General features: G+C 71.1%; 93 protein-coding genes and 4 pseudogenes. 64 read left to right on the plus strand and 33 right to left on the minus strand.

Features of this window, described 5'->3' with window-relative positions; genetic code table 11:
• Window positions 1–66: 66 nt before the first annotated feature.
• Window positions 67–630, minus strand: a complete 564-nt coding sequence (locus J8M51_RS18120; protein WP_317852982.1) for a DUF6542 domain-containing protein — start codon at window positions 628–630, stop codon at window positions 67–69.
• Between the two features lie 386 nt (window positions 631–1016).
• On the opposite strand from J8M51_RS18120, the gene ychF reads away from it, so the two are divergent.
• The 3 genes and pseudogenes from ychF to J8M51_RS18135 all read left to right on the plus strand — a co-directional run bounded on the left by ychF (window position 1017) and on the right by J8M51_RS18135 (window position 3072).
• Complete coding sequence (gene ychF, locus J8M51_RS18125) at window positions 1017–2105, plus strand: redox-regulated ATPase YchF (RefSeq protein WP_086751372.1); 1089 nt, start codon at window positions 1017–1019, stop codon at window positions 2103–2105.
• 249 nt (window positions 2106–2354) lie between these two features.
• Window positions 2355–2639 carry a hypothetical protein gene (locus J8M51_RS18130; protein WP_010352781.1) on the plus strand — a complete coding sequence of 95 codons (285 nt, stop codon included), beginning with the start codon at window positions 2355–2357 and terminating at the stop codon, window positions 2637–2639.
• A pseudogene (locus tag J8M51_RS18135) lies at window positions 2621–3072 on the plus strand (hypothetical protein). The gene J8M51_RS18130 and the pseudogene J8M51_RS18135 overlap by 19 nt, the downstream one beginning before the upstream one ends.
• A 333-nt stretch (window positions 3073–3405) precedes the next feature.
• Here the strand turns inward: J8M51_RS18135 and J8M51_RS18140 are convergent.
• Together J8M51_RS18140 and txtE are read right to left on the minus strand one after the other, a co-directional pair.
• Complete coding sequence (locus tag J8M51_RS18140; RefSeq protein WP_013000941.1) at window positions 3406–4578, minus strand: nitric oxide synthase oxygenase; 1173 nt, start codon at window positions 4576–4578, stop codon at window positions 3406–3408.
• A 63-nt stretch (window positions 4579–4641) separates the two neighbouring features.
• Window positions 4642–5862 (minus strand): 4-nitrotryptophan synthase, encoded by a 1221-nt coding sequence (gene txtE, locus J8M51_RS18145; protein ID WP_010352784.1) that lies wholly within the window; start codon window positions 5860–5862, stop codon window positions 4642–4644.
• A 1327-nt stretch (window positions 5863–7189) separates the two neighbouring features.
• Between txtE and J8M51_RS18150 the strand changes: the two are divergent.
• Window positions 7190–7447: pseudogene (locus tag J8M51_RS18150) on the plus strand (zinc ribbon domain-containing protein); the annotation flags it as partial.
• A gap of 577 nt (window positions 7448–8024) precedes the next feature.
• Here J8M51_RS18150 and txtR read toward each other — a convergent pair.
• A complete protein-coding gene (gene txtR, locus J8M51_RS18155) occupies window positions 8025–8975 on the minus strand; it encodes a cellobiose-binding transcriptional regulator TxtR (RefSeq protein WP_223786355.1) in 951 nt (316 codons plus the stop codon).
• Window positions 8976–10544: 1569 nt separating this feature from the next.
• On the opposite strand from txtR, the gene txtA reads away from it, so the two are divergent.
• From txtA to J8M51_RS18190, 7 genes and pseudogenes are all read left to right on the plus strand, one after another.
• Window positions 10545–14921 (plus strand): thaxtomin non-ribosomal peptide synthetase TxtA, encoded by a 4377-nt coding sequence (gene txtA, locus J8M51_RS18160; RefSeq protein ID WP_010350605.1) that lies wholly within the window; start codon window positions 10545–10547, stop codon window positions 14919–14921.
• A 47-nt stretch (window positions 14922–14968) separates the two neighbouring features.
• The gene (gene txtB, locus J8M51_RS18165; RefSeq protein ID WP_010350604.1) at window positions 14969–19435 is read left to right on the plus strand and encodes a thaxtomin non-ribosomal peptide synthetase TxtB; all 4467 of its coding nucleotides are present in this window, start codon (window positions 14969–14971) and stop codon (window positions 19433–19435) included.
• 89 nt (window positions 19436–19524) lie between these two features.
• Window positions 19525–19722 carry a thaxtomin biosynthesis NRPS accessory protein TxtH gene (gene txtH / locus J8M51_RS18170; RefSeq protein WP_010350602.1) on the plus strand — a complete coding sequence of 66 codons (198 nt, stop codon included), beginning with the start codon at window positions 19525–19527 and terminating at the stop codon, window positions 19720–19722.
• A 620-nt stretch (window positions 19723–20342) separates the two neighbouring features.
• Window positions 20343–20420 (plus strand): annotated as a pseudogene (locus tag J8M51_RS18175) (BBE domain-containing protein); the annotation flags it as partial.
• Between the two features lie 62 nt (window positions 20421–20482).
• Entirely contained in the window at window positions 20483–21670 is a 1188-nt protein-coding gene (gene txtC, locus J8M51_RS18180; protein WP_010350601.1) for a thaxtomin biosynthesis cytochrome P450 TxtC, read from the plus strand.
• Between the two features lie 218 nt (window positions 21671–21888).
• Window positions 21889–22068: pseudogene (locus tag J8M51_RS18185) on the plus strand (helix-turn-helix domain-containing protein); the annotation flags it as partial.
• Between the two features lie 270 nt (window positions 22069–22338).
• Window positions 22339–22512, plus strand: a complete 174-nt coding sequence (locus J8M51_RS18190) for a hypothetical protein (RefSeq protein WP_179202838.1) — start codon at window positions 22339–22341, stop codon at window positions 22510–22512.
• Between the two features lie 31 nt (window positions 22513–22543).
• Here the strand turns inward: J8M51_RS18190 and J8M51_RS18195 are convergent, their stop codons facing one another.
• Entirely contained in the window at window positions 22544–23650 is a 1107-nt protein-coding gene (locus J8M51_RS18195) for a threonine synthase (protein ID WP_086751374.1), read from the minus strand.
• A gap of 230 nt (window positions 23651–23880) precedes the next feature.
• On the opposite strand from J8M51_RS18195, the gene J8M51_RS18200 reads away from it, so the two are divergent.
• From J8M51_RS18200 to J8M51_RS18225, 6 genes are all read left to right on the plus strand, one after another.
• Entirely contained in the window at window positions 23881–25026 is a 1146-nt protein-coding gene (locus J8M51_RS18200; RefSeq protein ID WP_216588198.1) for a DUF4190 domain-containing protein, read from the plus strand.
• Between the two features lie 147 nt (window positions 25027–25173).
• Window positions 25174–25926: a GntR family transcriptional regulator gene (locus tag J8M51_RS18205; RefSeq protein ID WP_216588199.1), complete on the plus strand. Its 753-nt coding sequence runs from the start codon at window positions 25174–25176 to the stop codon at window positions 25924–25926.
• A gap of 444 nt (window positions 25927–26370) precedes the next feature.
• The gene (locus J8M51_RS18210) at window positions 26371–26571 is read left to right on the plus strand and encodes an SPOR domain-containing protein (protein ID WP_086764779.1); all 201 of its coding nucleotides are present in this window, start codon (window positions 26371–26373) and stop codon (window positions 26569–26571) included.
• A 45-nt stretch (window positions 26572–26616) separates the two neighbouring features.
• Window positions 26617–27021, plus strand: coding sequence for a (deoxy)nucleoside triphosphate pyrophosphohydrolase (locus tag J8M51_RS18215; RefSeq protein ID WP_216588200.1), 405 nt, complete (start codon window positions 26617–26619; stop codon window positions 27019–27021).
• A 263-nt stretch (window positions 27022–27284) separates the two neighbouring features.
• Window positions 27285–27692, plus strand: a complete 408-nt coding sequence (locus J8M51_RS18220; protein WP_216588201.1) for an ATP-binding protein — start codon at window positions 27285–27287, stop codon at window positions 27690–27692.
• A 275-nt stretch (window positions 27693–27967) separates the two neighbouring features.
• Complete coding sequence (locus J8M51_RS18225) at window positions 27968–30826, plus strand: SpoIIE family protein phosphatase (protein WP_398856391.1); 2859 nt, start codon at window positions 27968–27970, stop codon at window positions 30824–30826.
• Window positions 30827–30934: 108 nt separating this feature from the next.
• Here the strand turns inward: J8M51_RS18225 and J8M51_RS18230 are convergent, their stop codons facing one another.
• The gene (locus tag J8M51_RS18230) at window positions 30935–32977 is read right to left on the minus strand and encodes a hypothetical protein (RefSeq protein ID WP_267299317.1); all 2043 of its coding nucleotides are present in this window, start codon (window positions 32975–32977) and stop codon (window positions 30935–30937) included.
• Between the two features lie 209 nt (window positions 32978–33186).
• On the opposite strand from J8M51_RS18230, the gene J8M51_RS18235 reads away from it, so the two are divergent.
• A complete protein-coding gene (locus J8M51_RS18235) occupies window positions 33187–33483 on the plus strand; it encodes a hypothetical protein (protein ID WP_086751691.1) in 297 nt (98 codons plus the stop codon).
• A 54-nt stretch (window positions 33484–33537) separates the two neighbouring features.
• On the opposite strand, the gene J8M51_RS18240 is transcribed toward J8M51_RS18235, so the two are convergent.
• The 4 genes from J8M51_RS18240 to J8M51_RS18255 are packed head-to-tail and all read right to left on the minus strand — an operon-like array spanning window position 33538 to window position 37459.
• Window positions 33538–34323 (minus strand): succinate dehydrogenase/fumarate reductase iron-sulfur subunit, encoded by a 786-nt coding sequence (locus J8M51_RS18240; protein ID WP_086751689.1) that lies wholly within the window; start codon window positions 34321–34323, stop codon window positions 33538–33540.
• Entirely contained in the window at window positions 34320–36272 is a 1953-nt protein-coding gene (locus tag J8M51_RS18245; protein ID WP_086751686.1) for a fumarate reductase/succinate dehydrogenase flavoprotein subunit, read from the minus strand. The genes J8M51_RS18240 and J8M51_RS18245 overlap by 4 nt, the downstream gene beginning before the upstream one ends.
• Window positions 36272–37108 carry a hypothetical protein gene (locus tag J8M51_RS18250; RefSeq protein WP_267299318.1) on the minus strand — a complete coding sequence of 279 codons (837 nt, stop codon included), beginning with the start codon at window positions 37106–37108 and terminating at the stop codon, window positions 36272–36274. Before J8M51_RS18250 ends, J8M51_RS18245 begins: the two co-directional genes overlap by 1 nt.
• A 60-nt stretch (window positions 37109–37168) precedes the next feature.
• Window positions 37169–37459, minus strand: coding sequence for a hypothetical protein (locus tag J8M51_RS18255; protein ID WP_216588205.1), 291 nt, complete (start codon window positions 37457–37459; stop codon window positions 37169–37171).
• A gap of 491 nt (window positions 37460–37950) precedes the next feature.
• On the opposite strand from J8M51_RS18255, the gene J8M51_RS18260 reads away from it, so the two are divergent.
• The 10 genes from J8M51_RS18260 to J8M51_RS18305 all read left to right on the plus strand — a co-directional run bounded on the left by J8M51_RS18260 (window position 37951) and on the right by J8M51_RS18305 (window position 50939).
• Window positions 37951–40218 (plus strand): ABC transporter family substrate-binding protein, encoded by a 2268-nt coding sequence (locus tag J8M51_RS18260; protein WP_086760714.1) that lies wholly within the window; start codon window positions 37951–37953, stop codon window positions 40216–40218.
• A 375-nt stretch (window positions 40219–40593) separates the two neighbouring features.
• Window positions 40594–40956 carry a hypothetical protein gene (locus tag J8M51_RS18265; RefSeq protein ID WP_143673349.1) on the plus strand — a complete coding sequence of 121 codons (363 nt, stop codon included), beginning with the start codon at window positions 40594–40596 and terminating at the stop codon, window positions 40954–40956.
• A gap of 208 nt (window positions 40957–41164) precedes the next feature.
• On the plus strand, window positions 41165–43081 hold the full coding sequence (typA, locus tag J8M51_RS18270) for a translational GTPase TypA (protein WP_086760718.1): 1917 nt from the start codon (window positions 41165–41167) through the stop codon (window positions 43079–43081).
• 415 nt (window positions 43082–43496) lie between these two features.
• Window positions 43497–44537, plus strand: coding sequence for an ABC transporter permease (locus tag J8M51_RS18275; protein ID WP_086760720.1), 1041 nt, complete (start codon window positions 43497–43499; stop codon window positions 44535–44537).
• 105 nt (window positions 44538–44642) lie between these two features.
• Window positions 44643–46445, plus strand: a complete 1803-nt coding sequence (locus J8M51_RS18280) for an ABC transporter substrate-binding protein (protein ID WP_086760722.1) — start codon at window positions 44643–44645, stop codon at window positions 46443–46445.
• Window positions 46446–46571: 126 nt separating this feature from the next.
• Entirely contained in the window at window positions 46572–47549 is a 978-nt protein-coding gene (locus J8M51_RS18285; protein ID WP_086760724.1) for an ABC transporter permease, read from the plus strand.
• Between the two features lie 10 nt (window positions 47550–47559).
• Window positions 47560–48621 (plus strand): ABC transporter ATP-binding protein, encoded by a 1062-nt coding sequence (locus J8M51_RS18290; protein WP_086760728.1) that lies wholly within the window; start codon window positions 47560–47562, stop codon window positions 48619–48621.
• 14 nt (window positions 48622–48635) lie between these two features.
• A complete protein-coding gene (locus J8M51_RS18295) occupies window positions 48636–49778 on the plus strand; it encodes an ABC transporter ATP-binding protein (protein WP_086760726.1) in 1143 nt (380 codons plus the stop codon).
• 88 nt (window positions 49779–49866) lie between these two features.
• Window positions 49867–50559, plus strand: a complete 693-nt coding sequence (locus tag J8M51_RS18300) for an HAD-IA family hydrolase (protein WP_267299319.1) — start codon at window positions 49867–49869, stop codon at window positions 50557–50559.
• Entirely contained in the window at window positions 50556–50939 is a 384-nt protein-coding gene (locus J8M51_RS18305) for a VOC family protein (protein ID WP_216588210.1), read from the plus strand. Before J8M51_RS18300 ends, J8M51_RS18305 begins: the two co-directional genes overlap by 4 nt.
• A gap of 38 nt (window positions 50940–50977) precedes the next feature.
• Here J8M51_RS18305 and J8M51_RS18310 read toward each other — a convergent pair whose 3' ends face one another.
• The 3 genes from J8M51_RS18310 to J8M51_RS18320 all read right to left on the minus strand — a co-directional run bounded on the left by J8M51_RS18310 (window position 50978) and on the right by J8M51_RS18320 (window position 54854).
• On the minus strand, window positions 50978–51961 hold the full coding sequence (locus tag J8M51_RS18310; RefSeq protein ID WP_086759379.1) for an ABC transporter permease: 984 nt from the start codon (window positions 51959–51961) through the stop codon (window positions 50978–50980).
• A 32-nt stretch (window positions 51962–51993) separates the two neighbouring features.
• Window positions 51994–53784, minus strand: a complete 1791-nt coding sequence (locus J8M51_RS18315) for an ABC transporter substrate-binding protein (protein WP_086759377.1) — start codon at window positions 53782–53784, stop codon at window positions 51994–51996.
• A 68-nt stretch (window positions 53785–53852) separates the two neighbouring features.
• Window positions 53853–54854, minus strand: coding sequence for an ABC transporter permease (locus J8M51_RS18320; protein ID WP_086759376.1), 1002 nt, complete (start codon window positions 54852–54854; stop codon window positions 53853–53855).
• 430 nt (window positions 54855–55284) lie between these two features.
• On the opposite strand from J8M51_RS18320, the gene J8M51_RS18325 reads away from it, so the two are divergent.
• From J8M51_RS18325 to J8M51_RS18345, 5 genes are all read left to right on the plus strand, one after another.
• A complete protein-coding gene (locus tag J8M51_RS18325) occupies window positions 55285–56931 on the plus strand; it encodes a peptide ABC transporter substrate-binding protein (RefSeq protein ID WP_086759459.1) in 1647 nt (548 codons plus the stop codon).
• 6 nt (window positions 56932–56937) lie between these two features.
• A complete protein-coding gene (locus tag J8M51_RS18330; RefSeq protein WP_086759461.1) occupies window positions 56938–57861 on the plus strand; it encodes an ABC transporter permease in 924 nt (307 codons plus the stop codon).
• Window positions 57854–58882 (plus strand): ABC transporter permease, encoded by a 1029-nt coding sequence (locus J8M51_RS18335; RefSeq protein ID WP_216590317.1) that lies wholly within the window; start codon window positions 57854–57856, stop codon window positions 58880–58882. The genes J8M51_RS18330 and J8M51_RS18335 overlap by 8 nt, the downstream gene beginning before the upstream one ends.
• A 200-nt stretch (window positions 58883–59082) precedes the next feature.
• The gene (locus J8M51_RS18340; protein ID WP_086754984.1) at window positions 59083–60078 is read left to right on the plus strand and encodes an ABC transporter ATP-binding protein; all 996 of its coding nucleotides are present in this window, start codon (window positions 59083–59085) and stop codon (window positions 60076–60078) included.
• Window positions 60059–61210: an ABC transporter ATP-binding protein gene (locus J8M51_RS18345; RefSeq protein ID WP_086754983.1), complete on the plus strand. Its 1152-nt coding sequence runs from the start codon at window positions 60059–60061 to the stop codon at window positions 61208–61210. The genes J8M51_RS18340 and J8M51_RS18345 overlap by 20 nt, the downstream gene beginning before the upstream one ends.
• Before the next feature lie 166 nt (window positions 61211–61376).
• On the opposite strand, the gene J8M51_RS18350 is transcribed toward J8M51_RS18345, so the two are convergent.
• A complete protein-coding gene (locus J8M51_RS18350; protein WP_086754982.1) occupies window positions 61377–63494 on the minus strand; it encodes a S9 family peptidase in 2118 nt (705 codons plus the stop codon).
• A 224-nt stretch (window positions 63495–63718) separates the two neighbouring features.
• Here J8M51_RS18350 and J8M51_RS18355 point away from each other — a divergent pair, with 224 nt between their 5' ends.
• The 8 genes from J8M51_RS18355 (at window position 63719) to J8M51_RS18390 (ending at window position 71493) form a co-directional block, all read left to right on the plus strand.
• Window positions 63719–63913 (plus strand): hypothetical protein, encoded by a 195-nt coding sequence (locus J8M51_RS18355; RefSeq protein WP_005480627.1) that lies wholly within the window; start codon window positions 63719–63721, stop codon window positions 63911–63913.
• An 83-nt stretch (window positions 63914–63996) separates the two neighbouring features.
• Entirely contained in the window at window positions 63997–64947 is a 951-nt protein-coding gene (gene mshB, locus J8M51_RS18360) for an N-acetyl-1-D-myo-inositol-2-amino-2-deoxy-alpha-D-glucopyranoside deacetylase (protein WP_179203021.1), read from the plus strand.
• Window positions 64948–65011: 64 nt separating this feature from the next.
• Window positions 65012–65443, plus strand: a complete 432-nt coding sequence (locus J8M51_RS18365; RefSeq protein ID WP_086754981.1) for a DUF6113 family protein — start codon at window positions 65012–65014, stop codon at window positions 65441–65443.
• 160 nt (window positions 65444–65603) lie between these two features.
• Window positions 65604–67760, plus strand: a complete 2157-nt coding sequence (locus tag J8M51_RS18370) for a hypothetical protein (protein ID WP_179203020.1) — start codon at window positions 65604–65606, stop codon at window positions 67758–67760.
• A gap of 232 nt (window positions 67761–67992) precedes the next feature.
• Window positions 67993–68967 carry an ABC transporter ATP-binding protein gene (locus J8M51_RS18375; RefSeq protein WP_086754979.1) on the plus strand — a complete coding sequence of 325 codons (975 nt, stop codon included), beginning with the start codon at window positions 67993–67995 and terminating at the stop codon, window positions 68965–68967.
• Window positions 68964–69704 (plus strand): ABC transporter permease, encoded by a 741-nt coding sequence (locus J8M51_RS18380; RefSeq protein WP_086754978.1) that lies wholly within the window; start codon window positions 68964–68966, stop codon window positions 69702–69704. Before J8M51_RS18375 ends, J8M51_RS18380 begins: the two co-directional genes overlap by 4 nt.
• Complete coding sequence (locus tag J8M51_RS18385; protein ID WP_086754977.1) at window positions 69701–70882, plus strand: sensor histidine kinase; 1182 nt, start codon at window positions 69701–69703, stop codon at window positions 70880–70882. The genes J8M51_RS18380 and J8M51_RS18385 overlap by 4 nt, the downstream gene beginning before the upstream one ends.
• Window positions 70879–71493 carry a response regulator transcription factor gene (locus J8M51_RS18390; protein WP_086754976.1) on the plus strand — a complete coding sequence of 205 codons (615 nt, stop codon included), beginning with the start codon at window positions 70879–70881 and terminating at the stop codon, window positions 71491–71493. Before J8M51_RS18385 ends, J8M51_RS18390 begins: the two co-directional genes overlap by 4 nt.
• Window positions 71494–71548: 55 nt before the next feature.
• Here J8M51_RS18390 and J8M51_RS18395 read toward each other — a convergent pair whose 3' ends face one another.
• Both J8M51_RS18395 and J8M51_RS18400 read right to left on the minus strand, forming a co-directional pair.
• On the minus strand, window positions 71549–72421 hold the full coding sequence (locus tag J8M51_RS18395; protein WP_086754975.1) for a transglutaminase-like domain-containing protein: 873 nt from the start codon (window positions 72419–72421) through the stop codon (window positions 71549–71551).
• A complete protein-coding gene (locus J8M51_RS18400; protein WP_086754974.1) occupies window positions 72418–73458 on the minus strand; it encodes a GNAT family N-acetyltransferase in 1041 nt (346 codons plus the stop codon). Before J8M51_RS18400 ends, J8M51_RS18395 begins: the two co-directional genes overlap by 4 nt.
• A gap of 140 nt (window positions 73459–73598) precedes the next feature.
• On the opposite strand from J8M51_RS18400, the gene fdxA reads away from it, so the two are divergent.
• Together fdxA and J8M51_RS18410 are read left to right on the plus strand one after the other, a co-directional pair.
• Complete coding sequence (gene fdxA, locus J8M51_RS18405) at window positions 73599–73916, plus strand: ferredoxin (protein WP_086754973.1); 318 nt, start codon at window positions 73599–73601, stop codon at window positions 73914–73916.
• A gap of 190 nt (window positions 73917–74106) precedes the next feature.
• A complete protein-coding gene (locus J8M51_RS18410; protein WP_086754972.1) occupies window positions 74107–75207 on the plus strand; it encodes a bifunctional succinyldiaminopimelate transaminase/glutamate-prephenate aminotransferase in 1101 nt (366 codons plus the stop codon).
• Between the two features lie 108 nt (window positions 75208–75315).
• Here J8M51_RS18410 and J8M51_RS18415 read toward each other — a convergent pair whose 3' ends face one another.
• Both J8M51_RS18415 and J8M51_RS18420 read right to left on the minus strand, forming a co-directional pair.
• Window positions 75316–75729: an ATP-binding protein gene (locus J8M51_RS18415; protein WP_086754971.1), complete on the minus strand. Its 414-nt coding sequence runs from the start codon at window positions 75727–75729 to the stop codon at window positions 75316–75318.
• 338 nt (window positions 75730–76067) lie between these two features.
• On the minus strand, window positions 76068–77024 hold the full coding sequence (locus tag J8M51_RS18420; protein WP_216869764.1) for a heavy metal transporter: 957 nt from the start codon (window positions 77022–77024) through the stop codon (window positions 76068–76070).
• A gap of 187 nt (window positions 77025–77211) precedes the next feature.
• Between J8M51_RS18420 and dapE the strand changes: the two genes are divergently transcribed.
• Together dapE and J8M51_RS18430 are read left to right on the plus strand one after the other, a co-directional pair.
• Window positions 77212–78291, plus strand: coding sequence for a succinyl-diaminopimelate desuccinylase (gene dapE / locus J8M51_RS18425; RefSeq protein ID WP_086754969.1), 1080 nt, complete (start codon window positions 77212–77214; stop codon window positions 78289–78291).
• Window positions 78292–78413: 122 nt separating this feature from the next.
• Window positions 78414–79172, plus strand: a complete 759-nt coding sequence (locus J8M51_RS18430) for an LOG family protein (protein WP_086754968.1) — start codon at window positions 78414–78416, stop codon at window positions 79170–79172.
• An 88-nt stretch (window positions 79173–79260) separates the two neighbouring features.
• Here J8M51_RS18430 and folP read toward each other — a convergent pair whose 3' ends face one another.
• On the minus strand, window positions 79261–80121 hold the full coding sequence (folP, locus tag J8M51_RS18435) for a dihydropteroate synthase (RefSeq protein ID WP_267299320.1): 861 nt from the start codon (window positions 80119–80121) through the stop codon (window positions 79261–79263).
• A 119-nt stretch (window positions 80122–80240) separates the two neighbouring features.
• Between folP and J8M51_RS18440 the strand changes: the two genes are divergently transcribed.
• Both J8M51_RS18440 and J8M51_RS18445 read left to right on the plus strand, forming a co-directional pair.
• Window positions 80241–80591: a DivIVA domain-containing protein gene (locus J8M51_RS18440; RefSeq protein WP_086761294.1), complete on the plus strand. Its 351-nt coding sequence runs from the start codon at window positions 80241–80243 to the stop codon at window positions 80589–80591.
• Window positions 80588–81175 (plus strand): DNA-3-methyladenine glycosylase I, encoded by a 588-nt coding sequence (locus J8M51_RS18445; RefSeq protein ID WP_216590567.1) that lies wholly within the window; start codon window positions 80588–80590, stop codon window positions 81173–81175. Before J8M51_RS18440 ends, J8M51_RS18445 begins: the two co-directional genes overlap by 4 nt.
• A 197-nt stretch (window positions 81176–81372) precedes the next feature.
• On the opposite strand, the gene chcB is transcribed toward J8M51_RS18445, so the two are convergent.
• Window positions 81373–82164, minus strand: coding sequence for a 2-cyclohexenylcarbonyl CoA isomerase (gene chcB / locus J8M51_RS18450; protein ID WP_086755379.1), 792 nt, complete (start codon window positions 82162–82164; stop codon window positions 81373–81375).
• Window positions 82165–82539: 375 nt separating this feature from the next.
• Here chcB and J8M51_RS18455 point away from each other — a divergent pair, with 375 nt between their 5' ends.
• Window positions 82540–82707 carry a DUF3117 domain-containing protein gene (locus tag J8M51_RS18455; RefSeq protein WP_003966491.1) on the plus strand — a complete coding sequence of 56 codons (168 nt, stop codon included), beginning with the start codon at window positions 82540–82542 and terminating at the stop codon, window positions 82705–82707.
• Window positions 82708–82843: 136 nt separating this feature from the next.
• On the opposite strand, the gene J8M51_RS18460 is transcribed toward J8M51_RS18455, so the two are convergent.
• Window positions 82844–83521 (minus strand): O-methyltransferase, encoded by a 678-nt coding sequence (locus J8M51_RS18460; RefSeq protein WP_308114307.1) that lies wholly within the window; start codon window positions 83519–83521, stop codon window positions 82844–82846.
• 307 nt (window positions 83522–83828) lie between these two features.
• On the opposite strand from J8M51_RS18460, the gene sigE reads away from it, so the two are divergent.
• The 5 genes from sigE to J8M51_RS18485 all read left to right on the plus strand — a co-directional run bounded on the left by sigE (window position 83829) and on the right by J8M51_RS18485 (window position 89998).
• A complete protein-coding gene (sigE, locus tag J8M51_RS18465) occupies window positions 83829–84530 on the plus strand; it encodes an RNA polymerase sigma factor SigE (protein WP_086755380.1) in 702 nt (233 codons plus the stop codon).
• A complete protein-coding gene (locus J8M51_RS18470; RefSeq protein WP_086755381.1) occupies window positions 84527–85738 on the plus strand; it encodes an anti-sigma factor family protein in 1212 nt (403 codons plus the stop codon). The genes sigE and J8M51_RS18470 overlap by 4 nt, the downstream gene beginning before the upstream one ends.
• A gap of 142 nt (window positions 85739–85880) precedes the next feature.
• Complete coding sequence (locus J8M51_RS18475; RefSeq protein ID WP_179203060.1) at window positions 85881–88286, plus strand: S1C family serine protease; 2406 nt, start codon at window positions 85881–85883, stop codon at window positions 88284–88286.
• A gap of 234 nt (window positions 88287–88520) precedes the next feature.
• Complete coding sequence (locus J8M51_RS18480) at window positions 88521–88997, plus strand: sec-independent translocase (RefSeq protein WP_086755382.1); 477 nt, start codon at window positions 88521–88523, stop codon at window positions 88995–88997.
• A 329-nt stretch (window positions 88998–89326) separates the two neighbouring features.
• Window positions 89327–89998 carry a hypothetical protein gene (locus tag J8M51_RS18485; protein WP_179203061.1) on the plus strand — a complete coding sequence of 224 codons (672 nt, stop codon included), beginning with the start codon at window positions 89327–89329 and terminating at the stop codon, window positions 89996–89998.
• A 153-nt stretch (window positions 89999–90151) separates the two neighbouring features.
• On the opposite strand, the gene J8M51_RS18490 is transcribed toward J8M51_RS18485, so the two are convergent.
• Genes J8M51_RS18490 through J8M51_RS18500 form a run of 3 tightly spaced genes read right to left on the minus strand, consistent with a single transcriptional unit; the run spans window position 90152 to window position 93318 of the window.
• Window positions 90152–91285 (minus strand): Mrp/NBP35 family ATP-binding protein, encoded by a 1134-nt coding sequence (locus J8M51_RS18490; RefSeq protein ID WP_086755384.1) that lies wholly within the window; start codon window positions 91283–91285, stop codon window positions 90152–90154.
• A 43-nt stretch (window positions 91286–91328) separates the two neighbouring features.
• Entirely contained in the window at window positions 91329–92027 is a 699-nt protein-coding gene (locus J8M51_RS18495; protein ID WP_086755385.1) for a DUF1003 domain-containing protein, read from the minus strand.
• A complete protein-coding gene (locus tag J8M51_RS18500; RefSeq protein ID WP_086755386.1) occupies window positions 92017–93318 on the minus strand; it encodes a magnesium transporter MgtE N-terminal domain-containing protein in 1302 nt (433 codons plus the stop codon). The genes J8M51_RS18495 and J8M51_RS18500 overlap by 11 nt, the downstream gene beginning before the upstream one ends.
• Window positions 93319–93494: 176 nt before the next feature.
• Between J8M51_RS18500 and J8M51_RS18505 the strand changes: the two genes are divergently transcribed.
• A complete protein-coding gene (locus J8M51_RS18505) occupies window positions 93495–94250 on the plus strand; it encodes a hypothetical protein (RefSeq protein ID WP_086755387.1) in 756 nt (251 codons plus the stop codon).
• Between the two features lie 92 nt (window positions 94251–94342).
• On the opposite strand, the gene J8M51_RS18510 is transcribed toward J8M51_RS18505, so the two are convergent.
• A complete protein-coding gene (locus J8M51_RS18510) occupies window positions 94343–94891 on the minus strand; it encodes a hypothetical protein (protein ID WP_398856408.1) in 549 nt (182 codons plus the stop codon).
• Window positions 94892–94932: 41 nt separating this feature from the next.
• Window positions 94933–96057 (minus strand): magnesium and cobalt transport protein CorA, encoded by a 1125-nt coding sequence (locus J8M51_RS18515; protein WP_086755388.1) that lies wholly within the window; start codon window positions 96055–96057, stop codon window positions 94933–94935.
• Window positions 96058–96633: 576 nt separating this feature from the next.
• On the opposite strand from J8M51_RS18515, the gene J8M51_RS18520 reads away from it, so the two are divergent.
• The 4 genes from J8M51_RS18520 (at window position 96634) to J8M51_RS18535 (ending at window position 99882) form a co-directional block, all read left to right on the plus strand.
• The gene (locus J8M51_RS18520; protein ID WP_086755389.1) at window positions 96634–97218 is read left to right on the plus strand and encodes a suppressor of fused domain protein; all 585 of its coding nucleotides are present in this window, start codon (window positions 96634–96636) and stop codon (window positions 97216–97218) included.
• 253 nt (window positions 97219–97471) lie between these two features.
• Entirely contained in the window at window positions 97472–98113 is a 642-nt protein-coding gene (locus J8M51_RS18525; RefSeq protein ID WP_086755390.1) for a DUF6758 family protein, read from the plus strand.
• A 207-nt stretch (window positions 98114–98320) separates the two neighbouring features.
• Window positions 98321–99181 carry a PHP domain-containing protein gene (locus tag J8M51_RS18530; RefSeq protein ID WP_086755391.1) on the plus strand — a complete coding sequence of 287 codons (861 nt, stop codon included), beginning with the start codon at window positions 98321–98323 and terminating at the stop codon, window positions 99179–99181.
• Window positions 99182–99276: 95 nt separating this feature from the next.
• Window positions 99277–99882 carry a MarC family protein gene (locus J8M51_RS18535; protein WP_086755392.1) on the plus strand — a complete coding sequence of 202 codons (606 nt, stop codon included), beginning with the start codon at window positions 99277–99279 and terminating at the stop codon, window positions 99880–99882.
• Between the two features lie 59 nt (window positions 99883–99941).
• On the opposite strand, the gene J8M51_RS18540 is transcribed toward J8M51_RS18535, so the two are convergent.
• On the minus strand, window positions 99942–100094 hold the full coding sequence (locus J8M51_RS18540; protein ID WP_086755393.1) for a hypothetical protein: 153 nt from the start codon (window positions 100092–100094) through the stop codon (window positions 99942–99944).
• 237 nt (window positions 100095–100331) lie between these two features.
• Here J8M51_RS18540 and J8M51_RS18545 point away from each other — a divergent pair, with 237 nt between their 5' ends.
• Window positions 100332–101237 carry an NYN domain-containing protein gene (locus tag J8M51_RS18545; protein ID WP_179203062.1) on the plus strand — a complete coding sequence of 302 codons (906 nt, stop codon included), beginning with the start codon at window positions 100332–100334 and terminating at the stop codon, window positions 101235–101237.
• Between the two features lie 34 nt (window positions 101238–101271).
• Here the strand turns inward: J8M51_RS18545 and J8M51_RS18550 are convergent, their stop codons facing one another.
• Both J8M51_RS18550 and J8M51_RS18555 read right to left on the minus strand, forming a co-directional pair.
• Complete coding sequence (locus J8M51_RS18550) at window positions 101272–102159, minus strand: alpha/beta fold hydrolase (protein ID WP_086755395.1); 888 nt, start codon at window positions 102157–102159, stop codon at window positions 101272–101274.
• A gap of 293 nt (window positions 102160–102452) precedes the next feature.
• Window positions 102453–104957, minus strand: a complete 2505-nt coding sequence (locus J8M51_RS18555) for a DEAD/DEAH box helicase (protein ID WP_267299321.1) — start codon at window positions 104955–104957, stop codon at window positions 102453–102455.
• 536 nt (window positions 104958–105493) lie between these two features.
• On the opposite strand from J8M51_RS18555, the gene J8M51_RS18560 reads away from it, so the two are divergent.
• Window positions 105494–106264, plus strand: coding sequence for a ferritin-like fold-containing protein (locus tag J8M51_RS18560; RefSeq protein ID WP_086752268.1), 771 nt, complete (start codon window positions 105494–105496; stop codon window positions 106262–106264).
• A gap of 140 nt (window positions 106265–106404) precedes the next feature.
• Here J8M51_RS18560 and J8M51_RS18565 read toward each other — a convergent pair whose 3' ends face one another.
• The 4 genes from J8M51_RS18565 to J8M51_RS18580 form a co-directional block, all read right to left on the minus strand.
• Window positions 106405–106677: a hypothetical protein gene (locus tag J8M51_RS18565; protein WP_086752266.1), complete on the minus strand. Its 273-nt coding sequence runs from the start codon at window positions 106675–106677 to the stop codon at window positions 106405–106407.
• Window positions 106678–106925: 248 nt separating this feature from the next.
• A complete protein-coding gene (locus J8M51_RS18570) occupies window positions 106926–107153 on the minus strand; it encodes a DUF3107 domain-containing protein (protein WP_045559085.1) in 228 nt (75 codons plus the stop codon).
• Window positions 107154–107323: 170 nt separating this feature from the next.
• Window positions 107324–107965, minus strand: a complete 642-nt coding sequence (locus tag J8M51_RS18575) for a TetR/AcrR family transcriptional regulator (RefSeq protein ID WP_086752265.1) — start codon at window positions 107963–107965, stop codon at window positions 107324–107326.
• Window positions 107966–108165: 200 nt separating this feature from the next.
• Window positions 108166–108384, minus strand: a complete 219-nt coding sequence (locus J8M51_RS18580) for a hypothetical protein (RefSeq protein ID WP_086752263.1) — start codon at window positions 108382–108384, stop codon at window positions 108166–108168.
• A gap of 338 nt (window positions 108385–108722) precedes the next feature.
• Between J8M51_RS18580 and J8M51_RS18585 the strand changes: the two genes are divergently transcribed.
• The 4 genes from J8M51_RS18585 (at window position 108723) to J8M51_RS18600 (ending at window position 115207) form a co-directional block, all read left to right on the plus strand.
• A complete protein-coding gene (locus J8M51_RS18585) occupies window positions 108723–109976 on the plus strand; it encodes an alpha/beta fold hydrolase (RefSeq protein WP_086752262.1) in 1254 nt (417 codons plus the stop codon).
• Window positions 109977–109984: 8 nt separating this feature from the next.
• Window positions 109985–111706: a DUF3152 domain-containing protein gene (locus J8M51_RS18590; RefSeq protein WP_179202874.1), complete on the plus strand. Its 1722-nt coding sequence runs from the start codon at window positions 109985–109987 to the stop codon at window positions 111704–111706.
• A gap of 190 nt (window positions 111707–111896) precedes the next feature.
• Complete coding sequence (locus J8M51_RS18595; protein WP_086752274.1) at window positions 111897–113978, plus strand: DUF3492 domain-containing protein; 2082 nt, start codon at window positions 111897–111899, stop codon at window positions 113976–113978.
• Window positions 113975–115207 (plus strand): hypothetical protein, encoded by a 1233-nt coding sequence (locus tag J8M51_RS18600; RefSeq protein WP_256964034.1) that lies wholly within the window; start codon window positions 113975–113977, stop codon window positions 115205–115207. The genes J8M51_RS18595 and J8M51_RS18600 overlap by 4 nt, the downstream gene beginning before the upstream one ends.
• Window positions 115208–115343 lie beyond the last annotated feature (136 nt).

Here is a 115343-nt window from a genome sequence, read left to right on the forward strand (position 1 = left end):
GCGGGGCCCTGAGCGCGCGGGGGACCGCACCGACCACCCCGGAGCGCCGCGCTCCGGGTGCGCCGACTACCCCCGGGGCACGGTGCGGCGGGGCTGGGCCGGAGGCCTCGGCGCCCGGGACCCGGCCGACCGGCGTTCGGCCGGGTGCTGCGGTCGGCCACCGGCGGCCCCACCCCGCACCTGCCCCCCGACCCGCACCCGCCCCGCCGGTTCCACCCCGTCCCTGTCCCTGTCCGTGCCCCTTTCCCGCTCCCTCTCTCCCGCCCGGCGGGCCATCAGCCGGAGCTTGCGCACGGTCACGATGACACCGGCCACGAGGGTGCCGCCGTAGAGCCAGCCCGCCTGCATGGCGAGGGCGGTGACCAGGGCCATCAGATGCCCGCCGAGTCCGCCCTCGCCCTCGGCGAGCAGCGGCAGACCCACGGCGAAGGCGATCGGTACGACCACGGGCGCGCTCGCCAGGTCACCGCCTCGCACCCACACCGCGCTCAACGCGCTGACCAGCAGGAACAGCACCCCGTACAGAACGGCGGACGCGCCGAACAGCAGCCGGTCGAGGCCGGCGAGCACGAACATCGCCACCCCGCTGAACAACCCGCAGCCCAGCCCGGTGAGGCGCGGGTTCGGCATCCGGCGCACGGGCGGCGTGACCTTTCGCACGGCCCGCGCGACGCTCCGCACGGCTCGGACCGGCAGCGGTACGGGCCCGCGCGCGACCGGAGCACGACGCGGCCCGCCCGCGCCGGGGACCCGGCCCCCTCTTCCGGCCTGCGGAGGAAGGGGTGGGACGCCGCGTCGCGGCCCGGTGCGGGGGAGGTACGCGCTCTGCTGCTGATCCACTCGTCCAACTTAGGTCGGTTAATGTGCCGAATGGGTGTGAAGACACGCCGTTGAGCGGACCTTGGCCAAGCGTTCGATACGTCGCCGGGCCGGGCGTCGGCACGCCGTAAACTGGGTCACCGGTCGGCCCTCCGGCCCTGGCCGCCTGGCCCTCCTACGTACGGGAAGTCGCAAACGTGTCGCTCACGATCGGAATCGTCGGTCTGCCCAACGTCGGCAAGTCGACCCTGTTCAACGCCCTGACCAAGAACGACGTGCTGGCGGCCAACTACCCGTTCGCCACGATCGAGCCGAACGTCGGCGTCGTGGGCGTCCCGGACGAGCGCCTGACGAAGCTGGCCGAGATCTTCAGCTCGCAGAAGATCCTCCCGGCGACCGTCGACTTCGTCGACATCGCGGGCATCGTGCGCGGCGCCAGCGAGGGCGAGGGTCTCGGCAACAAGTTCCTCGCGAACATCCGTGAGTCGGACGCGATCTGCCAGGTCATCCGCGCCTTCCAGGACGAGAACGTCGTCCACGTCGACGGCAAGGTCTCGCCCAAGGACGACATCGAGACGATCAACACCGAGCTGATCCTCGCCGACCTCCAGACCATCGAGAAGGTCCTGCCGCGCCTCCAGAAGGAGTCGCGCATCAAGAAGGACATCGCCCCGAAGGTCGCCGCGGTCGAGGCCGCCAAGGAGATCCTGGAGAAGGGCGACACCCTCTTCTCCCAGGGCATCGTGCAGGGCTCCGGCAACGAGGAGCTCCTCCACGACCTGCACCTGCTCACCACCAAGCCGTTCCTCTACGTCTTCAACGTCGACGAGGACGAGCTGACCGACGAGGACTTCAAGAACGAGCAGCGTGCCCTGGTCGCCCCCGCCGAGGCGATCTTCCTCAACGCCAAGCTGGAGCAGGACCTCGCCGAGCTGGACGAGGCGGACGCGATGGAGCTCCTGGAGTCGGTCGGCGCCGAGGAGCCGGGCCTCGCCACCCTCGCCCGCGTCGGCTTCGACACCCTGGGCCTGCAGACCTACCTCACGGCCGGCCCCAAGGAATCCCGCGCCTGGACCATCAAGAAGGGCGCCACCGCCCCCGAGGCCGCCGGTGTCATCCACACCGACTTCCAGAAGGGCTTCATCAAGGCCGAGGTCATCTCCTTCGCCGACCTGGTCGAGACCGGCTCGGTCGCCGAGGCCCGCGCCAAGGGCAAGGCCCGCATGGAGGGCAAGGAGTACGTGATGCAGGACGGGGACGTCGTCGAGTTCCGCTTCAATGTGTAGCGGGTGACGTACCGCCACGTCACTGATCTGGCAAACATGCAGGTCAATAGGGGTTCGGCTCTTCGGGGTCGGGCCCCTGGTTTTTTTCCGTGCTGGGATGGTGCCAGGAAACCTGACCCGTCGTCACCTGCCGTCACCCCTACTCATCCCTACCGTGCTGCGGTTGTGCCGGGATGGCGGTCGGCTCCGGTGCCGAGTCCCAGGCGCGGGCCGCAGCGCTTTTCCTACTCGTTTGACACGCTTGGGGTCATGGCTGAGACGACGTACGGCATCGCGGAGGGGCCAGCGACGCGGGTAAACCTGTCGCTGCCGGAGGGGACCGCCGAGGCGATCCGGGCGCGGGTGGGCAAGCGGGAGTTCTCCGCGTACATCGCCGCGGCGGTCGAGCGTGAGCTGCGCGGCCAGGTGCTGGACGAGTACCTGGCGGACTACGAGAACCGTAAGGAGCCGGGCTCCGAGCAAGCCCGGCAGCGGGCGCGGCACGTCTTCGACGAGGTGTTCGCCGAGGAGGCCGAGTGGCCCGCCGCAAGCTGAGTCACGAGGGGACGCTGGTCCTCGGCAGCGGGGGGTTTCGAAGCTGCTCGCCGACGACGAGCAAGTGGTGGCTCTGGTTGCCGAGGCCCGCTCGCGCGGCATGGAGGTCGTTATCAGCGCGCTCACCATCATCGAGGCCGTCCACGCCCGTACGAACATGTCTTGCCTGAACCGGGTGCTTTCCGGACTGCGCGTAGTCCCGGTGGGCGACGAGGAGGCGCGGGCGGCCTCGAAGCTGTTGATGGATGCCGGCTTGCGCGGGCACACCTACGCGATTGATGCGGCGGTCGCCGAAGCCGCGCTGCGACAGCACCGCCCTGTGGTCATGTTGACGGCCCCGGCGATGTGCTGGCTGCTTGGCCGCTGGGAGTGGTGGATTGCAGGCGGTACGGGAGTTGGTGAGCGCGATCAGGCTGCAGACGTTGCGCTTTGACCAGTGGGCGCCATGTCCGACGCCGCCGGGTTCGGCATTCAGGTGCCCGCCCATCTGCCCTGGTCCGCTACGGTGACTCGCATCTGGTCAGGCAGTGCGCGCCATAGCTGACCAGCGTCGACGCCGACGCCGACGGGATTGGCTGGCGACCGCCCAGCTGCTGCTAGAGCGAATCGAGTCACGGTGAGGGCGCGCAGGCTCCGGCCTTGGGAGACGTCGTCAGCCACACCTGCGGCCATTCCCACCTCGTCTTCCTGGAGGAGTTCGACAGCCGCCGGCACTGGCGGCCGTCGAGCAGATGCTGCGGGGCGGGGTTGTAGACGCCTCATCACTTCACTGGTGGGGGTAGAAGTTGGGGCGCTGGTCGACGTTGTCGTAGTAACGGTGGAACACGGGGGTGATGCCGCCGGAGAGCGGGGGGACGATCCAGCTCCAGTCTGCGGATACGGTGCGGCCCTGGCGTTCCTCCTTGGCCAGGTGGGCGAGGAAGCGCCGGGACTCCTCGTGGTGGTCGCTGATCCGGACACCTGCGGCCTCGAAGGAGTGCAGGACGGCGACGTTGAGCTCGACCAGGGCGCGGTCGCGCCACAGGGTTGACTCGCTGGTGGTGTCCAGCTGGAGGCAGGCGGCGACGGCGGGGAGCATGTTGTAGCGGTCCTCGTCGACGAGGTTGCGGGCGCCGATCTCCGTGCCCATGTACCAGCCGTTGAACGGGGCGAGCGGGTAGTCCATCCCGCCGATGCGTAGGCGCATGTTGGAGATGACGGGTACGGCGTGCCAGCGCAGGCCCAGTTCGGCCAGGCGTGGGACGTCGGGGTGGGTGATAGGGACCTCCAAGACCAGCTCCCGCGGCAGCTCGAAGAACCGGGGTTTGTCGTCGGGGGTGTCGATGACCAGGGGCAGGACGTCGAACGGCCCTTGGGGGCAGCCCTGCCAGCCGAGGCGGAGGATGGCCTCGGTGAGGTCGGCGGTGCGCGGGTCACCGAGCACGGTGCCGTCGTCGCGGCGGTAGCCGGCGTACCGGATGAGCTGCTCGTTCCACACCTGCGGGCCGGGCCGGCCGGGGGAGTCCGGGGCGAAGACCGAAATCACCGGCCTGATGCGCCCGCCGTTGGTCGCCTGGCGCAGGTGCGTGCACAAGTGCCGGTGGATCTCATCGGGGGCTGTGGCGTCCCGGCGGTCCAGGACGCGCAGGCTGTTCCAGTACAGGCGGCCGATGCAGCGACTGGAGTTGCGCCACGCGACGCGGGCACCGTACACGAGCTCGGCGGTGGTGTGCCGGTAGGTGCCCGTGGCGTCGATGGCGGCGCGGACCTGCTCCAGGCGCCGGGCGAGCGGGACGGGCTGATCGGACTGCTCCGCGTGGAACTGGCGCAGGAACTCCTCAGCCTCATTTGGATCGGCGACGCCGCAGGACTGCGGCGTCGCCGGTTCCGCCGACGGGACCGGGCCAAGGGACGAATCGGGCCCCAGTGCCGGGCACGCTGTCGGGGACGGGGCGGGCAAGGAAGGGCCCAGAGCGACTTCGGAGGTCACGATTCCTCGCAGGGGAGTAGAGCGCTGACCTCGTCAGCGGAGGCTGAGCGGCAGGGAGCGAAGGGAGCGGAATTCGAGGTTCTCGTTCCAGATCGGCTCGCCCGCCGTCCGGATGCCCGGGAAGCGGTTCAGCAGGGCGACGTAGAACCACTTCAGCTGCAGGGAGATGAGCTGCGCGGCGAGACAGGCGTGCACCCCTTGGCCGAACGACAGGTGCCGAGCGCTGTTGGGACGGTCGAGGTCGAAGTCGTTCGGTCGCTCGAACATGTTGGCGTCCCGGTTGGCCGAGCCCAGGAACAGGGCGAGAGTCTGCCCGGCCTCGATCCGTACGCCGCCCATCTCGACGTCCTTGGCCGCGACGCGCCAGGTGAACTGGTTCGAGGCGTTGTAGCGGAGGACCTCGTTCGCCGTGTTGTCCACGCACGCCTGGTCCGCCAGGAAGCGTTCGACCTGCCGCGGGTTGCGGGCGAACGCGAGCGTGCCGCTGCTGAGAGAGCCCGGCGTCGTGGGCGCGAACAACGCGATGAACACCAGCGCCAGCTGGTGCACGGTCTGTTCCGGCGTGGTCTCGGTCAGGCCGTCCTGGGCGGCTGCCAGGCGGGCGATGACGGTGTCCGGCAGGACCTTGCCCCGCATGCCCTGGAGGAGTTCGGAGGCGTACGTGTGCAGGTCGGTGAGCTTTTCCAGGATTATCTCCTGCGTCACCGGCTGATCCTTCGGACCGGAGTGGTACGTCATGATCGTATTCACGCGCGGGATGAGGAATCCGAGGTCCTCCTCGGGGACCCCGAAGGCGTGCACGGCGGAGCGTACGGGGAGTTCGGCAGCCAGGGCGGGGACGGCGTCGATCTCGGTGGCACCGGCCGGGATGGAAGCGACCAGGTCGTGCGCGACCTTCTGGAGGACTTGGTCGTAGTGCTGGTGCGCGGCACGGGTGAAGCCTGCGCGGACGGACCGGCGTAGCGCGTCGTGGAGCGGCGGGTCCGTGTACATCACCACGTTCTTGGTCCAGCGGTGGAAGATGTTGTCCGGCGGCAGCGGCTGTCCGGGGAACTTCGCGGCCAGCACTTCCGTCCCCCGGTCGGCGGTGAGCCGGGGATCCTTCAGCCCGGCGGCGCAGTCGGCGTACGTCAAGACCGCCCAGGCGTTCAGGCGCTCGACCCAGTGGACGGGGCGGCGCTGGGCCAGGTCGGCGTAGACAGGGTAGGGGTCGGGCACGATGGACGGGTCGGCGAGCGGCGAGGGGACGGTCACAGGGGCTTCCTTGGGGTAGTCGAAAAGGGATGCGGAGCCGGGGATCGCGGCAGGAATTCCGGGATGGGAGGCGAGCCCTCGATCCCGTGGTTGTCAGTCGCGGCGCATACGTGTTGACAGGGCGGGCGGCGCGGCATCGCCGGGCGGGATCTCCGGCGACGGGGCGAGCCCGGCCACGGAGCGGAGGAATCCTGTGGCGAGCGGCGGTGATTCGCAGGTGCCGTTCGGCGCGGAGATCGGCTTCTCCGACGAGGACCTGAGCTACTGCGTGCGAGCAACGGGGCTGCTGGATCAAGAAGCGGCCCACAGGAGAACCACGCTCACATGTGTTGCCTGTCCTGGTGACGGAGGCGCCGTGGCACCGGAATTCCTCTCTCTTGAAGATCGTGCGCCGGCACACCTTCATCATGGATAGGCATCCCCGACGAAATCTTGTCGATCGGTGACTGATCCTTAGCTGTTGGATGCCAGTTCCGCTATGCACCTTTCGATACCTTCGCGGACAGGGGACCTGCGCATGGCGCGAGGTGCCGACGAAAGCTGCCGCACCACGAGGCGCCTTGTCATATCCCGGTAAAGCCGGGAGGGAATTGGAGGTTTTCCCTCGTCCTGACAGCGACTGAGCTTGTGAGGTCGTTGGCGTGAGGGACGGACCGGTTCCGGCGAGGCATCCGTCGATGAGTGGGAAACATACCGGATTTCCTCATTCCGTTTCGATGGTCCGGCTGAGGTGCTCGGAGAGTGGTGAAAGCGGTGCGGGACCGCAGCGGCGACCAGAAGCCTTCCGCCGGGTTGAGGCCGGGTGCGTAGGAGACCAGCCGGTAGCGGGTCGGCCAGTCCTGCCGGGCGATGAACTGCCGCATTCCATAAGCGAGATGAACGTTCAGGATGCCCCGATGTTGCGGCAGGCGGCAGAAGACGAGGCGGCGAGGAAGGTGGCGGTTGCATCTGACCGTATATCTCACGGGTGACGTAGCGTCTGAGACGCCGGATGTCGATGGACCGGCTCAGCCTGGGAACACGCAAGCCGCAGTCCGGCCGCACTTTCCCCGGCCGACCCGCAGACCGGGCTCTCCTGGGTCGAGTTGGTCCGTGCCGTCGTGGCTCGTTCCGCCCTTCTGCCCGGCCCGCCGCCGGGGAAGTCGCCGCTGGTCGCCCTGCACAGGCCGGCGGTCGCGGACGAGGTGTTCCGGACGCGACCGCCGGAACCTTCCGGCCTGAGACCTGGCACCGAAGGCACTCACCGTGTGTATCCGGCCGGGCCAGGCCCTCCGGCTCCGCCGAACCGGCCCACCTGGTAGGCGCCGGCCGGCTGCCGGGTGATGACCAAGGGATCGCCGTGGAGGACCTGTCGGTGGCGGGACTGGCCCGCACGAAGCTGACCAAGTCCGTGCACGACGCCGGGTGGCCATCGTTCCTCAGCATGCTGGAGTACAAAGCGGAACGGTACGGCCGCACCCTGGTCAGGATCGGCCGGTTCACACCGACCTCCCAGACCTGCTCCAGGCCGCGAGGGAGTTGCCGTAGCAGTCGAGATGCGGATCCATGGGGATCCCCTGACCGAGTCGCAGTTACGCCCTACTGACCGCGCAGCCCCGCAACGTGGGACACCGAAGGCTGTGTGATGTGGCGGGAGTTCGCGACCGGCCCGCAGGCGGTCGGCAGTGCATGAGCTGCATGACGGCTGTGCCCAGGGCCATCGATCCGTGCCGCCTAGCCCCGGGCCGCGTAGTGGCACAGCAACGATCGAGAAGGCGGGAACCCTCCGGCTTCAGCCCGAGGTGCAAGTCACATCACCTGGCCAGGAGTGCTCGTAAGTTGCGTGCGTGCCGGTGGAGGCGTCCACGGTGTCCGATGCTTCGCGCAGTGCGGGCACGTCCCGGGTGGGCGACCGAAGAGCGCACGCGAGGAGGTGCGGCGTCGGCACTCCGGTGACCAGGACGCTCCCCTTCGGCCCGGTGGAGTGACCGAGGTGTGTCGTGTGGTGGCGTCTGAGCTGCATGGTGCGGGGGCAGGCCTCCCGTGCCGGGACCGTGCTGACTCGGCTCGTCCACGACCACGTTTCGGGGCCCTGGTCCTTTCTCGGGCCGGGGTGGCGCCGGGAACCCCGTGCCGAACCGTGGGCGACACGTCGTCCCTGCCGCCGTCATGCCCTCGCCGTTTCAGGTGAAACAGTGCTGCTTCCGGTAATCGCGGGGCGACATTCCGTAGGCGCAGCGGAAGTGTCTGCTCAGCATCGCGGCATCCAGCATCCCCCAGTCCGCCGCCAGCTCATTGATCTTCCGGTGCCCCAGGCTCGGATCCCTCAGATCGCATGCGAAACGCTCCAGGCGACGGCGTTTGACATAGCTCATGACGCTTTCCCCGATCGGTCCGAAAACTCGATGTAACTGACGCACCGATATGTTGTGTTCGGCCGCGAGGGTCGCCGGGCTGATCTCGGGGTCGGCCAACTGCCGGTCGATCGACTCCTGAACCGCGATCAGAAGTGGATCGCATCCCCCAGAGTAATGCTTTCCGAGCTCGGCATATGCGATTCGCGTCGCGGAGATCGCCAGGATGCGCACGACCTCCTCCATATACGAGGACAGAATCCCATCGGTTTTCATCATCTCCACAGCCAGGGTATTCAAGAACGAAAAAAGAAATCCGGATCCGGGACCCTTGGCAGCATCCGTCACGATAAAAGTCCCCCGAGGCGACACCGGGAGTCCATCCTTCGCTTCGTCGGCGAAACGCAGTACGAGGAGTCGCGAAGCAACGGGCACATTCATCGAAAAGGGAACGTCGCCGTCCGTCATAACCAGCGTCCCCGCGTCGATCTCCGTACCGTTTCCGGTACCAGCGATGAACGCCATTCCTGACAGTACGCATATGACTGTTCTCTGCGGCGTCAAGGCCGCCTCCGAGTTGATTGCCTCGAACTCGATGACGGCTGGACCGGAATCTATGATCGTCACCTTGACCCCGCCGGCCTTGAAAGATTTTATCTGCATGCCTGAGCTCGACAAAAGGCAGTACCTTGCGCTCGGCGCGTCGGCCGGAAATCGAGTGAAGCAAGATGCTTCCCCCTTCTCGGCTCCGAGCGCGACAAACAGTTCAGAACAGGCCACGGCGAGATCCTCCGCAAGGAACGAACCCAGTCGTTCACCCGCTTAGTTTGATTGAAATTTCAACTACCAGGTCAATCGGGTCTGGCGCCGGAGGCGGGAGAATCCTGGTCACAACCCGCGGGTGCGATCGATGCTCCTCGCGCGCCGCAGACGGGTCAGGTGTGCTGACATTCCGCTGCGGACGTCTCCATCGTGGGTGCGTGGACCCTCGGATCCACGTTGGGTGACTTGCTCACCCGCTGCGTCGACCGAGGGGAGGTGCGATCTGACAGGCCTGTGGCCAGCCGTCTCCGCCGGCTGGCGTCAGGCAGTCACCCGGGTCACTGCATCGCACCGCATAAACGCTCCTGCGCCGGAGTCCGTGGCGACGCCCGAGCGAGCCTCGCTCGCACGGCATGCCGCCGCCCGGGCCAGGGTGGCCGTAACGGTCGCGCCCCGTTTCTCCATGCCGTGGCCAGCGCCTCCGGAAACAGTGCGGAGAGAGAAACTCCGTCGCCGCGATCGGGTTTCCAGGTCTGTCCGAGGCAAATTTGTCCATCAGGTTTTCCTCACTCATCACGAGGCCACGAACGGCCGTAAGGGGAAGGGGCCGTGCGCGTCTTCGCTTACTGAGTCCGTGCGAGTCCGTCACTGCTCATCAGGAGGTGCTGCGCTGTACAAGAGAGCGCTGTGGGAGCGCTCCCGCTTATTGACAGTGCCCTGCGGGTGGCAGTCCAGTCAAGTACCTACTGATTGACCGGAGTTGTGTGTTGGCTCCTGAGGGTGCGCACACAGGAGCATTGTCTTGGCGGGCGGTGCGCAAGCCACCTGCGGGATTGTCGGCGCAGCCGTACGTGCGTTCATCGAACTCGCCCGTTGGGTTTACCTCACCAGCTATCCGCTCAACTGCACTCACTCGCTACGCCGGGGTGGTTGACTGAGGCGACGGCCCGCCGGACGGACGGAGTCGTCGAGCGCGAGCGCTGCCGATGCGGGAAGTCACAGGCAGCTCCCTGCGCTTTCCTCCGGTCGCGGAAGTCTGGTCTTCCTGTGTCGAATTTGTTTGTCGAAATTTTGCGAGGTGGCGGGGGCTGCAGGACCCCGGGCGCGGATCACCACCTCACCGTTGCCCGACCCCGCTGGATCGTCGGCACGTGGCCTCCTCGCAGTAGCTCCCGCTGCAAACGGAAGCCTGGCGTCCAGAGGCAACGACGCGGTCACTGACCGACAAGACTGCGCCGCGGAAACAACCCCATGATGCTTATGTTCCAACGTGCGAGAACCATTCACAGGGGGATTCCCGGTGCTACGACACCTGCTTCATCGGGACGGACAAGACATTCTGAGAACGGTTCTCCTGCAACCGCTTCTCGATCCGGCGGCCCGTCGGCCGCACGCGGTGGCTCGGGTTCTCGTAGGAGAAGCCGGCACCCGTACCCCGTGGCCCCCCGAACCGTCGTCGCTCACCACTCCTGGCGCCACTCGGCCCCACGTAGGCCCGACGTCTTTCCCCTCCCCTGCTTCCGCTTTCCATGCCATCGGCTTGAGCGCGCCCACGGGCGGCTCGACGACAGAGAGGAACGGATACCTGTGTCGCACCTGACCGGTGAAGATCTCCCGGAGGGAGCGCTCGCCACGACGTGGCCGAGTCTCCTCGAAGCGCGGGTGGCCGACACACCTGACGCCATCGCGCTCGTCGCCGGGGACACGGCGCTCACGTACGCGCAGTTCAATGCCCGTGCGAACCGGCTCGCCCGGTGGCTGAAGTACCTCGGCGCCGGGCCGGAGCGGTCGGTCGGGCTGGTGCTGGGCAGGTCCGCGGACTTCTTCCTGTGCGCGACGGCCGTGCTCAAGTGCGGGGCCGCGTACCTGCCGCTGGATCCGAACTACCCCGTGGAGCGACTGTCCTTCATGGCCCGGGACGCAGCACCCGTGGTGCTGGTGACGACGTCGGACGTCCGGGGCGACCTTCTGGGCCAGCTGCCCACCGGCAGCCTCGTGGTACTGGACGACGAGGCCACCGAGGACGTACTGCGCCGTCTGCCGGACCACGACATGGAGGACGGGGAACGTTTGGAGCCACTGCGCCCCGCGAGTCCCGCCTACATCATCTACACCTCCGGCTCCACGGGGATCCCCAAGGGAGTCGTCGTCACCCACCAAGGCGTCGCGAGCCTGATCGCGACCCAGCGTCGTCGCCTCGCCGTCACCGGCGCCTCACGCGTGCTCGCCTTCTCGTCCCCGAGTTTCGACGCCAGTTTCTGGGAGATGTCGATGGCGCTGCTGGCCGGGGCCGCGCTCGTGGTCGGCAGGCCGGGGCGGCTGCTGCCCGACGCCGAACTGGCCGCGTTGATCGCGGACCACGGAGTCACTCATGTCACTCTCCCGCCCTCGGTCGCGGGTGCGCTGGGCCCCGACATGCTGCCTCCGAGCGTGACGCTGGTCGTCGCGGGCGAAGCGTGCCCGGCGGCTCTCGTGCAGCGCTGGCGCCCGCACCGGACGATGGTGAACGCCTACGGCCCGACGGAGTCCACCGTCTGCGCCACCATGAGCGATCCGCTGGCCGACGACGTGGCGCCGCCGGTCGGCCGGGCGGTGGACGGCACCCGGATCCATGTCCTCGACGACCGCCTCGCACCGGTTGTGCCGGGAGCGGTCGGCGAGATCTACATCGCGGGGCACAGCCTGGCACGCGGGTACCTCGAGCGGCCGGGTCTGACCGCGCAGCGGTTCGTGGCGGACCCCTTCGGCCCGGCCGGCAGCCGTATGTACCGCAGCGGTGACCTCGGCCGCTGGACCCGTTCAGGAGACCTGGAGTTCGTCGGCAGGGCGGACGACCAGGTCAAGGTACGCGGCTTCCGTATCGAGCCGGGCGAGATCGAATCCGTCATCGCCGGGTGCCGCGGGGTCCGGCAGGCCGCCGTCGTCCTGCGTGAGGACCGGCCCGGAGAGCCATACCTCGCCGCCTACGTCATACCCGAGAACGCGGCCGCCGACGAGGCGGCCGGCGAGGAACCGGACGGTCAACTCGATGCCTGGCGACGGCTCTACGACGATCTGTACGGCCGAGCCGACACCGCCGACTTCGGCGAGGACTTCTCCGGCTGGGTGAGCAGTTATGGCGGGCGGCCGATCGAGGGGATGCGCGAATGGCGTGAGCAGACCGTGCGGCAGATCCGCGAACTGGCTCCGCGCCGCGTACTGGAGATCGGCTGCGGTTCCGGTCTGCTGCTCTCGCAGCTGGCGGGTGACTGCGAAAGCTACTGGGGCACCGACATCTCCGGGGCCCTGATCGAGCGGCTGCGCGGGCAGGTCGCCGAGCGCCCCGGCCTCGCGGACCGGGTCGTCCTGCATCAGCTCTCCGCCCATGAGCTGGGGAGTCTGCCCAGCGGCGGCTTCGACACCGTCGTGCTCAACTCCGTGATCCAGTACTTTCCCTCAGGCGATTACCTGTTCGACCTACTGCGCGAGGTGTCCCGGCTCCTGGTACCCGGGGGCGCGGTGTTCCTCGGCGACGTCCGTAACCTTCGTCTGCTGCGCACCTTCCACGCCGGGGGGCTGCTGGCGGCGGCCACGCACACCGACACTCCGCAGACGGTCTGCGCGGCGATCGACCGGGCCATGGCGCAGGAGAAGGAACTGCTCGTGGACCCGGAGTTCTTCACGACGGCCGTCGGCGCGCTGCCCGGCATGACGCTGGAGTCGTGCACGCTCAAACGGGGCGGGTACGACAACGAACTCAGCCGCTATCGCTACGAGGTGGTGCTGCGCAAGCATGCCGGGCCTGCCGATGACACCGGGCCCACGGACGACGCGGGGCCGGTCGTGCGACTGCGGTGGGACGGCGAGATGGCGAGCCTGGCCGACGTCGCCGATCGGCTGCGTCGTGGGAAACCGGAGCGGTTGTGCGTCACCGGGATCCCCAACGGCCGGGTGGCCGGCGAGCATGCCGCGACACTCGCGCTGTTCGACCGGCGCCCCCTGCACGAGGTGCTGTCCCTGGGGCAGGCTCCGGCGGGCGTGGCACCGGAGGACCTGCGCCGGCTGGGCGCGGAACTGGGCTACCGGGTCGACTGCACCTGGTCGTCCGAGGACGACGCCCTGATCGACGCTTCCTTCACACGCGCCGGAGCGCTCGTGCCGCGTCCCGCCCCCCGGACCGACGCGGAGCCGGACGGTTTCTCCCCGGCCCGGTTCACCAACAGGCCGGCGTTCGCCCGCCCCGACTCCCAGACGATGGCCTCTCTTCCCGGGCAGGTCGCGGCGAAGCTGCCGGCCTTCATGGTCCCGGAGGTCTTCGTCCCGCTCGACAGGCTGCCGGTCACGGTGAACGGAAAGCTCGACCGCGGCGCCCTGCCCCGGCCGCGGCGCGCCGCCCATGCCTCGGGACGTCCGCCCAGGACCGCCCGCGAGGAGGTACTGGCGGCGATCTTCGCCGACGTACTCGCGACAGCCGACGTCACAGCCGACAGCGACTTCTTCGCCGTCGGCGGCAACTCCCTGCTGGCCACCCGACTCGCCGCCGAGGTCCGGCGGCGCCTGAACACCGAGATGCCGCTGTCGTGGCTGTTCGAGTCGCCCACCGTCGGCGCGCTCGCCGCCCGCTTCGACGCGGGGGACGAGGCCAGGCCGCTGCCCGTGCCGAGCGAGTACGCCTCCGGCAGCACGGCGCCGTTGTCGGCCCAGCAGATGCAGATGTGGCACGAGTACCGCCGAAGCCTGTGTCGCGACATGTTCAACGTGCCGCTGTCGCAGCGGCTGACCGGTGCCGTCGACGCCGAGGCACTGCGCGCCGCCCTCGCCGATGTCGTCACCCGGCACGTTCCGCTGCGCACGCTCGTCCAGGACGACGGCAGCGGTCCGTGTGCGGTGATCACGGAAGCCACCGCGGACGACATCCCATGGACGGAGACCAGGACCACGCCCGAGCGGCTGTCCGAGGATCTCGCGCACGCCGCCCGCCGCCACTTCGACCTCGAGACCGAGATCCCGCTGCGGGCCGTACTGTTCACGCTCGGCCCGGACGAGTCCGTACTGCTGCTGGTCATGCATCACATCGCCGCCGACGGCTGGTCCTTCGGCCCCCTGCTGGAGGACCTGGTCCGCGCCTACCGCGCCCGGACCGAGGGGCGCGCACCACAGTGGGAGCCGCTGTCCTTCGGCTACCTCGACTACGTCGCCTGGCAGCGCCGGCTGCTCGGCGCCACGGACGACCCGAGCGACGTCGCGCTGCGCCAGGCGGAGTACTGGAGGAAGACGCTGCACGGTGCCGACGACAGGCCGGTCCTGGAGACCGACAGCCCGGCGCCGGCCCAGCAGGACTTTGCCGGCAGGTCCCTCGATCTTCCGCTCGAAGTCGGCGGCCACCGGGTGCTGACAGCCGCGGCCCGTGAGCACGGTGTCACCGTCTTCATGATCCTGCACGCCGCGCTCGTCGCACTGCTCGCCCGCAGGGGAGCAGGAGGGGACGTCACCGTCGTGACCGCGGTGGCCGGCCGGACCGACACCCAGTTCGAACCGCTGGTGGGCCTCTTCGCCAACACCTTGGCGCTGCGCACCGACACGTCGGGCAACCCCACCTTCCGCGAACTGCTGGACCGGGTCCGCGTGACCGATCTCGGTGCCTATGCCCACCAGGACCTGCTCTTCGAGCGCCTGGCCGACGTGCCACCGCCCCAGGTGTCACTCGTCCTGCGCACGGTCGCAGCTCCGCCGGCCGACCTGCCGGGCCTCACCATCAGTCCCGGCCCACGGCCGGCGAGCGAATCCGCCCGCTATCCGGTGCTGTGGACCGTGGAGCATCTGGCCTCCGCCGCGGACGGCGGGACGCTGCGCAGCCACATCCAGTACCAGAGCGGGCTGCTGCGCGACGACACGGTCGTCCGGCTCGCCCAGCAGTACGAAGTCGTGCTGTCCCTGTTGTTGAAGGATCCCGATCTCCGCGTCCAGGACCTCCCACTGCAGTGACTCCCAGGGCCAGCCCGTCCGATCCCATCATCTGTGAGGTCCACTCGATGTCCATGCTGCCGCCGGGGCGAAGCCGCACCACGGCCTCGCCCGCCGGGGCCCAGGCCGGCCCCGAGTTCACCCCCGGCCTATGGGGACGGCTCTTCGAAGCCCGTGTCGACGCCGCCCCCGAATCCACCGCGATCAACTCCGCGAGCGAGCGGCTGAGTTACGCCGAACTGAACCGGCGGGCCAACCGCCTCGCCAGGTTGCTCATCGCACGTGGCGCCGGCCCGGAGAGCCTGGTCGGTCTCGCCCTGCCGCGCTCGACCGACTTCGTGGTGGCCGTGGCGGCCGTACTGAAATCGGGCGCCGGCTACTTCCCGATGGATCCGGACTATCCTCCGCAGCGGCTGGCGTTCATGCTCGCCGACGCCGCTCCCATGCTGGTGCTGACCAGGAGTGACATCGAGCCCGAGCTGCCGGCCGAGGCGGCCTCCCGCACGGTGGTGCTGGACGACCCGGCCGTCGTACGGACCCTGGCCGACTGCTCCGCGGCGGATGTGGCGGACGACGAACGCGGCGCCCCGCTCCGGACCCGGCATCCGGCCTATGTCATCTACACCTCGGGTTCCACCGGTACTCCCAAAGGAGTGGTCCTCACCCACCACGGCATCGCCAGCCTGGTGGGCAGCCATGCGCGGGACCTGGGGATCGGGCCGTCCAGCCGGTTGCTGCTCTTTTCCTCGCCGAGTTTCGACGGCGCCTTCTGGGACGTGTCGATGGCCTTGCTCACTGGCGCCACGCTGGTGGTCGCACCGCGTGAACGGCTCCTGCCCGGACCGGAGTTCAGTGCGCTCGCCGCCGAGGAGGGCATCACCCACTTCACCCTGCCGGCCTCCACGCTCGCCGCCCTGCCGGACGGCGCTCTGCCCGCCGGGGCCACCGTCGTCAATGTGGGCGAGGCCTGCAACAGCGAGCTGGTGCGCCGCTGGTCGCCGGGCCGGCTGCTGGTGAACGCGTACGGACCGACCGAATCGACCGTCTCCGCGACCATGAGCGGACCGTTGGCCGGGGCAGGCATCCCGCCCATCGGCCGTCCGCTCTCGGACACCCGCATCCACGTCCTCGACGAGCGGCTCCGGCCGGTACCGCCGGGAGCGGTCGGAGAGATCCACATCGCCGGAGCGGGGCTGGCCCGCGGGTACCTGGGGCGGCCCGCGCTGACCGCCGAGCGGTTCGTGGCCGACCCCTTCGGGACGCCGGGCGAGCGGATGTACCGGACCGGCGACCGGGTGAGGGTGCGTGACGACGGGCAACTGGAGTTCGTGGGCCGGGTCGACGACCAGGCGAAGATACGGGGTTTCCGAGTGGAGCCCGGCGAGGTCGAAGCCGTGCTGCGCGACCATCCCGAGGTCGCGCAGGCCGCGGTGGTGGTCCGGGAGGACACTCCGGGAGACCAGAGGCTCGTCGCCTATGTCGTGCCGGACCACCCGGCCGTGCGGCAGGCCGACGACACCACCTCGGAGCACGTCGAGGAATGGCAACGGCTCTACGACGAGGTCTACAGCGCAGTGGGAGCGCTCCCCCTGGGGGAGGACTTCAGCGGCTGGAACAGCACCTACGACGGCGAGCCCATTCCCGTGCCTCAGATGCAAGCCTGGCGGGACGCCACGGTCGACAGCATCCGTGCCCTGCGACCGCGCCGGGTACTGGAGATCGGCGTGGGCACCGGGCTGCTGCTGTCCCGCCTCGCCGGTGACTGCGAGGCGTACTGGGCCACCGACTTCTCCGCCGAGGTGATCGAGACACTCGGCAAGAAGGTGGACGTCGACCCGGTGCTGCGGGAGAAGGTCCACCTGCTGCACGGTCCCGCACACGACCTCCCCGGCCTCCCCGAGGGGTACTTCGACACCGTTGTCCTCAACTCGGTGATCCAGTACTTTCCGTCGGCCGACTACCTGGTGAGCGTCCTGCGCGAGGCGGCACGCCTGCTGGCGCCGGGCGGCCGGGTGTTCGTCGGCGACATCCGGCACCTGCGTCTGCTGCGCCCGCTGCGCAGCGCCGTCCGGCTGCGCTCCGCCACCCGGCGGGAAGCCTCTGCCTCCGCCGTCCGCGCGGCGGTCGAGCAGGACCTGGTGGATGAGAAGGAGTTGCTCCTCGACCCCGCGTTCTTCGCCGCGGTACCCCGGTGGATCCCGCAGCTCCGCGGGGTACGCACAGCGGTGCAGCGCGGCACGCACCACAACGAACTGACCCGCTACCGGTACGACGCGGTGCTCATCAAGGAGCCGGTGGAAACCGGTACCGCTGCGCCGGACGCGCAGACACTGACCTGGGGCACGGATGTCAGCGGACTGCAGGAGTTGTCCGGCCTGCTGGCCCGCACCCGCACGTCGCTGCTGCTGCGCGGCGTGCCGAACAGCCGGATCCTCGGTGAGGCATCGGCCGCGACGGCGCTGACCACGGCCCGGTCGCTCGACGAGCCGTTGCGGTTGCTGCAAGAACCGGCGGCAGGGATCGACCCCGAGGAACTGCACGCCCTGGGCGGGGGCGCCGGCTGCGAGGTCCACCTCACGTGGTCGGCGCAGGACCCCACGCGACTGGACGCCTGTTTCACACCCGTGGGCGGTGAACCGGGCGCCGTCCCGCTGGCGGAGTCCGCCGACAGCGGCAGGACGTCGCCCGGTGACCACGCCAACCAGCCGACCACGCACCGGACCGGCAACGCCCTGATGGGCAAGCTCCCCGGCTATCTGGCCGCCAGGCTCCCCGCGTACCTGCGGCCCAGCGCCGTGGTACGCATCGCGTCGCTCCCCCTCACCGTCAACGGCAAGCTCGACCGCACGGCGCTGCCCCGTCCCGCCCTGTTCCCGCGGGCTGACGGGCAGGCGCCCCGCACTCCGCGCGAGGAGATCCTCGCCAATCTCTTCGCCGATGTGCTCGGCCTGCCCGGGGTGCCGAGGGACGCCGACTTCTTCGCCCTGGGCGGCAACTCGCTACTGGCCACGCGCCTCGTCGGCCGTATCGCGAAACACCTCGAAGTCGATGTTCCGATCGCCTGGATCTTCGAGACACCGACCGTCGAGGGCCTGGCCGGGCGTACCGCTCCGGCGAGCAGGCTCCGCCCGCTGTTGCTCTGCCGCGACGAGAACCACGCGGCGGTGCCGCTCTCGCACAGCCAGTACGGCATGTGGTTCATCAACCAACTCGGCGGACCCGCGAGCCGGATCTACAACGTGCCGTACTGCCTGCGGATCACGGGCCGGGTGGACACCGGGGCGCTGCGGACCGCACTCGATGACGTCGTGGCTCGTCACGAACCCCTGCGTACCGTCTTCCCCGATGACGGTGACGGCCCCCGCCAACGGGTCCTCGCCCCCGAGGACGCCGCGGTGGTCCTTCATGAGACCGACGCCGCCGAAGACCGTCTGGCCGGCCACCTGGCGCGGGCCGCGGCGGAACCCTTCGAGCTCAGGACGGACCTTCCCCTGCGCGCACGCCTGTTCCGGCACGGACAGGACCGGTACACGCTCCTGCTCCTGATGCACCACATCACCGTGGACGCCTGGTCGCTGGCCCCCCTGACGGCGGACCTGGCGCACGCCTACCGGGCGCGGCTGGGGCAGCGGGCCCCGCAGTGGCAGCCGCTGCCGGTTCACTATCGCGACTACGCCGTATGGCACAACGAGCAAGCAGCCGAGGCGCAGGACCGCGGCAGCGGCTTCGGGCGCCAGCTCGCCTTCTGGGAGCGGACGCTGCGCGGTCTTCCGGTCGAGACGCGGCTGCCGGCCGACCGGAGCCGTCCGGCCAGACCTACCTATCGTGGCGGCACCGTCCACACCCACGTCGAAGCCTCCCTCCATCAGGAACTGCTCAACTGCGCGCGGGAGACGGGCGCGACGCTCTTCATGGTGCTGCACGCCGCGCTCGCGGCACTGCTGACCCGGCTGGGCGGCGGCACCGACATCGTCGTCGGCACCGCTGCCGCGGCGCGCACGGACCCCGCGCTGGACGACCTCGTCGGGCTGTTCGCCAACAGTGTCGTCCTTCGCGTCGACACCTCGGGCGACCCGACGTTCCGCACCCTGCTCGCTCGGACCCGGGCCGTGGACCTCGACGCCTTCACCCACCAGGAGGTCCCGTTCGACCAGGTGGTGGATCGCGTCAACCCGGCACGCCACCCGGCACGTCACCCGCTCTACCAGACGGCCCTCGTCCTGCACGCACCGCCCGGCGACGGCCATCGGGCCGACTCCGTCACCCTCACCCCCGAACCGCCCCCGAACACCGGAACGGCCCGCTTCGATCTGATGTTCAACTGGGACGAGAGCCGGGACAGCGCCGGCCTCGCCCAGGGCCTCACCGGCCGTACCGAGTACAGCTCGGACCTCTTCTCCCAGGAGACAGTCGAACTGCTCCTGGAGCGGTATCTCCTGCTGCTGTCCGCCGCGGTCCGCGACCCGGACGCACGCCTTCACACCCTGGACATCCTCACCGAGCCGGAACGGCGGGCCTTCTCACCACGGCCGTAGCCGTCCGACCCCGAATCATCGCGAAAGCCACCGAAAGCACCGTCAATTCCCGGTGCCGGGCCCTCTTTGCCGACTAGGAGAAATTCACCGTGCCCTCACCCTTCGACGACCATGACGGGCAGTTCCATGTGCTCCGCAACGAGGAAGGCCAGTTCTCACTCTGGCCGAATTTCGCCGACATCCCCTCCGGGTGGCGTTCCGTGAGCGGGCCGAGCCCCCGCGGAAGCGCCCTTGAGTACATCGAGAAGGAATGGACGGACATGCGCCCGGCGTCCGTCCGTGAATGACCCGGCCAATAACATCGAGCGGGGCCACGGGTCGCCGAGAACCGGGCCGTTTACGGCTGGCTCGGCTGGGCGACCGCCGATTCCGAGGACGTGGTGTCCCTGCCGATGGTCTCGTACGGCACCGACGCCGCACCGGCTCCGGTGGTGGTCCCGAAGGCCGGCCGGGGCCGGGCGAAGCGCTTGGGCGGTGCTGGACCGGCTGGGTGGGGCACGTCGGTGCCCCACCCAGCCGAACGCCGGACGACGGAGACGGACTGTCTCGGCGCGATGCTGGAGACCTTCCGGAAACCCGGCGAGTCCGGCGTAGGTGCCGACGAGGGTTCGTGCCTGCCATCGGGTGGGCACCCGGGAAGGAGCGCGCCTGCCACGTGTCGGCTCCGCCGCCATCAAGGGTGACCTCCATTCCGCACCCGTCGCCGGTTCTGTCGTAGACGCCGTCCTCGGCGTGTTCACGGACGGCGGGCGCAGCGGTCACGAGCGTGTGATGGCCGCGTCGACCCGGCCGCGACGGCGTCCTGGCACCTGGACGCGCAGTACTTGTTGGGCAGCCGACCGCGTCGCACGGCACCTACGGCGGATTCACCGAGCCGGACCTGCAGGACTGACGTGAGTACTACCGCGACAACGCCGCCCGGCTCTCCCGGGTCAAGGCGGCCTGTGACCCGGACCGCTTCTTCAGTTTCGACCAGGCGGTATGACGCGAGACGCCGTCACGACGCCGCACGGCCCAGGCCTGCGGTCTTGGAAAGGAAACGACACCATGGAATCTCCGGCCACCCAGGTCGACCCGGCGAACTCGCCGTTGGAGCCCTATCACATCTACCCGGAGGCCAAGTCCTGCCCGGTGGCGAAGGTCGGTCTGTGGAACGGCACGCCGGCGCACGTGTTCTCCGGGTATGAGGATGTGCGGACCGTGCTGCAGGACAGGCGGTTCAGCTCGGACTCGCGCCGACCCAACTTCACCGAACTCACTCCGACGCTCCAGTCGCAGGCCGCGGCACCGCCGTTCGTACGCACCGACAATCCTGATCACCGGCGCCTGCGAGGCACCATCGCACGCGAGTTCCTGCCCAAGCACATCGAGCTGCTGCGCCCCGCGATCCGCGAGATCGTCCAGGGTGTGCTCGACGGGCTCGCCGAGACCGCGCCTCCCCAGGACATGCTCGAGGCCTTCGCCGTACCGGTCGCGTCCGCGACCGTCTTCCGGCTGCTGGGGATTCCGGCCGAGGACCGCGCGTTGCTCACCCGATGCGTCAAGGGCGTGGTCTCGGCGGTGGGGAGCGAGGACGAAGGTGCCGAGGTGTTCCGGACACTCGGCGAGTACATCGGCGGGCTCGTCCAGGACCCCTCCGAACTGCCCGAGGACAGCCTGATCCGGCGCCTGGTGACGGGCCCGTACCAGGAGAAGCAGCTCACCTTCCACGAGACCATCGGCGTGATCCTCATGCTCATCGTCGGGGGCTACGACACGACGGCCAGCACCATCTCGCTGTCCTTGGTGAGTTATGCACTGCAGCCGGAGAAGTTCTCCGTCGTCCACGAACACCCGGAGCGGATACCCCTGCTCGTCGAGGAGTTGCTGCGCTATCACACCGTCTCGCAGCTCGGACTGGGCAGGATCGCCACCGAGGACGTCGAGGTGGGCGGCGTCACGGTGCGGGCCGGCCAGATGGTGGTGGCGGCGCTCCCCCTGGCCAACCGGGACGAGAGTGTCTTCCCGAACCCGGACGAACTCGACTTCGACCGCCCGTCCGTGCCCCATGTCGGCTTCGGTTACGGACCCCACCAGTGCGTCGGCCAGGCACTGGCCCGAGTCGAACTCCAGGAGGCCATTCCCGCGGTGATCCGACGGCTGCCCGGCATGCGGCTCGCCTGCGCTCTGGAAGACCTGCCGTTCCGGCACGACATGGCCACCTACGGCATCCATGAGCTGCCCATGACCTGGTGACCGGGCCTGCCGCGAGGCGAGCACCAGTGTCACGTGCCTACGACGCGTCGGCCGAGGGAGCAGCGCAGCGGGCGGTCATACCGGCGCGCCCGCCTCTCGGCGTCGCTCGAATCCTGGTTCTGGATCACTATCAGTGCCAGGGCCACGGAGGGCCGACAGTGACCCACTTGGTGATCTTCGCCCGAACCTGATCTTGATCTGAGGTCAGGAGGGAGAGGGTGATCTGCGTGGAGGACTGGGCGGAGATTCGCAGGCTGCACCGGGCCGAGCAGATGCAGGTCCGGGCGATCGCGAGGCATCTGGGCATCTCGAAGAACACGGTCAAGCGGGCATTGGCCAGCGACCGGCCGCCGAAGTGCGAGCGTCCGGCCAAGGGCTCGGTGGTCGACGCCGTCGAGGTAGAAGACGGTCCTCGGGGGGCCGTGCTGATTCTGTGCTGACTGGAATCTCTCAGAACCCCGTTTACGCAGGTGAGAGCCTTACTGTTAACGTTCAGGTTCAACGTCTAGGCGTCCAGGAACGTCCGCGGCTGTCCAGGGCCGGACCCCTCGGGGGTCCGGCCCTCGGTCGTGCGCGTGTCGGGAACGTGGGGGTTTGGGGGGTGGTGATCTCCGGCGGCGGGAAGCCTTCAACCGGCAGGTGCTTCAGGCCGGGGGAGGGGGACCGCGATGTGGGTGGCATGGGCGATATTCGGTGTGCTCGTCGTGTTCAACGGTGAGTTCCGGGTGCTGGCGGTCGCCGCCGGGGTGCTGCTGCTGTGGGTCGGGCACAAGCGGAGCAGCATGCTGCTGACGGCGGTCGGCGCGGGGTTCCTCGCGCTGATGCTGTACGCGGCGTACTGACCGCCCCGGGGCGCTTCCGGGCCCGCCGCCCTCAGTTCCCCGCCAGCCCCGTCTTCAGCCCCGCGCCGCACAGTGGCACCACCGCCGTGCGCGCCCCCAGCGCCCCTTCCCGTACGGCCGCCCAGCAGGCCACGCCCGTGGACTCGACGTACAGGCCGCGCGAGGCGAGGTCGCGTTGGGCGTGGCGGATCTGGTCCTCGGTCACGGTGAGGAAGGTGCCGCCGGAGTCGCGGACGGCGCGCAGGATCTGCCGTGCCCGGGGCGGGCGGGGGATGGCGATGCCCTCGGCGAAGGTGGGTGCCACGGTGGTGTTCCCGACCAGGTCGTCGGCGCCCTCGGTCCAGGCGTGGGCCAGGGGCGCCACCGCGGCGGACTGGACCGCGCAGAGGGCGGGACGGCGGTCGATGAGGCCCGCCGCGTGCAGTTCGGCGACGGCGAGGGCCGCGCCCAGCAGCAGGGTGCCGTTGCCGACGGGGACGACGATCACCTCGGGGAGCCGGCCGCCCAGGTCCTCCCACAGTTCGTGGACGTAGGTCTTGGTGCCGTGCAGGAAGTAGGGGTTGTAGACGTGCGAGGCGTAGAAGACGCCGTCCGCGTCCGCCGCCTCCCGGGCCGCGCCCGCCGTGGCCTCGCGGTCGCCGTCGACGACATGGAGCTGCGCGCCGTGCGCCCGGATCTGCTCCAGCTTCTTGTCCGAGGTGCCGAGCGGGACGTACACCGTGCAGGGCAGCGCGGCCCGGGCGCAGTACGCGGCGACCGCCGTGCCCGCGTTGCCGCTGCTGTCGGCGACCACCTGCCGGGGACCGAGCCGCAGGGCCAGCTCGGCCAGGAGCACCGCGCCCCGGTCCTTGAAGGAGAGCGTCGGCATCAGGAAGTCGAGCTTGGCCCGGATGCCGTCCTTCAGCTCCACCAGCGGGGTCCGGCCCTCGCCCAGGGAGACCGTGGGCGCCGCCAGGGGGAGGCATTCCGCGTAGCGCCACAGCGAGTTCACCCGGCCGGCCAGGGACTTGAGGGTGGCCGGTGTGGGCGCGAAGTCCAGATCCAGCGGGCCGCGGCAGGACGGGCAGCACCAGGCGAGCGAGGCGGCGGGGACGCGTGTGCCGTCCGTCGGGCAGAAGCGATCCGGCAGTGGGGTCATGGACGGAAGGTTAGTGCGGTTCGGGTGGGGTGACCGTGACGGTCGGTGAGGGTGCGTCAGACGGGTCGGGGCGTTTCGCCGGTGCCTCTCACCCGCATACCATGCGCCCAGCCGTAAGTCGTACGTCAGTTCCCACTCTGTTCACGCTCTGCCAGTTCACGCTCTGTCGGATCCCCCTCTGTCGGTTCCCGCAGACCCACTTCGCCCTTGCGCAAGGAGCAGCTGTACCAGTGGCCACACCTCCGCCCCACGGGCCCCGGCCGTATCAGCCCTGGGGTCAGCCCTGGGGCCAGGCGTGGGGGCAGCCGTATCCCGCGCCGGTGCCCGCCCCGCCCGTCAACGGGCTCGCGATCGCCGCGCTCGTGCTCGGCGCGCTCTGCTTCCTGCCGGGCGTCGGCCTGCTGCTCGGGGTGGTCGCGCTGGTGCAGATCCGGCGGAAGGGGGAGCGCGGCAAGGGCATGGCGGTGGCCGGAATCGTCCTCTCGGTGACCGGCGCGCTGCTGCTGACGCTCGCGTTCACCACGGGCGGCGCGCGCGACGCGTGGGACGGCTTCCGCGCCGCCGCGAGCGGCGGGGGCAGTACCTTCTCGGTGGCCCGGGGCGAGTGCTTCGACTCGCGGAGCGGCTCCCTGGAGGGATACGCGTACGACGTCGACATCGTGCCGTGCGAGGGCGCGCACGACGCGGAGGTGTTCGCCGACTTCACGATGCCGGACGGCGCCTTCCCCGGCGACGACGCGGTCACCGACACCGCCGACGACCGGTGCTACGCGCTCTCGGAGACCTATGTGAAGGACACCTGGGCGCTGCCGGCCGACGTCGACGTCTACCACTTCACGCCCACCCGGGAGAGCTGGCGGTACGGCGACCGCGAGGTCACCTGCATGTTCGGCAGCATCGACCCCGAGGGCAGCCTGACCGGTTCGCTGCGCCGGGACGCCACGAACCTCGACGACGACCAGCTCGCCTTCCTGGAGGCCGACGCGCTCCTGGACGACGCCTACGACGGCATGCCCGAGACGGAGTACGTCGAGGACGACCTGGCCGGGCATCAGGCGTGGGCGTCGGAGGTGGCCGGGGCCCTGGAACGGCAGGCCTCCGCACTGCGTGCGCACGACTGGGAGTCCGCCGCGGGTCGGGCGGTCGGCGACTACGCCGACGCCCTGGACCGGGCGCGCGAGGAGTGGGAGGCGGCGAGCGACGCGCGCGACGCCGACGCCTTCTCCGCCCACTGGGACAAGGCCTACCGGCTGACCGACGGCGCGAAGCTGGTCACCGCCCGCGAGGCTCTGGGGCTGGCCACCGAGCCGCCCGCGTACGACGACGAGGACACCGGTGACGGCGGTGGCGAGGACGGCCCCGGCGCGGAGGTGTGACGGCACCCATAGTGGGGAGAAAGTGCCTGCGTAAAGCCCTCACCGGTCACATGTCATCACATCGAGTGATTCTCTGGCCTTTGCTTGCATGGTCGAACCCACGGTTGCCACGCTGTTGCTGTCTGTACATCCAGATGGGAGCGGCCAGTGACTTTCGGTGAGCAGCCGGCGTACCTGCGTGTCGCGGGTGATCTCCGCAGGAAGATCGTGAACGGATCGCTGCCGCCGCACACCCGTCTCCCGTCCCAGGCCCGTATCCGCGAGGAGTACGGCGTCTCGGACACGGTCGCGCTGGAGGCCCGCAAGGTGCTCATGGCCGAGGGCCTGGTGGAGGGCCGCTCCGGCTCGGGCACGTATGTCCGGGAGAGGCCGGTGCCGCGCCGGGTCTCCCGCTCCGGGTTCCGGCCCGCCGGCGGTGCCACGCCCTTCCGGCAGGAGCAGGCCGACTCCGGGGCGCGTGGGACCTGGGAGTCGCGCAGCGAGCAGATCGAGGCGGGCCGGACGGTCGCCGAGCGGCTCGCGATCCAGCTCGGCGACCGCGTGATGTGCACCCGGTACACCTTCCGGGACGCGGGGGAGACGATGATGCTCTCCACCTCCTGGGAGCCCCTCGCCCTCACCGGCCGCACCCCCGTGATGCTCCCCGAGGAGGGCCCCCTCGGGGGCATGGGCGTCGTCGAGCGCATGGCGGCCATCGACGTGGTCGTGGACAACGTCACCGAGGAGGTCGGCGCCCGCCCCGGCCTCGCCGAGGAGCTGCTCGCCCTCGGTGGTGTCCCCGGCCATGTCGTCCTGGTCGTCCATCGCACGTACTTCGCCTCCGGCCGCCCGGTGGAGACGGCCGATGTGGTGGTCCCCGCGGACCGCTACCAGGTGGCGTACCACTTGCCGGTGAAGTGAGCCCGCGCTGCCGGTGGTTCGGAAACCGGCTGATTCCGTGTGTACGGGACGATGACGCGGGCATGGGTCAAGTGGCCCTTGCCGGAGGGAAGTTGGACTTGTCAGAGCCTCGGGGCTTCGTCCGAACGTAGTTCGAATTCGGTCGTTCTTGCCGCCGGGGCGGTGCGACGTCCGGCGGCGGCCCGTTTCGGGCGAATGATGCTGGGCCGCTGCTCGTTGCGGCGTTGGGGGGCGCGCGGGTAGTGATCGACGGCGCGTTCGACGGGGTGCGCCCCCCTCGTCTTGGCTGGTTGCGTACCTCTTTGTGAAAAGGCGGATTCGCTGCGTAAAGGTTAGGCGTACGCTCGGGCATATGCGGATTGCGGTTTCCTTAGGTGGCGGGGCGCGGCGGCATCCGGGGGTGGGACCTGGGCGTGCCGGGGCGGGAAGGAGCGGTGGGGGTCGATGAACGACGGCACGATCACTCTTCCCTGGCTCGTCATAAGGCAGGACGACAACGGCAATCGCTACCGGGTGGGCAGGTACGCGACGCGTGCCGAGGCGCAGAAGATCGCGGACAGCCTCGACAGCCGTGGTCACAAGCAGCTCTACTGGGTCGAACGTGTCGGGCAGAACGGCCAGAACGGGCAGAGTGGGAACAACTGATTTCCCCGCCCCGGTGTCCGCCCCCGCTCCCGTAGGCTCCCGCGCATGACCGAACCGATCGTGGTGGTGGGAGCCGCTCTGCTGAACGACGGGCGACTGCTCGCCGCGCGTCGCAGCGCACCGCCTGAGCTGGCCGGACGCTGGGAACTGCCGGGCGGCAAGGTGGAGCCCGGCGAGTCTCCCGAACAGGCGCTCGTGCGGGAGTTGCGGGAAGAGCTGGGTGTCGAGGCGAAGTCCGCGGAGCGCGTGCCCGGTGAGTGGGTCGTGCGGCCGGGGTATGTGCTGCGGGTCTGGATCGCCCATCTGCTGTCCGGGGAGCCCCGGGCGCTGGAGGATCACGACGAGTTGCGCTGGCTGACCGTGGACGAGGTGTGGGACGTCGACTGGCTCGACCAGGACGTGCCGGCCGTGATGGAGGCGGCGCGGGTGGCTTGGGGGGACGGGGGCTGACGGGTGCCGCCCCTGTCCGGGTGCGGTGCCCCTTCGCCCCCATTCGCGCTCCGCGCGGGGACGCGTGGTCGAGTGCGGGTTCGGTGGGGGCCGGTCGCGCGGTTCCCCGCGTCCCTCGGAAGGGCCTGCGGCCCTTCCGGTTCTGCGCTCGTCTACGCCGTTCGTGCCACAGTGCGCCCTCGTGCGCGGTACTTCGGGCGGGATATCGGGTATGTGCCCATTAACCCCATGAAACCGGACAGGGTCTGCTTCTGGACTGGGAAGTGATCGGCGTGACCGACAGCGGAGACGACGGCGCCGAGTGGACCTTTCCGGCGGAGCCGGGGGCGGTGCGGGGAGCTCGGGCGGTGGTGCGCGGGCAGCTGCGTGCGTGGGGGCTCGACGTGCTCGGGGACATCACCACCCTGTTGGTGAGCGAGCTGGTGACCAACGCGCTGCGGCATGCCACGGGACCCATCGGGGTGCGGCTCGTGCGTCCCGTCGGCCCCTCGGGCGCACTCCTGGTCGAGGTCTCCGACCCCCTGCCCGATCCCCCGCGTGAGCGCGCGGCCGCCGTCGACGACGAGAGCGGCCGGGGTCTGCAGTTGGTGGCCTGCTCCGCGCGGGCCTGGGGTACCCGGCCCGGGGAGTCGGGCAAGACGGTCTGGTTCGAACTGGCGGTTCCCGGCTGAGCGGACCGGTCGGCGTACAGGGCGAAGGTCCTGGTGCACGGCGGGAGTCCACGGCGTACGGACGGGGGGAGGGGGCGGCTCCCCGGGGCGCGCGTGCGACCGACTGGTTCAAGCCAGTAGCGCTGGCTGGAGTCTTTGGTTCGAGGGGGCAACGCCTGGTTAGAAGACTTGGGAGTATGTTCCGGCCGGTCCAAAAACGATCGGGACCGTGCTGTGATCGTGAACACCGTGTTGCGCGGCGCCGTAGTGCTGGATACTGCGGGCAGCCGCCCCTGGTGACCGAAGCCGGACGCGGTGAGCTGGAGGGGACGGTTCGCGTGAGCGAGATACCAGCGAAGGCCACGAAGTCCACGGGTTCCAGGAACCCGTCGGACCGCGCGAGGCCCGAGGCCGCAGGCGATTCCGGCCTGGGCGGAGCCACGCGCGACAGCGGGGCCGCACGCGACAGAACGGGCGGCGGGCCGACGGGCGGCGGGCCCGAGGGACGTACGTCCGGAGGCGAGGCTTCCGGAAATCGGGCGTCCGGAGGCGGGGCGTCCGGCGCGCGCGGTGGTGATGCCGGTGCCGGTGTGTCCGACGGCGGCGCGAGTGTCATGGGTGGTCACGGCACCGGTGACTCGATGTGGCAGACCAGCCCGCCCGGGTCCATGTACGACTACATCAAGGTCGCTTCGTTCTCGATCGGTCCCGACGGACTCGTGGACCAGTGGAGTCTGCGGGCCGAGCAGTTGTTCGGCATCACGGCGGCGAGTGCCGTGGGGATGGACCCCATCGAGGCGTTCGTCGACCCCGACCGGCGTGCAGAGGGCCAGCGGAAGATGGCCGAGGTCCTCGACGGCCGGGAGTGGACCGGAGTGGTCCCCTTCCGGATGCCGGGCCCCGAAGGGGTGGAGGGGCTCGCCGAGGTCTATGTGATGCCCACCACCGTGGAGGGCGGCGAACGGGCCGCCGTGTGCATCGTCGTGGACGTCCGCACCCTGCGCCGGATCGAGACCGACCTTGCCGCTTCGCAGGCTATTTTCGGCCAATCTCCGTTCGGGTTCCTTCTGATAGACACCGATCTCCGGGTGCGGCGCGCCAACCACCGCTTCGCCGCCGTCTACGGCGGCGACGTCGACGACCATCGCGGCCGGGGTGTCCACGACTATCTGCAGTCCCCGGAGGCCGAGCGGGTCGAGGCGACCCTGCGCCGGGTCATGGAGACCGGCGACTCCATCACCGACATGCACATCACGGGCCTCGTGCCCGGCTCCGAGGAGCGCCGCCACTGGTCCATCAACCTCTTCCGCGTGCACAGCGGCAGCGGCCGGCCCATCGGCATCGCCTGGCTCGCCACCGACATCACGGCCCGCCGCTCCGCCGCCCGTGAGGCCGCCGCCGCCCGGCGGAATCTCGCCCTCCTCAACGAGGCCGGGACGCGCATCGGCAACTCCCTCGACCTGGAGACCACCGCCCGCGAACTCCTCGACGTCGTCGTCCCCGGCTTCTGCGACCTCGCCACCGTCGACCTCTACCAGGGCCTGCTGGTCGGCGACGAGACCCCGCCCGGACTCGCCGACGGCAGCGCGGAACTGCGCCGGGTCGCCTTCGCCAGCGCCGTCTCCGACGCGCCCTTCGTCGGCGGACCCGCCCCCGTACGCGTCGGTGCCGTCCACCACTACCCGTTCAACTCGCCCTGCGCGGACGCCCTGCGCACCGCGCGCCCCCAGCAGGTGCCCGAGGACGGCAGCCTGATCCAGTCGACGCTCGCCGTGCCGATGGTCGCGCACGACACCGTCGTCGGACTCGTGCAGTTCTCCCGCACCAAGGGCAGCGAGCCGTTCGGGGAACGCGACCGGGCCCTCGCCGTCGAACTGGCCGCGCGCGCCGCCGTCTGCATCGACAACGCGCGCCTGTACCGCCGTGAGCACGAACGCGCCCTCATCCTCCAGCGCTCCCTGCTCCCCCCGGGCGACCCCGAGGCCTCCGGGCTCGACATCGCCTGCCGCTATCTGCCGGGCAACGCGGCCACCGAGGTCGGCGGCGACTGGTTCGACGTCATCGAACTCCCCGGCCACCGCACGGCACTCGTCGTCGGCGACGTGATGGGCCGCGGACTGCGGGCAGCGGTGGCGATGGGTGAACTTCGTACGGCCGTTCGCACGTTGGCCCTGCTGGATCTCGAACCCGCCGAGGTCCTCTCGGCGCTCGACGAGATCGCCCGGGGCCTCGGCACCCCCGGCGGCGTCCAGTCCGCCAGCCGTACCTCCGCCGGCCGGCCCCGCGACAAGGACCTCTCCGAGGTCTACCTCGCCACCTGCGTCTACGCCGTCTACGACTCCGTCACCCGGCGCTGCACCTTCGCCAACGCGGGCCATCTGCCGCCGGTGCTGGTCGAGCCCGGCGAGAGCGCGCTGATGCTCGACGTGCCGCCCGGCATGCCGCTCGGAGTCGGCGGCGAGCCGTTCGAGGAGGTGGAGGTCGAACTACCCGAAGGCGCACTGTTGGCGCTCTACACGGATGGACTGGTCGAATCGCGCGACCACCCCCTGGACGAGGGCCTCCAGGCGTTCGTCGGCGCTCTCACCGACCCCGCCCAGCCGCCCACCGCGCTGCGCTCCGACACCCCCCGGTCCCTGGAGGACGTCTGCGACCACGTCCTCAACACCCTCGACACCCACCACGGCGAGGACGACATCGCGCTGCTGATGGCCCGGGTGCAGGGGCTGCCGGAGGACTCCGTCGGCGACTGGACGCTGCCGCGTGAGCCGCGCAGCGTGGGCCGGGCGCGGGAGTACGCCCGCGCGCGGCTGCAGGCGTGGGACCTGGAACCGCTCGTCGACACGGCGGAGCTGCTGGTCAGCGAGCTGGTCACCAACGCCCTCCGGTACGGCGAGGGGGAGATACGGCTGCGGCTGCTGCTCGACCGGACGCTGGTGTGCGAGGTATGGGACGCGGGGCTGGTGCAGCCGCGTCGGCGCCGGGCCCGCGACACGGACGAGGGCGGGCGCGGGCTGCAGCTCGTCGGGCTGCTCTCCGCGGCGTGGGGGTCCCGGCGGACGCCTCGCGGCAAGACGGTGTGGTTCGAACTGCCGCTGCCGGGCGGGGAGCACGGGCTGACCGATCCGGCGGAGGCGTTGCTGAGCCTGTTCTAGGCCGGGTCCGGTCGTGGCCGTCGCGGGGGAGTGGTCGCGGTGGCCGTCGGTGGGGGTTTGCCGCGCGGTTCCCCGCGCCCCTTGGGGCGCGGGTGTGGAGCCGCTTCCTCAGAACTGGCCGCCCGCTGTCCTGCGGGCCCGGGTCGCCGTACCGCCGAAGCAGGCGGGGCCGCGCAGGTCGGCCCGGCCGGTGCCGTCGGGAGGCTCGCCGAGGATGATGCCGCCCAGGAGGGCACCCGCCAGTCCGTCGCCGACCGGGCCGCCGTACGGATTGCCGTACGCCCGGACGTCCTGCTCGGCCAGCCGCCGGGCCTCTTGGGCGAGGGCGTGGGCCCGCTGGGGCTGCCCGTCCGTCAAGTGCCGTTCCGCCTCCGACAGCCGGGTTCTGGCCGGTGCGCCCACCGCTCCCCGGTGCGTGGTGACGAAGTCGGCCGCTGCGGCGACCGCGCTGCGGGCCGGCAGGAGCCAGTCGCCTCGGTCGCGGAGGGCGTCCAGAGGGTCGGCGGACGGGGAGCCCTGCTCGGCGGCGGCGGTCGCGCTGGCCTCTGCCAGCTCGGCGGCCAGCCGCTCCACCCCGCCGACGAACAGGTCCGCCTGGTCGATCGCGCCCTCGGCCGCCCTCAGATGTACGGCGGCGGTGCCCAGGTCACCGGGGTAGGCGGCCTGCCGGGCCCGGTTCAGCTCGGTGGTGGCGAAGACCAGGCGGTCCTTGGCCTGTTCGACATGGCCGGTGACCGGGAGGGAGACGGCCGGGGCGTACTCGTCGCGGAGGGTCACGAGGGTGGAGGCGGCGGTCGCCGTACGGCCGGTCAGCTCGCGGAAGCGGGTCTCCGCGTGTTCCAGGGCCGGAGTGATGTCCCGCTCCAGGGCGCGGAGTTGGTCGAAGGCGGGCGTCGCCGTGTCGAGCCGCCGCTGTGCCGTCGTGCACCGGGTGAGGATCTCCTCCAGCAGCGCGCGTTCCTCGTCGGCCGCCGGCTCCCCGTGCCCCTCGTCCAGCCGCAGCCCCGCCCGGAAAGCCGCCCCCAGCTCCCCCCGCGCATCCGCCAAGGCCTCCACGAACGGCGCCACCGCGTCCCGCACCGCGGGCGTCTCCGCGAAGGGCTGGGCGGGGTCCAGCGCGATCGACCCGACCGGGGGGACCTCGCCGGCCGCTCCTGGACGCCTTCCGGCCGACTTCTCCGGGTACGTGTCGGCGGCTCCATCTCGGTGCGCCTCGGCCGACCTCGTCGAGTGGGCCTCGGCCGACTCCTCCGAGGGTGCGTCGGGCGCTCCCTCCGGCGGCCCTCCGGCCGGCCCGTGCGGGGTCGGCTCGGCCGGTTCCTCCGGGACGGTTCCGGTCGGTTCAGCCTCTGTCGGCTTCTCCGGTCCCTCCGGGTGCGCCGCGTTGGCTGTGGGGCCGGAAGGGGGCGGTGCGGCGTCGGTACGGTCCGGCCAAGCCTTCGTGTCGGGGTGGTCCGGCCGGGGCTCGGCGGGGTCGGTGTCGGCCGGTGGGTGGTCCGGGTGAGGGCGGGGGGCGTCGTGGTCGGCGGGTGCCGCTTCCGGGGATGTGGTGTGGTCTTCGGCCTTCGGCCCGGGGGGATCGGTCTCGGTGTGGTCCGGCGGAGCGTTCCCGGGTGGGGCGGTGGTCGTGCGGCCCGGTCTGGCCGCGGCGAAGCGGAGTTCCTCCGTGCTCGTGCGGACGCTGTCGTCCGTCTCGACGAGCAGGCGCCGCGCGCGGCTGTGGAGGTCGGGCAGGGGGGCGGCCGGCGGTACGAAGGCACCCCTCGGGGTCGTGCGCAGCCGGGCGCGGCGCCGGCGCCGTACGAGGGAGTACGCGGCCAGCGCCACCGCCGTGCCCGCGGCGGCCACCGGCAGGACCAGGTCCGCCCCGGAGGTCTCGTCGCCGTCCGGGGCGACCGCCGACCCGGAGGTCGCCCCGTCGTCCGTGGCCGCCACGAACCGCGGACCGACAGCGGCCGGTGCGGGCGGGGCCGGGACCATGGGCCCCTCGACGAAGCCGGGGCGCAGGGGGCGTACGCCGACGACCGGGGTCACGAGCCGCTCGTCGGGCGGCGGTCCCGTGGGCCGGACACCGGCCGGTTCGGTGGCCGTGGGCAGGAGCAGCCAGGCCATGGCTGCGAGGCCGCCGAACACGGTGTGGGCCAGACGCACGGCTATGTGCGACGTGGCGCCCCGCGCTCGGCCTCTTCTCGGACGCGACGTCACATTTGGGAGCGTATGGCCGCTCTCGCGCGGTCGCGAGCGGGGTGGGGCGGACCGGGGACGCCGGACCCTGTGCCGCCGGGCCCTGTGCCGATGGCGGGGGCATGCCATGATCGTCGAGTCGGGGAGGCGGAGGAGGCAGGGGGGTGGGGCAGGGCATGCTGACGAACATCGGGATCGGATGTCTCGCGGCGGCGGTGGTGGCCACGGTCGTGTTCGGGGTCGCCGCGATCCGTACGGGATGGTTGCTGCCGTGGCTGCGGCGCGGCACGCTACGACCCGTGCTGTGGGGTTACGCCACGCTCGCCGGCGGTGCGGGCCTGTGCCTGTGGTGCGTCGGCATGGCGGCGGCCGAACGCGCGGAGGTCTTCGGGATCGCGGGCCTGCTCCTGATCGTCACGAACACCGTGCTGTCGTACCTCGCGACCCGCCCCGGCCGGGTCATCACCCCGTGACGACCCCGGCAGGGCGAATCCTCGCCCCGACCGGGGCCGGGCAGGTCCTCGTCGTCACCGGTCCGGAGCCGCGGACGTACGCCTCCTGATCTTCGAGCCCAGCCACACCAGCGGGTCGTACTTGCGGTCGACGGCGCGCTCCTTCAGCGGGATCAGCGCGTTGTCCGTGATCTTGATGCCCTCGGGGCACACCTCCGTGCAGCACTTGGTGATGTTGCAGTAGCCGAGGCCGTGTTCGTCCTGGGCGGTGGCCTTGCGGTCCAGGCCGGTGTCCTCGGCCGCGTCCAGCGGGTGCATGTCCAGTTCGGCGACGCGCATCAGGAAACGGGGGCCGGCGAAGGCCGTCTTGTTCTCCTCGTGGTCGCGGACGACATGGCAGGTGTCCTGGCAGAGGAAGCACTCGATGCACTTCCGGAACTCCTGCGAGCGGTCCACGTCCTCCTGCATCATCCGGTACTCGCCGGGGCCGAGCTTCTCCGGCGGCACGAAGGACGGCACCTCGCGCGCCTTGGTGTAGTTGAACCCGACGTCCGTGACCAGGTCCCGGATCACCGGGAAGGCCCGCAGCGGGGTCACGGTGATCGTCTCGTCCCGTTCGAACACCGACATCCGGGTCATGCACATCAGCCGGGGCCGCCCGTTGATCTCCGCCGAGCACGAACCGCACTTGCCCGCCTTGCAGTTCCAGCGGACGGCGAGGTCGGGGACCTGGGTGGCCTGGAGGCGGTGGATGATGTCGAGGACCACCTCGCCCTCGTTGACCTCGACCCTGAAGTCGTCGAGGCCGCCGCCGCCCACATCGCCCCGCCACACCTTGAACCGGGCCTGGTAGCCGCTCACTCGTACAGCTCCTCTTCGGCGAGGTACTTGACCAGCTCCTCCTTGTCGAAGAGGGCGAGCAGGTCGGGACGGATGGCTTCGGTGGTCTCACGGGTGAGGGCGATCTGCCCGACGGCGGGATCCCAGGTCTCCGGTCCGCCCGTCGGGTCGGCGAGCCGGCAGACCAGGTTGACCCGGCGCCAGAGGCGGTCCATCGTCGGATGGTCCTCACGGGTGTGACCGCCGCGGGACTCCGTACGCTCCAGCGCCGCCCGCGCCACACACTCGCTGACCAGCAGCATGTTCCGCAGATCGAGGGCGAGGTGCCAGCCGGGGTTGAACTGCCGGTGCCCCTCCACCCCCGCCCGGCGCGCCCGCACCCGCAGATCGGCCAGCTTCCGCAGCGCCTGCTCCATCTCGCCCTCGCGGCGGATGATGCCGACCAGGTCGTTCATGGCCTGCTGGAGCTCCTGATGGAGGGTGTACGGGTTCTCCGGCGGCCGGCCCGAGGCCGCTTCGGTCTGCCCGGGCGCCGGGCCCTCGGCGGAGAACGGGCGCAGTGCCTCGGCGGCGGCCGTGTCGATCTGTGTGTCGTCCACCGGGGGGCGTGCGCCGCCGAGACCCGCCGCGTACCCGGCCGCGTGCAGCCCCGCCCGGCGGCCGAACACCAGCAGGTCGGAGAGGGAGTTGCCGCCCAGCCGGTTGGAGCCGTGCATGCCGCCGGCCACCTCACCGGCCGCGAACAGGCCCGGCACCCCGCGTGCCGCCGCCGTGTCCGACTCGACCGCGATCCCGCCCATCACGTAGTGACAGGTCGGCCCGACCTCCATGGCCTCCGCCGTGATGTCGACGTCCGCCAGCTCCTTGAACTGGTGGTACATCGAGGGGAGCCGGCGCCGGATGGTCTCCGCCGGCATCCGGGTGGACACGTCCAGGAAGACCCCGCCGTGCGGGGAGCCCCGGCCCGCCTTCACCTCGGCGTTGATGGCCCGCGCCACCTCGTCGCGCGGCAGCAGCTCGGGCGGGCGCCGGTTGTGGTCCGGGTCCTCGTACCAGCGGTCGCCCTCCTCCTCGGACTCCGCGTACTTCTCCTTGAACACGTCCGGGATGTAGTCGAACATGAACCGCTTGTTCTCGGAGTTCCTGAGCACCCCGCCGTCCCCGCGCACCGACTCCGTGACCAGGATGCCCTTCACCGACGGCGGCCAGACCATGCCCGTCGGATGGAACTGCACGAACTCCATGTTCAGCAGCGGCGCGCCCGCGAGCAGGGCCAGCGCGTGGCCGTCGCCCGTGTACTCCCACGAGTTCGAGGTCACCTTGAAGGACTTGCCGATGCCCCCGGTGGCGATCACCACGGCCGGCGCTTCGAGGACGAGGAAACGGCCCGACTCGCGCTCGTAGCCGAAGACCCCGGAGACCCGCGCACCGTCCTTGAGGACCCGGGTGACCGTGCACTCCTGGAAGACCTTCAGCCGGGACTCGTAGTCACCGGTCTCCTTGTGGTCCTCCTGCTGGAGCGCGACGATCTTCTGCTGGAGGGTGCGGATGAGTTCGAGTCCCGTACGGTCGCCGACATGCGCCAGGCGCGGGTACTCGTGGCCGCCGAAGTTGCGCTGCGAGATCCGGCCGTCCTTCGTACGGTCGAAGAGGGCGCCCCAGGTCTCCAGTTCCCACACCCGGTCGGGGGCCTCTCGGGCGTGCAGCTCGGCCATCCGCCACTGGTTGAGGAACTTGCCGCCGCGCATGGTGTCGCGGAAGTGGACCTGCCAGTTGTCACCGGAGTTGACATTGCCCATCGCGGCCGCGATGCCGCCCTCGGCCATCACCGTATGGGCCTTGCCGAACAGGGACTTGCAGATCACGGCCGTCCGGGCGCCCCGCTCACGGGCCTCGATCGCGGCGCGCAGTCCGGCGCCGCCGGCGCCGATCACGACGACGTCCCACTCCTGTCGTTCGACCACGGACATCAGAACAACCTCGGATCGTCGAAGGCGCCGGACGCGACCAGGTACACATAGAAGTCGGCGAGTCCCACGCTGATCAGGGACGCCCAGGCCAGCTGCATATGGCGGGCGTTGAGCTTCCCGACCCAGCTCCACATCCGATAGCGCACGGGATGCCTGGAGAAGTGCTTGAGCTTGCCGCCGACGATGTGCCGGCACGAGTGGCAGGACAGGGTGTACGCCCAGATCAGCACGATGTTGACGAGGAACACCAGGGTGCCGAGACCCATGTGGCCCCACTCGTAGTGCTCGTCGCGGAAGGCCAGCACCGTGTCGTAGGTGAGGATGCCGGCGACGAGGAGGGCCGCGTAGAAGAAGTACCGGTGGAGGTTCTGCAGGATCAGCGGGAAGCGGGTCTCACCGGAGTACTTCTGGTGCGGCTCGGCCACCGCGCAGGCGGGCGGGGACGCCCAGAAGCCGCGGTAGTAGGCCTTGCGGTAGTAGTAGCAGGTCAGGCGGAAGCCGAGTGGGAAGATCAGGATGATGATCGCCGGCGAGAGGCCCCACCAGCCGCCGAGGATCTCCCAGTTGGGGCCGCCGCGCATGGGCTCGCAGCGTTCCGCCAGACAGGGCGAGTAGAACGGCGAGACGTAGGGGGCCGCGTAGTAGTGCTCGTCGGCGAAGGCCCGCCAGGTCGAGTACACGATGAAGGCGAGCAGTCCGGCGGCCGTGGCGGCGGGGGCCAGCCACCAGCGGTCGGTGCGCAGATGCGGGGCGGAGATCGCGGCGCGCGTACGGTTCCGCACGCCGCCGCGCGGTGGATGGGGTTCTGTTGCGGGTGGTTCCGTACCAGTGGCCAACGGGGGACTCCCGGTCGGGCGGTCGGTTGGATGCGGTCGTCTCGGTGGGCGGTGGCGCGGTCAGGGGGCGCGGCGGTCGCGGGAGCCGAGCCCCTCGTCGTCGGAGTCCGTCCACAGGGAACTGTCGTACGGGGTGTCGGGGATGGGGACGAGGTCGGGGCGGCGCGGCTTCGCCAGCTCGGGGGCGGCCTCGCCGAGCAGCGCGATGCTCTCGCGCAGATGGTCGGCGTCGGTTCGGACGCGGCGTATCTCCAGGCCGGCGCCGCCGAGTTGCTGCTCCAGGCGGCGTACGGACCGGGTCAGCTCGTCCAGGCAGCGCCGGACCGACGCCAAGTCGTCGTGCACGGACATGACTTGCCCTCGCTTTCACGGGGATCGGAGCCCCAAGGCGGCAATGTTCATGCGCCTGCGAGTGTTGCGCGTCACACCGGCCGGTGGGAAGCGGATTGCGGTTTTCTTTTGCGCGGGTGGGCTTCGCCGGGTGGGGTGCGTGGGCGGGTGCGGGTCCGGTGGTGCCTCTCGCGCAGTTCCCCGCACCCCTGAAAAGCAGGGGCTTGCGCCCCGAGCTTTTCGTCCCGAAAGGGCCGCAGGCCTCTTTCAGGGGCGCGGGGAACTGCGCGACCAGCCCCCACTCACGCGCGGCCGAAACACCTACGCACCCCCTGGAGCCGGCGCAGCCAAACGGGTGGGTTCCGGCGCGCCCCCCGTCGTGTCGGCCGCCCCGCCGGGGCCCCGTCCTCTTCAGTGGGCCGCATCCGTCTGATCAGCTCCATATACGGCCGAACGTGATCAGAGCCACCCCCGTCCCCGTTCTCCCACCGCGGAGCGAGGAGGTCGCAGTGATGCCGATTCCCCACGACCGCGATCGACACGACCGCGTACGACCGCGCGCCGCGCGCCGCTCCCTGGCGTTCCTGGCCGCCGGTGTGCTCACGATGCCCCTGCTGAGCGGGTGCGGCGAGGAGGACCCGGCGGGCCGGCCCGCCGCCGAGCAGGACATCGCGCCCGCCGCGCGGAACCTCGTCGCCGACGGCGGCACCCTGCGCTGGGCCGTGGACGCCGTACCGGAGACCCTGAACACCTTCCAGGCGGACGCCGACCCGGCCACGTCACGGATCGCGGGCGCCGTACTGCCGTCGATGTACCGCCTCGACACCAGCGGACGCCCCCAGCTGAACTCCGACTACGTGGAGTCCGCGGAGGTCGTCGAGCGCGAGCCCCGGCAGGTCGTCCTCTACAAGCTCAACCAGGAAGCGGTGTGGAGCGACGGGCGGGAGATCGGCGCCGCCGACTTCGTCGCGCAGTGGCGGGCCCTGTCCGGCAAGGACTCCGCGTACTGGACGGCCCGGAACGCCGGCTACGAGCGCATCGAGAAGATCGAACGCGGCGACAACGACCTGGAGGTCCGGGTCACCTTCGCCCGTCCGTACGCCGACTGGAAGTCGCTGTTCTCGCCGCTGTACCCGAAGCAGGTCATGGGCACGCCCGACTCCTTCAACGACGGCGCCCGCAAGAAGCTCAAGGTCACCGCCGGTCCGTTCGCGCTGAAGGAGATCGACCGCGAGGGCGGCGAGGTCACGCTCGCCCGCAACCCCCGCTGGTGGGGCCGCAGCGCCAAGCTCTCCCAGCTGGTGCTGCGTGCCGTGCCGCGCGCCGAACGGGCGAAGGCGCTGGCCGAGGGCAAGGTCGACATCGCCGAGATCGACTCTTCGCAGGCCGAGCGGATCATGCTCGCCGCCCCCGGGAAGAAGAAGTCGCAGGGCGCCGGCCCGCTCTCGCAGAGCAGCCCCCTCGCCCACGAGGGCAGTCCCGCGCACGGCCCCGACTCCGGTCTGACCCCCGCGAAGTCGCTGCGGTCCTGGGCCATCGCCCACGGCTCGGACGAGGAGGCCGCGGACGACGAGACCGGCGCCCGGAAGAAGCGGCGCGAGGCGCTCGCCGCGTACACCGCCGAGCAGTCCGCGCTGCGCGGCTTCGCCGTCCGCCGTTCCCTGGAGCCCGCCTTCACCCAGCTCGCCCTGAACGGCTCCGAGGGCCCCCTCTCCGACGAGCGCGTCCGCCGCGCGGTGGCCCGTGCCATCGACCGGGAGAAGCTCGCCGCGCTCGTCCTCAAGCCCCTCGGCCTGCCCGCCGAACCCGTCGGCAGCCACCTCGCCCTCGCCGGGCAGGCGGCCTACGCCGACAACAGCGGCGCTCTCGGCGGCCAGGACACCGACGAGGCCCGCGCCCTCCTCGCCGACGCCGGCTGGGAGAAGGGCGGCCCCCTCAAGCCCGCCGCTGAGGGCAAGAAGGCCGCCGGCGCCGAGGGGGACGAGGACGCGAAGAAGGACCAGAAGAAGGACGAGAAGGGCGGCGGGGAACGCTCCGGCGACGCCGGGGACGAGGGCACGTACATCGTCGGGGACGACAACAAGCCCTACGACGCCGACGAGAACCTCGCCCAGGACGGCAAGCAGTTCAAGCCGGGCAGTGCGCCCGGCGCGTACGCCCCTCGGGGGACGCGGGCGCCCGCCGACGCCGCGCGGGGGCCGCTCGCCAAGAACGGCAAGCTGCTGACGCTGCGGTTCGTGCTGCCGGCCGGGCCGGGCACCGAGTCGCTGCGGGCCGTCGGGCAGCGGATCGCGGTCATGCTGGACCGCGTCGGGATCCGTACGGAGATCACCAAGGTCGCCGACGAGAGCTACTTCAAGGACCACATCGCGAACGGGCAGTACGACCTCGCGCTGTACTCCTGGCCGACCTCCGCGTATCCCGCCACCGACGCCCGGCCGATCTACGCCAAGCCGGTGCCCGCCGCCGACGGCTCGCTGAGCGTCGAGCAGAACTACACGCGGGTCGGCACGGACCGGGTTGACCAGCTCTTCGACCAGGCCGTCGCCACCCTCGACGAGTCCGAGACCCGCTCCCTGATCCGCAAGGCCGACGCCCGCATCTGGGCCGCCGCCGGGTCCATCCCGCTCTACCAGCGGCCTCAGCTCGTCGCCGCCCGCACCACCCTCGCGAACGCCGGCGCCTTCGGCTTCCAGACCCCGGTCTACGAGGACATGGGCTTCCTGAAGAAGGGCGCGAAGGGCCCGGCCCGGCCGACGGGGAGCCCCACGGCGAAGTAGGAGATCACGCCCCGGAGAGCTCGGCCGCCGCCGCCCGTGTCCACGCGGGCGGCGGCGGCCGTACGGGGAGGGGAAGGCCCGGGCGGGACACGGATCGGTACGGCGGAGCCGCGCGGCGGTCGCGCCGGCGGCGGTGCCGGCGATGGTGGCGGTGGGCGCGACGGCCTGCACGGGTGGGTCCGGTGACGGGGCCCCTGGGACGGCGGGCGCGCACGGGCCGCGTCGTCCTGCGCGACCGGCGAGTACGCCTGGTCCGGGGTCCGGCACCGGACGCAGCTGACGGCACTGGGCGAGCCGGTCACCTTCGCGGAGGGGACGGACTCCTACGAGACCCGGCTGGAGCCGCTGGACACGGAAACGGCCCACCGGCCCACGGTGACCGGTGCGCCCCGAGGGGTGGCTCCGGGCCGGGTGATCGAGGCGCTGGGCGCTCATCTGGAGGTGGACGAGCCGCTCGCGGGCCCGGACGAGGAAGAGGTGCCCGAGGAGACGGCCTTCGGCCGGCATGCGGGGGAGCTCGAAGGCGCGTACTACCTCTGGCGGCAGATCGGGTTCGTCGACGCCGACTTCGCCTGCACCTGCGGGGACGCCGAGCCGGTGCGCGGCCATGTCCGCACCTGGGAGACGGTCGGCCAGGGGTTCCTGTCCTGCGAGGTGTCGCCGGACGGCGCGGCCGGGCGGGTCGCGGCCGAGAAGTCGTGTCCGGCCGGTTCGCGGGCGGCGGCCGAGGAGGTCTGAGTCACACACCGGGGGTTGCTGAGCCGTTCCGGGGCTGGTCCCGGGCCTGTTCCGGGCCGGTCCCCGGCGGCCCGGGGAGCCCTTGCCCTCGCGGCCCCGTACCATGGGGTGAGGCCGTGGCGTGTCCAGCCCGGCAGGGTCCGCGCGACAGATGTCAGCACAGACGTCATCGCGGGCCGTCCGCACACTCCGGGAGAAGCGCCTCACTATGGCTGTGACCGAAACGCGTCACGACATCCGCAACGTCGCCATCGTCGCCCACGTCGACCACGGCAAGACCACTCTGGTCGACGCCATGCTCAAGCAGGCCGGTGCCTTCGCCGCGCACGCCGCCGAGTCGCTCGACGACCGCATGATGGACTCGAACGACCTGGAGCGTGAGAAGGGCATCACGATCCTCGCCAAGAACACGGCGGTGAAGTACCACCCGAAGGATGGCGGCGACGTCATCACCATCAACATCATCGACACCCCCGGCCACGCCGACTTCGGCGGTGAGGTCGAGCGCGGTCTGTCGATGGTCGACGCGGTGGTCCTGCTCGTCGACGCCTCCGAGGGCCCGCTGCCGCAGACCCGCTTCGTGCTCCGCAAGGCGCTCCAGCAGCGCCTGCCGGTCATCCTGTGCATCAACAAGACGGACCGCGCGGACTCACGCATCGACGAGGTCGTCAACGAGACCTACGACCTCTTCCTCGACCTCGACGCCGACGAGGACCAGATCGAGTTCCCCATCGTCTACGCGTGTGCGCGTGACGGTGTCGCCTCGCTGACCAAGCCGGAGGACGGCACCGTCCCGGCCGACAGCAACAGCCTGGAGCCGTTCTTCTCCACGATCCTGTCGCACGTCCCGGCCCCGTCGTACGACGCGGAGGCCCCGCTCCAGGCGCACGTCACCAACCTGGACGCCGACAACTTCCTGGGCCGTATCGCGCTGCTCCGCGTCGAGCAGGGCGAGCTGCGCAAGGGCCAGACCGTCACCTGGATCAAGCGCGACGGCACCATGTCCAACGTCCGCATCACCGAGCTGATGATGACCGAGGCGCTCACCCGCAAGCCCGCCGAGGTGGCCGGCCCCGGTGACATCTGCGCCGTCGCCGGTATCCCGGACATCATGATCGGCGAGACCCTCGCCGACACCGAGAACCCGATCGCGCTGCCGCTGATCACGGTCGACGAGCCGGCGATCTCGATGACCATCGGTACGAACACCTCGCCGCTGGTCGGCCGCGGTGGCACCGGCAAGGGCGCGGAGAACAAGGCCGCGGTCAAGGACCGCAAGGTCACCGCCCGCCAGGTCAAGGACCGCCTCGACCGTGAGCTGGTCGGTAACGTCAGCCTCCGGGTCATCGACACCGAGCGTCCCGACGCCTGGGAGGTGCAGGGCCGTGGTGAGCTGGCGCTCGCCATCCTGGTCGAGCAGATGCGCCGCGAGGGCTTCGAGCTGACCATCGGCAAGCCGCAGGTCGTCACCAAGGACGTCGACGGCAAGACGTACGAGCCCGTCGAGCGCATGACGATCGACGTGCCCGAGGAGCACATGGGCGCGGTCACGCAGCTCATGGGCGTCCGCAAGGGCCGGATGGACAACATGTCGAACCACGGCTCCGGCTGGGTCCGCATGGAGTTCGTCGTGCCGTCCCGCGGTCTCATCGGGTTCCGTACGGAGTTCCTGACCGGCACGCGCGGCACGGGCATCGCCCACTCCATCCACGAGGGCCACGAGCCGTGGTTCGGCACCCTGACGACCCGTAACAACGGCTCGCTCGTCGCCGACCGCTCCGGCGCCGTCACCGCGTTCGCGATGACGAATCTCCAGGAGCGCGGTGTGCTGTTCACGGACCCCGGCACCGAGGTGTACGAGGGCATGATCGTCGGTGAGAACTCGCGTTCCGACGACATGGACGTGAACATCACCAAGGAGAAGAAGCTCACGAACATGCGGTCTTCCTCGGCCGACTCGTTCGAGGCGATCGTCCCGCCGCGCAAGCTCTCCCTGGAGCAGTCCCTGGAGTTCTGCCGCGACGACGAGTGCGTCGAGGTGACCCCGGAGGCCGTGCGCATTCGCAAGGTCAACCTGGACGGCCGCGAGCGCGCGCGGGCCGCGAGCCGCGCCAAGCACGGCTGATCATCCCGCCGTACGTCTGACGTTCCGTCAACTGCCGTCTGTGAAGCCCCGGTTCTCCGTTCCTTGGAGGGCCGGGCTTCCGGCCTGCCCGTATCGGGGCGAATCCACCGCTCGGCCGGCTGTCTGGGAGCTGTGAAGGGCTGTTCGGATATCGGTGACCCGGCGATCAAGTTTCGGACATGTAAACAAAAATCGTACCCTGAATGTCCGCTTCGCCGGTTTCACTTGTTGCCTGTCAAGCGCGACCAGGTGTCAATCTTTGCAATTTTTGCTCAAAATATGGACGGTAGGGAGATCCCTATGCCTTCCGCCCTTGACGCGCGTTGACCCATTTGGCGAAAGTTCCCCCAAACCACAGAACCTGCCGGTAACTGTGCTGCGCTCAACTCTCCAACCCCCCGGGGGAAGAACAGACATGACCAGTCCAACCAAGGCCGAGGGCTCCGGGTCCGCGGTCGCCTTGGACCCCGAGCTCGAGACGACCGACGAGGTCGCCAAGGGCGAGAAGAAGCTTGAGGGTCGTTCCCCCGGGCAGTTGATGTGGCAACGGTTCAAGCGTGACCGTACGGGAGTCATCTCCGCGTGCGTAGTGATTTTCTTCTTCGTCATCGCCGCGCTCGCGCCGGTGATCTCGAGTCTGTACGGCAAGAACCCGTACACGCTGTACGCGCAGGAGCCGGACTTCCCGTTCCTGCTCGACGACTTCGCGATGCCCACCGGCTCCTACGGCGGCATCTCCAGTGACTTCTGGTTCGGTGTCGAGCCGAAGCTGGGCCGCGATGTGCTCACGATGCTGCTGTACGGCATGCGCACCTCGCTGTACATGGCGGTCATCGTCACCCTGTTCAGCGTGATCACCGGCGTCCTCATCGGCATGATCGGCGGCTACTTCGGCGGTCGTGTCGACTACTGGGTGGGCCGGATCACCGACTTCTTCCTGGGCTTCCCCCAGCAGCTGTTCTTCATCGCCTTCATGCCGGTCGTCACCGCGCTGTTCGTCGACCCGCGCGACGAGACGCCGACCTACCTGCGGGCCGTGGCCATCGTCCTGGTGATGTGGTTCCTCGGCTGGATGGGCCTCGCCCGTCTGGTGCGCAGCTCGGTGCTCTCGCTGCGTGAGCGCGAGTTCGTGGAGGCGGCCAAGGTGTCCGGGGCCTCGCCCTGGCGCATCGTGCGCAAGGAGATCCTGCCGAACATCGTCACCCCGATCCTGGTGCAGGGCACGTACATCCTGCCCAGCACGATCCTCTCCATCGCCTTCCTCTCGTACGTCGGCGTCGGCTTCCCCGAGCCCACCCCCGACTGGGGGCGCATGTTCGCCCTCGCCGCCAAGGTCTACGAGCAGGACCCGATGTTCATGTTCTTCCCAGGCGTGGCGATGGTCGTCTTCGTGCTCTGCTTCAACCTTCTCGGCGACTCCGTCCGGGACGCATTCGACCCCAAGACCGGACGGTAATCGTCCATTGGTGGGTGGGGGGACTGCCACCCCCGATCCGGGTTCAGGCCCGGGCCGTCAGGCAGTACTCGTGGACAACAATCGACAGGTAGGTGCATAGGCATCATGAAGCCCATCAGAAACCGCACCACGCGCGCCGTGGCTGTGGCGCTCGTGGCCGGCTCGCTGGCGCTCGCCGGCTGCTCGGACAACGGCAAGAGCAACACGAAGGACACGTCCAAGTCCAAGGACGACGCCGCCGAGCAGTCGAAGCCTGTCGCCTACGGCGACGCCGCCGCCTCCACCGGTCCGGCCGAGGAAGTCAAGGGTGCCAAGCCCGGCGGTGTCATCAACGTCTACCAGCAGTCGGACATCACCCACCTGGACCCGGGCCAGATCTACGTCTCCGACGCCGGTCAGCTCGCCAACCTGATCCACCGCGGTCTGACCAACTACCAGGAGGACGACAAGGGCAACCTGACCGTCGTCGGTGACATCGCCACCGACTCCGGCACGTCCTCCGACGGCGGCAAGACCTGGACGTACACGCTCAAGGACGGCATCAAGGACGAGGACGGCAACGCCATCACCTCGGCCGACGTCCGCCACACCATCGAGCGTCAGTACTCCAAGGTCATCTTCGACGGCCCGACGTACATCCAGAGCTGGCTGTCGGGCTCCGACTACCGCAAGAAGCTGCCGGACGGCCCGTACAAGGGCAAGCACCTGCCGGACTCCGTCCTGGAGACCCCGGACGCCAAGACGGTCGTCTTCCACTTCGACCAGCCGCGCCCGGACCTGCCGCAGGCCCTCGCCATGGCCGGCTACGCCATCGTGCCCGAGAAGCAGGACACGAAGGAGAAGTACGACAAGGCCCCGGCCTCGCTCGGCCCCTACAAGATCTCCGAGCTCAAGGCCGGCAAGTCGCTGACCCTGGTCAAGAACGACCAGTGGGACCCGAAGACGGACGTGGTGCGCCACCAGTACGTCGACGGCTTCAACTTCACCAACACCATCGACCAGGCCAGCCAGACCAAGCGTCTGATCGCCGACCAGGGCGACGCCAAGAACGCCATGCAGTTCACGGACTCCGTGGACCCGGCGCAGATGTCGACGGTCATCGGCAACGCCGCGACGAAGAAGCGCACCATCCAGGGCTACCAGCCCTACGTGTGGCAGCTGACCTTCAACCTCGACGCCGCCGCCGTCAAGGACAAGAAGGTCCGCGACGCGATCACCTACGCGCTCCCGTCGCAGGCCATGGTCCAGGCCGACGGTGGCCGCTACGGCGGTGAGGTCGCCGGTGGTCTGATGGCGCCGACCCTGCCGGGCTACGACGCGTCCTACGACCCGTTCGGCAAGCAGAAGAAGCCCAACGGTGACCTGGACAAGGCCAAGGCGCTGCTGAAGGAGGCGGGTGTCAAGGAGGGCACGAAGCTCAGCTACGCCTACTCCAACACCCCGCGCGGCCAGGCCCAGCAGGTGATCATCAAGGACGCGCTGGCCAAGATCGGCTTCGACGTCCAGGCCAAGGAGATCGACCGGGCCAGCTTCTACGAGCAGGTCGGCAAGCTGGACAACCCGTACGACATCTACATGACCGGCTGGGGCCAGGACTGGTCCTCCCCGTCCACGGTCATCACCCCGGTCTACGACGGCACCCTGGTCGCCGACGGTGGCTCGAACTACTCCCACATCAAGGACGACAAGGTCGACGCCCTCATCAAGAAGGCGCTGACCGAGGAGCCCGAGGCCGCGGCCAAGACGTGGGAAGAGGCTCACCACCGCATCGTGGAGGAGATCAACCCGGCCGCCCCGGTCTACTACTCGAAGCAGATCCAGCTCTTCGGATCGAACATCGGTGGTGCCCGGTACAGCACGGAGTCGAGCTACATCGACATCAACGACGTGTTCCTGAAGCAGCCGTAACCCGGCTGTCCGGCCAGTCCGGTCATACCGGCTGATCCGCGGGGGTGTGCGCCAGGCGGAGCGCACCCCCGCGGTCGGTTCCACCCCCTCCGACCGCCGCGTTTTCGAAGAGAGCATCCACCCGCCATGCTTCAGTTCCTCATCCGCAGGCTGATCGGCGCCGTCGTCATCATGTTCCTGATCGGCGCGTTCACGTTCTTCCTGTTCTATACGATCCCCCAAGACTTCGCGCAGCTGTCCTGCGGCAAGAACTGCTCCCCCGAGAACATCGCGGTCATCAGAGAGAACCTCGGCCTCGACAAGCCCATCACCACGCAGTTCTGGGAGTTCATGTCCGGCATCGTGGTCGGCCGTGACTTCGCGGTGGGGCACTGCTCCGCACCCTGCCTGGGTGTGTCCTTCCAGAGCGGTGACTTCGTCTGGGACTCCATCGTCGACAGCTTCCCGCTCACTCTGTCGCTGACCATCGGTGGTCTGGTCATCTTCCTGGTGCTGGGCCTCGGCGCCGGTCTGCTCGCCGCCTGGAAGCGCGGCACCGCCGTGGACAAGGCCGTCAGCGGTGCCTCGATGGTGCTCAGCTCGTTCCAGATCTACTTCCTCGGCCCGATCGTCCTCGGCATCTTCGTCTACAGCACCGGCTGGATGGAGAGCCCCAAGTACGTGCCGATCACCGAGGACCCGGTGGGGTGGTTCATGGGTCTGCTGATCCCGTGGGCCGTGATGGCGACCATCTTCACTGCCCAGTACACGCGTATGGCCCGCTCGACCATGATCGAGCAGCTCTCGGAGGAGCACGTCCGCACGGCCCGCGCGAAGGGCATGAAGCAGCGGTACGTATTCTTCCGTTATGCCTGGCGTGGTTCACTCATTCCGATCGTCACCATCATCGGCATGGACCTGAGTGCGCTGCTGTCCGGCGCCGTGGTCACGGAGTTCACCTTCGACCTGGCCGGCCTCGGACGTCTCTCGGTCGACTCGTCGCTCGGCAAGGACATCCCGGCGACCATGGGCGTGATGCTGTTCGGCGCCTTCTTCATCCTGATGCTGAACATCATCGTGGACATCGCCTACGCCTACATCGACCCGCGCGTGCGCCTCAGCTAGGAGAATGACCGTGACCACTCTGACCAAGACCGAAGGCGAGAAGGCCCCGACCGGGCCCGAGGCCTTCCTCTCGGTCCGCGACCTGCGGGTGCGGTTCTCCACCGAGGACGGCATAGTCAAGGCCGTCGACGGGCTCTCCTTCGACGTCGAGCGCGGCAAGACGCTGGGCATCGTGGGTGAGTCGGGCTCCGGCAAGTCCGTGACCAACCTGACCGTCCTCGGTCTGCACAACCCGAAGACCACCACCGTCGAGGGCGAGATCGTCCTCGACGGCAAGGAACTCGTCACCGCCAAGGAGAAGGAGCTGGAGCAGCTCCGCGGCAACAAGGTGGCGATGATCTTCCAGGACCCGCTGACGGCGCTCTCGCCGTACTACACGGTGGGCCGGCAGATCGCGGAGCCGTTCATGAAGCACACCGGCGCCTCCAAGAAGGAGGCCCGGCGGCGGGCGATCGAGATGCTGGCCAAGGTCGGCATCCCGCACCCGCAGACGCGGGTGGACGACTACCCGCACCAGTTCTCCGGCGGTATGCGCCAGCGCGCCATGATCGCCATGGCGCTGGTCTGCGACCCCGACCTGCTGATCGCGGACGAGCCGACCACCGCGCTCGACGTGACCGTGCAGGCGCAGATCCTGGACCTGCTCAAGGACCTCCAGCAGGAGTTCGGCTCCGCGATCATCTTCATCACCCATGACCTCGGTGTCATCTCCGACATGGCCGACGACCTGCTGGTGATGTACTCGGGCCGGGCCGTGGAGCGCGGCAGCGTCCGTGAGGTGCTGCGCAACCCCACGCACCCCTACACCTGGGGTCTGCTCAGCTCGATGCCCCGCCTCGGCGGCGACACCGCGCAGGCGCTCACGCCGATCCCCGGCTCCCCGCCCAGCCTGCTCAACCCGCCCAGCGGCTGCCCGTTCCACCCGCGCTGCGCGTTCACCGGTGAGGTCACCGGCAACCGCTGCAGCACGGAGCGGCCGTCGCTCGGCGAGGGGCGTGCCTCCGCCTGCCACCTGACGGCGGACGAGAAGCAGACCATCTTCATCGACAAGATCCAGCCCCGGCTGCGCTAGGGAGAACCGAGATCATGAGTGACAACCTCACCCTCCCCGCACAGCAGGGCTCCAAGGACACCGCGGCCGAAACGCTTCTCAGGGTCGAGGGCCTGACGAAACACTTCCCCATCTACGGCGGCTTCCCGATCAAACGCAAGGTCGGTGCGGTTCAGGCGGTGGACGGCATCGACCTGACCGTCGGCGTCGGCGAGAGCGTCGGCCTCGTCGGTGAGTCCGGCTGCGGCAAGTCGACCACCGGCCGGCTGATCACGCGTCTGATGGAGCCGACCAGCGGCAAGATCACCTACAAGGACCAGGACATCACCCACGCCTCGCGCAAGCAGCTGGCGCCGGTGCGGTCCGAGATCCAGATGATCTTCCAGGACCCGTACTCCTCCCTCAACCCGCGGCAGACGGTCGGCACGATCATCAAGTCGCCGATGGAGGTCAACGGGATCAACCCCGAGGGCGGCCGGGAGCACAAGGTCCGCGAGCTGCTGGAGCTGGTCGGTCTCAACCCCGAGCACTACAACCGCTTCCCGCACGAGTTCTCCGGCGGTCAGCGCCAGCGCATCGGGGTCGCCCGCGCGCTCGCCCTGAACCCGAAGCTGATCGTCGCGGACGAGCCGGTCTCGGCGCTGGACGTGTCGATCCAGGCGCAGGTCGTCAACCTGCTCCAGAAGGTCCAGGACGAACTGGGCATCGCGTTCCTGTTCATCGCCCACGACCTGGCCATCGTCCGGCACTTCTCGAAGCGTGTCGCGGTCATGTACCTCGGCAAGATCGTCGAGGTCGCCGACCGTGACTCGCTCTACAACCGGCCGCGTCACCCGTACACGCACGCCCTGCTGTCGGCGGTGCCCGAGGTCGCCATCGACGACGAGGTGGAGGTGAAGGAGCGGATCCGGCTCGCCGGTGACGTCCCCTCGCCGATCGCGCCGCCGTCCGGCTGCCGCTTCCGTACGCGCTGCTGGAAGGCCCAGGACAAGTGCGCCTCCGAGGAGCCGCCGCTGGTCCAGCTCTCCGGCAGCCTGGACGGCCACCTGACCGCCTGCCACTTCCCGGAGGACCCGACGACCGAGGCACGCGCCGAGGACGTCGTCCTGGACCCGGCGCTCAAGGCGCTGGAGGACAGCGCGCCGGAAGGCTCCGCGGCGCCGGTGAGCAAGGACTGACCGGACGCTTTCCCGCTTGCTGCAGGGCCTGTCACACGACAGGCCCTGCAGCGTTTCGAGTCTCGACGACGGGTGACGGGGGCGACGGGTGGCAGTGGACGGTGCGTCGGCCGCCGCGGTGCTGTTCGACGTCGACGGTGTGCTGATCGACACCGCCGACGCGCACGGACGGGTCTGGCGGGCATGGGCGCGGGCGCGAGGGCTGGACCCCGAGGCCGTGTTCCGGGCCACGCAGGGGCGGCGGCGGGCGGACATCCTGCGGCTGCTGGCGCCGGAGCGCGATCCGGCGGAGGAACACCGGGCCCTGGACCGGCTGATGGCGGCCGAGGAGCCCGGCTTCCGGGCCTTCGACGGGGCCGCCGGGCTGCTGCGCGCGCTGCCGCCCGGCCGCTGGGCCGTCGTCACCTCCAGCCGCGCCGGGCCGACCGCCGCACGGCTCGCCCGTACCGGGCTCGTCGTGCCCGAGGTGCGCGTCTGCGCGGAGGACGTCACCGAGGGCAAGCCGTCGCCCGAGGGCTACCTGGCCGCCGCCGCGCGCCTCGGCGCCGACCCGGCCCGGTGCCTGGTCGTCGAGGACGCGCCGGCGGGCGTCGCGGCGGGGCTTGCGGCAGGCTGCAGGGTGTACGCGGTGGCCTCCACCCACCCGCCGGACGAACTCCGGGACGCCCACGCCTGGTTCGGGTCCTTGGCGGACGCGGCGGAGGCGATCCTGCGACACATGCGCGGCGCACGACGGACGGGGCGGGTACGCCCCCATCGATCTCAGGGAGACACCGGTTGAGCCCCGCCCACCCGAGCATCCACAGCATCACCTTCGACTGCGCCGGCGACCCGTACGACGTCGCCCTGTTCTGGAGCGAGTTGCTCGGCCGGCCGTTGGCCGACGACGACAAGCCCGGGGACCCGGAGGCGCTGATCGCGGACCCGGCGGGCGGGCCGCGGTTGCTGTTCGTGCGGGTGCCCGAGGGCAAGTCGGTGAAGAACCGCGTCCACTTCGACCTCAGGCCGCACGGCCGCACCCGCGCCGAGGAGGTCGAGCGGGCGCTCGGGCTGGGCGCCCGGGTGGTCGCCGACCGCACCCGCCCCGACGGCGGGGGCTGGGTGCTCATGGCCGACCCCGAGGGGAACGAGTTCTGTGTGGAGCGGGGGGAGGCGGGCTGACCCCGGAGGACCGCCCGCCCCGCCCCGGCCCTCCGTTCCTACGCCAGCCGCACCCGCGGATCGATCAGCGCGTACACCGCGTCCACCACGATGTTCGCGAGCACGATCGCGGTGGCCGCGACCAGGACCACCCCGAGCAGCAGGGGCAGGTCGTTGTCGCGGACGGCCTTGATGGAGAGGGCGCCGATGCCGTGGAGACCGAAGGTCTCCTCGGTGATGATGGCGCCGCCCAGGAGGTAGCCGAGGTCGAGGCCGAGGATGGTGACGATGGGGCCCATGGCGCCGCGCCAGGCGTACCGGAAGAAGACCGTGGAGCGGGACATGCCCTTGGCGCGGGCCGTACGGACGTAGTCCTCGGCGAGGGTCTCGACCAGCTGGGAGCGGGTCATCCTCGTGTAGTTGGCGGTGAAGATGATCGCCAGGACCAGCCAGGGCAGGAGCAGGCCCTTGAACCAGCCCAGCGGGTCCTGGGAGAAGCCGACCGCGTCGGAGGGGCGGGGGAGCAGGCCCCACTGGTCGGAGAGGTAGTACATGGCCACCACGCCGACGATGTAGATCTGCAGGGACGAGCCGACCAGGGAGGCCGAGGACGCGATCTTGTCCAGGGGGCGGCCCTGCGCCACCGCCGCGATCATGCCGGTGCCCACCCCGAACACCACGAAGACGACCGTGCTGCCGAGGGCGAGGGAGAGCGTGGTCGGGAAACGGTCGGTGATCAGACCGAGGACCGGTTCGTGGTTGGTGAAGGAGTAGCCGAGGCAGGGGGCCGGGCAGTGACCGAGCCCCGTGTAGTCCCGGCCGGCGAAGACCCCCGCGAGCCAGTGCCAGTACTGGACGGGGAGCGGATCGTCGATGCCGAGGTTGTGCCGGACCAGGGCGAGGGTCTGCGGGGTGCAGAGCTTGCCGCAGGCCGTGCGGGCGGGGTCGCGCGGGGCGACGTAGAAGAGGAGGAACGTGATGGCGCTGATGATCAGCAGGATCAGCAGCGCGCTCAGCGTCCGGCGTGCGATGAAGCGGAGCATGGCGGTTCGGTCTCCGGTCCCGGTCCCGTGCCTCAGGCCTTGGCGTACAGCTTGTAGACGATGAACGCCGAGAACAGCGGGTCGAACTGGGCACCGCCGACCTTGGAGCCGTAGAGGTAATAACGCCGCTGGTAGGTCTCCGGGATGATCGGCGCCTCCTTGGCCATGATCTCCTTGTCCAGCGCCGCCCAGGCGGCCTCCTCCTTCGCGGTGTCCGTGATGGTGGTGTTCTTCTTGATCGCCGCGTTGACCCAACTCACGTTCAGCTGAGAGACGTTGGGGGCGTTGTCGGCGATCGTGGTGCCGTCGAAGAGGGGCTGGATGAGGGTGTACGCGGCGGGCCAGTCCGGGGACCAGCCGTACCACATCACATCGAACTGGTTGTCGATCTGGCCGACCTGGTCGTAGTAGCTCGTCGACTCCACCGGCTTCACGACCGGATCGAAGCCCGCCTCCTTCAGGGCGTTGGCGATGACGACCTTGGTCTTGTCGTAGGCGTCGTTGGCGCCCTGCGGATAGGTGTAGACGATCTTCTGGCCGAGCTTGCCGGCCTCCTTCAGCAGGGACTTCGCCTTCGCCGTGTCGCCGCGCGGGTCCTTCAGCTTGCCGTAGGTGTCGAACTTCACCCGGCCCGCGATGTCCGGGCTGAGGATGGTCGTCGCGTAGTCACCGGCCGACGGGCCGCCGTAGATGGAGCGGATCTGCTCCAGCGGCCAAGCGTAGTTGAGTGCCTGGCGGACCCGGACGTCCTTGATGCGGCGGCAGTTGATCGCGTAGTAGTACAGGCCGGTCAGCAGGCCGTCGATCGTGCGGGACTCCAGGGCCGAGTCGCTGATCACCTTCTGGATGCGCTCGGCGGGCACCCCGCTGTAGGCCATCACCGCGTACTCGTCGGTCCCGGAGTCGGCGATCAGCCGGTCGGTGGCCTGGAGGGACTCCGGGCCGAACTCGAAGACGACGGAGTCCGGGTAGGCGTTGCGGATCGGGTCCGTCGCCGGGTCCCAGTGGGTGTTGCGCACCAGGGTCAGGGACTTGTCGACCGAGTGCTGCCGGATCCGGTACGGGCCGCAGGAGACCGGGTCCTTGTCGTACTTCTCCTTGGTGTCGTGCTTGACCGGCACGGCCCCGTAGGAGTGCATCGCCAGCGCCCAGTTGAGGTCGGGGCGGGCCGTCTTCAGGTGGAAGGTGACGGTCTTCTTCGCGGTGTCCGTGACGACGGAGGAGAGGTGCTTGCCGCCGTACGGGCCCTTGTAGAGCTTGCGGAAGTCGTTCGAGCCGGTCAGCCAGGTCTGGACGTAGGTGGCGCCCTCGGTGGTGAAGCTCGCGAAGCCGCGCTCGATGCCGTGGCGTACGTCGTCGACGGTCAGCTCGCTGCCGTCCTCCCACTTCAGGCCGTCCTTGAGGGTGAACGTCCAGGTCCTGCCGTCGTCGGACATGGTTCCGGAGTCGGTGGCGAGGTCGCCGACGAGCTTCATCGAGCCGTCGGCCGCGATCTTGTAGCCGGTGAGACAGCGGACGTAGAGGTTCGCGACCGTGGAGTTCCAGGCGAAGTAGATCCGCTGCGGGTCGAGGTGGGAGAAGTCGTCCGGGCCGATCGGGTGGATCGTGCCGCCCTTGCGCGCGCCCGTGATCTCCGGCGCGGGGCCGGTGGAGTCCGCCGCGGTGCCCACCTTGACCTTGGAGTACGTGGCGGCGGAGCCGGAGGCCGCGCCGCCCCCCGCCGCACCGCCCCCTCCTCCGCTGCTGCACGCGCTGAGGAGCAGGGAGCCGCCGGCGGTGGCGACCGAGCTCGCGATGACGAAGTTTCTGCGGGAGATCGACATGGGTGTCCTGCCTGAATCAGGGAGAGGGAGGCCTCCGTCGGTGGAGGCGGGGCCTTCTTGAAGGGGGCTCAGCGTCTGGTCTTCGGGTCCAGCGCGTCGCGGACCGAGTCGCCGAGGAGGTTGAAGGCGATCACGAAGATCACCATCGAGAGGCCGGGGAAGAGCATGTACGTGATGTCGCTCTGGTAGACCTGCGCGCCGCGCTGGATCATCACGCCCCAGTCGGGGGTGGGGTCGCTCAGCCCCACGCCGAGGAAGGCGAGGGCCGCCTCCGTGGTGACGTACATGGGCAGCGCGAGGGTCGCCTGGATGAGGACCGGCGTCCACAGGTTCGGCAGCAGCTCCCGGAAGACGATCCGGGCGGGGGAGGCGCCGGTGACCTTCGCCGCCTCCACGAACTCCCGCTCGCGCAGGGCCAGCACCTCGCCGCGCAGCAGCCGGGCGATGGGGGCCCAGCCGAACGCCGTCATCACCGAGATCAGGCTCACCACCGTGAGCCAGGTCGGGGTGTTCTCGTCCGGCGGGACCAGGATCGAGATCATGACCGGCCACATCGCGATGAAGAACAGCGTGGACGGGAAGGCCAGCAGAATGTCGACGATCCGGCCCACCACGCTGTCGATCCGGCCCCCGAGATAGCCCGCCGTCACCCCGACCACGATGCCGAGCGCCGTGACCAGCAGGGTCGTCACCGTGGCGATCAGCAGGGAGTTGCGGATGCCGTAGAGGAGGAGGGTGAAGACGTCCCGGCCGAGCTGCGGCTCGACGCCGAACCAGAAGTCGCCGCTCACGCCGCCGTTCGGCGCGACGGGGAAGCCGAACTGGTTCAGCAGGCCCGGCCGGTTCTGCCCGTACGTCGTGTACGGGTCCTTGCCGTAGACCTTCGCGATCAGCGGGGCGGCGATCGCGGTGGCGAAGAACAGCAGAACGACGTACGCCGACACGACTCCGGCGCGGTCCCGGCGGAATCGCCGCCAGGCGATACGGCCGGGGGAGCTGGTGCCGCCGGTTCGGGGCGGGGTGGGTGCCGTCTCGAGAGGGGCGGCGGTGAGTGTTGACGAGGTCCCCATGACGTGACCTTTCAACCGGTTCCGGTGGTGGGTCAATGCGTTCGAGGAGACCTTGACCAAGGCGAGGGGGATTGCCGAACCGGCTCTTACTGGGGCGAACGTCTTCTCTTACCGGCTCTTCGGGGTGGAGGCGCGGGAGGGGGTGGGGTGCGGGGTTCGTGGGCGGGTGCAGGTCCGGTGGGGCTTCTCGCGCAGTTCCCCGCGCCCCTAGAAGACCAGGCCCCTGCGGGCCTGAAAGTCGACCGGCGGCGGGCCTGAAAAGCACGGGGCGCAGCCCCTGCTTTTCAGGGGCGCGGGGAACTGCGCGAGGAGCCCCACCCGCCCGCACCCGACAACGCACCCCATACGGCCCCCCAAATGTGCGATATGCGGCAAACGCGTCGATATTGTCCGGTAACAAGAACATCGCGCAGGTACGAGGAGGCACCCCATGCGTGGAGCCACGCACGCCCGATGGATCGCCGGCGCGGCGGCGGTCGCTCTTGCCGCGACCGCCTGCGGAGGCGGGGACGACAACGACGGCAGCAGCAGCGGCAGCGGTGACAGCGGCGCGGTGCTCAGCTCCTCCTGGGGCGACCCGCAGAACCCGCTGGAGCCGGCCAACACCAACGAGGTGCAGGGCGGCAAGGTGCTGTCGATGATCTTCCGGGGACTGAAGCAGTACGACCCGAAGACCGGCGAGGCCGAGGACATGCTCGCCGAGGACATCGAGACGAGCGACTCGCAGAACTTCACCGTCACCGTCAAGGACGGCTGGACCTTCAGCAACGGCGAGAAGGTCACCGCCAAGTCCTTCGTGGACGCCTGGAACTACGGGGCCAGCCTGGAGAACAACCAGAAGAACGCGTACTTCTTCGAGTACATCCAGGGCTACGACAAGACGCACCCGGACGACGGCAGCAAGCAGACGGCCGACACCCTCTCCGGGCTGAAGGTCACCGGCGAGAACACCTTCACCGTCAAGCTCACCCAGAAGTTCTCGACCTTCCCCGACACCCTCGGCTACAACGCCTACGCCCCGCTGCCGCAGTCGTTCTTCACCGACCACGACGCCTGGCTCGCCAAGCCCGTCGGCAACGGCCCGTACGCCGTCGACTCCTACACCAAGGGCTCACAGCTCAGCCTGCGCAAGTGGGACGACTACCCCGGTGACGACAAGGCACAGAACGGCGGGGTGGACCTGAAGGTCTACACCGACAACAACACCGCCTACACCGACCTGATGGCCGGCAACCTCGACCTCGTCGACGACGTGCCCGCCGCCCAGCTGAAGAACGTGCAGGCGGACCTCGGCGACCGGTACATCAACACCCCGGCCGGCATCATCCAGACCCTGTCCTTCCCGTTCTACGACGAGGACTGGAACAAGGAGGGCTCGGAGAAGGTCCGCGAGGGGCTCTCCCGGGCGATCGACCGCGACCAGATCACCGACACCATCTTCCAGAAGACCCGCACCCCCGCCACCGACTGGACCTCCCCGGTGCTCGGCGAGGAGGGCGGCTTCAAGGAAGGCCTGTGCGGTGACGCCTGCGAGTACGACGCGGACGCGGCCAAGAAGCTGGTCCAGGAGGGCGGCGGCCTTCCCGGCGGCCAGGTCAAGATCACGTACAACGCGGACACCGGCTCCCACAAGCAGTGGGTGGACGCCGTCTGCAACTCCATCAACAACGCCCTCGACAACGACAAGGCGTGCGTCGGCAACCCGGTCGGCACCTTCGCCGACTTCCGCAACCAGATCACCGACCGCAAGATGAGCGGCCCGTTCCGCGCCGGCTGGCAGATGGACTACCCGCTGATCCAGAACTTCCTGCAGCCGCTGTACTACACCAACGCCTCCTCCAACGACGGCAAGTGGTCCAACGCCGACTTCGACAAGCTCGTCGACGAGGCCAACGCCGAGTCGGACACGGCGAAGGCGGTGGAGACCTTCCAGCAGGCCGAGGAGGTCGTCCGGGACAACATGGCCGCCATCCCGCTCTGGTACCAGAACGGCAGCGCCGGTTACTCCGAGCGGCTCTCCGACGTCTCCCTGAACCCGTTCAGCGTGCCCGTGTACGACCAGATCAAGGTCAGCTGACCTCCCGTGGGACGGTACGTCGTCCGGCGCCTGCTCCAGATGATCCCGGTCTTCGTGGGCGCCACCCTCCTGATCTTCCTGATGGTGAACGTGATGGGCGACCCCATCGCGGGCCTCTGCGGCGACCGGGAGTGCGATCCGGCGACGGCCGCCCAGCTGCGCCACGAGTTCGGCCTCGACGAGCCCGTGTGGCAGCAGTACCTGACCTACATGGGCAACGTCTTCACCGGCGACTTCGGCACCGCGTTCAACGGGCAGGAGGTCACCGAGCTGATGGCCTCCGCCTTCCCGGTCACCATCCGGCTGACGATCGTCGCGATCCTCTTCGAGATCGTCATCGGCATCACCCTCGGTGTCGTCACCGGGCTGCGGCGCGGCCGGCCCGTCGACACCGGGGCGCTGGTGGTCACCCTGGTCGTCATCTCCGTCCCCACCTTCGTCACCGGACTGCTGCTCCAGCTGCTGCTGGGCGTGGAGTGGGGCTGGATCCGGCCGTCCGTCTCCTCCGAGGCGCCCTTCGACGAGCTGATCGTCCCGGGGCTCGTCCTCGCCTCCGTCTCCCTCGCCTACGTCACCCGGCTGACCCGGACGTCCATCGCGGAGAACACCCGCGCCGACTACGTCCGCACCGCCGTCGCCAAGGGCCTGCCCCGCCACCGGGTGATCCGCAAACACCTGCTGCGGAACTCGCTGATCCCCGTGGTCACCTTCATCGGCACCGACATCGGCGCGCTGATGGGCGGCGCCATCGTCACCGAGCGGATCTTCAACATCCACGGCGTCGGCTACCAGCTCTACCAGGGCATCCTCCGCCAGAACACCCAGACCGTCGTCGGCTTCGTGACCGTCCTCGTCCTGGTGTTCCTGATCGCCAACCTGCTCGTCGACCTCCTCTACGCCGTACTCGACCCGAGGATCCGCTATGCCTGAGCCGCAGCCCGAGGAGCCGCACGTCTCCGGCGGCCAGCGCGTCACCGAGGACGGGGTGATCGCCGCGACGGGGCAGGACGGCACGATGGACCTCGCCACCACCGAGGGGGAGACCCTGGAGAAGCGCCTGGGCGACCCGGTCAACGGCACCCCGGTCAACGGCGACCCCACCGACAAGGCCCGCAGCCTCTGGTCCGACGCCTGGCGCGATCTGCGCCGCAACCCCGTCTTCATCATCTCGGCGCTGGTGATCCTCTTCCTGGTCGTCATCTCCCTCTGGCCGTCGCTGATCGCCTCCGGCAACCCGCTCAAGTGCGACCTGTCCAAGGCCCAGGAGGGCGCGCAGCCCGGCCATCCGTTCGGCTTCGACGGCCAGGGCTGCGATGTGTACACCCGGACCGTCTACGGGGCCCGGATCTCCATCGCGGTCGGTGTCTGCGCCACGCTCGGGGTCGCGCTCCTCGGGTCGGTGCTCGGCGGGCTGGCCGGGTTCTTCGGGGGGTACTCGGACTCGTTCCTGTCCCGGATCACCGATGTCTTCTTCGCGATCCCCGTGGTCCTGGGCGGACTGGTGCTGCTGTCCGTGGTCACCAGCAACTCCATCTGGCCGGTGATCGGCTTCATGGTGCTGCTGGGCTGGCCGCAGATCTCCCGTATCGCCCGCGGCTCGGTCATCACCGCGAAGCAGAACGACTACGTCCAGGCCGCCCGCGCCCTCGGCGCCTCCAACTCCCGCATGCTGCTGCGCCACATCGCCCCGAACGCGGTCGCCCCCGTCATCGTGGTCGCCACCATCGCGCTCGGCACGTACATCGCCCTGGAGGCGACCCTGTCGTACCTGGGGGTCGGCCTGAAGCCGCCGAGCGTCTCCTGGGGCATCGACATCTCCGCCGCCTCGCCGTACATCCGCAACGCCCCGCACGCGCTGCTGTGGCCCTCGGGCGCCCTCGCGATCACCGTGCTGGCGTTCATCATGCTCGGCGACGCGGTGCGCGACGCCCTCGACCCAAAGCTGAGGTGAGCGCGGTCATGGTGCCGGGTGCGCGAGTGCGGTGGACGGGACGGGTGAGCCGGGGCGGGGGCAGGGGCGGCCGAGGGAGTGGGTGGGCGTACGCGCCGCCGCGGGCCCCGGGGGCTGCGGCGCTCATCGATCCGGCCCTGACCATGCGCGGCGACGCGGTGCGCGGCGCCTCCGATCCGAAGTCGAGGTGAGCCGCCGCCATGCTGCTCGAAGTACGTGATCTGCACGTGGAGTTCCGGACCCGGGACGGGGTCGCCAAGGCGGTCAACGGGGTCGACTACGGCGTGGACGAGGGGCAGACGCTGGCCGTGCTCGGCGAGTCCGGCTCCGGGAAGTCGGTCACCGCGCAGGCGATCATGGGCATCCTCGACATGCCGCCCGGGAGGATCACCGGCGGCGAGATCCTCTTCAAGGGCCAGGACCTGCTGAAGCTCAAGGAGGAGGAGCGGAGGAAGATCCGGGGTGCCGAGATGGCGATGATCTTCCAGGACGCGCTGTCCTCCCTCAACCCGGTGCTCTCCGTCGGCGACCAGCTCGGCGAGATGTTCGTCGTCCACCGGGGCATGTCGCGCAAGGACGCCCGCGCCAGGGCCGTCGAGCTGATGGACCGGGTCCGTATCCCGGGCGCCAAGGAGCGGGTACGGGACTATCCGCACCAGTTCTCCGGCGGGATGCGCCAGCGCATCATGATCGCCATGGCGCTGGCCCTGGAACCCGCGCTGATCATCGCCGACGAACCGACGACCGCGCTGGACGTCACCGTCCAGGCCCAGGTCATGGACCTGCTGGCGGAACTCCAGCGGGAACTGCGGATGGGCCTCGTCCTCATCACCCACGACCTCGGGGTCGTCGCGGACGTCGCCGACCGCATCGCCGTGATGTACGCGGGCCGGATCGTCGAGTCCGCCCCCGTCCACGACATCTACAAGGCGCCCGCCCACCCGTACACCCGCGGCCTGCTCGACTCGATCCCGCGGCTGGACCAGAAGGGCCAGGAGCTGTACGCGATCAAGGGCCTGCCGCCCAATCTGATGAACATCCCGCCCGGCTGCGCCTTCAACCCCCGCTGCCCGATGGCCCGCGACGTGTGCCGGACCGACGTACCCCCGCTGTACGACGTGGAACCGGCGGACGGGATCCGGATGAGCGCCTGCCACTTCTGGAGGGAGTGCCTCGATGGCCGAGTCGACAGTTGAGGCGGTGGAGTCGGCCGGATCAAGTGGTGAGCCGATCCTTGAGGTCAGTGGACTGGTCAAGCACTTCCCCCTGACTCAGGGCATTCTGTTCAAGAAGCAGGTCGGCGCCGTCAAGGCTGTCGACGGTGTGGACTTCACGCTCAACATGGGCGAGACCCTCGGCATCGTCGGGGAGTCGGGCTGCGGCAAATCAACGGTCGCCAAGATGCTGGTCCATCTCGAACGGCCGACGGCCGGGGCGATCAAGTACAAGGGCGAGGACATCACCAAGCTCTCCGGCAAGGCCCTCAAGACCGTCCGCCGCAACATCCAGATGGTCTTCCAGGACCCGTACACCTCCCTCAACCCCCGGATGACGGTGGGCGACATCATCGGGGAGCCGTACGACATCCACCCCGAGGTCGCGCCCAAGGGCGACCGCCGCCGCCGGGTGCAGGAACTGCTCGACGTGGTCGGCCTCAACCCGGAGTACATCAACCGCTATCCGCACCAGTTCTCCGGCGGCCAGCGCCAGCGCATCGGTATCGCACGGGGGCTGGCGCTGCGCCCCGAGATCATCGTCGCCGACGAACCCGTCTCCGCCCTCGACGTCTCCGTCCAGGCCCAGGTCATCAATCTGCTGGACCGGCTGCAGAGCGAGTTCGGACTGAGTTACGTGTTCATCGCGCACGACCTGTCGATCGTGCGGCACATCTCCGACCGGGTCGGGGTGATGTACCTCGGGCGGATCGTGGAGATCGGCCGCGACGCCGAGATCTACGACCACCCGACGCACCCCTACACCCAGGCGCTGCTGTCCGCCGTGCCCGTCCCGGACCCCGAGGCGCGCGAGCACCGGGAGCGGATCATCCTCTTCGGGGACGTGCCCTCGCCGACGAACATCCCGTCCGGGTGCCGCTTCCGCACCCGGTGCTGGAAGGCCCAGGAGCGCTGCGCGCTGGAGGTGCCGCTGCTCGCGGTCCCGGCGGAGTTCCGGCTCACCACGGGGCCGGCGGCCCATGACTCGGCCTGCCACTTCGCGGAGGAGAAGCAGGTGGTGCCACCGGAGGAGCCGACCGGGAAGTCGCCGGGGGAGCCGACAGGGGAGCCGCCGGCAAAGTCGCCGGACGATCATACGGATGGGACGGAATAAGCCCACAAATGCGCACCAACCGCGTTAACACGCAGGCAACTTGACTGTCGTCGTTCCGATATACGGACGCGCGAATCTACTACGCGTACGGCCGTGCGGGTGCCGTAAACGGGCCGGGGCTCGCCATGTAGCCCCGGCCCGTTGCCGTGCCCGTGCCTCTTCCCGTCTAGCCGAGTCCCAGCGAGCGCTTCAGGAAGTCCACCTGGAGCAGCAGCAGGTTCTCCGCGACCTGTTCCTGCGGGGTGATGTGGGTGACGCCGGACAGCGGCAGCACCTCGTGCGGCCGGCCGTCCGCGAGGAGCGCGGAGGACAGCCGCAGGGCGTGGGCGAAGACCACGTTGTCGTCGGCGGTGCCGTGCACGATCATCAGCGGGCGGTGCGGCTCGGCGGGGGAGGACAGCCCCTCGCCCGTGATCAGTGAACTCTTCGCGTAGGCCGCCGCGTTCTTCGCCGGATCGCCGAGATACCGCTCGGTGTAGTGCGTGTCGTACAGCCGCCAGTCGGTGACCGGGGCGCCCGCGATGCCCGCGTGGAAGACGTCCGGACGCCGCAGCACCGCGAGGGCCGCCAGCCAGCCGCCGTACGACCAGCCGCGGATCGCCACCCGGGACAGGTCCAGCGGATGCGAGGTCGCGAGGGCGTGCAGGGCGTCCACCTGGTCGTCCAGGGAGAGCGTGAAGTCGCCGTCGATCTCCTTCTCCCAGGCGGGGGAGCGGCCGGGGGTGCCGCGCCCGTCGGCGACGACCACCGCGAACCCCTGGTCGGCGAACCACTGCGAGGTGAGGTGCGCGTTGTGGGCGGCGAGCACCCGGGGGCCGTGCGGACCGCCGTAGGGGTCCATCAGGACGGGCAGGGGGGTGACCCCGTCGTAGTCACTCGGCATAAGCAGGGCGCACGGTACGCGACGTGCGCCCCCCTGTGTAAACCGCACGCGCGGCGACATACCGGGATCTTCCGCATAAGACGCCACGGTGGCCACGGGCTTGCCGTTCCGCAGTACCTGGACCCGGGCGCCCGCCCGCTCCGGGACGGCCGAGACGAGTACGGTCACGCCCCCGGCGCGCACCGCCGAGTGCACGCCGGGCTCCTGCGAGACGCGCTCCACCCCCAGCTCGTTCACCCGATAGACGTGGATCTCACCGATCTCCGGGGCGGCGGCCCGCTCACCGGCCGACGCGGAGACCAGGACGTCGTCGTCGGACACGTCGAGCACCGCGCGGACATGCAACTGCGGTCCGGTCAGCGGGCGTTCGCCGACCGCCAGCACCCGCGCGCCGCCCTCGTCCGCGACACGCACGAGCCGCCCCGACGGACTCCACGCGGGCACTCCGGGGAAAAGATCAAGCCAATGTGGATCTTCGTCGGCGTGCACCATACGGGTCGCCCCCGAGTCCGGGTCCACGGCCAGGAACAGCTGGCTGAGCTGGTCCCGCGCCTGGACCAGGATCAGCGGTGCCCCCGCCGCTGACCAGTGCACATGCGCCAGATACGGATAGCGCGTCCGGTCCCACACCACCTCCGTGCGGGTCCCGGAGAGGTCGATCACGAAGAGCCGTACCTCCGCGTCGGCGGTTCCGGCGGACGGATACGCGACCCGCTGCGGGTCCCTTTCCGGCTGTGCGGGGTCCGAGATCCACCAGCGGCGCACCGGCGTGTCGTCCACGCGGGCCACCAGCAGCCGGTCCGACTCCGGCGACCACCAGAAACCGCGTGAACGGCCCATCTCCTCGGCCGCGATGAACTCCGCCAGACCGTGCGTGACGTTCTCCGGGCCCTCCTCGGTGAGCGCCAGATCCGCGCCGCCCTCCGCCTCGACGACCCGCAGCGCGCCCCGGGCGACGTACCCGACATACCGGCCGTCGGGGGAGGGGCGAGGGTCGATCACCGGTCCGGGGACCTCCAGCTCACGTGTCGTCCCGGCCCGCAGCTCGGACACGAAAAGCCGCCCTGACAAGGCGAAAGAGGCCAGTTCCACGGCCGCGTCGGTGGCGTAGCCGACGATCCCGGCGCCGCCCTCGCGAAGGCGCTCACGGCGTGCGCGCTCCTCGGCCGACAACTCCTCCGGGGCGCCGGCGAGCAGCGCGCCCGGGTCGGCCGCCACGCGCTCGTCCCCGTCCGGGAGGTCCAGCACCCAGAGCTTGTCGGCCCGTTCGGAGCCGGACGAGGACCGCAGAAACACCACGCGGGAACCGTCCGGGGCGATGGAGAACGCCCGTGGCGAGCCGAGGGTGAAACGTTGCGTCCGGGCGTGTCGACGGGGAAAGGACTCGGGCTGGGTCGTCATGCTCCGACCATATTGGCCATGCGCCCCCTTGTGCGGCCGTGCGCCGATCGATGCGCGCGTATGGATAGTTATGATCACTACCGCTGGGTGGGTATGAACCTGCTGGCCGCTGTATGGATTTACAACTGCGTCACCCACGTCACCGGTTGACGACGGCCCCGCCGTCAGCCCTCGACAACTGCTTCGCTCCCCAGGTCCCAGGGAACTTTTGGAGGTGAGCCGCCGTGGCACTCTCGATTTCGGCGGTGGTGCTGCTGGCGATCATCGTCTTCATCCTGATCAAGAAGTCAGGGCTGAAGGCACCACACGCGATCATCTGCATCCTGCTCGGCTTCTACCTCGCCTCCTCGACCATCGCGCCGACGATCAGCGAGCTGACGACCAACATCGCGGGCATGATCGGCAGCATCAAGTTCTGACCCCTCCGGCCGAGGTCCGGCCGTTCCTGTGAATGACCGCGCCCGGCACGGGCGCGGTCGACGGGCCTCGTAGGGTGGGCCCCATGACGGATCTGCCCACCCGCCGACTGCTCCTGGTGCACGCGCACCCGGACGACGAGTCGATCAACAACGGCGCGACCATGGCCAAGTACGCGGCCGAGGGAGCGCGGGTGACGCTGGTGACCTGCACCCTCGGCGAAGAGGGCGAGGTCATCCCGCCCGCTCTCGCGCACCTCGCGCCCGACCGTGACGACACGCTGGGCCCGTACCGGGTGGACGAGCTGGCCGAGGCCATGAAGGAACTCGGCGTCACCGACCACCGCTTCCTCGGCGGCGCGGGCCGCTACCGCGACTCCGGGATGATGGGCGTCGAGCAGAACGAGCGCCCCGGCGCCTTCTGGTCCGCCGACGTCGACGAGGCCGCCGCCCATCTGGTCCGGGTGATCCGCGAGGTCCGCCCCCAGGTCCTGGTCACCTACGACCCCAACGGCGGCTACGGCCACCCCGACCACATCCAGGCCCACCGCGTCGCGATGCGCGCCGCCGGTCTGACCGCCGACCCGGAGTTCCGCCCCGACCTCGGCGCCCCCTGGGACATCGACAAGGTCTACTGGAACCGGGTGCCGCGCGGAGTGCTCCTGGAGGGCTTCGGCCGGCTCCGCCGCGATCTCGCCGAGCCCGGACGGCTGCCGTTCCGGCAGAGCGCGAGCGTCACCGATGTGCCCGGAGTGGTGGACGACCACATCGTCACCACCGAGATCGACGGCACCGGCTTCGCGGCAGCGAAGGCCGCCGCGATGCGCGCGCACGCCACCCAGATCGAGGTCGCCGAGCCGTACTTCGCCCTCTCCAACAAGCTCGCACAGCCCTTCCTCGCCACCGAGTACTACGAGTTGGTACGAGGCAGACGTGAAGGAGGGAGCCGGGAGAGCGACTTGTTCGAAGGGATTCCCGGTATTTCTTCCGAGGAACGGCAGTCTTTCGGGAAACAGCAGAACGGAACGGCCCTGTGATGCGTACGCATGGGTATGACGAACGAGTGGTGCGCGTCCACGGCCGCCGAGAGGCGGGCCGGCGATGACCGCGAAGGACCGGCAGACGGGCGGGCAAGGCAGTGTGCTCGCCCAGCCGTTGGCGTTTCCCCCGGTCGGGCGGGCCGTCGCCCATCTGGGGCTCTTCGTGCTGGGAGCGGTGGTCGGCGTGGCCGGCGGGCTGCTCCAAGCGGCCTGGTTCCCCGGCGGATTGCTGCTCGCGCTGCTGGCCGCGACCGGGCTCTTCCTGGGCGGCGCCCGGGCGACGGGCGGCCGGGCGGGGGCCGTTGCACCGGCCGCCGGCTGGATGATCTCCGTCGTCCTGCTGACGTCCACCCGGCCGGAGGGAGACTTCCTGTTCGGCGCGGGCGCCGGCTCGTATCTCTTTCTGCTCGGCGGCATGGCTGTGGCTGTGATGTGCGCCACCCTTGGGCGGGGGCGGCAACCGACCGGGCCCGACGCCCGACTTGGCAAGTGACGTACCACTTCGCCGCAGTAGACGGGTGCGGGTCCGGTGTGGGTTTCCCACGCGGTCGTGGGAAACGCGCCGGAAGTGGCCAGTATGGTGGTGCGCGCCGCCGAGCTGCCCGCTGAGTTGAGGTCGTGACGGGCGGCGGAGCAAACCGGGAGAACCTGCCTTGAGTCGTGAAACTGACACTTCGTCCTCCGGGGCCAATGGGCGCGGCAGCACCGCGTACCCGTCGGGGACACCGCCGTACGGCACGCCCATGGCCACCGAGGCCGGCGCCGACGCGGCCCGGTCGGGCGCGGGCGAGCGACCGGACGGACCCAAGACCGAGACCACGCTGACGACGCGCGTCCGGATCAACATTCCGGGCTCGCGTCCGATCCCGCCGGTCGTCGTCCGCAAGCCGGTCGGTGACGGCGAGGGCGCCGCGGACGACACCGGATCGATGTCCGTGTCGGAGACCACCGGCACCACGGCCATGCCCGTGTTCACGGACACCCCGGCCCCCGCGCCGGAGCCCGCCGGGCCGGCCGACGACAAGCCCACCAGCGACTGGTTCGCGCCCCGCAAGGGCTCCACGCCGCCCCCGAAGGGCACGGGCGGCGGCGGCCCGAGCAACGGTGCCGGATTCTCCACCGGCTCGATCGGCGGCCCCGGCCAGGGCGCTCCGGGCGGTCCCGGTGCCCGTCCCGGCGGTGCGCAGCCCGGTGGCCCGCGCCCCGGCGCGAGCGCCGGTTCCCGGCCCGGCGGTACGAACGGCGCCGGGCTCCCCGGCGCCACCGGCGGCCAGCCGGTCGCCCCCGGCCACGGCGGCGGCACCGGTTCCTTCGACGTCTCCGCCGCGCTGGCCGGCACCAAGCCCGAGCGCGACGACCTGCCGTACTTCTCCGACGGCGGCGCCCGCCCCGGCGTCCCGAACGGCCGCTCCGGCCCGGCGGGCCCCACCGGCGGCCCCGTCACCGGTGACAGCCCCCTCGGCCCGCCGCCCGGCCAGGGCGGACCCGGCGGCCCCGGCTACCAGGGCAACCCCTTCGGCGGCCCCGAGGACTTCTCCGCACCCGGTGCGGCCGGCGGCTACGCCCGCCCCGGCGGCGGCCTCAGCGACGACACCGCGGTCCTCACCCCGCAACGGCACACCCCCGAGCCGGGCGCCCCGGGCCACGGCGGTCCCGGCCCGCTCGTCGACAACCCCTCCGGGCACACCCTGACCAGCGGTATCCCGGTCGTGCCCCCGGGTGCCCAGGGCACGCCGTTCGGCGCGGGCGGCCCCGAGGGCGCGGTGGGGCACACCCCGCCGAAGCTGCCGGACCCCGGGCCGCAGCAGCAGAAGTCCGGCCCGGCGAAGAACGCGAAGAACACGAAGTCCGCCAAGCCGGCCAAGAAGAAGGGCCGCAGCAAGCTCGGCCTGCTCGTCGGCGGTGTGATCGTCCTCGGCGGCGGTGTCTACGGCGCCGGGCTGCTGATGAACCACTCCGACGTCCCCAAGGGCACCACCGTCCTCGGCGTCGACATCGGCGGCGGCACCCGTGACGAGGCTGTCAACAAGCTCGACGCGGCCTTCGGCAAGAGCACGAACAAGGCGCTGAAGCTCACCGTCGACGGCGAGACCGTCTCCCTCCGGCCCGACCAGGCCGGACTCCAGTTCGACAAGCAGGCCACGGTCAGCGCCGCCGCCGTCAGCGACTACAACCCCGTCTCGGTGATCGGCTCGCTCTTCGGACAGCAGCGGGTCGTCGCACCCGTCATGCCGGTCGACGAGGAGAAGCTGGAGGCCGCCCTGCAGCGCGCGGCCGGCGGCGCGGGCTCGTCGAGCGACGGCACGGTCAAGTACGAGGCCGGCAAGGCGGTCGCCGTCTACGGAAAGGCGGGCAAGGGCATCGCGGTCGGCGAGTCCACGGAGGCCGTCGAGGAGGCCTACCGCGCCCAGGTCGAGACCGGCAAGGCGGCGGCGGTGCCGCTCCCGACGACCACCAAGGAGCCGTCGGTCGGCAAGGCCGAGGTCGACCGGTTCATGAAGGAGTTCGCCAAGCCGGCCATGTCGGGCAACGTGATCGTCCAGACGGACGCCGCGCACAGCATCCCGATGAGCCCGGAGAACTCCCTCTGGAAGTTCCTCACCGTCAAGACCGTCGACGGCAAGCTCGTCGACTCCTACGACGAGAAGGCCCTCAAGGAGCTCTACGGCGGCACCTTCGACGGCGTCCTCATCACCCGTGGCACGGGCGAGAAGACTCCGGTCACCGTCGAGGACGTCTACGGCGCCCTCCGCCAGGCCCTGAAGAGCACGACCAACCGCACGGCGGTCATCGAGACCGACCCGAGCTAGGGCGTGTTTCGGAAGTCCCTTCTGCTCTCCGGGCGACGAAGGGACTTCCGAAACACGCCCTAGCCGGTCCGGCACGGCACACGTGGAGGGGGCGCCCGGTACTCACCGGGCGCCCCCTCCACATGTGCGCCGCCGTCGCCCCTGTCACCGTCCCCGGTATGACTTCTGTCATCCCGCCTTCAGGACCCCCGACACTGCCGCCCGCACCCCCCGCCCGCCGACGATGGTCCCCATGACGACGACCACGACGACGACCACGGCGGCGGCCACCGGCACCGCGGTGGTGGGGTTCGACAACGTGACGAAGGCGTACGGCGACGTACGGGCCGTGGACGGCCTGACGCTCGCCCTGTACCCGGGGGAGACCGTGGCCCTGCTGGGCCCGAACGGGGCCGGCAAGTCCACCACCCTGGACCTGCTGCTCGGCCTGAAGAAAGCCGACAGCGGCACGATCGGCCTCTTCGGCACCAGCCCGCGCGAGGCGATCACCGCCGGACGTGTGGGCGCCATGCTGCAGAGCGGCGGCCTGATGGACGAGGTCACGGTCGCCGAGCTGGTCCGCCTCGCCTGCGACCTGCACCCGAGGCCGTACCCGGTCTCCGAGGTCCTCGCCCGCGCCGGCATCGCCCAGATCGCCGACCGCAAGGTCCACAAGCTCTCCGGCGGCCAGGCCCAGCGCGTCCGCTTCGCCCTCGCCACGGCGGGCGACAGCGATCTGATCGTCCTGGACGAGCCCACCACCGGCATGGACGTCTCCGCCCGCCAGGCGTTCTGGGCCACCATGCGCGAACAGGCCGACCAGGGCCGCACCGTCCTGTTCGCCACCCACTACCTCGAAGAGGCCGACGCCATCGCCGACCGTGTGCTCGTGCTGCACCGGGGCCGGCTGCTGGCCGACGGCACCGCGGCCGAGATCAAGGCCAGGGCGGGCGCCCGCAGGATCTCCTTCGACCTGCCCGACGACGGCACCGTCGACGAGGCCCGGCTGCGCGGCCTCCCCTTCCTCGCCACCCTCACGGTCTCCCGCAGCGGCTCCGCCGCGGGCTCCGGCCGGACCGTCCGCATCCAGTCCACCGACGCCGACGCGACCGTCCACGCCCTCTACGGCCTCGGCCTGTACCCCCGCAACCTCGAAGTCACCGGCCTCGGCCTGGAACAGGCCTTCGTCGCGATCACCGCCGCCGAGGAGGCGAAGCAGCAGTCATGAACAGCCTCATCAAGCTCGAACTCGTCCGCGCCCTGCGCAACCGCAAGGCCATGTTCTTCTCGGTGCTCTACCCGTCGCTGCTGTTCCTGCTGATCGCGGGCAGCGCGAGCAACACGGACGAGCTCGGCGACACCGGTCTGACCCTGCCGACGTACATGATGGTCTCCATGGCCTCCTTCGGCGCCCTGACGGCCGTCCTGATGGGCAACAGCGAACGCATCGCCAAGGAACGCGAGGGCGGCTGGGTACGGCAGCTGCGGCTGACGACGCTGCCCGGCCGCGGCTACGTCCTCGCCAAGACCGCGAGCGCGGCCGTGGTCAGCCTGCCGTCCATCGTGATCGTCTTCGTGGTGGCCGCCGTGGCGAAGGGCGTACGCCTGGACGCCTGGCAGTGGCTCGCCCTCACCGGCGCGATCTGGGCCGGCAGCCTGGTCTTCGCCGCGCTCGGCGTCGCCCTCGGCTACCTCGCCACCGGCGACGCGGTCCGCCCGATCACGATGATCGTCTACTTCGGTCTGTCGATGCTCGGCGGTCTGTGGATGCCGACGACGACGTTCCCCGAGTGGCTGCAGGACATCGCGAAGTGGGTGCCCACGCACGCGTACGCTGCCCTGGGGCAGGCCATCGAGCAGAGTCGGGCCCCGCACGCCAGGGACCTCGTCATCCTGGCCGTCTCGTTCGCCCTGTTCGCGGGCGGCGCGGCCTGGCTCTACCGGAAGGACACGCTGAAGGCGTGAGCGGCGTCGGCATCGGGCAGCGCCCGCAGAACCGCAGGCAGAGGGCGATCAAGTTCCTCTGGACCGGGATCTGGCTCGCCTATCTGAGCGCCCCCGTCAGCGATCTGCTGCACGGGGGCCACAGCGACGGAGTCGTCGTCCTCGGCTGGATCGGTCTGGTCGCCTTCGTCGCCTGGTACTTCGCGCTGATCTTCCGCACCGGCCGCCGCGACACCACCGGGCCGGTGCTCGGCGCGCTGGCCGTCCTCGCCGCGCAGTCCACGGTCCTCGCCCTCAGCCTCGGCCGCGAGTGGCTCGTCCTCTTCGTCTACGTGTCGGTGGCCTCCGGCGCGGCCCTCCCGCTCCGGCTCGCCCGCTTCACGATCCTGGCGGTCTCGGGCCTGCTCACGGCCATCGCCCTCGCCGTACCGGAGGGCGAGGCCTACCTCGCCTCCCTGCTCCTGCCGGCCCTCCTCGGCGGCTTCTCCATGACCGGCGTCCGCGAACTCATCCGCACGACCCAGGAACTGCGCGAGGCCAGGGCCACGGTCGCCCAGCTCGCCGCCAACGAGGAGCGGTTGCGCCTCGCCCGCGACCTGCACGACCTCCTCGGCCACTCCCTCTCCCTGATCACCCTCAAGAGCGAGCTGGCGGGCCGGATGCTCCCGGACCACCCCGACCGGGCCGCCCAGCAGGTCGCCGACATCGAACAGGTCAGCCGCCAGGCCCTGGTCGACGTCCGTGAGGCCGTCACCGGCTACCGCCGCCCCCGTCTCGGCGCGGAACTCGCGGGCGCCCGCGACGCGTTGACGGCGGCCGGCATCACCGCCGACCTCCCCGCCGCCCCCGACCTCGCCGACGCTCCCGAGGACAGCGAGTCCGCCCTCGCCTGGGCCCTGCGCGAGGCCGTCACCAACGTCGTACGGCACAGCGGCGCCCACCGCTGCACGGTGGACCTCGTCCGCCGCCAGACCCTCGACGGCCCCGTGCTCGAACTGACCGTGGACGACGACGGAAGGGGAGTTCCGGCCGGTACCCCGGGTGAGGGCACGGGCAGTGGTCTGGCGGGCCTCACCGAGCGGCTGGCGAAGGTCGGCGGCACCCTGGAGGCGGCCCCGTCCCCGCACGGGTTCCGGCTGGTCGCCCGCGCCCCCGCCGCACCCCGGGACCCGAACGCGGCCGTAGGATCCGGCGCATGACCCGCACGATCAAGGTCCTGCTCGCCGAGGACCAGTCGATGGTCCGCGAGGCCCTGGCCGCCCTGCTCGGTCTGGAGCCCGACATCGAGGTCGTGGCCCAGGCCGCCCGGGGCGACGAGGTGCTGGCCGCCGCCCGCGCCCACGACATCGACGTGGCCCTCCTCGACATCGAGATGCCGGGCGCGACCGGCATCGAGGCGGCGGCCCAGCTCCACCGGGCTCTCCCGGCGGTGAAGCTGGTCGTCCTCACCACCTTCGGCCGCCCCGGGTACCTCCGCAGCGCCATGGAGGCAGGCGCCGACGCCTTCCTGGTCAAGGACGCCCCCGCCGCGCAACTCGCGGACGCGGTACGCCGGGTGCTGGCGGGCGAACGGGTCATCGACCCCACCCTCGCGGCGGCGGCCCTCGCCGAGGGCGCGAACCCCCTGACCGACCGCGAACGCGAGGTCCTGCGCGCCGCGGCCGACGGCTCCACCAACGCCGAACTCGCCCAGGCCCTGCACCTCTCCCAGGGCACGGTCCGCAACTACCTGTCGACGGCGATCCAGAAACTGGCGGTCCGCAACAGAACGGAGGCGGTGCGGACGGCAAGGGAGAAGGGCTGGTTGTAGAACGAGACAGGGAGAGCGGCCCGCCGGACGGACAGGCACTCTCAGCCGGCCACCCTCAGTTCAGCAGAGCCCGGGCCGCCCCCGCCTGCCGCCGCACCTTCTCCGCCGCGCCCTCGTCCACCCCGGCCACCACCTCCGCGTACTCCTCCAGCGCGACGGCACCGCGCACATACTCCCCGCGCTGCACCAGCAACCGCGCCCACTCGTACCGCAGCCGCGCCGGATGCGAGGGCATCGCCAGCGACAACTCCAGCGCCCACAGCGCGACATCCGTCCGCTCGGGCCGGGCCGCCGCCCACGCCCGTACGTTGTTCAGGACGCGCACCACCACGTCCAGCGGGTCGGCGGGGTCCAGCATCCCGGGGGCCGGCGGAGCCCCCGTCGCCCCCGCGACCAGCAACTCCGCGTCGCTCCCGGTCAGTACCCGCCCCCCGTCGAACGGATCGGCGAGCACCTGCTCCCCGGGCGGCCCGAACCCCACCACGAAGTGCCCCGGCAGCGCGACCCCGTACACGGGCGCCCCCGCCCGCCGGGCCACCTCCATCCACACCACCGACAGCAGGATCGGCAGCCCCCGCCGCCGCCGGAGCACCTGGTGCAGCAGCGACGACTCCAGCCGCTGGTAGTCCCCGGCGGAGCCACGGAACCCGCACCGCTCCCCGAGCAGTCCGGCCGCCGCGACCGCCCAGGCGCGGGGGTCGCCGGGCCGGTAGGGCATCAGCCCGGCGAGCCGGTCGAGTTCGATCTCGGCGGCGTCGATCCCCGCGTCGTCCAGCGCGCCGTCGCCCGCCGCCCCCACCAGCAGACACAGCACGGCCAGGTCGGGCCGCTCGGCCCGCGCCTGCGCCGCGAACCGCCGCCGTACCTCGGCGGCCCGCTCCGCCCCGGGCGGACGCGGCCCCGGCCCGGCCGGGTGATGCCCGCTCACGACGATCCGGCCGAGCGTGAGCCGGCGCCGGAGCCCTCGGTCGCGCTCCCGGGCTCCCGGTAGTGGTGGTACGAGTGGTGCGCCGCGAACCCCATGCCCCCGTACAGGGCCCGCGCCCCCACGTTGTCCGCCTCCACCTGCAGCCAGGCGGCGGAGGCTCCCTCGTCCAGGGCCCGCCGCGCCAGCGCCGCCATCACGGTCGTGGCGAGCCCCTCCCGCCGCCGCGCGGGGTCGACCTCGACGGCCGCGAACCCGGCCCACCGCCCGTCCACCACGCACCGCCCGATCGCGGCGGGCCCCGCGCCCTCCGCGCCCGGCACGGTCGCGAACCACACGGAGGGCCCGCTCCCGAGCACCTGCAGCGCGACCTCGCCGAGGCCCTTGCGCTGGTAGCGGCCGAGCCACGCCTCGTCGGCCGTCCGGGACAGCCCCACCCCGGCCGTCTCCCGGTCCGCGACCGGTGCGAGCGCCCCGATCCACAGCTCGGCGGTGACCTCACGGACCCAGCCCCGGTCCGCCACCTCCGCGCACAGCAGCTCCTGCGTGCCCTCGGCGCCGGTGGCGAGCTGCAGGTACGCGGGCAGGCCCCGGGCCGCGTACCAGCCGCGTACGGCCGTCAGCGCCTCGTCCAGGGGCGTCCCGGGATCGCCCAGCGGCAGCACCGAGTTGGCGCGCCGGGTGAACCCGGAGGCGGCCCGCAGCTCCCACTCACCGAGCCGCTCCCGCTCGACCGGCTGCCAGGCCCGCGCGGAGACGTGCGCCAGTTCCGGGTACGAGGCGGCCGGGCCGCGGCGCCGGGCGGGGGCGGCGGGCACGGTCTTCCCCGCCACCAGCGACGACTCCTCGATGCGTACCCGTTCCCCGTTCCGACGGGTGATCAGCAGGACGCCGTCGTCCCATGATGTGAGAACACCAACCGTGTCAGTGAATTTCCCACCCTCGGCGGCATCCTCGTCGACGCGCCGTACGGAGACGCGTTTGCCCACGTCAGCGGCGGAGACACGGATCTCCAGACGTCCACCGGCAGAGATTTCCACAGGTCCGTCCACCCCTCCTGTTCGGATCATGCCCAGGAACGGAGATACTAGGTGCGGGCATCGACGACGCCGCGCTCCCGCGCGCCAGGCGGCGGAGCCTGAGGAGGCCCGCCGGCGCCCTATCGAGGAGGAACGACAGCGTGACCTACGTCATCGCGCAGCCTTGTGTCGACGTCAAGGACAAGGCGTGCATCGAGGAGTGCCCGGTCGACTGCATCTACGAGGGTCAGCGGTCCCTCTACATCCACCCGGATGAATGCGTCGACTGCGGTGCCTGCGAGCCGGTGTGCCCGGTCGAGGCGATCTTCTACGAGGACGACACCCCGGAGGAGTGGAAGGACTACTACAAGGCGAACGTCGAGTTCTTCGACGAGCTCGGCTCGCCCGGTGGTGCCAGCAAGCTCGGTCTGATCGAGCGTGACCACCCCTTCGTCGCCGGACTGCCGCCGCAGGCCTGAGAGCGACGCCGCGGGCCCGGGGCACGGCCCCGGCCGCCCCGCATCCGCGCCGCCTCGGTCCCGTACGGTCCGATCACCATGATCGCCGTACGGGACCGGGGCGTTCGCCGTACGAGCGGTACGTACGTGTCCGTCGCGCCGCTCGGGGACGTACGTACGGCAAGACGTACGAGAAAGTGAGCCAGATCCCGTGTCCGCAGTCAGCGACCGCCTTCCCGCCTTCCCCTGGGACAAGCTGGAGCCGTACAAGGCGACGGCCGCCGCGCATCCCGGTGGCATCGTCGACCTCTCCGTCGGCACCCCGGTCGACCCGGTGCCCGACCTGATCCAGAAAGCGCTGGTCGCCGCGGCGGACTCGCCGGGCTATCCGACCGTCTGGGGCACCGCCGAACTGCGCGACGCGATCACGGGCTGGCTGGAGCGCCGCCTCGGCGCCCGCGACGTCACGCACCACCACGTCCTGCCGATCGTCGGCTCCAAGGAACTGGTCGCCTGGCTCCCCACCCAGCTGGGTCTCGGCCCCGGCGACCGGGTCGCGTACCCGCGCCTGGCCTACCCGACGTACGAGGTGGGCGCCCGGCTCGCCCGCGCCGGGTACGAGGTGTACGACGACCCGACGGACCTGGACCCGGCGGGTCTCAAGCTGCTCTGGCTGAACTCGCCGTCCAACCCCACCGGCAAGGTCCTCTCCCGGTCCGAGCTGACCCGGATCGTGGCCTGGGCCCGTGAGCACGGCGTCCTGGTCTTCTCCGACGAGTGCTATCTGGAGCTGGGCTGGGACGCCGACCCGGTCTCCGTGCTCCACCCGGAGGTCAACGGCGGCTCGTACGAGGGCATCGTGGCCGTCCACTCGCTCTCCAAGCGCTCCAACCTGGCGGGCTACCGCGCGGCCTTCCTCGCCGGTGATCCGGCGGTCCTCGGCCCGCTCCTGCAGATCCGCAAGCACGGCGGCATGATGACCGCGGCGCCCACCCAGGCCGCCGTGGTCGCCGCCCTCGGCGACGACGCGCACGTCCAGGAGCAGCGCGCCCGTTACGCGGCCCGCCGCGGGGCCCTGCGCGAGGCCCTGGAGGCGCACGGCTTCCGTATCGAGCACAGCGAGGCGAGCCTCTACCTCTGGGCCACCCGGGGCGAGTCCTGCTGGACGACCGTGGCCCACCTCGCCAACCTCGGCATCCTCGTGGCCCCCGGCGACTTCTACGGCACGGCGGGCGACCGCCATGTCCGCGTGGCCTTCACGGCGACGGACGAGCGGGTGGCGGCGGCGGTGGAGCGCCTCACCCGGGCGTAGCCGCGCCCGCGCACACGCCGAAGGGGCCCGGGGGAACTCCCCGGGCCCCTTCGGCGTGCGGAAGGCCGGTCGACGGCTGGTCGGCGGCCGGCCGAGCGGGTTCGCGGATCAGCCGAGCGGGCTCTTGGCCGGCAGCTGGCCCGTCGGCAGCCCGCCCTTCGTCGCCGTCTTGGTGGTGTCACCCAGCACGGTGCCGGCGGACCCGGCGGTCTCGCCGGCGGCCTTCTGCGCGACGGGCGTCGTCGTCTTGACGGCCTTCCCGCCGGTCTTGCTCACGGTCGGCAGGGTCTGCTTGGCCGCCTTGCCGCCGGCGTCGCTCGCGACCCCGGTGACGTTCTGCGTCGCGCCGTCCACGGTGTTACCGGCGTTCGCCCCGTCCACGGCGGACAGGCCGCCGAGGTTCGCGGTGGCCGGGAGTTCGGGCGCCGCACTCGCGGAGCCGGCCGCACCGACCACGGAGGCCGCTCCCGCTGCGGTCAGCAGCGCGGCACGGGCGATCCGGCGGGTCAGGGGGAGGGACATGGTGCTCCTTAGACGGACTAGACAGAAAGAACGGTGAAGTGTCCTGCTGAGCCCGGGAGTTGAGCCGATCGTCGGAGTCGATCGTTCCGGGCTCGGACGCAGTGACTACCGCTCGAAGTCCGTGAAGGTTGCGGCGGCCCGACGTAAAGAGTTGGCAATGCGTCGCATGATCAAATGGGGATTCAGTCGGACAAACGCCGCCCGGTCCGACGGTCTGCCGAATCCTTACGGCGCTGTGCTCCCAAGGGATCCCGGCAGACGGGGGTGAGCAGGTGAAAACCCGCGCACCCCGTCCACTCGACGCGCCGCGCCTCCCCCGTAAGGGTGAGCCGCGCGGCCTACTGTCCAGTGACGATTCGGACCTCGGTGGCGGCGGCCGGCACGGAGCCCGCCACGCCCACGGCCTTCCGCCACGCCCCGGCCCGGCCCTCGGCGACCCACTCCCGGCCCGCGTAGGTGACCCGCTCGACGCCCAGCCGGGAGGAGTTGGCCACGGCCCAGTGCGCCAGCTCCCAGCCGCGCTGCCGGACCTGGTCGGCGTCCCCGGCGTCGGTGAGGGGGATGGTGACGGTCCCGGCGGCGGGGGAGGCGCTCGGACTCGGCGTCGGAGTGGCCTGTGCGGAGGCACCGCCCTCGCCGGCGCCGCCCTCGCTGTCGACGACCGCCCCGGCCGACTCGAAGGAGTCGTCCCCGAAGTCCCGCGCGAGCGCGCCGCGCACGGCCTCGGGGCCGCCCGTGTAGGTGGTGCCGGTGCCGGTCGTCTCCCGGCGCCCCTCGCACGTCAGCGTGGCCGCCGACCGGCCGGTCAGCGCGGCGGCGAGCAGGGTGGCGTCGGGCTCGTGCTTGGCGTACGCCTCCGGATAGCCGCTGCGCTGCACCCGCTGGGCGGCCACCGTCAGCGGCAGCCGCTCGTAGTCGGCGACCTTCACGAGATGCTCGTAGAACTCGCCGGCCGAGTACACCGGGTCCTGGATCTGCTGCTCGGTGCCCCAGCCCTGCGAGGGCCGCTGCTGGAAGAGGCCGAGGGAGTCCCGGTCGCCGTGCGCGATGTTGCGCAGGCCCGACTCCTGGAGCGCGGTCGCCAGCGCGATCGTCACGGCCCGCTCGGGCAGCTCGCGCGAGGTGCCGACCGCCGAGATCGTCGCCGCGTTCGCCGCCTGCTCGGGTGTGAACTCGTACGACTTCCCGTCGTCCGTCCCGGACACGACCACACACCGCGGTGTGCCGTTCCCCCCGGTCAGGTACTGCACGGTGAGATACGCCCCGATCGCGGCGAGCACGACGAAGGCCGCCATGAACTGCAGCACACGACGGCCGCGACGGCGAGGGCGGGGACCTGGGGGGAAGGGGTACGGCTCTGGCACGCGGTCCAAGGTACTGGAGAGTAATGGTCCACGTGCAGGAGTTGTGAACACAGGGACGGGGGACACCTGATCCGCTCGCCGGGCGGCCCCGCCCCGGCGGCGCGTTAGGGTCGGGGACATGGCCGAGACCCCCATTGACCTCACGCTGGACGCCGCACGGCTGACCGCGCAGCTCGTCGACTTCCCGTCCGAGAGCGGCACCGAGAAGCCCCTCGCGGACGCCATCGAGACCGCCCTGCGCGCCCTGCCGCACCTCACGGTCGACCGGTACGGCAACAACATCGTGGCCCGCACCCACCTGGGCCGGGCCGAGCGCGTGGTCCTGGCCGGCCACATCGACACCGTGCCCATCGCCGACAACGTCCCCTCCCGCCTCGACGAGGACGGCGTCCTGTGGGGCTGCGGCACCTGCGACATGAAGTCCGGCGTCGCGGTCCAGCTGCGCGTCGCGGCCACGGTCCCGGCCCCCAACCGCGACCTGACGTTCGTCTTCTACGACAACGAGGAGGTCGCCGCCGACCTCAACGGCCTCAAGCATGTCTCCGAGGCCCACCCCGAGTGGCTGGAGGGCGACTTCGCGGTCCTCCTGGAGCCCACCGACGGCGAGGTCGAGGGCGGCTGCCAGGGCACCCTGCGGGTCCTGCTGACCACCAAGGGCGAGCGCGCCCACTCCGCCCGCGGCTGGATGGGCTCCAACGCCATCCACGCGGCGGCCCCCATCCTGGCCCGGCTGGCCTCGTACGAGCCCCGTTACCCGGTGATCGACGGCCTGGAGTACCGCGAGGGCCTCAACGCGGTCGGCGTCCGGGGCGGCGTGGCGGGCAACGTCATCCCGGACGAGTGCGTGGTGACGGTCAACTTCCGCTACGCGCCCGACCGCAGCGAGGAGGAGGCGATCGCCCATGTCCGCGAGGTCTTCGAGGACTGCGGTGTGGACGGGTTCACGGTCGACGACCACAGCCCCGGCGCGCTGCCCGGTCTGTCCCACCCGGCCGCCGCGGCCTTCATCGAGGCGGTCGGCGGCACGGCCCGGCCCAAGTACGGCTGGACGGACGTCTCCCGCTTCAGCGCCCTGGGCGTCCCGGCCGTCAACTACGGCCCCGGCAACCCGCACTTGGCGCACCGGCGCGACGAGCGGGTGGAGACGGCGAAGATCCTGGCCGGCGAGGAACGCCTGAGGTCCTGGCTGACGGCGTGAGCCAACGGCGTGGGACGTCCCGGGCATGACGGCACATCGCGGCGGACATGCTCACGTCCCCCGTCCGTAACCCGGATGGATCTACGCTGAGGTGAACCACCAGCACGGCGGAGGGAGCGGACATGGCGACCGGCAACCCCGAGGGCAAGAAGCAGCCACCGGACGAGCAGCGGCTGGGGCCGGTGCTGCGCAGACGCGGCCAGGTCCAGGCGAGCACCACGGACCAGCGGCTGCTGGACGCCGGAGGCCCCTCCGACTGGGTCCACACCGACCCCTGGCGGGTCCTGCGCATCCAGTCGGAGTTCATCGAAGGCTTCGGCACCCTCGCCGAACTCCCGCCCGCGATCAGCGTCTTCGGCTCCGCCCGCACCCCGGCCGGCTCACCGGAGTACGAGGCGGGCGTCCGGCTCGGCCGCGGGCTGGTGGAGGCCGGTTTCGCCGTCATCACGGGCGGCGGTCCCGGTGCGATGGAGGCGGCCAACAAGGGCGCCCTGGAGGCGGGCGGCACCTCCGTCGGCCTCGGCATCGAGCTGCCCTTCGAACAGGGCCTCAACCCGTACGTCGACATCGGCCTCAACTTCCGCTACTTCTTCGTCCGGAAGATGATGTTCGTCAAGTACGCCCAGGGGTTCGTGGTCCTCCCCGGCGGCCTCGGCACCCTCGACGAGCTCTTCGAGGCCCTCACCCTCGTCCAGACCCAGAAGGTGACCCGCTTCCCCATCGTCCTCTTCGGCGAGTCCTACTGGAGCGGCCTCGTCGACTGGCTCACCCACACCCTCATCGCCCAGGGGAAGGCCGCCGAGAAGGACCTCTCCCTGTTCCACGTCACGGACGACATCGACGAGGCGGTGGCCCTGGTCTCGAAGGAGGCGGGCAGGTAGGGACGGTTGCGGTCCCGCGCCCCTTGTTCCCCGGGGCGCGGGCAACCGCGCGAGTAGCCCCACCGGCCCCGCGCCGGCCGGCCCGCCCCTACGCCAGCCCCCGCCGGGCGACCGCGGGCCCCCGCCACCCCGCGATCGCCCCCACCATCTCCACCACCTGCCGGGTCTCCGCGACCTCATGCACCCGGTACACCTGGGCGCCCAGCCAGGCGGAGACCGCGGTCGTGGCCAGCGTCCCCACCACCCGCTCCTTCACCGGCTTGTCCAGGGACTCGCCCACAAAGTCCTTGTTGGACAGCGACACCAGCACCGGCCACCCGGTGGCGACCATCTCCCCCAACCGCCGGGTCGCCTCCAGAGAGTGCCGCGTGTTCTTCCCGAAGTCGTGCCCCGGATCGATCATCACCGACTCCCGGGGCACCCCCAGCGCGACCGCCCGCTCCGCCAGCCCCACGGTCACCCGCAGCACATCGGCCATCACATCGTCGTACTCCACCCGATGCGGCCGGGTCCGGGGCCGCGCCCCACCCGCGTGCGTGCACACCAGCCCCACCCGATACCGCGCCGCCACCTCCGCGAGCCGCGGATCGACCCCGCCCCACGCGTCGTTCAGCACATCCGCCCCGGCCTCGCACACGGCCTCCCCGACCTCGTGCCGCCAGGTGTCGACGCTGATGACCACCTCGGGGAACCGCCGCCGCACCTCCGCGACGAACCCCACGGTCCGCCGCGCCTCCTCCGCCGCGGTCACCTCCTCGCCGGGTCCGGCCTTCACCCCGCCGATGTCGATGATCGCCGCGCCGTCCGCGACCGCCTGCTCCACGCGCGCGAGGGCCGGCTCGTCCCGGAAGGTGGCCCCCTGGTCGTAGAAGGAGTCCGGCGTCCGGTTCACGATCGCCATGATCACCGGCTCGTGCGGGCCGAATTCCCGCTTGCCCAGCCTGAGCATCCGCTGTGACCTCTCCCCGTACGTTCCATGGATCGTCGGCCTTGCCCGGCCGCCTGCGACCTTAACTGTCAGACTCGCATGGCACGATCGGAGCCGAACACAGTCGAGGGGACCCAGCGATGTTCATGTTCTTGTTCCTGGTCGTCGCGCTCGCCGTCGTGGTCGCCGCGGTGACGCTCGCCGTCGTCGGCGGCGGCGACAACGCGGTGCTGCCGGAGGCCGAGGGCGAGCGGCTCCAGGACCCGCTCCCGGCGGACCGCCCGGTGAACCGCGCGGACGTCGAGGCGCTCCGCTTCCCGGTCGCCGTCCGCGGCTACCGCATGGTGGACGTGGACGACGCCCTCGGCCGCCTCAGCGCCGAGATCGCCGAGCGGGACGCCCGGATCGCCGACCTGGAGTCCGCGCTCGCGGGCGCCCGGACGGCTTCCGCGATCACGCTGGACAAGCCGGAGGAGGGCGACCACCGATGAGCGACGGCACCGCCCTGGCCGGCGCCGACGGCGCGCTGCGCTGCCCCTGGGCCCTGTCCACCGAGGACTACGTGGCGTACCACGACGAGGAGTGGGGCCGCCCGGTGCACGGCGACGACGCCCTGTACGAGCGGCTCTGCCTGGAGGCCTTCCAGTCCGGCCTCTCCTGGATCACCATCCTGCGCCGCCGCGAGGGCTTCCGCTCCGCCTTCGCCGACTTCAAGATCGCCTCGGTCGCCGACTTCACGGCGGCCGACCAGGAGCGCCTGCTCGGCGACCCCGGCATCATCCGCAACCGCGCCAAGATCGAGGCGACGATCGCCAACGCCCGCGAGCTGTCCACCTGGGCCCCCGGCGAGCTGGACGAGCTGATCTGGTCCCACGCCCCGGACCCGGCGACCCGCCCGGCCCCCGCCACCCTCGCGGACGTCCCGGCCGTCACCCCCGAGTCCACGGCCCTCTCCAAGTCCCTCAAGAAGCGAGGCATCCGCTTCGTCGGCCCCACGACGGCGTACGCCCTGATGCAGGCGTGCGGCCTGGTGAACGACCACTTGGAGGCATGCGTGGCCAGGAGCGCCCCTTAGGTGGTGTCCGCACAGTCCCGCCTGCCCCGCGACGCCCGGCACGCTCCCCCAGTCTCGGCTGCGCTCGACCGGGAGGTACCCCCACGACGCCGCGGGGCCCGCCCTCCGGGCGGACCACGGGACTGTGCGGACACGACGTAGGGCCGCGGGGAACCACGCGATCGACCACACCGGACCCGCGGTTCCCCACCCCGTCCTCAGCGACCCAGATACCTGGGCTCCTCCTTGTCGACGAACGCCCGCACGGCGATCCGGTGGTCCTCCGACGCCCCCGCCCGGGTCTGCAGCTCGTCCTCCTTCTCCAGCGTCTCGGCCAGTGAGTGGGAGAACCCGTACGCCACCGCCTCCTTGATCGCCGCGTACGCCACCGTCGGCCCCCCGGCCAGCATCCGCGCCACCTCCTCGGCGGCGGTGTGCAGCGAGTCCGCCGGGACGATCCGGTTCGCGATGCCCAGCTCGTACGCCTCCTGGGCCTTGATGCTGCGCGGGAACAGCAGCAGATCGGCGGCCCGGCCGGGGCCGATCACCCGCGGCAGGGTCCAGGACACCCCGGAGTCCGCGGTGAGCGCGACCCCGGCGAAGGAGGTGTTGAAGGACGCGGTCTCGGCGACCACCCGGTAGTCCGCCGCGAGCGCGAACCCGAGACCGGCACCGGCGGCGACGCCGTTCACCCCGGCCACCACGGGCTTCGCCATCCCGGTGAGCGCCTTCACCACCGGGTTGTAGTGCTCCTTGACCGTGCTCATGACCTGCCCGGAGCCCTCGACCAGCAGCCCGATGTGCTCCTTCAGGTCCTGCCCCACACAGAACGCCCGGTCCCCGGCCGCCGTCAGCAGCACCGCCCGTACGGCGTCGTCCCCGGCGGCGGCCTCCACGGCCTCCCGCAGGGCCACCTTCGCCGCGATGTTCAGCGCGTTCATCGCCTCGGGGCGGTTCAGCGTGATCGTCGCGAGTCCGTCGTGCACCTCGTAGAGCACGGTGTCGGCCATGGTGGTTCCCCTCCGGTGTCGCGGCTCGTGACGTACTGGTCGGTACGCCCTCGTCACAGCACAGCATGGCGGAGTTCCCGGACCCCGACCGGTGCCGGACGTGTGACCTGCGTCAAAGAATCACCAATGGCCGAGCGCCGGCCCGGGACCGTGTGGTGGCGCAGTATCGCAGTCACATCGCCGAATTGGGTGGTTTTGCTCGCGCGCGTTGCCCAAGCGATGCCGACCGATGTTGGTCATCGGGTCATGAGATGCGGGATAATGGCCTGGAAGCAATGTGTTCGATGCCGGTGTCGCGTGTCCCCAGGTGGGCCCGCGCCTGCCCTCCCGGGCCGTCGGCTTGGCGATGAGCTGGTTTCAGGAAGGGGTACGAGCATGGCGGCCATGAAGCCGCGGACGGGCGATGGCCCGCTCGAGGTGACCAAGGAGGGGCGGGGCATCGTCATGCGCGTTCCGCTCGAAGGCGGCGGGCGGCTCGTCGTCGAGCTGACCCCTGACGAGGCCGACGCCCTCGGCGACGCCCTCAAGAAGGTCGTCGGCTGACGCGCGTAGCGACCATACCCTTTCAGTTGCCCCGGCACCGCCGCACTCGGCGGTGCCGGGGCGCTGTTGTGCCGGGGTGAGGAAGAAGGGGGCGCCGGGGGAGCGCAGGAGGGCCGGTCGCGCCCAGAGGGATGGCTCAGCGCTTGACCGCGCACAGCAGGCCGTCGCCCACCGGGAGCAGGGAGGGCACCAGTTCGGGGCTCTCCCGGACCGTGCGCAGCAGCTCCCGCAGACGTATGACCTCGGTCGGCTGCGGGTTCGAGTCCACGGTGCGGCCACTGGCGAAGACACCCTCGAAGGCGACCAGCCCACCGGGTCTGAGCAGACGCAACGATTCAGCGAGATAGTCGAGGCACTCCAGCCGGTCGCCGTCGCAGAAGACCAGGTCGTACCCGGAGTCCGCGAGCCGGGGCAGCACGTCCAGCGCGTGGCCCGGGATGAAGCGCGCGCGGTTGCTGGCGAAGCCGGCCGCGCGGAACGCCTGCCGGGCGAACTGCTGGTGCTCCGGCTCCGGATCCACCGTGGTCAGCACCCCGTCCGGCCGCATGCCGTGCAGCAGATGGATCCCGGAGACACCGGTCCCGGTCCCGATCTCCGCCACCGCCTTCGCGTCCACGGTGGCGGCGAGCACCCGCAGCGCGGCGCCCGTGCCGGGCGACACCGAGCGCAGCCCTGCCTCCCGGGCCCGTTCGCGGGCCCAGCGCAGCGCGTCGTCCTCGGCGACAAAGGCGTCGGCGAACGCCCAGCTCGTCAGCCGGTTGCCGGTAATGACCCTCTCCTTATGTCCCCGTGGGTTGCCTGGGCGTGACTGTATCCGTTGCCGTCGGGAACCTGCTGATGGGACCGGTCGTTTAAAGGGATGAGTGAGTGACGGGGGCCGCGACGGGGGGCACGGGATGGATCGGACCGGTGAGCGGGCGCGGGCATCGACGCAGGTGTCGGCACGGGTGCTGCCCAAGTCCTATGAGCCGGATCGGCCGTATGAGCCGTATCGGCGCACATCAATTTCTTATAAAACCGCTTATCCGGAGCTAACGGGCGAGGTGGCTATGGTAGGGGCTCCACTGGACACCACCAGAGCCGACAGGGGAGGTGCGGTCGCGCCTGTGGATCGGGGAGGAGTGCTACGGCGCTTTCTCGGATCGGCGGGCAGGCCGAAATCCGTGAACGACACCGCTGACCACAGCCACGCCGCCGTCGCACAGACCGCGACCTTCACCACGGACGCGCACGCACAGGCGTGGACTCCGCCCACCTGGGAGGAGATCGTCAGCACCCACAGCGGCCGCGTCTACCGGCTCGCCTACCGTCTGACCGGCAACCAGCACGACGCCGAGGACCTCACCCAGGAGGTCTTCGTCCGCGTCTTCCGCTCCCTGTCGACCTACACGCCCGGCACCTTCGAGGGCTGGCTGCACCGCATCACCACCAACCTCTTCCTGGACATGGTCCGGCGCAAGCAGCGCATCCGCTTCGACGCCCTCGGGGACGACGCGGCCGAGCGCCTGCCCAGCCGCGAGCCCACCCCGCAGCAGATCTTCAACGACGCGCACTTCGACGCCGACGTCCAGCAGGCCCTCGACACCCTGGCGCCCGAGTTCCGCGCCGCCGTCGTCCTCTGCGACATCGAGGGACTGTCGTACGAGGAGATCGCCGCGACCCTGGGCGTCAAGCTCGGCACGGTCCGCTCCCGGATCCACCGCGGCCGCTCCCAGCTCCGCAAGGCCCTCGCGCACCGCTCCCCGGAGGCCCGGGCCGAGCAGCGCCGCGGGTTCACGGTGCCGCGGGTGCCCGTGCTGGGAGGAGGGGGCGCGACCGCGTGAGTGGATCCCGTCCCACACCTGCCGAGCAGCACCTGGGAGACCGTCTCTCCGCCCTGGTCGACGGAGAGCTCGGTCATGAGGCGCGCGACCGCGTCCTGGCACATCTCGCCACCTGCGCGAAGTGCAAGACGGAGGCGGACGAACAGCGCCGTCTGAAGAACGTCTTCGCGGAGGTCGCCCCGCCACCTCCCTCCGAGAGCTTCCTGGCCCGGCTCCAGATGCTCCCGGCGGGCGGCGACGGCGGTTCGCCGCTGCCCGGCGGCTTCGGCGGAAGACTCGGGGGCACGGCCGGCGGGCCGGGACTGCCCGTGGACCCGTCCGACTCCCGGGACTTCGCCGACTTCGGTGTCTTCGGACCCGGTGGCGACTCCTTCGGATACATCCCGTCGGGACCACACGGCGGCGCGCTGACGCCGTCGGAGGGCCGCGGGCCGCTCGGCGGCCGAGGAGCCTCCGGCGGCCGTGGGTTCCTCGGTGACCGGGGCTTCCTGGGCGGACGAGGATTCCTCGGCGACCGCGGAGTGCTGGGCGACCGCGGCTTCCTGGGCGGCGGACGCGGCCTCTCCGGCTCCGGGGACGCCGACGGCCGCGAGGACCGCGAGGAGAGAGCCGCCGACGACAGCGCGGACCGCCGGGTCACCGGCGACCGTGGCTTTCGGATCCATGACGTGAGCCGGCAGGAGGCCGAGCGCTCCGCCTCACGCGGCATGCGGTTCGCCTTCGTGGCGGCCGGCGCCGTCTCGCTGGCCGCGATCGCCCTGGGCGGTGTGACCAACGGGATGCCCGTCGAGACGGCGGACGCCCGTGGCGGCACCGGCTCCGGCAGCAATGTCACCCCGCTGCGGACCCAGGCCTCGGGCACGGTTCCGCAGCCCGAGGCCCAGCGCCGCCGGGGAGCCGTGGTGCCGCTGCTCGGACAGGGCCAGCACTCCCTGCGCGAGGTGCCCGTCGCTCCGACGGAGATCTCCGCGCCCCTGCTGCCCGGGGTCCCCGCCCCGGCCGGGCAGGACCGCCGGGAGATCCACCCGCTGACCGCGCCCGCGTCGGCCGGCGCCACCGTGATGTCCCCGCTCATACGTCCGCTCACCGCCGCGCCTCTGCTGCGGCTGACCGACTGGTCCCCGGCCCCCGAGCTGACCGGACCGGGTCTGCTGACGGCTCCCGACACCACCTCGTCTCCCACACCCACCTCGCCCGTCCTCCGCTGACCCCGAGTTCTGCGCACCGGCCCGCGAACCTGGTTGAATCCAGAGTGGGCCGTGTCCGCTCGGGCCGGTTCCGGCCCGCGGCACTCGGTGAACGGTGGGCGGCGGGCCCGTCCTCGGGGCGGGCCCTAGGTGTGGGGAGAACATGAACGAGGGGAAGCCCACGAAGGCGAAATGGTGGAGCCGCCCCCGAGCGCACGGCGCGACGGGGGCCGGGACGACGGGGGAACACGTCGGGGAGGGCGAAGGGTTGGCCGCGGGGTTGTCCGCCGGGGCGGTTCGCGAAGAAAACCCCGAGGGCGACTTCGAGTTGGAGCGTCCGGCACCGGTGACGGCACCTGCCTCCGGCGAGGACGGCATTCGGGCCGAGACCGGCTCGGACCCGGGCGCCGACTTCGAACTGGCCCGCCCGGCCGCCGAATCCCCGCTCCGTTCCCGTTCCCGCTCCACGTCCCTCGCCGACGTGGCCACCGGCGCGGACGGCGACTTCGAACTGGAGCGACCGGCTCCGCCGGACGCGGGTCCGGATGCAGGTCCGGGTGTGGTTCTGGATGCGGCGGCCGATGGCGACTCGTCGGCCGGCTCGGGCGGTTCATCGGCCCGTTCCGGTGACGTGTCGGTCGGGTCGGGTGCCGCGTGGGTCGACCTCTACCGGTCGGCGGCAGGGCCCGGTGTCGCGGAAGCCCGGTCAGGCGGCTCGTCGGCCGACGCCGCCGAGGTCGGTGCCGGTGCGGTCGCCGCCACCGCTGCGGCCGTCCACGCGACCGGCGTCGTGGACGCGGTCGCCGTCGCCGAGGCCCGGCCCACCGGCGCGCAGGGTGCCCTGAGCGCCCCTGACGCGCCCTCTGAGCGCCCCAGGCCGCTGCACACCCCCGATCCCTACGGCACGCCGCCGTACGGCGAGCCCGGCCCCTGGGCGCCCGCTCCGCCGGTCCAGCACCCGGCGACGACCCCCGCCCACGGCACGGACGTGCGGCCGGCGTCATCCGCGCACGACGTACCCGCGATGGCGGGGGCGTCGGCGCACACCGACGCGACCTCGCCGGTGCCCCCGGCCCACGGCACCGCCGTACCGTCGACCGCCGCGACGTCCGGCCCCGAGGTGTCCCAGCCTCCCGGGGCCTCCTACGCGTATCCGTCCCAGCCGGGCCCGCCGCCGTACGGGGACTCGGCGCAGGCGGTGCCGCCTCCCTACGCGGGCGGGCCCCGGCCGGTGCCGCCGCCGTACGCGGGTGGGGCCGAGCACGCGCAGCACCCGCGGCCCAGGCAGCCCTCGCAGGTCGCTGGAGGCCATCAGCCCCCGGCGGCGTATGCCGAGGTCGGGCACGCCCCGCACGCCGGGGTAGGGACGGCGCCGGGGCCCTGGCAGAACTACGACCCCTGGGCCGGATCGGGGTCGTTGCAGCAGAACGGGGCCGCGGTGGACGGCGGCACCCGGCGCCGGGGGCGGGGGAAGGTCCTGTTGGTCGGGGCCGTGCTGATCGCCGTCGTGGCCGGAGGCATCGGCGGAGCCGTGGGCGCGTATCTGGAGCGCAACGGCGGAGTCGGGGCGATCGAACTGCCGCAGACCAGCGACGGCGTGACGGGCCGGGCACCCGACAGCGTCGCCGGGATCGCCGCCCGCGCGCTGCCCGGCGTCGTCACCCTCCATGTGAGCGGGGACAGCGCGCAGGGCACCGGCACCGGGTTCGTCCTCGACGAGCGCGGCCACATCCTCACCAACAACCACGTCGTCGACCCCGCCGGCACGAACGGCGACATATCCGTGACGTTCAGCGGCGGCGAGACCGCCAAGGCCACCGTCGTCGGCCGGGACACCGGCTACGACCTGGCCGTCGTCAAGGTGTCCGGCGTCACCGGACTCGATCCGCTGCCCCTCGGCAACTCCGAGGAGGTCCGGGTCGGCGACCCGGTCGTCGCGATCGGCGCCCCCTTCGACCTGGCCAACACCGTCACCTCCGGCATCATCAGCGCCAAGGAGCGGCCCATCACGGCCGGCGGCGAGAGCGGCGACGTGAGTGACGTGTCGTACGTGGACGCGCTGCAGACCGACGCGCCCATAAACCCGGGGAACTCCGGCGGCCCCCTCCTCGACGGCAAGGGCCGGGTGATCGGCATCAACAGCGCCATCCGCTCGGCCGGCAGCGGCTCCGAGTCGGACGGCGGGCAGGCCGGTTCGATCGGGCTCGGCTTCGCGATTCCCATCAACCAGGGCAAGCGCGTCGCCGAGGAGCTGATCAACACCGGCAAGGCCACCCATCCGGTGATCGGTGTCACCCTCGACATGGACTACTCGGGTGACGGCGCCCGGGTCGGCGACGAGAGCGACGGCGACGGCACCGGGGTGACCTCGGGCGGACCCGCCGACCGTGCGGGCATCCGCTCCGGCGACGTCATCACCGCGGTCGACGGCCAGCGCGTCCACTCCGGCGACGAGCTGATCGTCAAGGTCCGCGCCCACCGCCCCGGCGACCGCCTGGAACTCACCCTCCGGCGCGACGGCGGGGAGCGCACGGTCACCCTCACCCTCGGCTCGTCCGGCGGCGCCTGACCTCGGCACCGCGGCCAGGACGGCGGGGCGTACTGACAGCAACTTCACAGGAGGGGGGCCCGCACCCCCTCCTGTCAGGCAAACAGCTGGGAAAACCCTTCGCCGGGGTGCGGTCCGGAGCCGTCCGACGGTACCGGTTCGACGGGATCGCCGGGTACCGTGGATCCGGCCCGGACCACGGAAGACCTGCCGAGGCCCGAGGATCGGGACCGAGGACATCGCAAGGAGCTTCAGGTGTTCAATGACATAGGTGCGCTCGAGGTGGTGACGCTCGTCGTCCTCGCCGTGCTCGTCTTCGGTCCGGACAAGCTCCCGAAGGTGATCCAGGACATCACGCGGACCATCCGCAAGATCCGCGAGTTCTCGGACAGCGCCAAGGCGGACATCCGCAGTGAACTGGGACCGGAGTTCAAGGACTTCGACTTCGAGGACCTCAACCCCAAGACGTTCATCCGCAAGCAGCTGGACAACGACGAGCTGGGGCTGAAGGAGATCCGCAACGGCTTCGACCTGAAGAAGGAGATGGCCGAGCTGACGGACGCGGTCCACGGCCGCGAGTCCGAGTCGGCGTCCTCGTCGTCGTCCTCTTCCACCGCCGCCATCGGGTCCGGCTCCGAGGGTCCCGGGTCCGGCTCGTCCGGCGGAACCATCGACATGACCAAGAAGCCCGAGCGGGACGAGCGTCCGCCGTACGACATGGACGCCACCTGAGTCGTACGCCCGCACCGGGCGCCCGGCCGCCGCGTGTGCTGCCGTCGTGCGCCCGCGAGGCGTCCGTACCGCTTCCGGCCTGCCCTTTCGTGCCGTACGCCCGTGTGTCGCCGCTCCCTCGGACGTGATGCGATTCATACCGTGACACCCCCTCGTACGGCCCGAAGCCGCCCGTACGCCGTCCCACGCGCCGGGCGCTTTCCCTGCTGCTCGGAGAGCTGTGGCTATGCTGCCCAGTTGTTGTGCGGACCGTAGGAGAGCGAGCGACGACGCCCGAGGGGGGCGGGCGGCCGCTCCGGTCCGTCGAGAGCGAGGAGGCGTCCGGGCACATGGAGACGACGAGTCGGGTAGGCGCGCAGGCGTCGGCCGCGGAGGGCGGACAACAGGTCCCCTCCGCCCGCCGCACGGTCGACGGCTATCTGCTGGCGCCCTTCCCCTGGTACGGCCTCGACGAGGCCTTCACGGGACCGCGCTGGCTGATGCAGGTCGGTACGTCGGCGGAAGGAGCCGTCGAGCACGGTTCGATCGGACACGGCGACGAGCCCTCGGTGCGCAACGAGTACACCGCCGGGTCGGACGACGAGACCAAGGAGCGGTTCGCGGTCGTGGTGACCGTCGCGGCGAACCCGTCCCGGCGCAGCGCCGACGGTACGGGGCTGCTGGAGGCCACGTCGGTCTCCTCGGCGGCGTGGCTCGCGGGTGTGGGGCTGCTGTCCTTCACCTGGCCCGGACAGCTGGACCACTCCCTGCGGGACGACTGGCTGGACCAGCAGACCGAGGCGGCGTGGGTGCTGGCGGACGACCTCGCCGGCGAGGACTGGTCGACGCTGTCCCTGCCCGTGGACGGGGTTCCCACGCCGTTCCACTACCGCGAGTCCGAGTTCGGGTGGGTGCTCGCCGGGTCCACCTCGGAAGGGGTGCACGTGGGGGCGTACGGGCGTGGGATGAGCGCGTACGGTCTTGGCTTCGCCGTGGTCAAGGACATCGAGGCGTACGCATAGGGGAAAGGGCACCGCTGCGTTGTGCTGCGGTGCCCTTCTTCGCGGTGGGGGCTCCGGTGGTTCGGGGACTGCGGGCTCGTCGTGGCTTGCCGCGCAGTTCCCCGCGCCCCTTCCGGGGCCGCCCCTGGCTTCGGCAGGCGCCCTGGAGCAGCCCTAGAACTTGTTCCTCGGGGTGATTCCCAGGCTCATGCCCGACAGGCCGCGCTGGCGGCCTCCCAGCTTGCCCGCGATGGCGCGCAGGGCGGAGCCGGCGGGGGAGTCGGGGTCGGAGAGGACGACCGGGCGGCCGTCGTCGCCGCCCTCGCGGAGGCGGACGTCGATCGGGATGGAGCCGAGGACCGGGACGGTGGCGCCGGTGGTGCGGGTGAGGCCGTCGGCGACGGTCTGGCCGCCGCCCGTGCCGAAGACGTCGACCATCTCGTCGCAGTGCGGGCAGGGCAGGCCCGCCATGTTCTCGACGACACCGACGATCTTCTGGTGGGTCTGCACGGCGATGGACCCGGCGCGCTCGGCGACCTCGGCCGCCGCCTGCTGAGGGGTCGTCACGACGAGGATCTCGGCGTTCGGGACCAGCTGGGCCACCGAGATGGCGATGTCGCCCGTGCCCGGCGGGAGGTCGAGGAGCAGGACGTCCAGGTCGCCCCAGTAGACGTCCGAGAGGAACTGCTGCAGCGCCCGGTGCAGCATCGGGCCGCGCCAGACGACCGGGGTGTTGCCCGGGGTGAACATACCGATCGAGATGACCTTCACGCCGTTCGCGGACGGCGGCATGATCATGTTCTCGACCTGGGTGGGGAGGCCGTCGGCGCCCAGCATGCGGGGCACGGAGTGGCCGTAGATGTCGGCGTCGACGACACCGACCTTGAGGCCGTCGGCGGCCATGGCCGCCGCCAGGTTCACCGTCACCGAGGACTTGCCGACACCGCCCTTGCCGGAGGCGACGGCGTACACGCGCGTGAGGGAGCCGGGCTTGGCGAACGGGACCTCGCGCTCGGCCTGGCCGCCGCGCAGGGCGCCCGCCAGTTCCTTGCGCTGCTCGTCGCTCATGACGTCCAGCTCGACGTCGACGCGGGTGACACCCTCGACGGCCGCGACCGCGTCGGTCACGCGCTGGGTGATCGTGTCGCGCATGGGGCAGCCGGAGACGGTCAGGTACACCGCGACCGCGACCGCTCCGTCCGCACCGATCTCCACCGACTTGACCATCCCGAGTTCGGTGATGGGGCGGTTGATCTCGGGGTCGTTCACCGTCGACAGTGCTTCGCGCACCGCGTCTTCCGTAGCCATAGGGTCGATGGTACGGCGACCCGCGGGGCCCCTGGGAGCCCCGTCAGCGGTCGCCCATGTCACGTCCGCGCGGGTGCTCCGACGGGAATACGGTCCGCACCGCGCGCGGCCCCTCGCCGTCGTGCTCCTGCAGCTCCCTGACCAGGTCATGGAGCTCCGAGCGCAGCCAGTCGCGGGTGGCGACCTCGCCGAGACCGATCCGCAGCGCGGCGATCTCCCGGGTCAGATACTCGGTGTCGGCGATCGACCGCTCGTTCTGCTTGCGGTCCTGTTCGAGGTTGACCCGGTCGCGGTCGTCCTGGCGGTTCTGCGCGAGCAGGATCAGGGGGGCGGCGTACGAGGCCTGCAGGGAGAGCATCAGGGTCAGGAAGATGAAGGGGTAGGTGTCGAAGCGCAGGTCGCGCGGGGCGGAGACGTTCCACACCACCCACAGGATGATCACGACGGTCATCCAGACGAGGAACGTGCCGGTCCCCAGGAACCGGGCGATCCGCTCCGAGAGCCGTCCGAAGGCCTCCGGATCCCACTCGGGCAGCAGCCTCGCCCGGCGCGGCAGCGGCTGGTCGAGCCGTGTACGCGGGCGGGCGGTGGCTCCGGCGAGCGTGCGCTCCCGCGCGGGCGACCCGGAGGACGACGGTGCGCGCTCGCGTACGCCCGCGCTGGAGTGGGCCCGTTCCCGCCCCGGCGTGCGCCCTCCGGGGCGCCCGTCGCGCCCTTCGCGCTTGTTCCGCTCAGAGATCATCGGCGGCCCCCTCGTCGTCGGTCACGCCGTCGTCCTCGTGCAGATGGAACTCCGTCTCCCGCCAGTCCTCGGGCAGCATGTGGTCCAGGACGTCGTCCACGGTCACCGCGCCCAGCAGCGACCCGCTCTCGTCGACCACGGGCGCCGCGACCATGTCGTACGTCGCGAAGAACCCGGCGACGGCCCGCAGCGCGGCCTCCGGGTCCAGCGGCTGGAGGCTGTCGTCGAGGATCGAGCTGACCAGCGTGTACGGCGGGTCCCGCAGCAGCCGCTGGAAGTGCACCGTGCCGAGGTACTTGCCCGTCGGGGTCTCGTCGGGCGGCCGGCACACGTACACCTGGGCGGCGAGCGCGGGGGACAGGTCGGCGTTGCGGACCCGGGCGAGCGCGTCGGCGACGGTCGCGTCCGGGCGCAGCACGATCGGCTCGGTGGTCATCAGACCGCCGGCCGTCTTCTCCTCGTACGCCATGAGCCGCCGTACGTCCGCCGCGTCGTCCGGCTGCATCAGTGTCAGCAGGCGTTCCTGCTCCTCCTCCGGTAGCTCGGCGAGGAGGTCGGCGGCGTCGTCCGGGTCCATGGCCTCCAGGACGTCGGCGGCCCGCTCCTCCTTGAGCTTGCCGAGGATCTCGATCTGGTCGTCCTCGGGCAGCTCCTCCAGGACGTCGGCGAGCCGGTCGTCGTCGAGGGCGGCGGCGACCTCGGCCCGGCGCTTGGGGGAGAGGTGGTGCAGCACATTGGCGAGGTCGGCCGGGCGGAGCTGCTCGAAGGTGGCGAGGAGGTTCTCGGCGCCCTGCCCGTGCTCCTCCAGCGAGAACCCGGTGACCGCCGACCACTCCACGGTCAGCGTCTCGCCCTTGTGCCGCCGGAAGGCTCCGCCCTTGCCCTTGCGGACGAACACCCGGTCGATCTCCCAGTCCCGGCGGGCCGGCAGCTGCTGCACCGAGATGTCGAGGACGGACACCTCCTCGCCGGTCTCGACGAGGGTCACGCGCCGGTCCAGCAGTTCGCCGACGACCAGCCGCTCGGTGGGCCGCTGTTCGAACCGGCGCACGTTCAGGACGCCGGTGGTGATGACCTGGCCGGACTCGATGCCGGTGACCCGGGTCATGGGCAGGAAGATCCGGCGGCGGGTGGACAGTTCGACGACCAGACCGAGCAGGCGCGGCGGTTTGCGTCCCACCCGCAGGATGGCCACCAGGTCGCGGACGCGGCCCACCTGGTCGCCGTTGGGGTCGAAGACGGCGACGCCGGAGAGGTGGGAGACGAAGATCCGGGGCGCCACCGCCGCCATGAGCCGCCCCTTTCCTTCCCGTCGCGAGGGGATTGTCCGCCGAGGAGGGCTTCAGGCTAGCCCGTCCCGATCGGATATGCCCTGGTGAGCGGTGCGGACGGACTGGCTCCGAGGCGGGCCGGGACCCCCGGTACTCTGCGGTACGCCTGGACTCCCCACGAAGAGGTGCATCGCCTGTGACTGTGATTCCCCGTACCCGAAGGGCCGCACTGGTGAGCGCCGTCTGCACCCTCGTGGCGAGCGGGCTGGGGCTCACCGGATGCGCCGAGGATCCCAACGAGGGGACGAACGGGGTCGGCAAGCTGGAGCCCGCGAAGATCCAGAGCACCACCAGGGCGGCGGCCACGGCGGCGGACACGGTCCGGCTGTCCGGGGCCGTGGTGACCAGCGGCAAGACCTACAAGCTGGACATGCGCCTGAAGGAGGACGGCGGCACGGGTTCGGTGACGGTGGAGGGTTCGACCTTCCGGCTGCTGAAGGTCGACGAGCACCTCTTCCTCAAGGCCGACAAGGACTTCTGGGACCACCAGGACTCGGGGAAGGACGACGGCGACGAGGACTCCGAGGCGGCAGCGGCGGACAAGCTCGACGGCATGTACGTGAAGGTGCCGACCGGCGATCCGGCCTACAAGCGCTTCAGCGGCTTCACCGACAAGGACGTCCTCCTCAACAGCCTTCTCACCCTGCACGGCACGCTGTCCACCGACGGCCACCACGAGCAGTCCGGCACCCGCACCATCCGCATCACCGGCGACAAGGGCTCCGGCGGCACCCTCGACGTCTCCCTCGAAGGCACCCCCTACCCCCTCCGCCTCGTCCGCGCCGGCGACGCCGGAACCATCCTCCTCACCGACTGGGGCAAGGACTTCACCCTGGAGGAACCGGACGAGAAGTCGGTGGTGGACTACGGCAAGCAGCTGCCTACGTCATAGGTGTCACAGGGCCGGGACGCGCCGTGCGCGCTCCGGCCGTACTGGGAGGGGCGGCTGCCCGGCGTCGGTCGGCCACGCCCGGGGACCGGTCCTCAGCGCTCTCGCCTGCGGCGGCCGAAGAGGAGGCGCGGTACGGCCGCCGGGATCGGTTGACGGGTCGTCGCGGGCGTGGGGAGCGGGGCCTCCGCGAGGTCGCCGTCGGGCAGCGGCAGGGTCGATCCCGTCGGCCTCAGACGGAGCACCCGGCACTCGCGGGCCCAGCGGGCCGGCATCGCCTCACCGTCGGGGGCGTTGAGGCGCTTGCCCTTCAGCTCGGCCACGACGGTTTCCCACTCGGCGGATCCGGGGGCCAGTTCGACGACGTCCGCGGCCCAGCTGACCAGCCGCCCGCCCTTGTCCTTGCTGCGGACGGTCACCACCGCCGAGCCCCCGTCGATCAGCTCCGGCAACGGCTGCTCCCCGGGCCCGTCGCCGACCACACACGCCGCGCCCTCGTGCCAGACGTGCCACAGGGCGCGCGACGCGGCACCCTGCCCCCGCACCCAGACGAGCCCGGACTTCTTGGTGGCCTCTTCGACGAGGGCCTGATCGAACAGGGCGTCGGCGGTCAGCGCGTCGGCGCCCGGCGAGTCGGCGGTCATGGGGGCAGCCTAACGGCGCCCCCACGGCACGCCCCGCGGGCCTACAGCCACCCGTTCCGCTTCAGCGTCCGGTGGATGCCGAGGCAGAGCGCGACCGTGACGCCGAGGACCACCGGGTAGCCGTACTTCCAGTGCGTCTCCGGCATGTAGTCGAAGTTCATGCCGTAGACGCCGCACACCATCGTCGGGACGGCGATGATGGCCGCCCACGAGGTGATCTTGCGCATGTCCTCGTTCTGCGCGACGGAGGCCTGCGCCAGGTTCGCCTGGAGGATCGAGTTGAGGAGTTCGTCGAAGCCGACGACCTGCTCCTGCACGCGGGCGAGGTGGTCGGCGACGTCACGGAAGTACTTCTGGATGTCCGGGTCGATCAGCCGCATCGGCCGCTCGCTCAGCAGCTGCATGGGCCGCACGAGCGGCAGCACCGCGCGCTTGAACTCCATGACCTCGCGCTTGAGTTGGTAGATCCGGCCGGCGTCGGTGCCCCGCGGCGTGCCCTTGCGCCCGGGGGAGAACACCTCCGTCTCCACCTCGTCGATGTCGTCCTGCACGGCGTCGGCGACGGCCACGTACCCGTCCACGACGTGGTCGGCGATGGCGTGCAGCACGGCCGAGGGGCCCTTGGCGAGCAACTCCGGGTCGTCCTGCAGCCGGTGACGCAGCGCCCTGAGCGAACCCTGCCCGCCGTGCCGGACGGTGATGAAGAAGTCCCGCCCGGTGAAGCACATGACCTCGCCGGACTCCACGACCTCGCTGGTGGCGGTGAGTTCGTCGTGCTCGACGTAGTGGATGGTCTTGAAGACGGTGAACAGCGTGTCGTCGTAGCGCTCCAGCTTCGGCCGCTGGTGCGCGTGCACAGCGTCCTCCACGGCCAGCGGGTGCAGCCCGAACTCGGCGGCGATACCGGCGAATTCGGCCTCCGACGGCTCGTGCAGACCGATCCAGACGAAGCCGCCGTCCCGGCGCACCTGACGGATCGCCTCGTGCGGGGTCAGATGGCGCTCGAACGCGACCCGCGCCCCGTCGCGGTAGACGGCGCAGTCCACGACGGCCGTGACCGCCTCCGCCGGGCGCGTGGCGTCGTACACGCCGCCGTCCTTGCGCAGCGACAGACGCGAGGGGCGGGACGGGCGAACTGCGGCACGCAGGTTGTGGATCATCGACATGAGCGGGCTCCTTCGCAACGAAAGGCCGCCGACGACGGTTGGAACTACCCGGAATGAGGACGTTTTGACTACGGATGTTTGGCACGTCCACAAAGCGGGGAGCACCGCACCGTCGCGGTGACAGCTTCGCTTGATTCAGATGCGCTTGATTCAGATCAAGACGGGGATCAAGACGGGAAAGAAGTGCTCTTCCGATGCGCGACGACCGACGAGCGGCACGACGCGAGTGAGGGCGGCAGCCAGCGGAGCGAGAAATACGGCTACGACAAGAGCTACGGAACTCGGTGCGCGGAAGAGCGGGTAGTACTGCCAGGCCGACTTCGGTCCATCGCAGCCCCACCTCCTCCGGCCGGTCCCCCGTAAGGGACGTTCCATACCCCATCCGGGGTTCCCCGTAGGGGAGTCAGTCTTCTCGGTCCGGGACGCGAAGGCGTGAGAAGCAAGGAATGAGAAGCCTTGGGTGCGAGGCTTCTGTGTGCCGCACGCGTGCTGTCCCGACCGGCGGCCCAGACTAACAGTCGGCTGAAGTGTCAAGGCGCCCGTTTGCCGGTTCCTGACGAGTTCTATGCTCGCTCCATGGCTGATGTTCTTCCGTTGGTGGAGGCCCGTTTGCGCACCGCGCTGGGCGAACCGGACGCGCGCGCCGCGGTCACCTTCCTGGGCACGGACCGCTTCGAGGTGCTCCGTTTCACCGACGGCGACGTCGTCCGCTACGCCACGCTCGGCATGTCCGCCCAGCCGATGGCCGATCCCACCGCGACCCTCGCCGACCCCGTCGCGGGCCCCCGCGCCGAACTCGTCCTGTCCGTGCGGCACGGCCTCGCCGACACCGACAAGGTGCTCCGCCCGCTCGCCGTGCTCGCCGCGTCACCGCAGGTCGAGGGCGTGGTCGTGGCCCCTGGAGCCTCCCTCGACGTGGGCGCGCCGCTGTGGCCCGGCGCCCCCTTCACCTCCGTCCTCGTCGCCGAGTCCGGCGGCCTCGTCGAGGACCTCGAACTCGACGCCCCCGCCGACCCCGTACGGTTCCTGCCGCTCCTCCCGATGACCGCCAACGAGGCCGCCTGGAAGCGCGTGCACGGCGCCCAGGCCCTCCAGGAGCGCTGGCTCACCCAGGGGACGGACCTCCGCGACCCCGCCCGCAGATCGGCCTCCCTGGACTGACCGGCCACCCCGGCACCGGCTTCCTCGTGTGACGGACGGCACGCCGTACGTGACCGGAGGCGGCTCGCGAGGTGGCCGAAAACCACCGCTTCCCTTGGCTGTGTGGGCAGTTGATTCCCTTGGTCGGTCCGAGGGGCCGTCCGCCGTCCGGGGCCGGCGTTCGTGTGCGGTTCGTGCGCGGAATGTGACGCGCACACGCCGGACGGGTGATCGTCCTTGACGCGAGGAACCACGGGGAGGACCGTTGGGCCCTATGAGGGGCGAACCCAGTTGCCCGAAGTGTGGTGGCCGGGTCAGGGCTCCCGGCCTCTTTGCCGACTCCTGGCAGTGCACCGCGCACGGGACGGTGCACCCGCTGCAGCCCGTGATCCCGCCCAGCGTCGAGGCCCTCAGCGTCGTCGTGCACCGTGCCAAGGTGCCGGTCTGGATGCCGTGGCCGCTGCCCGTGGGCTGGCTGTTCACGGGCGCCGCCTTCGCCGGGGACGACCGCAGCGGCGGACGTGCCACCGCCGTCGCCTGTTCCGGACCCGGCCCGCTCGGGGGCGTCGGAGAACTCGTCCTCATCGCGGAGGAGCTCGGTGTCGGCCTCGGCTCGCGGTACGCGGGCATCGACGGGCCCGATCCCGGGCCGTATCTGAGCGTCGAGAAACCACCCCAGGCGAAGGTGCTCGCCGCCGGCCGGCCGACACCGCTCTGGCATGTCACCGGCACACCGGACGACCGCGCGGTCTTCGCGGGGGAGGCACTCGGGCTGTGGCTGTGGGCCATCGTCTGGCCCGAGCAGACCGGCCTGCTGATGTACGACGAGCTGGTGCTGACGGATCTGCGGGACGCGGGGGCGGAGGTGGAGCTGCTGCCGTGCGGGGCGCTGTCGCCGCGGATCCTGGAGCCTTAGGGCGCAAGGAGTCGTAGCGCACCTGGAGCCGTAGGGCGCTTGGTGGCTCGGTGGTTTGGTGGCCAGGGGGTGGGACGGCTGAGGCCCACCGTTCGTGCGCCTGCTGTAGGGGGCACCCAGGGGTTTCGGGTGTGACAGGAGTAGTCCGAAAGGGCGCTATCCTTGAGCGTCCGCTTCCCTTTCCCGTCCGCGCCTGGAGTCCGAGTCGTGCGTATCGATCTGCACTGCCACTCCACGGCCTCCGACGGTACGGACACCCCCGCCGAGCTGGTGCGGAAGGCGGGCGCGGCCGGTCTGGACGTCGTCGCGCTGACCGACCACGACACGACGCGCGGGCACGCCGAGGCGATCGCCGCGCTGCCGGAGGGGCTCACGCTGGTCACCGGCGCCGAGCTGTCGTGCCGTCTCGACGGCGTCAGCATGCATATGCTCGCCTATCTGTTCGACCCCGAGGAGTCCGAGCTGCTCGCCGAGCGCGAGCTGGTCCGGGACGACCGGGTGCCGCGGGCCCAGGGGATGATCGTCAAGCTGAACGAGCTGGGGGTGCCGGTCACCTGGGACCAGGTCGCGCGCATCGCCGCCGGCGGTTCCGTGGGCCGCCCGCATGTGGCCACCGCCCTCGTCGAGCTCGGCGTCGTGCCGACCGTCGGCGACGCCTTCACCGAGCAGTGGCTCGCCGACGGCGGCCGTGCGTATGTCGAGAAGCACGAGACCGACCCCTTCGAGGCGATCCGGCTGATCAAGGCCGCCGGGGGTGTCGCGGTCTTCGCCCACCCCGCCGCCGCCAAGCGCGGCCGGACCGTACCGGAGTCCGCCGTCGCCGAACTGGCCGCCGCCGGGCTCGACGGCATCGAGGTCGACCACATGGAGCACGACCCGGCGACCCGGGCACGGCTGCGCGGCCTCGCGAAGGAACTGGGGCTGCTCACCACGGGCTCCTCCGACTACCACGGCAGCCGCAAGACCTGCGTCCTCGGCGAGTACACGACCGACCCCGAGGTGTACGGGGAGATCACGCGCCGGGCCACCGGGGCGTTCCCCGTCCCGGGAACCGGCGGGGCCCGCTAGCGCTCTCCGGCCGCTCCCTCGGCGGCGGTACGCCCCCGGCGGCCTCCGGCCGCCCCTTTCCCTCGCCCTTCTCCCCTCCCTCGCAAGGCACCCTCGTGTTCGATCTCGCCGTCTTCGGTTCCCTCTTCCTCACCCTCTTCGTGATCATGGATCCCCCGGGGATCACCCCGATCTTCCTCGGCCTCACCGCCGGGCGGCCCGCCCGCACCCAGAAGCGGATGGCGTTCCAGGCCGTCTGTGTGGCCGGTGGTGTGATCACGGTCTTCGGGCTGCTGGGCCACCAGATCCTCGACTACCTGCATGTGTCCGTCCCGGCGCTGATGATCGCGGGTGGACTGCTGCTCCTGCTGATCGCGCTGGATCTGCTGACCGGCAAGACGGACGAGCCGAAGCAGACGAAGGACGTGAACGTCGCGCTCGTCCCGCTCGGGATGCCGCTGCTGGCCGGTCCCGGCGCCATCGTGTCGGTGATCCTGGCGGTGCAGAAGGCGGACGGCATGGCCGGCCAGGTCTCGGTGTGGGCCGCGATCCTGGCGATCCACGTCGTGCTGTGGCTGACGATGCGGTACTCGCTGCTGATCATCCGGGTCATCAAGGACGGCGGTGTGGTCCTGGTGACCCGGCTCGCGGGCATGATGCTCTCCGCGATCGCCGTGCAGCAGATCATCAACGGCGTCACCCAGGTCGTACAGGCTGCATAGCAGAGCCCCGTACGGCACCGATGCCGTACGGGGCTCCGAAGTGTGAACGGACCCGCGTCCTATGAGGCGGTCACGTCGGCCGGGCGGATCCACAGGCGCTGCCCGATGGCGGCGGCCTGCTGCACGATCCGGTTGACGGAGGCGGCGTCCACGACGGTGCTGTCCACGGGTGTGCCGCTGACGTCGTCGAGTCGCAGGATTTCGAAGCGCAAGGGCTTCTCCCTTCGTCTGGTCATCCTCCTGAGGAGAACTACTGGTGGTGGTTCGCGGGTCATCGGTGCCCGTGTTCCATGAGGAATCAACGGTATGCGTGTGACAAACATTCCTTACGCTAAGGAAAATTTTCGAGAAGCTAATTACTAGCCGGTAAGTGGTGGGGCGGGTATGTCTACCGACAGGCAGGAAGACTGATTGGGACCGGTTGTGTTCGCAGCGTGACCGCCGGGACAATGGACGCGATGAACGACGACCTCACGGCGCTCGGCGCCCGCATCGACCGTACGAACGAGCTGCTGCACCGCATGCTCGCCGAGGTGGCGAAGACACCCTCGACACACGCGATCTTCGTCGATGCGGGGTACCTGTACGCGGCCGTGGGACGGCTCGCGGCGGGGACGGAGGACCGGCGGTCCTTCGACCTGGACGCCGAGGGGCTCATCGACGCCCTGATCGACAAGGCGCGCACGATCTTCGCGGACAGCCGGCTGCTGCGGGTCTACTGGTACGACGGGGCCCGGCGCCGCATCCACACGGCGGAACAGCAGTCGATCGCCGAGCTGCCGGACGTGAAGGTGCGGCTCGGCAATCTCAACGCCAACAACCAGCAGAAGGGCGTCGACTCCCTCATCCGCACCGACCTGGAGTCACTGGCCCGGCACCGCGCGATCAGCGACGCGGCCCTGATCGGCGGCGACGAGGACCTGGTCTCGGCGGTCGAGGCCGCGCAGGGGTACGGGGCGAGGGTCCACCTGTGGGGCATCGAGGCCCCCGAGGGCCGCAACCAGGCCGAGCCGCTGCTCTGGGAGGTCGACAGCCAGCGGACCTTCGACCTCGACTTCTTCAAGCCGTACGTGTCGCGGCGGGCCGCCGCCTCCTACGACGCCCCCACCGGCACCCGCCCCACCCGCGAGGACGTCCGCTTCGTCGGCGCCCAGATCGCCGCGAAGTGGCTCGCCTCCCGGGGCCGGGAGACCTTGCAGGAACTGCTCCACGGCCACCCGTATCTGCCCGGCTCCGTCGACCAGGACCTGCTCGTCGAGGCGGAGGGACTGCTCCAGTACTCGCTGCGGGGGCAGGCGGACCTGAGGCGGGCGCTGCGGGACGGGTTCTGGGAGCACTTGCGCGCGCAGTACTAGGCGCGCTGGGGCCCCCGGGGTTCGCTGCCGCCGCTCAGCGGGCGATCCGGTCCCAGAAACCGATGAGGGCGTCGGCCGTCGCCTTCGGCTGGTCGGTGTTGGGGGAGTGCTCGGCGTCGCGGACGACGGTGCGGTGGGCCCGCAGCCGTACGGCCATGTCGTCGAGGAGCGGGATCGGCCAGGTGTCGTCGCGCTCACCTGACAGGACGTGCTTGGGCAGGTCCACGGCGGCGAGTTCGGCGACACGGTCGGGTTCCGCGCAGAGCTGGCGGCCGGTGGCGATGAGCTGGGCCGGGCTGGTGGCGAGCCAGCGGCGACGCAGGTCGTCACGGTCGTCCAGGCCCTCGTCGAGGGCGCCCGTCTCGGCCTCCTCCGGCTCGGGCGCCTCCATCGCCTGGATGGCGTCCCAGACCTGCTCCATGTCCATCACGGCCAGCGCGTCCCGCAACAGCTTCACGCGCTCCCGCTGGCCCACCGAGATCTGGGCGGGCCCCGAGGCCATCAGGGTGAGCGAGGCGAAGGGGCAGGCGACAGGGGAGGAGTCCAGCAGCAGGGCGGCGCGGGAGATCTGGCCGCCGAGGGAGTGGCCGACGAGGTGCAGCGGGCCGCCGTCCCGCACGGCCTCCGCCTGGGCGAGCAGATCCCTCGCCAACTCGGCCTGCGCGTAGGGCGCTTCGTCGTCCTCGGCCCCCGGGCTCTCGTACTGCCCCCGCCCGTCCACCGCCACCGACCGATACCCCGCCTCGGCCAACGGCTCGTGCAACGCGATGAAGTCCTCCTTGCTCCCGGTGAACCCCGGCACCAGCAGCACAGTCCCCTTCACCGCCACCCCCGCCTCGATCACGGCGAACTCGCCCCGCGGGGTACGCAGACGATGGGCCCGAGCACCGGGCGGCGGGGTGAAGCTAGGCGGACGACTCATGGGTGGAGGGTAACCGCCACGCCACGCCGTTGTCGGGTGCGGGTGGACGAGGCCCCTCAAGATCAAAAGCAAGGGGCGCAGCCCCTGCCCTTCAGGGGCGCGGGGAATTTCGTGACCAGCCCCCACCGAACCCGCACATACCCACCACCCCCGCGCGGAGCGCGAAGAGGGGGTCGAAGGGGCGCAGCCCCTGGGGAGGGACGGGTAGGGGCGGCGGGGGCGAGAAACCCCCTGCCAACGCCGAAGGCCCGGCCCCCCGAAGGGAAACCGGACCTTTACTCGGCAGAATCGCCTCAGCCCTCCGTGCCCTCCACGGCAGCCACAGCCTTCCGCGTCCGCCGCCGAGGCGCCGGAGCCTCAGCCCCACCGTCCTCCACGACAGCCGCAACCGCGGCCTTCCGCGTCCGCCGCGGCTTCGTGGCCTGCTCCTCCGTCGGCTGAGCCGGAACCCCGGCCTCGGCCGGAGCCGCGGCCTTCCGGGTGCGCCGGCGGGGCTTGGCGGCCTCGGCGGTGTCTACGTCCTCGACAACGGCTTCGGTGGCCTTGCGGGTCCGACGTCGTGGCTTGGCCGGTGCCTCTTCGGCGACGGCTTCCTCGACCACGGTCTCGACGGGCGCGGCCTCGACGGGCGCCGCGGCCTTGCGCGTACGCCGACGCGGCTTGGCCGGTGCCTCTTCGGCGACGGCCTTGGCACCCGCTTCCTCAGCCGTGTCGACCGCGACCTCGGCGGCAGGCGCCACGGCGGCGGCCTTCCGCGTCCGCCGGCGAGGCGCGACCGCGGCCTCCTCGGCGACAGCCTCGACCACGACCTCGGCCGGAGCCGCGGCGGCCTTCCGGGTGCGCCGGCGGGGCTTGGCGGCCTCGGCGGTGTCCACGGCGGTCTCGGTGCTGTCCACGGCCTCGACCACGGCTTCGGCGGCCTTGCGGGTCCGGCGCCGGGGCTTGGCCGGTGCCTCTTCGGCGACGGCTTCCTCGACCACGGTCTCGACGGGCGCGGCCTCGACGGGCGCCGCGACCTTGCGCGTACGCCGACGCGGCTTGGCCGCGGCCTCGGCGACCGGCTCGGCGCCGACCGTGCCCTCGGCCGTGTCGACCGCGGCTTCCGCGCTCGGCGCGACCTCGGCGACGGCGGCGGACTCAACGGCCTCCACCGACTTGCGGGTCCGACGACGACGCGGCTTGGCCGCCTCCTCGACCGACTCGGCAGGCGCATCCACCGGCGCGCTCGTGGGCGTACCCGAGACGCTCTCGACCACGGCCTCGGCCCGCGCGGCCGGCGTGCTCTCCACTGCCTCCACCGTCTCGACCGCGGCCTCGGCGCCGGGGTTCACCCCGGCGCGGGTACGACGGCGACGGCGCGGCGTACGGGACTCGGACTCGGCGGAGTCGGTGCCCGACGGCTGCGCGGAGGGCGCGGACGCCGACGGCTCGGTGACCGCCGCGGCCTCGGGGGAGACCCCGTCGAGCGTGGCCCCACCGCGCGTACGGCGGCGCCTGCGCGGCGTACGCGCCGGGCGCTCACGCTCGCGCTCGGCGGTCGAGGGGCCGGAGGAACCACTGCCACCGCCACTGCCGCGACCGCCGCGCCCGCGCGGACCGCGCCCGCCCGGCTCGCCGAGGTCTTCCAGCTCCTCCGCGTCCAGCCCGGCCCGGGTGCGCTCGGAGCGCGGCAGGACACCCTTCGTGCCCGCCGGGATGCTCAGCTCCTCGAACAGGTGCGGGGACGTGGAGTACGTCTCCGGCGGGTCGTTGAACCCGAGGTCCAGCGCCTTGTTGATGAGCTGCCAGCGCGGGATGTCGTCCCAGTCGACGAGGGTGATCGCGATGCCCTTGGCACCCGCGCGGCCCGTACGGCCGATGCGGTGCAGGTACGTCTTCTCGTCCTCGGGGGACTGGTAGTTGATGACGTGGGTGACACCCTCGACGTCGATGCCGCGGGCCGCGACGTCGGTGCAGACGAGGACGTCCACCTTGCCGTTGCGGAAGGCGCGCAGCGCCTGCTCGCGGGCGCCCTGGCCGAGGTCGCCGTGGACCGCGCCGGAGGCGAAGCCCCGCTGCTTGAGCTGGTCGGCGAGGTCGGCGGCCGTGCGCTTGGTGCGGCAGAAGACCATGGCCAGTCCCCGGCCGTCGGCCTGCAGTATGCGCGCGACCAGCTCGGGCTTGTCCATGTTGTGCGCGCGGTAGATGTGCTGCGAGGTGTTGCGGACCGTCGCGCCCTCGTCGTCCGGGGCCGTGGCGCGGATGTGCGTCGGCTGGGACATGTAGCGGCGGGCGAGACCGATGACCGCGCCCGGCATGGTCGCCGAGAACAGCATCGTCTGGCGGCGGGCCGGAAGCATGTTGATGATCTTCTCGACGTCGGGCAGGAAGCCCAGGTCGAGCATCTCGTCGGCCTCGTCGAGCACCAGGCACTTGACGTGCTTCAGGTTCAGCTTCTTCTGGCCCGCGAGGTCGAGGAGCCGCCCGGGGGTGCCGATGACGACGTCCACGCCCTTCTTGAGGGCCTCGACCTGGGGCTCGTAGGCCCGGCCGCCGTAGATCGCGGTGACGCGGACGTTGCGTACCTTGCCGGCGGTCAGCAGGTCGTTGGTGACCTGGGTGCACAACTCGCGCGTCGGGACGACGACGAGCGCCTGCGGCGAGTCGACGAGGTCCTCGGGCTTGGCGCGGCCGGCCTCGACGTCGGCGGGGACGACGACGCGCTCGAGGAGCGGGAGGCCGAAGCCCAGCGTCTTGCCGGTGCCGGTCTTGGCCTGGCCGATGACGTCGGTGCCGGTGAGGGCGACCGGGAGCGTCATCTCCTGGATGGGGAAGGGGTTGATGATGCCGACGGCCTCAAGCGCCTCGGCGGTCTCGGGAAAGATTCCGAGATCTCGGAAAGTCGTAGTCAGGGTGCTGCCTCTTCTGTGTACGCGGTGTGAGGCGAGCGCGGGGGTCGTGTCGGACCGTGCCGGGGGACGTCGGCCGCCTCACGGGCGGGCCGTGTGGCACGGGACCACTGCCGACGCTCTAGCGCTCATACCGCTGAGGGGTTCCCTCCGGACGCCGTACGCGATGTGCCGTACGGAAAAGGAGGGCTGTCGGGTCGGAGCCGATCGGGCCACCGACCGGGCATCCTCATGCGTGCGGCCTGTCGAGATACGGTCGAGCGATCGAACTACGTCCGAACTATGTCGACGTACCAGCAGGCGCATTACCACCATACCCCGGAATCGCGCATATGCGATGGCCGATTTGGTCACGTAGTCGTCGTCACATCGAATCACGCGCCGAATCGTGCGCTGGGGGCGCACTGCGTGACCAGGCCCTTCCGCGTTGCGCGAAGCGGGCTATTGTGCGCTTCATGACCACGTCTGACAAGCCTGAGAACGCCACCGGCGGCGAGTCCGCCGCCGACACCGCCGAGGTCACCGGGATCGCCGCCCAGGACTGGGCCCGCGCCTCCGCCGACCCGCAGTACCGCGCGGCGGTGGTGGATCTGCTGGGGGCGCTGGCGTACGGGGAACTGGCGGCGTTCGAACGGCTCGCGGAGGACGCGAAGCTGGCGCCGACCCTCGTCGACAAGGCGGAGCTGGCGAAGATGGCGGCGGCCGAGTTCCACCACTTCGAGAGGCTCGCCGGGCGGCTCACCGAGATCGGTGAGGAACCGACGCGGGCCATGGAGCCGTTCGTCGACGCGCTCGACGGCTTCCACCGGCAGACCGCGCCGTCGGACTGGCTGGAGGGGCTCGTCAAGGCCTACGTCGGCGACTCGATCGCCAGTGACTTCTACCGCGAGGTCGCGGCGCACCTCGACTCGGACACCCGCGGGCTCGTGCTCGCCGTGCTCGACGACACGGGGCACGCCGGGTTCGCGGTGGAGAAGGTGCGCGCCGCGATCGACGAGGACCCGCGGGTGGGGGGCCGACTGGCGCTGTGGGCACGGCGGTTGATGGGCGAGGCGCTGTCGCAGTCGCAGCGGGTGGTGGCCGACCGGGACGCCCTGTCCACGATGCTCGTCGGAGGTGTCGCCGACGGTTTCGATCTGGCCGAGGTGGGGCGGATGTTCTCGCGGATCACCGAGGCACACACCAAGCGGATGGCCGCGCTGGGCCTGGCGGCCTGAGCCGGGGCTTCGCGGACACCGCCTACGGCCGGTCGCCGTGGGACGAACCGCGATCGGGCGGGCGCGGGCTTCGGTGTGGCTGGTCGCGCCGTTCCCCGCGACCCTCGACGGACGGCTTCGCCGCCGTCGGAGGGCCTTCCTCAGGCCGTCGCGGAGCTGCTGCGTCGAAATCGCTCCGTCGGGCGCAGGAGCAGGGACAGGGAGGCCGCGGCGACGATCAGCGCGCCGACGAGGATCAGCAGGTAGTTCCCGGAGCCCAGTGCCGTGTGGGTCAGGAAGGCGCCGAAGAGGCCGCCCGCGGTGCCGGTCGGGAGCACCAGGGTGCGCGTCGGCAGGCGGTGCGGCAGGCGGTAGGCCGCGGCACAGGCCAGGGCGAAGCCGAGGAGTGCGGATCCGAGTGCTTCCAAGAACATGATCGGGTTCCCTCCCGCACGGCCTGGCCTGGGCAAATCGGTCGTAGGCGGTACTACCCGCGAGTCAAGGAACGCAATCATCGTCTGTGCATGAGATGTGGTGGCTCTGTGCGCTTCGGGACCCGGCGGCCCTTGCGGGCGACGAGGAGCTGACAGGGGACGGGCAGGGAGCGGGCATACGGAGGGGCCCGGTGGTCTCACACCACCGGGCCCCTCCGTACACCTCGTGTGCCTTCGACCACCGCTGACTACAGCGCGCTGAAGCCCACCTTGCGGACGGTCGGCTCGCCGATGTCGATGTAGGCGAGACGGTCGGCCGGGATCAGCACCTTGCGGCCGTGCTCGTCCGTGAGGCTCAGCAGCGCCGACTTGCCGGTCAGCGCCTCGGCAACGGCACGCTCGACCTCCTCGGCACTCTGACCGCTCTCCAGAACGATCTCGCGGGGCGCGTGCTGCACGCCGATCTTGACCTCCACGGCTATGTCCCTCCGACGGTCAGTGAAATGCGCGGGCTTCCGCGCCGTACGCAGCACACATTAGCCCGGTGAGGGGACGTACACGCTCCGCATGAGAACGCCAGGAGCGAACAGCGGCCGGGAACAAATCCTCCGACCAGCGATCGGCGCCGCGGTCGGGTGCCGATCGGTCAGTGCTGGTCGATACCGTGCAGGGGGAAGCCGGCGATACCGCGCCAGGCCAGCGAGGCCAGCAGCTGGACCGCCTGTTCGCGCGGGACGCTGCGGTCGCTGTGCAGCCAGGACCGCGCCACCACCTGGGAGAGACCGCCCAGGCCGGAGGCGAGAAGCATCGACTCCGGGCGCGAGAGACCGGTGTCCTCCGCGATCACGTCGCAGATGGCCTCGGCGCACTCGTTGGTGACCTTGTCGACGCGCTCGCGCACGGCGGGCTCGTTCGTCAGGTCCGACTCGAAGACCAGCCGGAAGGCGCCGCCCTCGTCCTCGACGTACGCGAAGTAGGCGTCCATCGTGGCCCGCACACGCTGCTTGTTGTCGGTCGTCGACGCGAGGGCGCTGCGCACGGCCTGGATGAGGGACTCGCAGTGCTGGTCCAGCAGGGCCAGATACAGGTCGAGCTTGCCGGGAAAGTGCTGGTAGAGCACCGGCTTGCTGACTCCGGCGCGTTCGGCGATGTCGTCCATCGCGGCCGAGTGGTAGCCCTGGGCCACGAAGACTTCCTGGGCGGCGCCCAGCAACTGGTTCCGTCGGGCTCGGCGCGGCAGGCGTGTGCCCCGCGGGCGCGCCGCCTCTGTCTGCTCGATGGCTGTCACGCCGCCTCCCAAAATCGTCCACATGCGGTGAGCGCCGCGCCGCCATCGTACTTTTCGGTAACCCGGGTGTGCGCGGTGCGAGCGCAGAATTTCACGGACCGGACGCCGGGGAAAGTGCCGCGGACCCTGTCAAACAGGGGCATGGCGGGCAGAAGGAAGCCCTTTCTCGTCACCGGTCGTCGTCCCAGGTGAGGCTCGGGTTATCGGTAGTCGTCCTCGTCCAGGGAGACCACCCGGGCCTGTTCCGCCAGGTCCGCCTCGTTGGCGGCGTCCGGGTCGGCCTCGGTCAAGGGGTCGTCCCTGTTCCGGGCGATGTCGGTGTGCTGCTCGGCGGCATCGGCCTCGGGGGCCTCGACGTCGTCGAACTCCACGGAGTCCTCCTCGGCGAAGGTGTCGGGGTCGGACGGGTCAACGGCCATCGTGGGTTCCCCTTCCTGGTGCTGCCCCGATGCCGCCGGTTCCTCGCCCGGCGGTGCGGGGCCCCCGTACGGGTTCCCTCTCCATGGGCCCGGATGCCCTGTGCGCGAGCCTGGATTCCCTGCTTACGAGCCTAGGAGACGGGCGATCGCGGCGCTACGCGGTCCGCGTGCTCCGCGGTGCTCCGCCGTGGTCCGGTGTGCTCCGCCGTGGTCCGGCGCGGCCCGGCGGTGGCGGCTCTCCTCGTCTCCGGCGTCCCGTGCCGGATGGCCGATTTACTCCCTGGTCTGTGACGGCGAACACATGAGCCACTGCGTGATCGTCTCGTAACATTGCCCGCATGTCTTCGACCGAGCTGCCGTCCCTGCTGACCGCCACCGCGTCGCCGAAGGCGAGTGCCGTGCGCGTGGCGCCCGGTGAGCGGCTGAGGTCGGTCCGGCTGCCGGGGATCACCCTGTCGGTACGGTCGAGACCGCCGGCGCGCGAGGGGCTGCCGCCCGCCCTGTACGTGCACGGCCTGGGCGGTTCCTCGCAGAACTGGTCGGCGCTGATGCCCCTGCTCGACGAACTCGTGGACGGCGAGGCGCTCGACCTCCCCGGCTTCGGCGACTCGCCGCCCCCGGACGACGGCAACTACTCCGTCACCGGCCACGCGCGCGCGGTCATCCGCCACCTCGACGCGGCCGGGCGCGGCCCCGTGCACCTCTTCGGCAACTCCCTCGGCGGCGCCATCACGACCCGTGTCGCCGCGCTCCGCCCCGACCTCGTCCGCACCCTGACCCTCGTCTCGCCCGCCCTGCCGGAACTCTTCGTGCAGCGGACCGCCGTGCCGACCGGGATGCTCGCCCTGCCCGGCGTGTCGGCGCTCTTCACCCGTTTCACCAAGGGCTGGAGCGCCGAGCAGCGGGTGCGGGGCGTCATGGCGCTCTGTTACGGCGACCCCGGCCGCGTCACGGACGAAGGCTTCCGCAACGCCGTCGAGGAGATGGAGCGGCGCCTTCAACTGCCGTACATGTGGGACGCGTTGACGCGGTCCGCCCGGGGGCTCGTGGACGCGTACACGCTGGGTGGCCAGCACTCGCTCTGGCGTCAGGCCGAGCGAGTCCTCGCCCCGACCCTTCTCGTCTACGGCCGCCGCGACCAGCTCGTCGGCTATCGCATGGCCCAGCGCGCGGCCCGCTCCTTCCGTGACTCCCGCCTCGTCTCCCTGCCGGACGCGGGGCACGTGGCGATGATGGAATATCCGGAGGCGGTCGCCGCCGCGTTTCGTGAACTGCTCGCGGATTCCCAGCAGTCGGGCGCGGCGGCGGTGGACGGCGCGATGATGGGTTCGGTGCCGGGCGAATGGCGTCCGGGCGTGGATTCGCCTTCGGGCGGGGTGAGTTCGAGCGGTGGTGCTGGTGTTGGTGCGGGCGCCGTGGCTTCGGGGTCGGGGTCGCGCGTGACTTCGGGCTCGGATTCGGGCTCGGGCTCGGCTTCGGTCGGGAGCTTGAGTGAGGGTGGGGCGTTGGGCGGCGACGGTTCGGCCGGTGCCGACGTCGCCGGATCGACTGCCGAAGGGCCTCCATCGGGCTCTCCCGGCGTGGGGAGCTGAGGCGCGGCGTGGGACGGCACAGCCGCAAGGGGCGGGCGCCGAAAGGCGACACCAACGACATGAGGACGGCCCGGACGGCTACATCCGCCGGGCCGGACGCGCGCGGACCGGCGGCGCCGCGCGGGCCGGAGGCCCAGGGCTTTCCGGGGGCCCAGAGCGCGGGCGGACCGGTGGTGCCGGGCGCCAGGCGCGGCGCCGCGGCTCCGGCGGGTCCGCCGGGAGCGTGGTCGCCGGGCGGTGCCCCGCCGCCTCGCGGGTACGACGGCGCTCCCGGCCAGGGGGCGCCGCGGTTCACCGGGGGCGCGCCCGGGCAGCAGGGTCCGCGCCCTCCTGACGGCACCCCCGCGCACGGCTTTCCTCGTCTGCCCGACGGCACGCCGGCGCATGGGATGCCGCGATTCGCCGACGGCACTCCGGCGCACGGTTTTCCCCGGCTCCCCGACGACACCTCGGCTCGTGGCTTTCCGCCGAGCCGGGGTGGGCATCCCGAGCAGCGTGAAGCGGGCGGTGGCTGGGGGCACTTGGGTGGTGGTGGGCGCCGGACGGGTGCCGGACACGGCGTGGCGCAAGGGGCTCCCGAGGGGGCCCCGTATGGTGTGCCGGGCGAGGCGCCACCCCCCGGCGCCCCGTACGGCGAGCCTCCGGAGCGCTCCGGTCGCCGCATCCCCATTCCCCGGCAGCGGCAGGAGGCCATGCCCCCCGGTGGCCCCCGCCAGGCATACCTGGACGCCTTCGACGAGGTCGACGACGTCCACGCTCCCGGCCGCACCCACCGTGCCGCGCCGGGTGCCGACGCCGACGGCAGGGCCGAGGCGGCTTTCGAGGAGCAGCCGTCGCGGGAGACGCCTCTGCGGCGGAAGCGGTCCGCCGGAGAGCCTCCGGGCGACGGGTCCGCGGCCGTGGGGACGGCGAAGGGCGGCAAGGGTCGCGCGTTCGCCGGGATCGCCGCCGCCGCGGTCACGACCGTGCTGGTGGTCGTCGCGGTCGGCCGGATGGCCGGCGGGGACGACAGCACGGCCCCGCAGCCGCAGGCCGCCGACGCCGGCGAACGCGATGTGCGCGACGCCTCGCGCAGCGACAACCGGCCCACGCCGTCCACCTCGCCGAGTCCGGGCACGAGCGCGACCCCGCTGTCGTACGACCAGAAGATGGGCCAGAAGTACGCGCTCGCCGCCGACCTGGAGGGCGACGGGAAGTTCGAGGCGGTCAAGGGCTTCGACAAGGCGCCGGGGGCGGGGCAGAAGTACCGCTACCGGGTCGATGTGGAGGAAGGGCTCGGGCTGGACGCCGGGTTGTTCGCGGATGCCGTGCAGAAGACGCTGAACGACGACCGGAGTTGGGCCCACAACGGCGGTCGTACGTTCGAGCGGATCTCGTCGGGGACACCCGACTTCGTGATCACGCTGGCCAGTCCGGGCACCACGGCGTTCTGGTGCGCCAAGTCGGGGCTCGACACGACCGTGGACAACGTGTCCTGCGACTCGGCCTCCACCGAGCGCGTGATGATCAACGCGTACCGCTGGGCCCAGGGCGCGGAGACCTACGGCGATCAGATCCATGCCTACCGGCAGATGCTGATCAACCACGAGATCGGTCACCGTCTCCGCTACGACCATGTGACCTGCGACAAGAATGGCGAGCTCGCACCCGTCATGCAGCAGCAGAGCAAGTTCCTGACGTACAAGGGGATCACCTGCAAGGCCAACCCTTGGCCCTACCCCGGCAGTTGACGGGCCGTGATCGCGTGATCCCTTAGCGCGACAAAACGCGTCCCGCTAGCGAAAGTTACGACCGTTCACCCCTTTTGGTGGCGCGATGGACAACCGTCCGTCGCGCCACCGCCTTGTCCGCATACGTTCGTCCCGCTGCGAGCCGCCGGGTGAACGGCGGCTCCTCAAACGGGAGATCGGGGGTGCACGCGTGCGCATCGGACTGCTTACGGAGGGTGGCTATCCGTATGTGAGCGGTGACGCCAGGCTCTGGTGCGACCGACTCGTACGCGGGCTGGAGCGACACGAGTTCGACATCTATGCGCTCAGCCGGAGCGAGCGGCAGGAGGACGAGGGCTGGATCCCGCTGCCGGCGCAGGTCAGCCGGGTCCGCACCGCTCCGCTCTGGACGGCCGAGGACGACGGGGTCGTGCTGGGCCGCCGGGCGCGAAGGCGCTTCGCCGAGGCGTACGGCGAACTGGTGGCGGCGATGTGTTCGGGGCGCGCGGGCGCGGCCGGGACCGATGGCTGGGCCGGCGGTGGTACCGGCGTTGGCACCGGCGGCGGTGCTGATGGTGGTGCTGATGGCGGGGCCGGTGCGGCGGGAGAGGCCTCCCGCGGTGCGGCCGACGCTGAGGCGGACCGTTTCGGCAACGCGCTGTACGGGCTCGCGGAACTCGCGCGCGACGAGGGCGGGCTGGTCGGCGTACTGCGCTCCGAGGCAGCCGTGCGCACCCTGGAGCGCGCCTGTCGTGCGCCGGGCGCGGTGCGAGGGGCGCGAGAGGCCCGTGTACCGGATCTGCTGACGGTCGCCTCGCACCTCGAACGCGCCCTGCGCCCCCTCTCCCTCGACTGGTACGAGGACGACGGGCTCGGCTCGGTCGACCTGTGCCACGCGGCGGCGGGTGGCTCGGCCGCACTGCCCGGACTGCTGGCCCGGCACTTCCACGGGGTGCCGCTGCTGGTCACCGAGTACGGCGTGCCGCTGCGGGCGCACTACCTCGGAGCCTCGGGGGAGGCGCCGGTGCGCGCCCTGCTCGCGGCCTTCCACCGGCGGCTGACCGCCGAGGTCTACCGGCAGGCCGCCTGTCTCACCCCCGGCAACACCCATGCCCGGCGCTGGCAGGAGCGCTGCGGCGCCGATCGCTCCCGGATCCGGACCGTGTACCCCGGCATGGACGCCGCCCGGTTCGCTGAGGTCGGCGAGTCGGCGGAGTGCGCGGATCCGCACACGCTGGTGTGGGTCGGCCGCATCGAGCCCGCCAAGGACCTGATCTCGCTGCTGCACGCCTTCGCCGAGATCCGCCGGGCGGAACCGAAGGCGCGGCTCCGGATCGTCGGGGCGGCGTCGGGGGCCGAGGCCGTCGCCTATCTGGGCCACTGCAGAGCGCTGGCCGCGCAGCTCTTCCCCGACGAGGCGGACGGTGTCCACGCGGTCGGCGACAACCCCGTCTCCTTCGAGGAGATCGGCGACCCGGCCGTCCCCGACCTGGCCGAGGCGTATGCGGCGGGCGCGGTGGTCGTGCTCTCCAGCGTCGTCGAGGGCTTCCCGATCAGCCTGGTGGAGGCCATGTTCTGCGCCCGGCCGACGGTCTCCACCGACGTGGGCGCCGTCGTGGAGGTCATCGGTGGCACCGGACTGGTCGTACCGCCGCGCAATCCGCGGGCGCTCGCCGAAGCGTGCGTGGCACTCCTGAGAGAACCCGAGCGCCGCGCACGCCTGGGCGCGGCCGCCCGCGCGCGAGCCCTCGAACTCTTCACGGTGGAACAGAACGTCGAGGCATTTCGTGGCATCTATCTCGAAGTTGTCTCCCACGCCCCGGTGCGCAAGGTCGTCCTCGACGACACCGGCGAACCACTGCCCTTCGGAGCCCCCGCCGAGGCCCATGTCCCCGGCCGGTGGACCGATTCCCGCCTGCTGACGGGAGGCCTGGGCGTCGCCGGGATCGCGGGGGTCGCCGGTGTGACAGGAGTAGCGGGCGTGGCCGGCGTGGCGGCTGCGCCCGGTGCGGGGGCCGTCGGCAGGCCGCGCTGGGCCGTCGGGGCGCCTGTGCGGGCGACGGTGCCGCTCCGGGCCCCGGCGTCGGCATCGGGTTCGTCGGCGCCGGGTTCGGGGCCGGCGCCCGACACGGCTCCGGCGGCGCCCTCCGCCCCGGTCGCGCCGTCCGCTCCGGGTTCGGCTTCGGCGCCCGCCCCCGCGTCGGTCTCCGTCCCGGAGCCCGTGTGCGTCGCGGAGGGATCCGCGGGCGCGGCGGCCGGGGAACCGGTTCCCGCGGGAGAGGGGGCGCGATGAGTGAGCTCCGGTTGGACGGGCTGGACGAACTGGACGGGTACGACGGCTTCGACGGGACCGATCGCCCGGCCGTCCTGGACCGCTCGGACACGGTCGCCCCACCCGACCCCACTGCCCGGCCCGACGCCGACAGCCCCGCCCCGGCCGGGCCCAAGGCCTCTCCCCGTCGCGGTGCCGTGGACCCGGTGAAGGCACTGATGCACCGGCACCGGGAGCTGTGCGAACGGGCGGTGGATCCCTTGGAGATCGCCGCAGGACTGGAAGCGCACGGAGTGACCGACCGTACGGCCGCCCGCTTCCGGCACCGGGACGTGTTCTCCCTCGCCGAGGAGATGTACGCGCGCGTGTCGCGTGACGGGGACGAATCCACCGAGCGTCAGCCGGTGCCGAGCGCGCCCGGCGCAGGCCGGGGCTGGGCCGTGCTCGCCCTCCTGCCGGGCGCCGTGTGCGCGGCGGCCGTCGTCGGCGTACGCCTCACCGACGGCCGGCCCCGTCTCATGGCCGCCGCCCTCGGCGCCCTCGCGGTGGCGCTCTGTCTCCGTGTGGCCCTCGACCGGGGCCCCCTGCGCCTCCCGTCGGACACGGCGGGCCGCACCCGGATCTGGACCTGCTGGCTGATCGCGTACGCCCTCCTCGGTGACGGTCTGCTCGCCGCCGGTCTCGACGGAGGCCCCCACGGCCTCTGGCCCTTGGCCGTCGCGCCCGTCCTCGCCCTCTCCCTGTCCTGCGCCCCCGCCGTCTGGTGCGCCCATCTCCTCTCCGTACGCGCTCGCCGCAGACTCGCCGCCAGCCGGGGCCTCGCCGAGTTCGCCGACTCCGTGAAGCCCCTGATCCTCGGTGTGTTCGCACTCCATCTGTGCGCGCTGGGCGCCCTGCTCGCGCTGTGCGGCGCCCTCCTGGACGAACCCACCGGGTACGCCGGCGCGGGCGCCCTGGGCGCGCTCCTCCTGCTCGCCCGTCTCCTCGCCGTCCATGGGTTCGCCCAGGCCCCGGCCGTCGCCCTCCGTACCGCCGCCGTGGCCGAGGCACTCGCGCTGGGCACCGTCCTCGCGAGTCGCCTGCCCGGCTGTTCCTTCCTGGCCGTCCCCGTCGAGGCCGTCGCCGACGCCTGGGGGCCCGGGGCCGTCCCCGCCCTCGTGTGCGGTACCGCCGCGCTCGCCCTGCTCGTCCACGCCACCCGCACGCTGACCCGGGCCTCGGCCCACGCCCCGCCTTCCGGGGCCACCTGACCCACCTCGGGCCGCGCACGGCCGAACACCGTGTGCCGCCCGGCCCGACCGATGCGCGGGACCTCCGTCCCGGGCGTCACCTCCCGCGGGGCCGACACCGCGGGCCCACCTCATCACCCACGGCACCACCCCATAA

The organism is Streptomyces griseiscabiei (assembly GCF_020010925.1).
Taxonomy (GTDB): domain Bacteria; phylum Actinomycetota; class Actinomycetes; order Streptomycetales; family Streptomycetaceae; genus Streptomyces; species Streptomyces griseiscabiei.

Bases quoted from the DNA above. Each gene is read 5' to 3' on its own strand.
- J8M51_RS18120 (WP_317852982.1), bottom strand. From the start codon at position 630: ATGCCGAACCCGCGCCTCACCGGGCTGGGCTGCGGGTTGTTCAGCGGG.
- J8M51_RS18130 (WP_010352781.1), top strand. From the start codon at position 2,355: ATGGCTGAGACGACGTACGGCATCGCGGAGGGGCCAGCGACGCGGGTA.
- txtB (WP_010350604.1), top strand. From the start codon at position 14,969: ATGTCCATGCTGCCGCCGGGGCGAAGCCGCACCACGGCCTCGCCCGCC.
- txtC (WP_010350601.1), top strand. From the start codon at position 20,483: ATGGAATCTCCGGCCACCCAGGTCGACCCGGCGAACTCGCCGTTGGAG.
- J8M51_RS18190 (WP_179202838.1), top strand. From the start codon at position 22,339: ATGTGGGTGGCATGGGCGATATTCGGTGTGCTCGTCGTGTTCAACGGT.
- J8M51_RS18195 (WP_086751374.1), bottom strand. From the start codon at position 23,650: ATGACCCCACTGCCGGATCGCTTCTGCCCGACGGACGGCACACGCGTC.
- J8M51_RS18210 (WP_086764779.1), top strand. From the start codon at position 26,371: ATGAACGACGGCACGATCACTCTTCCCTGGCTCGTCATAAGGCAGGAC.
- J8M51_RS18215 (WP_216588200.1), top strand. From the start codon at position 26,617: ATGACCGAACCGATCGTGGTGGTGGGAGCCGCTCTGCTGAACGACGGG.
- J8M51_RS18235 (WP_086751691.1), top strand. From the start codon at position 33,187: ATGCTGACGAACATCGGGATCGGATGTCTCGCGGCGGCGGTGGTGGCC.
- J8M51_RS18245 (WP_086751686.1), bottom strand. From the start codon at position 36,272: ATGTCCGTGGTCGAACGACAGGAGTGGGACGTCGTCGTGATCGGCGCC.
- J8M51_RS18255 (WP_216588205.1), bottom strand. From the start codon at position 37,459: ATGTCCGTGCACGACGACTTGGCGTCGGTCCGGCGCTGCCTGGACGAG.
- J8M51_RS18260 (WP_086760714.1), top strand. From the start codon at position 37,951: ATGCCGATTCCCCACGACCGCGATCGACACGACCGCGTACGACCGCGC.
- typA (WP_086760718.1), top strand. From the start codon at position 41,165: ATGGCTGTGACCGAAACGCGTCACGACATCCGCAACGTCGCCATCGTC.
- J8M51_RS18275 (WP_086760720.1), top strand. From the start codon at position 43,497: ATGACCAGTCCAACCAAGGCCGAGGGCTCCGGGTCCGCGGTCGCCTTG.
- J8M51_RS18280 (WP_086760722.1), top strand. From the start codon at position 44,643: ATGAAGCCCATCAGAAACCGCACCACGCGCGCCGTGGCTGTGGCGCTC.
- J8M51_RS18285 (WP_086760724.1), top strand. From the start codon at position 46,572: ATGCTTCAGTTCCTCATCCGCAGGCTGATCGGCGCCGTCGTCATCATG.
- J8M51_RS18295 (WP_086760726.1), top strand. From the start codon at position 48,636: ATGAGTGACAACCTCACCCTCCCCGCACAGCAGGGCTCCAAGGACACC.
- J8M51_RS18310 (WP_086759379.1), bottom strand. From the start codon at position 51,961: ATGCTCCGCTTCATCGCACGCCGGACGCTGAGCGCGCTGCTGATCCTG.
- J8M51_RS18315 (WP_086759377.1), bottom strand. From the start codon at position 53,784: ATGTCGATCTCCCGCAGAAACTTCGTCATCGCGAGCTCGGTCGCCACC.
- J8M51_RS18320 (WP_086759376.1), bottom strand. From the start codon at position 54,854: ATGGGGACCTCGTCAACACTCACCGCCGCCCCTCTCGAGACGGCACCC.
- J8M51_RS18325 (WP_086759459.1), top strand. From the start codon at position 55,285: ATGCGTGGAGCCACGCACGCCCGATGGATCGCCGGCGCGGCGGCGGTC.
- J8M51_RS18335 (WP_216590317.1), top strand. From the start codon at position 57,854: ATGCCTGAGCCGCAGCCCGAGGAGCCGCACGTCTCCGGCGGCCAGCGC.
- J8M51_RS18340 (WP_086754984.1), top strand. From the start codon at position 59,083: ATGCTGCTCGAAGTACGTGATCTGCACGTGGAGTTCCGGACCCGGGAC.
- J8M51_RS18345 (WP_086754983.1), top strand. From the start codon at position 60,059: ATGGCCGAGTCGACAGTTGAGGCGGTGGAGTCGGCCGGATCAAGTGGT.
- J8M51_RS18350 (WP_086754982.1), bottom strand. From the start codon at position 63,494: ATGACGACCCAGCCCGAGTCCTTTCCCCGTCGACACGCCCGGACGCAA.
- mshB (WP_179203021.1), top strand. From the start codon at position 63,997: ATGACGGATCTGCCCACCCGCCGACTGCTCCTGGTGCACGCGCACCCG.
- J8M51_RS18365 (WP_086754981.1), top strand. From the start codon at position 65,012: ATGACCGCGAAGGACCGGCAGACGGGCGGGCAAGGCAGTGTGCTCGCC.
- J8M51_RS18375 (WP_086754979.1), top strand. From the start codon at position 67,993: ATGACGACGACCACGACGACGACCACGGCGGCGGCCACCGGCACCGCG.
- J8M51_RS18380 (WP_086754978.1), top strand. From the start codon at position 68,964: ATGAACAGCCTCATCAAGCTCGAACTCGTCCGCGCCCTGCGCAACCGC.
- J8M51_RS18390 (WP_086754976.1), top strand. From the start codon at position 70,879: ATGACCCGCACGATCAAGGTCCTGCTCGCCGAGGACCAGTCGATGGTC.
- J8M51_RS18415 (WP_086754971.1), bottom strand. From the start codon at position 75,729: ATGTCCCTCCCCCTGACCCGCCGGATCGCCCGTGCCGCGCTGCTGACC.
- J8M51_RS18420 (WP_216869764.1), bottom strand. From the start codon at position 77,024: ATGGCGGCCTTCGTCGTGCTCGCCGCGATCGGGGCGTATCTCACCGTG.
- dapE (WP_086754969.1), top strand. From the start codon at position 77,212: ATGGCCGAGACCCCCATTGACCTCACGCTGGACGCCGCACGGCTGACC.
- J8M51_RS18430 (WP_086754968.1), top strand. From the start codon at position 78,414: ATGGCGACCGGCAACCCCGAGGGCAAGAAGCAGCCACCGGACGAGCAG.
- folP (WP_267299320.1), bottom strand. From the start codon at position 80,121: ATGCTCAGGCTGGGCAAGCGGGAATTCGGCCCGCACGAGCCGGTGATC.
- J8M51_RS18440 (WP_086761294.1), top strand. From the start codon at position 80,241: ATGTTCATGTTCTTGTTCCTGGTCGTCGCGCTCGCCGTCGTGGTCGCC.
- J8M51_RS18445 (WP_216590567.1), top strand. From the start codon at position 80,588: ATGAGCGACGGCACCGCCCTGGCCGGCGCCGACGGCGCGCTGCGCTGC.
- chcB (WP_086755379.1), bottom strand. From the start codon at position 82,164: ATGGCCGACACCGTGCTCTACGAGGTGCACGACGGACTCGCGACGATC.
- J8M51_RS18455 (WP_003966491.1), top strand. From the start codon at position 82,540: ATGGCGGCCATGAAGCCGCGGACGGGCGATGGCCCGCTCGAGGTGACC.
- J8M51_RS18475 (WP_179203060.1), top strand. From the start codon at position 85,881: ATGAACGAGGGGAAGCCCACGAAGGCGAAATGGTGGAGCCGCCCCCGA.
- J8M51_RS18485 (WP_179203061.1), top strand. From the start codon at position 89,327: ATGGAGACGACGAGTCGGGTAGGCGCGCAGGCGTCGGCCGCGGAGGGC.
- J8M51_RS18490 (WP_086755384.1), bottom strand. From the start codon at position 91,285: ATGGCTACGGAAGACGCGGTGCGCGAAGCACTGTCGACGGTGAACGAC.
- J8M51_RS18495 (WP_086755385.1), bottom strand. From the start codon at position 92,027: ATGATCTCTGAGCGGAACAAGCGCGAAGGGCGCGACGGGCGCCCCGGA.
- J8M51_RS18500 (WP_086755386.1), bottom strand. From the start codon at position 93,318: ATGGCGGCGGTGGCGCCCCGGATCTTCGTCTCCCACCTCTCCGGCGTC.
- J8M51_RS18510 (WP_398856408.1), bottom strand. From the start codon at position 94,891: ATGACCGCCGACTCGCCGGGCGCCGACGCGCTGACCGCCGACGCCCTG.
- J8M51_RS18515 (WP_086755388.1), bottom strand. From the start codon at position 96,057: ATGTCGATGATCCACAACCTGCGTGCCGCAGTTCGCCCGTCCCGCCCC.
- J8M51_RS18520 (WP_086755389.1), top strand. From the start codon at position 96,634: ATGGCTGATGTTCTTCCGTTGGTGGAGGCCCGTTTGCGCACCGCGCTG.
- J8M51_RS18525 (WP_086755390.1), top strand. From the start codon at position 97,472: ATGAGGGGCGAACCCAGTTGCCCGAAGTGTGGTGGCCGGGTCAGGGCT.
- J8M51_RS18545 (WP_179203062.1), top strand. From the start codon at position 100,332: ATGGACGCGATGAACGACGACCTCACGGCGCTCGGCGCCCGCATCGAC.
- J8M51_RS18550 (WP_086755395.1), bottom strand. From the start codon at position 102,159: ATGAGTCGTCCGCCTAGCTTCACCCCGCCGCCCGGTGCTCGGGCCCAT.
- J8M51_RS18555 (WP_267299321.1), bottom strand. From the start codon at position 104,957: ATGACGCTCCCGGTCGCCCTCACCGGCACCGACGTCATCGGCCAGGCC.
- J8M51_RS18565 (WP_086752266.1), bottom strand. From the start codon at position 106,677: ATGTTCTTGGAAGCACTCGGATCCGCACTCCTCGGCTTCGCCCTGGCC.
- J8M51_RS18580 (WP_086752263.1), bottom strand. From the start codon at position 108,384: ATGGCCGTTGACCCGTCCGACCCCGACACCTTCGCCGAGGAGGACTCC.
- J8M51_RS18585 (WP_086752262.1), top strand. From the start codon at position 108,723: ATGTCTTCGACCGAGCTGCCGTCCCTGCTGACCGCCACCGCGTCGCCG.
- J8M51_RS18600 (WP_256964034.1), top strand. From the start codon at position 113,975: ATGAGTGAGCTCCGGTTGGACGGGCTGGACGAACTGGACGGGTACGAC.